General features: G+C 70.0%; 99 protein-coding genes (2 of these 99 only partly in view). 41 read left to right on the top strand and 58 right to left on the bottom strand.

Going from position 1 to position 115,343, the window contains the following annotated elements:
• On the top strand, positions 1–1,315 hold the 3' portion of the coding sequence (locus ACFYWJ_RS22530; protein WP_355272035.1) for an alpha/beta fold hydrolase. 233 nt of this gene lie to the left of the window's left edge; only the last 1,315 of its 1,548 coding nucleotides appear in the window; its start codon lies off the left edge, out of view; the stop codon is at positions 1,313–1,315.
• A 5-nt stretch (positions 1,316–1,320) separates the two neighbouring features.
• Complete coding sequence (locus ACFYWJ_RS22525; RefSeq protein ID WP_355273016.1) at positions 1,321–2,829, top strand: serine hydrolase domain-containing protein; 1,509 nt, start codon at positions 1,321–1,323, stop codon at positions 2,827–2,829.
• A gap of 18 nt (positions 2,830–2,847) precedes the next feature.
• Here the strand turns inward: ACFYWJ_RS22525 and ACFYWJ_RS22520 are convergent, their stop codons facing one another.
• From ACFYWJ_RS22520 to ACFYWJ_RS22435, 18 genes are all read right to left on the bottom strand, one after another.
• The gene (locus ACFYWJ_RS22520) at positions 2,848–3,561 is read right to left on the bottom strand and encodes a VWA domain-containing protein (RefSeq protein WP_355272036.1); all 714 of its coding nucleotides are present in this window, start codon (positions 3,559–3,561) and stop codon (positions 2,848–2,850) included.
• Positions 3,562–3,600: 39 nt separating this feature from the next.
• A complete protein-coding gene (locus ACFYWJ_RS22515) occupies positions 3,601–4,242 on the bottom strand; it encodes a class I SAM-dependent methyltransferase (RefSeq protein WP_355272038.1) in 642 nt (213 codons plus the stop codon).
• Position 4,243: 1 nt separating this feature from the next.
• The gene (nuoN, locus tag ACFYWJ_RS22510; RefSeq protein ID WP_355272040.1) at positions 4,244–5,866 is read right to left on the bottom strand and encodes an NADH-quinone oxidoreductase subunit NuoN; all 1,623 of its coding nucleotides are present in this window, start codon (positions 5,864–5,866) and stop codon (positions 4,244–4,246) included.
• Positions 5,863–7,485, bottom strand: coding sequence for an NADH-quinone oxidoreductase subunit M (locus tag ACFYWJ_RS22505; RefSeq protein WP_355272042.1), 1,623 nt, complete (start codon positions 7,483–7,485; stop codon positions 5,863–5,865). Before ACFYWJ_RS22505 ends, nuoN begins: the two co-directional genes overlap by 4 nt.
• On the bottom strand, positions 7,482–9,368 hold the full coding sequence (nuoL, locus tag ACFYWJ_RS22500) for an NADH-quinone oxidoreductase subunit L (protein WP_355272044.1): 1,887 nt from the start codon (positions 9,366–9,368) through the stop codon (positions 7,482–7,484). The genes ACFYWJ_RS22505 and nuoL overlap by 4 nt, the downstream gene beginning before the upstream one ends.
• A 1-nt stretch (position 9,369) precedes the next feature.
• Positions 9,370–9,669: an NADH-quinone oxidoreductase subunit NuoK gene (gene nuoK, locus ACFYWJ_RS22495; RefSeq protein ID WP_189028720.1), complete on the bottom strand. Its 300-nt coding sequence runs from the start codon at positions 9,667–9,669 to the stop codon at positions 9,370–9,372.
• The gene (locus ACFYWJ_RS22490; RefSeq protein ID WP_355272046.1) at positions 9,666–10,481 is read right to left on the bottom strand and encodes an NADH-quinone oxidoreductase subunit J; all 816 of its coding nucleotides are present in this window, start codon (positions 10,479–10,481) and stop codon (positions 9,666–9,668) included. Before ACFYWJ_RS22490 ends, nuoK begins: the two co-directional genes overlap by 4 nt.
• Positions 10,478–12,262 carry an NADH-quinone oxidoreductase subunit NuoH gene (gene nuoH / locus ACFYWJ_RS22485; protein ID WP_387161985.1) on the bottom strand — a complete coding sequence of 595 codons (1,785 nt, stop codon included), beginning with the start codon at positions 12,260–12,262 and terminating at the stop codon, positions 10,478–10,480. The genes ACFYWJ_RS22490 and nuoH overlap by 4 nt, the downstream gene beginning before the upstream one ends.
• Positions 12,255–14,714, bottom strand: coding sequence for an NADH-quinone oxidoreductase subunit G (locus ACFYWJ_RS22480; protein ID WP_355272048.1), 2,460 nt, complete (start codon positions 14,712–14,714; stop codon positions 12,255–12,257). The genes nuoH and ACFYWJ_RS22480 overlap by 8 nt, the downstream gene beginning before the upstream one ends.
• Positions 14,711–16,036, bottom strand: coding sequence for an NADH-quinone oxidoreductase subunit NuoF (gene nuoF / locus ACFYWJ_RS22475; RefSeq protein ID WP_355272050.1), 1,326 nt, complete (start codon positions 16,034–16,036; stop codon positions 14,711–14,713). The genes ACFYWJ_RS22480 and nuoF overlap by 4 nt, the downstream gene beginning before the upstream one ends.
• A 1-nt stretch (position 16,037) precedes the next feature.
• Entirely contained in the window at positions 16,038–16,739 is a 702-nt protein-coding gene (gene nuoE, locus ACFYWJ_RS22470) for an NADH-quinone oxidoreductase subunit NuoE (protein ID WP_355272051.1), read from the bottom strand.
• Positions 16,736–18,049 carry an NADH dehydrogenase (quinone) subunit D gene (nuoD, locus tag ACFYWJ_RS22465; protein ID WP_355272053.1) on the bottom strand — a complete coding sequence of 438 codons (1,314 nt, stop codon included), beginning with the start codon at positions 18,047–18,049 and terminating at the stop codon, positions 16,736–16,738. The genes nuoE and nuoD overlap by 4 nt, the downstream gene beginning before the upstream one ends.
• On the bottom strand, positions 18,049–18,804 hold the full coding sequence (locus ACFYWJ_RS22460) for an NADH-quinone oxidoreductase subunit C (RefSeq protein ID WP_355272055.1): 756 nt from the start codon (positions 18,802–18,804) through the stop codon (positions 18,049–18,051). The genes nuoD and ACFYWJ_RS22460 overlap by 1 nt, the downstream gene beginning before the upstream one ends.
• Positions 18,801–19,355 (bottom strand): NADH-quinone oxidoreductase subunit B family protein, encoded by a 555-nt coding sequence (locus ACFYWJ_RS22455; protein WP_218720158.1) that lies wholly within the window; start codon positions 19,353–19,355, stop codon positions 18,801–18,803. Before ACFYWJ_RS22455 ends, ACFYWJ_RS22460 begins: the two co-directional genes overlap by 4 nt.
• Positions 19,356–19,365: 10 nt before the next feature.
• Positions 19,366–19,746: an NADH-quinone oxidoreductase subunit A gene (locus ACFYWJ_RS22450; protein ID WP_355272057.1), complete on the bottom strand. Its 381-nt coding sequence runs from the start codon at positions 19,744–19,746 to the stop codon at positions 19,366–19,368.
• Positions 19,747–20,117: 371 nt separating this feature from the next.
• Positions 20,118–20,444, bottom strand: a complete 327-nt coding sequence (locus tag ACFYWJ_RS22445; protein WP_355273021.1) for a hypothetical protein — start codon at positions 20,442–20,444, stop codon at positions 20,118–20,120.
• Between the two features lie 174 nt (positions 20,445–20,618).
• On the bottom strand, positions 20,619–21,704 hold the full coding sequence (locus ACFYWJ_RS22440; protein ID WP_355272058.1) for a hypothetical protein: 1,086 nt from the start codon (positions 21,702–21,704) through the stop codon (positions 20,619–20,621).
• A gap of 93 nt (positions 21,705–21,797) precedes the next feature.
• Entirely contained in the window at positions 21,798–22,994 is a 1,197-nt protein-coding gene (locus ACFYWJ_RS22435) for a hypothetical protein (protein ID WP_355272059.1), read from the bottom strand.
• A 119-nt stretch (positions 22,995–23,113) separates the two neighbouring features.
• Here ACFYWJ_RS22435 and ACFYWJ_RS22430 point away from each other — a divergent pair, with 119 nt between their 5' ends.
• Positions 23,114–23,935: a TIGR02452 family protein gene (locus tag ACFYWJ_RS22430; RefSeq protein ID WP_355272061.1), complete on the top strand. Its 822-nt coding sequence runs from the start codon at positions 23,114–23,116 to the stop codon at positions 23,933–23,935.
• 17 nt (positions 23,936–23,952) lie between these two features.
• On the opposite strand, the gene ACFYWJ_RS22425 is transcribed toward ACFYWJ_RS22430, so the two are convergent.
• Entirely contained in the window at positions 23,953–24,834 is an 882-nt protein-coding gene (locus tag ACFYWJ_RS22425) for a LysR family transcriptional regulator (protein WP_355272063.1), read from the bottom strand.
• Positions 24,835–25,032: 198 nt separating this feature from the next.
• Here ACFYWJ_RS22425 and ACFYWJ_RS22420 point away from each other — a divergent pair, with 198 nt between their 5' ends.
• From ACFYWJ_RS22420 to ACFYWJ_RS22400, 5 genes are read left to right on the top strand one after another with little or no spacing between them, the layout of a single operon-like run.
• The gene (locus ACFYWJ_RS22420; RefSeq protein WP_355272065.1) at positions 25,033–26,475 is read left to right on the top strand and encodes a form I ribulose bisphosphate carboxylase large subunit; all 1,443 of its coding nucleotides are present in this window, start codon (positions 25,033–25,035) and stop codon (positions 26,473–26,475) included.
• A gap of 9 nt (positions 26,476–26,484) precedes the next feature.
• A complete protein-coding gene (locus ACFYWJ_RS22415; protein ID WP_355272067.1) occupies positions 26,485–26,907 on the top strand; it encodes a ribulose bisphosphate carboxylase small subunit in 423 nt (140 codons plus the stop codon).
• Positions 26,897–27,916: an AAA family ATPase gene (locus ACFYWJ_RS22410; protein ID WP_355272069.1), complete on the top strand. Its 1,020-nt coding sequence runs from the start codon at positions 26,897–26,899 to the stop codon at positions 27,914–27,916. The genes ACFYWJ_RS22415 and ACFYWJ_RS22410 overlap by 11 nt, the downstream gene beginning before the upstream one ends.
• Positions 27,901–28,989 (top strand): class 1 fructose-bisphosphatase, encoded by a 1,089-nt coding sequence (locus tag ACFYWJ_RS22405; RefSeq protein WP_355272070.1) that lies wholly within the window; start codon positions 27,901–27,903, stop codon positions 28,987–28,989. Before ACFYWJ_RS22410 ends, ACFYWJ_RS22405 begins: the two co-directional genes overlap by 16 nt.
• Positions 28,990–28,998: 9 nt before the next feature.
• Positions 28,999–29,877 carry a phosphoribulokinase gene (locus tag ACFYWJ_RS22400; RefSeq protein WP_355272072.1) on the top strand — a complete coding sequence of 293 codons (879 nt, stop codon included), beginning with the start codon at positions 28,999–29,001 and terminating at the stop codon, positions 29,875–29,877.
• A gap of 19 nt (positions 29,878–29,896) precedes the next feature.
• On the opposite strand, the gene dinB is transcribed toward ACFYWJ_RS22400, so the two are convergent.
• Positions 29,897–31,132: a DNA polymerase IV gene (gene dinB, locus ACFYWJ_RS22395; protein ID WP_355272073.1), complete on the bottom strand. Its 1,236-nt coding sequence runs from the start codon at positions 31,130–31,132 to the stop codon at positions 29,897–29,899.
• 118 nt (positions 31,133–31,250) lie between these two features.
• On the opposite strand from dinB, the gene ACFYWJ_RS22390 reads away from it, so the two are divergent.
• The 6 genes from ACFYWJ_RS22390 to ACFYWJ_RS22365 are packed head-to-tail and all read left to right on the top strand — an operon-like array spanning position 31,251 to position 35,245.
• Positions 31,251–31,628 (top strand): BlaI/MecI/CopY family transcriptional regulator, encoded by a 378-nt coding sequence (locus ACFYWJ_RS22390; RefSeq protein ID WP_355272075.1) that lies wholly within the window; start codon positions 31,251–31,253, stop codon positions 31,626–31,628.
• A complete protein-coding gene (locus tag ACFYWJ_RS22385) occupies positions 31,628–32,707 on the top strand; it encodes a winged helix DNA-binding domain-containing protein (protein WP_355272077.1) in 1,080 nt (359 codons plus the stop codon). Before ACFYWJ_RS22390 ends, ACFYWJ_RS22385 begins: the two co-directional genes overlap by 1 nt.
• Before the next feature lie 59 nt (positions 32,708–32,766).
• Positions 32,767–33,846 carry a dihydrodipicolinate reductase gene (locus tag ACFYWJ_RS22380; RefSeq protein WP_355272079.1) on the top strand — a complete coding sequence of 360 codons (1,080 nt, stop codon included), beginning with the start codon at positions 32,767–32,769 and terminating at the stop codon, positions 33,844–33,846.
• Positions 33,843–34,322, top strand: coding sequence for a carboxymuconolactone decarboxylase family protein (locus ACFYWJ_RS22375; protein ID WP_355272080.1), 480 nt, complete (start codon positions 33,843–33,845; stop codon positions 34,320–34,322). Before ACFYWJ_RS22380 ends, ACFYWJ_RS22375 begins: the two co-directional genes overlap by 4 nt.
• A gap of 24 nt (positions 34,323–34,346) precedes the next feature.
• A complete protein-coding gene (locus tag ACFYWJ_RS22370; RefSeq protein ID WP_355272082.1) occupies positions 34,347–34,760 on the top strand; it encodes an NUDIX domain-containing protein in 414 nt (137 codons plus the stop codon).
• Entirely contained in the window at positions 34,757–35,245 is a 489-nt protein-coding gene (locus ACFYWJ_RS22365; protein WP_355272083.1) for a hypothetical protein, read from the top strand. Before ACFYWJ_RS22370 ends, ACFYWJ_RS22365 begins: the two co-directional genes overlap by 4 nt.
• Positions 35,246–35,433: 188 nt before the next feature.
• On the opposite strand, the gene ACFYWJ_RS22360 is transcribed toward ACFYWJ_RS22365, so the two are convergent.
• Together ACFYWJ_RS22360 and ACFYWJ_RS22355 are read right to left on the bottom strand one after the other, a co-directional pair.
• Complete coding sequence (locus ACFYWJ_RS22360) at positions 35,434–36,855, bottom strand: MFS transporter (protein ID WP_355272085.1); 1,422 nt, start codon at positions 36,853–36,855, stop codon at positions 35,434–35,436.
• A 14-nt stretch (positions 36,856–36,869) separates the two neighbouring features.
• Positions 36,870–37,673: a thioesterase family protein gene (locus ACFYWJ_RS22355; protein WP_355272087.1), complete on the bottom strand. Its 804-nt coding sequence runs from the start codon at positions 37,671–37,673 to the stop codon at positions 36,870–36,872.
• A 53-nt stretch (positions 37,674–37,726) separates the two neighbouring features.
• Between ACFYWJ_RS22355 and ACFYWJ_RS22350 the strand changes: the two genes are divergently transcribed.
• Positions 37,727–38,200, top strand: coding sequence for a helix-turn-helix domain-containing protein (locus ACFYWJ_RS22350; RefSeq protein ID WP_355272088.1), 474 nt, complete (start codon positions 37,727–37,729; stop codon positions 38,198–38,200).
• Between the two features lie 145 nt (positions 38,201–38,345).
• Positions 38,346–39,386: a fused (3R)-hydroxyacyl-ACP dehydratase subunits HadA/HadB gene (locus ACFYWJ_RS22345; protein WP_355272090.1), complete on the top strand. Its 1,041-nt coding sequence runs from the start codon at positions 38,346–38,348 to the stop codon at positions 39,384–39,386.
• A gap of 47 nt (positions 39,387–39,433) precedes the next feature.
• On the opposite strand, the gene ACFYWJ_RS22340 is transcribed toward ACFYWJ_RS22345, so the two are convergent.
• Positions 39,434–41,629: a molybdopterin oxidoreductase family protein gene (locus ACFYWJ_RS22340; RefSeq protein WP_355272092.1), complete on the bottom strand. Its 2,196-nt coding sequence runs from the start codon at positions 41,627–41,629 to the stop codon at positions 39,434–39,436.
• 156 nt (positions 41,630–41,785) lie between these two features.
• On the opposite strand from ACFYWJ_RS22340, the gene ACFYWJ_RS22335 reads away from it, so the two are divergent.
• The gene (locus tag ACFYWJ_RS22335; RefSeq protein WP_355272094.1) at positions 41,786–42,676 is read left to right on the top strand and encodes a ribonuclease Z; all 891 of its coding nucleotides are present in this window, start codon (positions 41,786–41,788) and stop codon (positions 42,674–42,676) included.
• 4 nt (positions 42,677–42,680) lie between these two features.
• Here the strand turns inward: ACFYWJ_RS22335 and fdxA are convergent, their stop codons facing one another.
• Both fdxA and ACFYWJ_RS22325 read right to left on the bottom strand, forming a co-directional pair.
• Entirely contained in the window at positions 42,681–43,016 is a 336-nt protein-coding gene (fdxA, locus tag ACFYWJ_RS22330; RefSeq protein ID WP_355272095.1) for a ferredoxin, read from the bottom strand.
• A gap of 122 nt (positions 43,017–43,138) precedes the next feature.
• Positions 43,139–59,320, bottom strand: coding sequence for an amino acid adenylation domain-containing protein (locus tag ACFYWJ_RS22325; protein WP_355272097.1), 16,182 nt, complete (start codon positions 59,318–59,320; stop codon positions 43,139–43,141).
• Positions 59,321–59,588: 268 nt separating this feature from the next.
• On the opposite strand from ACFYWJ_RS22325, the gene ACFYWJ_RS22320 reads away from it, so the two are divergent.
• Complete coding sequence (locus ACFYWJ_RS22320) at positions 59,589–60,827, top strand: helix-turn-helix domain-containing protein (protein WP_355272098.1); 1,239 nt, start codon at positions 59,589–59,591, stop codon at positions 60,825–60,827.
• Between the two features lie 104 nt (positions 60,828–60,931).
• Entirely contained in the window at positions 60,932–61,288 is a 357-nt protein-coding gene (locus tag ACFYWJ_RS22315) for a hypothetical protein (RefSeq protein WP_355272100.1), read from the top strand.
• 445 nt (positions 61,289–61,733) lie between these two features.
• Here ACFYWJ_RS22315 and ACFYWJ_RS22310 read toward each other — a convergent pair whose 3' ends face one another.
• Together ACFYWJ_RS22310 and ACFYWJ_RS22305 are read right to left on the bottom strand one after the other, a co-directional pair.
• Positions 61,734–63,512 (bottom strand): long-chain fatty acid--CoA ligase, encoded by a 1,779-nt coding sequence (locus ACFYWJ_RS22310; RefSeq protein WP_355272102.1) that lies wholly within the window; start codon positions 63,510–63,512, stop codon positions 61,734–61,736.
• Positions 63,513–63,550: 38 nt separating this feature from the next.
• Complete coding sequence (locus tag ACFYWJ_RS22305; RefSeq protein WP_355272104.1) at positions 63,551–64,858, bottom strand: ABC transporter permease; 1,308 nt, start codon at positions 64,856–64,858, stop codon at positions 63,551–63,553.
• Positions 64,859–64,935: 77 nt separating this feature from the next.
• Here ACFYWJ_RS22305 and ACFYWJ_RS22300 point away from each other — a divergent pair, with 77 nt between their 5' ends.
• On the top strand, positions 64,936–65,526 hold the full coding sequence (locus tag ACFYWJ_RS22300) for a WHG domain-containing protein (protein ID WP_355272105.1): 591 nt from the start codon (positions 64,936–64,938) through the stop codon (positions 65,524–65,526).
• A gap of 6 nt (positions 65,527–65,532) precedes the next feature.
• Here the strand turns inward: ACFYWJ_RS22300 and ACFYWJ_RS22295 are convergent, their stop codons facing one another.
• From ACFYWJ_RS22295 to ACFYWJ_RS22260, 8 genes are all read right to left on the bottom strand, one after another.
• Positions 65,533–66,315 carry a carbonic anhydrase family protein gene (locus ACFYWJ_RS22295; RefSeq protein ID WP_355272106.1) on the bottom strand — a complete coding sequence of 261 codons (783 nt, stop codon included), beginning with the start codon at positions 66,313–66,315 and terminating at the stop codon, positions 65,533–65,535.
• A 299-nt stretch (positions 66,316–66,614) separates the two neighbouring features.
• Complete coding sequence (locus tag ACFYWJ_RS22290) at positions 66,615–68,999, bottom strand: excinuclease ABC subunit UvrA (protein WP_355272107.1); 2,385 nt, start codon at positions 68,997–68,999, stop codon at positions 66,615–66,617.
• Between the two features lie 57 nt (positions 69,000–69,056).
• Positions 69,057–69,467 carry a VOC family protein gene (locus tag ACFYWJ_RS22285; RefSeq protein WP_355272109.1) on the bottom strand — a complete coding sequence of 137 codons (411 nt, stop codon included), beginning with the start codon at positions 69,465–69,467 and terminating at the stop codon, positions 69,057–69,059.
• A 10-nt stretch (positions 69,468–69,477) separates the two neighbouring features.
• Positions 69,478–69,918, bottom strand: a complete 441-nt coding sequence (locus tag ACFYWJ_RS22280) for a helix-turn-helix transcriptional regulator (RefSeq protein WP_218720192.1) — start codon at positions 69,916–69,918, stop codon at positions 69,478–69,480.
• Positions 69,919–69,967: 49 nt separating this feature from the next.
• The gene (locus ACFYWJ_RS22275; RefSeq protein ID WP_355272111.1) at positions 69,968–70,396 is read right to left on the bottom strand and encodes a MerR family transcriptional regulator; all 429 of its coding nucleotides are present in this window, start codon (positions 70,394–70,396) and stop codon (positions 69,968–69,970) included.
• A gap of 9 nt (positions 70,397–70,405) precedes the next feature.
• On the bottom strand, positions 70,406–70,951 hold the full coding sequence (locus ACFYWJ_RS22270) for a class I SAM-dependent methyltransferase (protein ID WP_355272113.1): 546 nt from the start codon (positions 70,949–70,951) through the stop codon (positions 70,406–70,408).
• Positions 70,952–70,968: 17 nt separating this feature from the next.
• On the bottom strand, positions 70,969–71,526 hold the full coding sequence (locus ACFYWJ_RS22265) for a cysteine hydrolase family protein (RefSeq protein WP_355272114.1): 558 nt from the start codon (positions 71,524–71,526) through the stop codon (positions 70,969–70,971).
• A 29-nt stretch (positions 71,527–71,555) separates the two neighbouring features.
• Entirely contained in the window at positions 71,556–72,341 is a 786-nt protein-coding gene (locus tag ACFYWJ_RS22260) for an N-acetylmuramoyl-L-alanine amidase-like domain-containing protein (RefSeq protein WP_355272116.1), read from the bottom strand.
• A gap of 256 nt (positions 72,342–72,597) precedes the next feature.
• On the opposite strand from ACFYWJ_RS22260, the gene ACFYWJ_RS22255 reads away from it, so the two are divergent.
• The gene (locus tag ACFYWJ_RS22255) at positions 72,598–73,647 is read left to right on the top strand and encodes a glucose 1-dehydrogenase (protein ID WP_355272118.1); all 1,050 of its coding nucleotides are present in this window, start codon (positions 72,598–72,600) and stop codon (positions 73,645–73,647) included.
• Positions 73,648–73,651: 4 nt separating this feature from the next.
• On the opposite strand, the gene ACFYWJ_RS22250 is transcribed toward ACFYWJ_RS22255, so the two are convergent.
• Positions 73,652–74,362, bottom strand: coding sequence for a DsbA family oxidoreductase (locus tag ACFYWJ_RS22250; RefSeq protein ID WP_355272120.1), 711 nt, complete (start codon positions 74,360–74,362; stop codon positions 73,652–73,654).
• Positions 74,363–74,559: 197 nt separating this feature from the next.
• Here ACFYWJ_RS22250 and ACFYWJ_RS22245 point away from each other — a divergent pair, with 197 nt between their 5' ends.
• Positions 74,560–75,264, top strand: a complete 705-nt coding sequence (locus ACFYWJ_RS22245) for a histidine phosphatase family protein (RefSeq protein WP_355272122.1) — start codon at positions 74,560–74,562, stop codon at positions 75,262–75,264.
• Between the two features lie 36 nt (positions 75,265–75,300).
• Positions 75,301–77,166, top strand: coding sequence for a Na+/H+ antiporter (locus ACFYWJ_RS22240; RefSeq protein ID WP_355272124.1), 1,866 nt, complete (start codon positions 75,301–75,303; stop codon positions 77,164–77,166).
• Here ACFYWJ_RS22240 and ACFYWJ_RS22235 read toward each other — a convergent pair.
• Positions 77,142–77,708: a TetR/AcrR family transcriptional regulator gene (locus ACFYWJ_RS22235; RefSeq protein ID WP_355272126.1), complete on the bottom strand. Its 567-nt coding sequence runs from the start codon at positions 77,706–77,708 to the stop codon at positions 77,142–77,144. The two genes, ACFYWJ_RS22240 and ACFYWJ_RS22235, sit on opposite strands and share 25 nt — an antisense overlap.
• A gap of 214 nt (positions 77,709–77,922) precedes the next feature.
• On the opposite strand from ACFYWJ_RS22235, the gene ACFYWJ_RS22230 reads away from it, so the two are divergent.
• Positions 77,923–78,531 carry a TetR family transcriptional regulator gene (locus ACFYWJ_RS22230; protein ID WP_355272128.1) on the top strand — a complete coding sequence of 203 codons (609 nt, stop codon included), beginning with the start codon at positions 77,923–77,925 and terminating at the stop codon, positions 78,529–78,531.
• A gap of 13 nt (positions 78,532–78,544) precedes the next feature.
• Entirely contained in the window at positions 78,545–79,201 is a 657-nt protein-coding gene (locus tag ACFYWJ_RS22225) for an enoyl-CoA hydratase-related protein (protein ID WP_355272129.1), read from the top strand.
• 6 nt (positions 79,202–79,207) lie between these two features.
• Here ACFYWJ_RS22225 and ACFYWJ_RS22220 read toward each other — a convergent pair whose 3' ends face one another.
• From ACFYWJ_RS22220 to mshC, 6 genes are all read right to left on the bottom strand, one after another.
• The gene (locus ACFYWJ_RS22220) at positions 79,208–80,050 is read right to left on the bottom strand and encodes an Abi-alpha family protein (RefSeq protein ID WP_355273024.1); all 843 of its coding nucleotides are present in this window, start codon (positions 80,048–80,050) and stop codon (positions 79,208–79,210) included.
• 2 nt (positions 80,051–80,052) lie between these two features.
• Complete coding sequence (locus tag ACFYWJ_RS22215) at positions 80,053–81,471, bottom strand: hypothetical protein (RefSeq protein WP_355272131.1); 1,419 nt, start codon at positions 81,469–81,471, stop codon at positions 80,053–80,055.
• Between the two features lie 128 nt (positions 81,472–81,599).
• Positions 81,600–82,385 (bottom strand): universal stress protein, encoded by a 786-nt coding sequence (locus tag ACFYWJ_RS22210; protein ID WP_355272133.1) that lies wholly within the window; start codon positions 82,383–82,385, stop codon positions 81,600–81,602.
• An 84-nt stretch (positions 82,386–82,469) separates the two neighbouring features.
• Positions 82,470–83,168 (bottom strand): dienelactone hydrolase family protein, encoded by a 699-nt coding sequence (locus ACFYWJ_RS22205; RefSeq protein WP_355272134.1) that lies wholly within the window; start codon positions 83,166–83,168, stop codon positions 82,470–82,472.
• Positions 83,169–83,177: 9 nt separating this feature from the next.
• On the bottom strand, positions 83,178–85,583 hold the full coding sequence (locus ACFYWJ_RS22200; protein ID WP_355272136.1) for a heavy metal translocating P-type ATPase: 2,406 nt from the start codon (positions 85,581–85,583) through the stop codon (positions 83,178–83,180).
• 116 nt (positions 85,584–85,699) lie between these two features.
• The gene (gene mshC, locus ACFYWJ_RS22195) at positions 85,700–86,938 is read right to left on the bottom strand and encodes a cysteine--1-D-myo-inosityl 2-amino-2-deoxy-alpha-D-glucopyranoside ligase (RefSeq protein ID WP_355272137.1); all 1,239 of its coding nucleotides are present in this window, start codon (positions 86,936–86,938) and stop codon (positions 85,700–85,702) included.
• A gap of 295 nt (positions 86,939–87,233) precedes the next feature.
• On the opposite strand from mshC, the gene ACFYWJ_RS22190 reads away from it, so the two are divergent.
• Together ACFYWJ_RS22190 and ACFYWJ_RS22185 are read left to right on the top strand one after the other, a co-directional pair.
• Positions 87,234–87,662 carry a helix-turn-helix domain-containing protein gene (locus tag ACFYWJ_RS22190; RefSeq protein WP_355272139.1) on the top strand — a complete coding sequence of 143 codons (429 nt, stop codon included), beginning with the start codon at positions 87,234–87,236 and terminating at the stop codon, positions 87,660–87,662.
• The gene (locus tag ACFYWJ_RS22185) at positions 87,659–88,498 is read left to right on the top strand and encodes an alpha/beta fold hydrolase (protein ID WP_355272140.1); all 840 of its coding nucleotides are present in this window, start codon (positions 87,659–87,661) and stop codon (positions 88,496–88,498) included. Before ACFYWJ_RS22190 ends, ACFYWJ_RS22185 begins: the two co-directional genes overlap by 4 nt.
• Positions 88,499–88,567: 69 nt before the next feature.
• Here ACFYWJ_RS22185 and ACFYWJ_RS22180 read toward each other — a convergent pair whose 3' ends face one another.
• The 6 genes from ACFYWJ_RS22180 to ACFYWJ_RS22155 all read right to left on the bottom strand — a co-directional run bounded on the left by ACFYWJ_RS22180 (position 88,568) and on the right by ACFYWJ_RS22155 (position 93,093).
• Positions 88,568–88,837, bottom strand: a complete 270-nt coding sequence (locus ACFYWJ_RS22180) for a hypothetical protein (RefSeq protein ID WP_355272142.1) — start codon at positions 88,835–88,837, stop codon at positions 88,568–88,570.
• A gap of 95 nt (positions 88,838–88,932) precedes the next feature.
• A complete protein-coding gene (locus ACFYWJ_RS22175) occupies positions 88,933–89,910 on the bottom strand; it encodes an aldo/keto reductase (RefSeq protein WP_355272144.1) in 978 nt (325 codons plus the stop codon).
• Between the two features lie 59 nt (positions 89,911–89,969).
• Positions 89,970–90,767, bottom strand: coding sequence for an SCO1664 family protein (locus ACFYWJ_RS22170; RefSeq protein WP_355272146.1), 798 nt, complete (start codon positions 90,765–90,767; stop codon positions 89,970–89,972).
• A gap of 4 nt (positions 90,768–90,771) precedes the next feature.
• Positions 90,772–91,359 (bottom strand): DUF3090 domain-containing protein, encoded by a 588-nt coding sequence (locus ACFYWJ_RS22165; protein WP_355272148.1) that lies wholly within the window; start codon positions 91,357–91,359, stop codon positions 90,772–90,774.
• A gap of 50 nt (positions 91,360–91,409) precedes the next feature.
• The gene (locus ACFYWJ_RS22160) at positions 91,410–92,120 is read right to left on the bottom strand and encodes a histidine phosphatase family protein (protein ID WP_355272149.1); all 711 of its coding nucleotides are present in this window, start codon (positions 92,118–92,120) and stop codon (positions 91,410–91,412) included.
• 31 nt (positions 92,121–92,151) lie between these two features.
• Positions 92,152–93,093: an undecaprenyl-diphosphate phosphatase gene (locus tag ACFYWJ_RS22155; RefSeq protein WP_355272150.1), complete on the bottom strand. Its 942-nt coding sequence runs from the start codon at positions 93,091–93,093 to the stop codon at positions 92,152–92,154.
• A 229-nt stretch (positions 93,094–93,322) separates the two neighbouring features.
• Between ACFYWJ_RS22155 and ACFYWJ_RS22150 the strand changes: the two genes are divergently transcribed.
• The 6 genes from ACFYWJ_RS22150 to ACFYWJ_RS22125 all read left to right on the top strand — a co-directional run bounded on the left by ACFYWJ_RS22150 (position 93,323) and on the right by ACFYWJ_RS22125 (position 98,839).
• Positions 93,323–94,300 carry an aldo/keto reductase gene (locus ACFYWJ_RS22150; RefSeq protein ID WP_355272152.1) on the top strand — a complete coding sequence of 326 codons (978 nt, stop codon included), beginning with the start codon at positions 93,323–93,325 and terminating at the stop codon, positions 94,298–94,300.
• A gap of 17 nt (positions 94,301–94,317) precedes the next feature.
• Positions 94,318–95,331: an ABC transporter substrate-binding protein gene (locus ACFYWJ_RS22145; protein WP_355272154.1), complete on the top strand. Its 1,014-nt coding sequence runs from the start codon at positions 94,318–94,320 to the stop codon at positions 95,329–95,331.
• Complete coding sequence (locus tag ACFYWJ_RS22140; protein ID WP_355272156.1) at positions 95,328–96,449, top strand: iron ABC transporter permease; 1,122 nt, start codon at positions 95,328–95,330, stop codon at positions 96,447–96,449. The genes ACFYWJ_RS22145 and ACFYWJ_RS22140 overlap by 4 nt, the downstream gene beginning before the upstream one ends.
• Complete coding sequence (locus ACFYWJ_RS22135; RefSeq protein WP_355272157.1) at positions 96,446–97,345, top strand: heme ABC transporter ATP-binding protein; 900 nt, start codon at positions 96,446–96,448, stop codon at positions 97,343–97,345. The genes ACFYWJ_RS22140 and ACFYWJ_RS22135 overlap by 4 nt, the downstream gene beginning before the upstream one ends.
• A gap of 57 nt (positions 97,346–97,402) precedes the next feature.
• A complete protein-coding gene (locus ACFYWJ_RS22130; RefSeq protein WP_355272159.1) occupies positions 97,403–97,978 on the top strand; it encodes a TetR/AcrR family transcriptional regulator in 576 nt (191 codons plus the stop codon).
• A 72-nt stretch (positions 97,979–98,050) separates the two neighbouring features.
• Positions 98,051–98,839: an SDR family oxidoreductase gene (locus tag ACFYWJ_RS22125; protein WP_355272161.1), complete on the top strand. Its 789-nt coding sequence runs from the start codon at positions 98,051–98,053 to the stop codon at positions 98,837–98,839.
• Between the two features lie 51 nt (positions 98,840–98,890).
• Here ACFYWJ_RS22125 and ACFYWJ_RS22120 read toward each other — a convergent pair whose 3' ends face one another.
• Genes ACFYWJ_RS22120 through ACFYWJ_RS22105 form a run of 4 tightly spaced genes read right to left on the bottom strand, consistent with a single transcriptional unit; the run spans position 98,891 to position 102,509 of the window.
• Entirely contained in the window at positions 98,891–99,517 is a 627-nt protein-coding gene (locus tag ACFYWJ_RS22120) for a hypothetical protein (RefSeq protein ID WP_355272163.1), read from the bottom strand.
• Positions 99,514–101,610, bottom strand: a complete 2,097-nt coding sequence (locus ACFYWJ_RS22115) for an MMPL family transporter (RefSeq protein ID WP_355272165.1) — start codon at positions 101,608–101,610, stop codon at positions 99,514–99,516. The genes ACFYWJ_RS22120 and ACFYWJ_RS22115 overlap by 4 nt, the downstream gene beginning before the upstream one ends.
• Positions 101,611–101,612: 2 nt before the next feature.
• Complete coding sequence (locus ACFYWJ_RS22110; protein ID WP_355272166.1) at positions 101,613–102,146, bottom strand: hypothetical protein; 534 nt, start codon at positions 102,144–102,146, stop codon at positions 101,613–101,615.
• Between the two features lie 6 nt (positions 102,147–102,152).
• Entirely contained in the window at positions 102,153–102,509 is a 357-nt protein-coding gene (locus tag ACFYWJ_RS22105; RefSeq protein WP_355272167.1) for a hypothetical protein, read from the bottom strand.
• 162 nt (positions 102,510–102,671) lie between these two features.
• On the opposite strand from ACFYWJ_RS22105, the gene ACFYWJ_RS22100 reads away from it, so the two are divergent.
• Genes ACFYWJ_RS22100 through ACFYWJ_RS22090 form a run of 3 tightly spaced genes read left to right on the top strand, consistent with a single transcriptional unit; the run spans position 102,672 to position 105,024 of the window.
• Complete coding sequence (locus ACFYWJ_RS22100) at positions 102,672–103,682, top strand: hypothetical protein (protein WP_355272169.1); 1,011 nt, start codon at positions 102,672–102,674, stop codon at positions 103,680–103,682.
• Between the two features lie 8 nt (positions 103,683–103,690).
• Entirely contained in the window at positions 103,691–103,936 is a 246-nt protein-coding gene (locus ACFYWJ_RS22095; protein WP_355273027.1) for a DUF5703 family protein, read from the top strand.
• Positions 103,937–103,944: 8 nt separating this feature from the next.
• On the top strand, positions 103,945–105,024 hold the full coding sequence (locus ACFYWJ_RS22090) for a quinone-dependent dihydroorotate dehydrogenase (protein ID WP_355273029.1): 1,080 nt from the start codon (positions 103,945–103,947) through the stop codon (positions 105,022–105,024).
• Between the two features lie 4 nt (positions 105,025–105,028).
• On the opposite strand, the gene ACFYWJ_RS22085 is transcribed toward ACFYWJ_RS22090, so the two are convergent.
• Positions 105,029–105,415 (bottom strand): hypothetical protein, encoded by a 387-nt coding sequence (locus ACFYWJ_RS22085; protein ID WP_355272171.1) that lies wholly within the window; start codon positions 105,413–105,415, stop codon positions 105,029–105,031.
• Between the two features lie 346 nt (positions 105,416–105,761).
• Here ACFYWJ_RS22085 and ACFYWJ_RS22080 point away from each other — a divergent pair, with 346 nt between their 5' ends.
• From ACFYWJ_RS22080 to ACFYWJ_RS22070, 3 genes are all read left to right on the top strand, one after another.
• Positions 105,762–107,264 (top strand): PfkB family carbohydrate kinase, encoded by a 1,503-nt coding sequence (locus ACFYWJ_RS22080; protein WP_355273032.1) that lies wholly within the window; start codon positions 105,762–105,764, stop codon positions 107,262–107,264.
• A 101-nt stretch (positions 107,265–107,365) separates the two neighbouring features.
• The gene (locus ACFYWJ_RS22075; protein ID WP_355272173.1) at positions 107,366–108,112 is read left to right on the top strand and encodes a GTP cyclohydrolase II; all 747 of its coding nucleotides are present in this window, start codon (positions 107,366–107,368) and stop codon (positions 108,110–108,112) included.
• A gap of 132 nt (positions 108,113–108,244) precedes the next feature.
• On the top strand, positions 108,245–110,071 hold the full coding sequence (locus tag ACFYWJ_RS22070) for a long-chain fatty acid--CoA ligase (protein WP_355272174.1): 1,827 nt from the start codon (positions 108,245–108,247) through the stop codon (positions 110,069–110,071).
• 119 nt (positions 110,072–110,190) lie between these two features.
• Here the strand turns inward: ACFYWJ_RS22070 and ACFYWJ_RS22065 are convergent, their stop codons facing one another.
• Both ACFYWJ_RS22065 and ACFYWJ_RS22060 read right to left on the bottom strand, forming a co-directional pair.
• Positions 110,191–110,718, bottom strand: a complete 528-nt coding sequence (locus ACFYWJ_RS22065; protein WP_355272176.1) for a YbhB/YbcL family Raf kinase inhibitor-like protein — start codon at positions 110,716–110,718, stop codon at positions 110,191–110,193.
• 26 nt (positions 110,719–110,744) lie between these two features.
• A complete protein-coding gene (locus ACFYWJ_RS22060; RefSeq protein WP_355272178.1) occupies positions 110,745–112,106 on the bottom strand; it encodes a M20/M25/M40 family metallo-hydrolase in 1,362 nt (453 codons plus the stop codon).
• Positions 112,107–112,251: 145 nt separating this feature from the next.
• Between ACFYWJ_RS22060 and ACFYWJ_RS22055 the strand changes: the two genes are divergently transcribed.
• Positions 112,252–113,205, top strand: coding sequence for an endonuclease/exonuclease/phosphatase family protein (locus ACFYWJ_RS22055; RefSeq protein ID WP_355272180.1), 954 nt, complete (start codon positions 112,252–112,254; stop codon positions 113,203–113,205).
• 4 nt (positions 113,206–113,209) lie between these two features.
• On the opposite strand, the gene ACFYWJ_RS22050 is transcribed toward ACFYWJ_RS22055, so the two are convergent.
• Positions 113,210–113,800 (bottom strand): TetR/AcrR family transcriptional regulator, encoded by a 591-nt coding sequence (locus ACFYWJ_RS22050; protein ID WP_355272182.1) that lies wholly within the window; start codon positions 113,798–113,800, stop codon positions 113,210–113,212.
• Positions 113,801–113,855: 55 nt separating this feature from the next.
• On the opposite strand from ACFYWJ_RS22050, the gene ACFYWJ_RS22045 reads away from it, so the two are divergent.
• Positions 113,856–114,710, top strand: coding sequence for an alpha/beta hydrolase (locus tag ACFYWJ_RS22045; protein ID WP_355272184.1), 855 nt, complete (start codon positions 113,856–113,858; stop codon positions 114,708–114,710).
• 2 nt (positions 114,711–114,712) lie between these two features.
• Here the strand turns inward: ACFYWJ_RS22045 and ACFYWJ_RS22040 are convergent, their stop codons facing one another.
• Positions 114,713–115,343: the 3' portion of a DUF6745 domain-containing protein gene (locus tag ACFYWJ_RS22040; protein ID WP_355272186.1), read on the bottom strand. 371 nt of this gene lie beyond the right edge of the window; 631 of the gene's 1,002 nt are visible here — the last part of the coding sequence; its start codon lies beyond the right edge, outside the window; its stop codon occupies positions 114,713–114,715.

The raw sequence follows: 115,343 nt of genomic DNA, 5'->3' as shown, positions 1-115,343 counted from the left end.
GACCCTGCGCTTGGCGGTCGCTGTGATTCCGTCGCAGATTCAGCCGCCGACCTCGGATCCGCTGGTGTTCCTGATGGGCGGCCCCGGGCAGGACGCGATCGCGGATCCCCCGATCAACCCCGATTACCCACTGAACCGCGCGCGCGACCTGATCCTGATGGGGCAGCGGGGCAACCTGACGTCGAGCACGCCGATGGCCTGCCCGGAGATCGACCGGTTCTACGCCCGGCGGGTCGGATTGCCGTACAACGCGCCGTCCACCGGTGTGGAGTACGTGGCCGCGGTGCGGGAATGCCACGACCGCCTCGCCCCCACCACCGACCTGTCGGCATTCAACTCGACCGAGAGCACCTACGACCTGATCGACCTCAGAAAGGCCCTCGGCATCGCGAAGTGGAATGTGTTCTCCCATTCCTACGGCACCGACCTCGCCCTCATCTACCTGCGCCACGACGCCGACGCCATCGCCTCGATCGCCTTCGACGGGGTCACCCCGCCCTCGGTCGCCGCCCTGGGCTGGACCTGGGCCAGCGCCGAGGAGGCGTTCGACAACATGATCGAGGCGTGTGCGGCGCAACCGGCCTGCGCGCAGCGCTACCCCGACCTGGAAGCGACATTCCTCCGGCTCGTCGGCGATCTCGAGGCGAATCCCCTCACCGCGACGGTCGATGTTCCCGGCGTCGGACCCACGACGGTGGTCGTCGACGGTGGCATGCTGCTGAACTGGTTCGTTCCCGTGGCCACCCACCTGCCCGTCGACTTCCCGGCGGCGATCGACGAACTCGTGCACGGGAATCCGGACCTCGTCGCGAGCCAATGGGCCGCGGCGTGGACCAATCCGGACAAGGTCGGCTTTCTGGCGTGGGGTCTGACGCTGAGCATCTGGTGCCGCGAATGGGTCCCGTTCGAGACCGTCGAGGATCAACTGGCCGCGGCGAACGCGGCCTTCCCCGAGTTCCCCGACTCCGTGCTGGCCCAGGCGCCACAGCTGCCGTTCCTGCGCGAGGGGTGCGCGGCATGGAACGTGCCGAAGGCTCCCGACTCGATTCGTGACACCACCACCAGTGACGTTCCCGCGCTGGTGCTGTCGGGCAGCTATGACGGGCAGACCGGCGCGGTGTGGGGAGACTACATCGCGAAGAACCTCTCGCGGTCCACCGTCGCGGTCGTTCCCGGAGCCGCCCACGGCGTGTACGCCGAGCCGTGCGGGGCCGAGATCATCGCCTCGTTCTTCGACAACCCGGGCAATCCGGACACGAGCTGCGCGGACACCACACGACCACCCGCATACGACATCCGTCCACCAGGGCCGTGACCACCATGTCCCCGGTGGTATCGCGGCGTTCGGTGCTGGGCGGTGCGGTCGCCGGGCTGGCGATCCTCGGACTGCAGGCCTGCTCGTCGGACCAGCCGACAAAAACGCTCGCGACGAGCACCCCGGCCGGAAGGGCAGCCGCGTTCGCCGAACTGGACGCCAAGATCGAGACGGCCATGCGGGCGTATCGGATTCCGGGCGTCGCGGTCGGTGTGCTGACCGACGGCGAGGAATACATCAAGGGATACGGGGTCACCAATGTGGACCGGCCGGTGCCCGTCGACGGGGACACACTGTTCCGGATCGGCTCCACGACGAAGACGTTCACCGGAACGGCGATGATGCGGCTGGTCGACGAGGGCAGAGTCGAACTCGACGCGCCGGTGCGTCGCTACCTGCCGGACTTCGCGGTCGCCGACCCGGACGCCGGCGCCATCGTCACGGTGCGACAACTGCTCGACCACACCGCCGGGTGGCTCGGCGACTTCGTCCAGGACTTCGGGCGCGGCGACGATGCCATCGCCCGGTATGTCGCGGCGATGACCCGGCTCCCGCAACTGACCCCACCGGGTGCCGTCTTCGCCTACAACAACGCGGGACTGGTGGTGGCCGGGCGGATCATCGAGGTGGTCACCGGAGCGACCTACGAGACCGCCGTGCAGAACCTGCTGCTGGACCCGCTCGCCCTCACCAACACCCGGTTCTTCTCCGACCAGATCATCGGACTCAACGTCGCGGCCTCGCACGACGTCGTCGGCGAGAAGGCCGTCGTCGACACCGGCTTCTGGCACTTCCCGCGCAGCTGCAACCCGACCGGCTCGCTGATCTCCACCGCCCGTGATCAGCTGCGGTACGCGAGATTCCACCTCGGCGACGGCACCGGGCTGATGAGCGAGCAGGCGCTGATCGCCATGCGCTCGGACCCGGGGCCAGGCGGCACGCTGCAGGTCGAACTCACCGGAATGGGCGTGGCCTGGATGCTGCGGCCGTCGGCGGAGAACGAGACGATCGTTCAGCACGGCGGGACCTGGTCAGGACAGCGATCGGGGTTCTTCCTGGTGCCGACGCGCGATTTCGCGATGACCGTGCTCACGAATTCCGAAGGGGGCGGGCACCTGCTGTCCGAACTCTTCGCCGACGACTGGTCGCTGCGGACCTTCGCCGGACTCAGCAACCTCCCCGCGACACCGCAGCGGCTCGGTGCCGCAGAGCTCGCGCCGTACGAAGGGCGCTACGTCGCCGACCTGATCACCGAAACGGGCGCGTGGGACCACGCGGTCATCGACTTCCGCGGCGATGACGGGCGACTGATCGGCACGACGGCCGACAGCCCGGACGCGAGCACCCCACCCGGGCAGCCACCGGCATTGGGCCTCGCCTTCTACAAGCCCGACTACGGCCTCGATCTCGACGCCGACCTCGAACCGGTGGGCACCCGATCGGATTTCGTGCGCGGAGCGGATGGCGGCGTCGCGTGGTTCCGCAACCATGGGCGGCTGTACCGGCGGCAATGAATCGCGGCGAGCGATCCGCTACGAGTGGCAGGTGAGGCCGGTCAGCGCGGCATCGAGCTCGGGAAGACTGGCTGCGGAGTGGAACTCGCCGTCGGCGAGCTCAGCGATCGCCCGCAGCGAATCGGGGTCGGTCGGCACCGGGACCCGTGCGGAGCCCGCCGAGTCGGGGATGTCGACGACACCGCTCGCGGTGCCGAGGGAAATCGTCGACACCGTGACGCCGGCGGCCTTCGCCGCGCGGGCGGCGGTGTAGGCACCGCGTGGCGCGTCCAGATCGGCGGGCAGGGTCTGCTTGCCGTCCGACAGCAGGACGATCCGTTGTGGTCCTGTCGCGGGAGCGAGCTTCTTCGCGGTATCGATCGCGCTCAGGGCACTGAAGATGCCCTCGCCGGTCGCTGTCCGCTCAGCCAGTGCCGCGTTGTCGAGCGCGTCGGTGAACGCGCCACGGTCGGTCGTCGGCAGCACCTGCACCGAGGCAGTGCCTGCAAAAGTGACCAGCCCCAGGGTCGTTCGAGCGGGCTGCCGGTACGCGAAATCGGTCGCCGCGCGCCGCGCGACGGTCCATCGACTCGGCACGACATCGGTGGCTTCCATGGACAGCGAGACATCCAGGACGAACAGCACCATCGTGGGACAGGCCGCGGCGCCATCGGCCTGCGGGATCGGTGTCCCGGACACGGCCTGTCCGCAGGCCGCGACGAGGACACCGACACCGGTCAGCATCGCGGACATGGCGATTCGGATCCCGGGGCGTCGCGGCACCCCGTCACGCTACCTGCGGTGGACGGTCGCCAGCCAGGCGGGAGTGGACTCGCTGAACCGGGTGCGCAGGCTCTCCTCGTCGATGGCGGCGATCTCCCACTCGGCCGGATCGAAGGCCGCGGTGAGGTCGGCCCGGCTGACCGGGTGCGGTCCGAGGTCGACGCCGACATCGGCGAAGCACAGGACGTACAGGGTCCCGCCCCGGGCGACGACCGCGCCGAGACTCCTGGCGTAGACGGCTTGTTCGGTGTGGTCGAAGGTGTGGAACAGTCCGCTGTCCAGCACGGTCCCGAACCGGCGCTCCAGCCGTTCGAGGTGGAGGGCGTCGGCCACGTCGAAGGTTGCTGTGAGGCCACGGTTCTCGGCGGTGCGCCGGGCGATCGCCACCGCCGTCGCCGCCACGTCGACCCCGTGCACCGGGAACCCGAGGGCGGCGAGGTGGAGCGCGTTGTCGCCGGTGCCGCAGCCCACGTCGAGGACGTGGCCGGCGATACCGCCCGCCGCGGCCAACCGCACCACCGCCGGTTGCGGCTGACCGATATCCCACGGCGCGGGCCCGTCGCGATAGGACGCGTCCCACGATCGACCCGACTGCCGCTCGTGACTGGTCGGCAGCCGGTCGGGCAGCGGGTCGTCGGCGAACGAACTCATGTCAGCGGAGGAACACCGCGGCGCGCTCGGCCAGGTCGAGCAGCGGCTGCGGGAAGACACCGAGGATGAGCGTGGCTCCCGCGCTGAACGCCACCACCAGGGTCGTCGCGAACGGGGCGGTGACGGTCGGGGCGTCGGCCGGTGGGTCGGTGAAGAACATCAACACGATCACCCGGATGTAGAAGAACGCCGCGATCGCGCTGCACAACACGCCGACGATCACCAGGAACGTGTAACCCGCGCCCGACGCGGCGGCGAACACCGCGAACTTGCTGACGAAACCGCTGGTCAGCGGCAGACCAGCGAACGAGAGCAGCAGCAGCGCGAATACCGAGGCCAGCCACGGGGACCGGCGGCCCAAGCCCGCCCATTGCGACAGCTGGGTCGCCTCGTCACCGGAGGAGTCCCGCACGAGACTCACGACCGCGAACGCGCCGACCGTCCCCAGACCGTAGGCCAGCAGATAGAACAGGACCGCGGCGACACCGGCGTCGTCGGCGGCGACGAGCCCGACCAGCAGGAAACCCGCGTGCGCGATCGAGGAGTACGCCAGCATCCGCTTCACATCGGTCTGGGTGATCGCCATGACCGCGCCGACGACCATCGTCGCCACCGCGACCGCGGCCAGGACCGGTCGCCAATCGTCGCGCAGCGCACCGACGGCCACCATCAGCACCCGCATGGTCGCGCCCACCGCGGCGATCTTGGTGGCCGCGGCCATGAACGCGGTGATCGGCGTCGGGGCACCCTGGTAGACATCGGGCACCCATGCCTGGAACGGGACCGCGCCGATCTTGAACAGCAGGCCGACGGCCAGCATCCCGATACCGAGCAGGGCCAGCGTCGCGTTCTCGGGCTGCTTGTCCAGCGCCGCACCGATGCCCGGCAGCGACACCGTCCCGGTCTGCCCGTACAGCAGGGCGACACCGTAGAGGAAGAACGCGGAGGAGAACGCGCCGAGCAGGAAGTACTTCAGCGCCGCCTCCTGCGAGAGCAGGCGCCTGCGCCGCGCCAGCCCGCACAGCAGATACAGCGGCAGCGACAGCACTTCCAGCGCGACGAACATCGTCAGCAGATCGTTCGACGCGGGGAACAGCAGCAGACCACCGACCGCGAGCATGGTCAGCGGGAACACCTCGGTCGTCGACACCCCCGCCCGCACGGCGGCGAGCTCGTGCGCGCTCCCCGGCACCGCGGACGCCTGCGGGGTGAACGCGTCGACGCCACGATCGAGCACGGCGGCCGCCCGGCTCCAGGTGCCCGGCCCGCTGCGGGCACGGGGCACCGCGCCACGCTCGGCGATCAGCAGCAGACCGAGCACCGCGACCGCCAGGATCGTGCCCTGCAGGAACAGTGTCACCCCGTCGACGGCGACCGCACCGGCCACGGCGGTGCCCGTCGTCCCCGCGAGCAGCACGACGGTGACCAGCGCGCCGACCACACCGGCCAGCCCGAGGCTCAGCTGCGTGAGGTACCGATACGGTCGCGGCACGAACGCCTCGACCAGCACACCGACGACGCCGACCGCGAACACGATCAACATCGGTGCGAGCAGGTGGTATTCGATGCTCGGTGCGGGCAGAGTGGCCGCGAGCTCGTTGATGGTCACGGAGTCCGTCCTCATTTGTGTCCGCCCGCGGGCGGGGTGGCCGCACCTGCTTCGGGAGCGGGAACCGTCGGAGCGGGATCGTGCTTTCCGATCGTCGAGAGGGTGTGTCCCACGGCGGGATCGACCAGGTCGAGGATCGGTTTCGGGTAGAAGCCGAGTACCAGCAGCGCGGCCAGCAGCGGCACCACCACGGCCAGTTCCCGTGGCACCAGGTCACGCAGGTGCTCGTTGCCCTGCTTCACCGGGCCGGTCATCATGCGCTGGTACATCCACAGCACGTAGATCGCGGCCAGCACCAGTGCGCCGGTGGCGATGACGGCCGCCACCTTGTACTTGGAGAAGGTGCCGACCAGCACCAGGAATTCGCTGACGAACGGCGCGAGACCGGGCAGCGACAGGGTGGCCAGACCGGCGACGAAGAACGTGCCCGCCAGAATCGGCGCGACCTTCTGCACGCCACCGAACTCGGCGATCATCCGGGTACCGCGCCGCGAGACGAGGAACCCGGCGATGAGGAACAGTGCGGCCGTGGACAGTCCGTGGTTGACCATGTACAGCGTCGCACCGGCTTGTGCCTGGGTGGTCATGGCGAAGATGCCGAGGATGATGAACCCGAAGTGCGAGATCGAGGTGTAGGCGATCAGCCGCATCACATCGGTCTGGCCGATGGCCAGCAGCGCGCCGTAGAGGATGCCGATCACCGCGAGGGTGATGACCAACGGCGCGAACGTGTCCGAGGCCAGCGGGAACAGCAGCAGGCAGTACCGGAGCATGCCGAACGTGCCGACCTTGTCGACCACCGCCATCATCAGCACCGCGCTCGACGGGGTGGCCGAGACCGCCGCGTCGGGCAGCCAGGTGTGCAGCGGCCACAGCGGCGCCTTCACCGCGAAGGCGAACATGAACCCGAGGAACAGCGCGTTGACGACCGCGGTGCTGCCGCCGAGCTGTCCGTTGTTGGCCGCGGCGACGACGGTCCGCAGGTCGAAGGTGCCCGCGCCGCCGTCGCCCAGGCCCGCCTGCGCGGTGAGCACGTAGAGCCCGATGACCGCCGCCAGCATGATCAGGCCGCCGAACAGGTTGTACAGCAGGAACTTCACCGCGGCCCGCGAGCGCTGGGCGCGCACGGCGGCGTCGCTGGTGCGCGGTCCGAAGCCACCGATGAGGAAGTACATCGGGATGAGCATGGCCTCGAAGAACACGTAGAACAGCAGGATGTCGAGGGCGAGGAAGGAGATCAGCACCATCGACTCGACCAGCAGCATCAACGCCAGGTAGATGTGCGCGGTCTTGCGGCCGTCGCCCGCCGCGGTGTCGTCGTGCCAGCCGGCCAGGATCAGAAGCGGCATCAGCACGGCGGTCAGCAACACCAGCACGGTGGCGATGCCGTCGAGGCCGAGGGTGTAGCCGACGCCGAACGCCGGAATCCATTCGTGCGCTTCGACGAACTGGTACTGGTCGCCACCGGGATGGAACCGCACCGCCAGGCTCACCGCCAGCACGAGCACGCCGATCGATACCGCCAACGCCAGCACGCGGGCCACATTCCGGCGCGCGGCGGGCACGGCGAGCACCGCCGCCGCGCCGACCGCGGGGGCGAGCCAGAGCGTCGTCAGCCAGGGAAACGAGTTCACCAGAACCTCACCGCCAGCAGGGCAGCGGCCACCAGGGCCGCGCCGGTGAACATGGACAGGGCGTAGGAGCGGACGAAACCGGTCTGAATCCGCCGGACCCGTGCGGAGAGTCCGCCGATGCCGGCGGCCGTGCCGTTGACGATCCCGTCGATGCCGCGCGCGTCGAGGAACACCAGCGCGCGGGTGAGGTGACGGCCGGGACGCTCGAAGGCGGCCTCGTTGATCGCGTCACCGTAGAGATCCTTGCGCGCAGCCGTCGTGAACACCGTGACCGGCTCGGGCGCGGTCTCGGGGACCGGGCTCTCGGCGTACTTGCGATAGGCGATCGCGACACCGATGGCGACCGAGGTCAGGGCCAGCCCGGTGACCACACCCGCGGGCACGACCGGCTCACCGTGGTGCGAGCCGACGACCGGGGCGAGCCAGTTCTGCAACGACGAACCCCACACGAACAACCCGCCCGCGAACACCGAGCCGAACGCGAGCAGGATCATCGGCCCGGTCATCACCGCGGGGGCCTCGTGCGGGTGGGTGTCGGGCTTCCAGCGGCGTTCTCCGAAGAAGGTCATCAGCATGACGCGGGTCATGTAGAACGCCGTGAGCCCGGCGCCGACGAGCGTGACCACGCCGAGCAGGATTCCGGTGGTGCCGCCGTGGTCGAACGCGGCCTCGATGATCTTGTCCTTGGAGAAGAACCCGGAGAACGGTGGCACCCCGATGATGGCGAGGTAGCCGAGACCGAAGGTGGCGAAGGTGATCGGCAGCAGGGTGCGCAGACCGCCGTAGCGCCGCATATCGGTCTCGTCGTCCATCGCGTGCATCACCGAACCGGCACCGAGGAACAGTCCGGCCTTGAAGAAGCCGTGGGTGAGCAGGTGCATGATCGCGACCGCGTAGCCGGCCGGGCCGAGGCCGACGGCCAGGATCATGTAGCCGATCTGGCTCATCGTCGAGGCGGCCAGCGCCTTCTTGATGTCGTCCTTGGCGCAGCCGACGATCGCGCCGAACATCAGCGTCACCGCACCGACGGCGAGGACCGCGGTCCTGGCGTCGGGCGCGAGGTCGTAGATCGGGTTGGAGCGGGCGATCAGGTAGACGCCCGCGGTCACCATGGTGGCGGCGTGGATGAGCGCCGAGACCGGGGTGGGGCCCTCCATGGCGTCGCCGAGCCAGGACTGCAGCGGCACCTGGGCCGATTTGCCGCACGCGGCGAGCAACAGCAGCAGGCCGATCGCGGTGAGCGTGCCCTCGCTCGCGCCCGGCGACGCCGCGAACACGGTGCGGAAGTCGAACGATCCGAACGCGGCGAACATCGTCATCATGGCGATGGCCAGGCCCATGTCACCGACCCGGTTGACGATGAAGGCCTTCTTGGCCGCCGTCGCGGCCGACGGCTTCTCGTACCAGAACCCGATCAGCAGGTAGGACGCCAGACCGACGCCTTCCCAGCCCAGGTAGAGCACCAGGTAGTTGTCGGCCAGGACCAGCACCAGCATGGCGGCCAGGAACAGATTGAGGTAGCCGAAGAACCGGCGCTTGCCCGGGTCGTGGCTCATGTAGCCGATCGAATAGACGTGGATCAGCGAACCGACGCCGGTGATGAGCAGCGCGAAGCACACCGAGAGCTGGTCGAGTTGCAGTCCGAACCCGACCTGCAGATCACCGACCGGCACCCACTCGAACAGCTGCTCGTGGATGGCGCGGTCGGCGTCGGATCGGCCGAGCATGCCGATGAACGCGACCACGGCGACGACGAACGAGGCCACCGCGGCGCCGGTGCCCAGATACACACCCCAGCGGTCGGCGAACCGGCCGAGCAGGAGCAGCAGGATCGCGCCGGCGAGCGGGAAGGCGGGCAGCAGCCACAACGTTGCGGTGCCCATGTCAGAACTTCAGCAGGTTGGCGTCGTCGACCGAGGTCGACCGGCGGGCACGGAAGATCGTCATGATGATGGCCAGGCCGACGACGACCTCGGCGGCGGCGACGACCATGGTGAAGAAGGCGATCACCTGACCGTCGAGGTTGCTGTGCAGGCGGGCGAAGGTGACGAAGGCCAGGTTCACCGCGTTGAGCATCAGCTCGATGCACATGAACACCACGATGGCGTTGCGGCGCAACAGCACTCCCGCCGCGCCGATGGTGAACAGCAGGGCGGACAGGAACAGGTAGTTCTGGGGGTTCACCGGTTGCCTTCCTCGTCGGCCGTCGGGGTGACGTCGCTGCCCGCGCCGACCGAGAGCGCGGCGGCCTCGGTGTGCGCGCGGGTGCGGCGGTGACGCAGGATCGTGCTCACCGAGAGTTCGGCGAAGCTGCCGTCGGGGAGCTGAGCGGGGCTGTCGACCGCGTTGTGCCTGGCGTAGACGCCCGGGGTCGGGAGCGGAGTGGCGCGTTCGCCGGCCGTCCGGAACCGGTCCCGCGACATCTCGCGCTGCCCGCGCCGCGGCGTGAACTGTTCGCGGTGCGCGAGGACCATCGCGCCGATGGTGGCGGTGATCAGCAGCGCACCGGTCAGCTCGAAGGCCCACACGTAGCGCAGGAAGATCAGTTCGGCCAGTTCGGCGATGACGTCGCGGCCACCGAAACCCCGCCCGGGGAAGCTGATCCCGCTGTCGCGCAGGGCCGCGCCGATCCCGCCGATGAGCAGGAACCCGAACCCGACACCGACGACGGCGGCCGCGATTCGCTGGCCGCGCAACGTCTCGCGCAGCGATTCGGCCGAATCGACGCCGACCAGCATCAGCACGAACAGGAACAGCATCATCACCGCGCCGGTGTAGACGACGATCTGGACGACGCCGAGGAACAGCGCGCCCTGGGCGATGTAGAACACCGCCAGCGCGATCATGGTGGCGGCCAGGCACAGTGCCGAGTGGACGGCCTTGGCCGCGGTCACCATGCCGAGCGCGCCGAGTACCGCGATCGGGGCGAGCACCCAGAACAGCACCGCCTCCCCGGTGGAGGTCGACGCGACTTCGGCGGCCAGCAGTGCGGTCATCGCAGCACCTCTTCCGACGTGGTGGGACGGACCCGGCCCAGGTAGTAGTCGGCCTCGTCGGTGCCCGGCGCCATGGCGTGCGGCGGGGCGACCATGCCGTCCTGCAGCGGGGCGAGCAGGCGGTCCTTCTCGTAGATAAGGTCGGCGCGGTTGTCGTCGGTGAGTTCGTATTCGTTGGTCATCGTCAACGCCCGGGTCGGGCACGCTTCGATGCACAGGCCGCAGCCGATGCAGCGCAGATAGTTGATCTGGTAGACGCGGCCGTAACGTTCACCGGGGGAGAAGCGTTCGTCCTCGGTGTTGTCGGCGCCCTCGACGAAGATGGCGTCGGCGGGGCAGGCCCAAGCGCACAGTTCGCAGCCGATGCACTTCTCCAAGCCGTCGTCGTACCGGTTGAGCTGGTGGCGGCCGTGATAGCGCGGGGCGGTCGGCACCTTCTGCTCGGGATAGGACTCGGTGTTGGGCTTCTTGAACATCGTCGCCGCGGTGACCGCGAAACCGGCGAGCGGTTCGAACAGGCCGATCTCGGGCTGCTCGTCGGTGGTGCGCGGAGGCATCGGCGGAACCGGGAAGCCGAGGAACACCGGTGATTTCGTCGGCTCCTCCGGCAGCGGCGGCAGGCCCTGGGCCCGGCCCGCGCGCAGGAACATCGCGATCATGGCCGCGGTGATGACGATGCCGACGGTCACCAGGATCGGCGTCTGGCCGGTGACGCCCTCGATATCGAGGACCCGGGCCGTCGCCACGATCATCACCCACACCAGCGAGGTCGGAATGAGCAGCTTCCAGCCCAGATTCATGAACTGGTCGTAGCGCAGACGGGGCAGCGTGCCGCGCAACCAGACGAAGACGAACAGGAACGTCCACACCTTGAGGGTGAACCACAGCAGCGGCCACCAGCCGGAGTTCGCGCCCTCCCACAGGCTGATCGGGAACGGCGCCCGCCAGCCGCCGAGGAACAGCGTCGTCGCCAGCGCGGACACCGTGGCCATGTTGACGTACTCGGCGAGCATGAACATCGCGAACTTGAGCGAGGAGTACTCGGTGTGGAAACCACCGACGAGTTCACCTTCGGCTTCGGGCAGATCGAACGGCGCGCGGTTGGTCTCGCCGACCATGGACACGCAGTAGATGAGGAAGGAGGGCAGCAGCAGGAAGACGTACCAGGTGCCCTCCTGCGCGGTGACGATGCCGGAGGTGGCCATGGTGCCCGAGAGCAGGAACACCGTCGCGAAGGTCAGCGCCATCGCGATCTCGTAGGAGATCACCTGCGCGGTCGAGCGCAGGCCGCCGAGCAGCGGATACGTCGAGCCAGACGACCAGCCGGCGAGCACGATGCCGTAGACGCCGATGGAGGTGATGGCCAGGATGTAGAGGACACCGACGGGCATGTCGGTGAGTTGCAGGGCGGTCTGCTGGCCGAAGATCGACACCTCGGGGCCGAACGGGATCACCGCGAACGCCATGAACGCCGGGATCACCGAGATGATCGGGGCGAGCACGAAGATCGGCTTGTCCACGATGGCCGGGATGATGTCTTCCTTGAGCGCCATCTTCACGCCGTCGGCGATGGACTGGAACATGCCGCCGGGGCCGATCCGGTTGGGGCCGACGCGCATCTGCATCCACGCGACGACCTTGCGTTCGGCGTAGACCGCGATGAGCGGCACCAGCATCAGGTAGATGAACACGCCGAGCGCCTTGACGATCACCAGCCAGAGCGGGTCGGTGCCGAAGACAGGGGCGGTGTCGGCTGCCAGGTGCAGCACGGGATCACTCATGGCGGTGTTCCTTCATCCTGTCGTCGGCGCGGCGCAGGCGCACCACGGCGCCGGGTGTCACGCCGAGCGTGGCGGCGACCGTCGAGCCGGGGGAGTGCAGCGGCAGCCACACCACCCGGTCGGGCAGGTCCGTGATCATCAGCGGCACGGTGATCTCGCCGCGGTCGGTGTAGACGATGACGTGATCCGCGTCGGCCGCTTCGATCTCGGCGGCGGTGGCGGCCGAGAGCCGGGCGACCGGTGGGCGGGCGACGCCGGCGAGGTTGGCTTCGCCGTCCTGCATGCGCCCGGCGTCGAGCAGCATCCGCCAGCCGGCCAGCACCGCGGTACCGATACCGGGCGCCGGGCGGGTCTGGCTGCTCAGTTCGGGTGCGGCGATCGGTGTGCCGTTCCACGCGCCGAGCAGGTCGAGTTCGCTGCGCGCTGACGCGGTGTCGGGCAGGTTGATCGGCGTCCCCATCTCGGCGGCGAGCGAGTGCAGTACCCGCAGGTCCGACAGCGGAGCGGCGACGCGGCGGGTGGTGTCGAGCGGGGCGGCGGCGAACGGGCGCGGCCTGCCCTCCCAGGTGCGGAAGGTGCCGGACTTCTCCATGACGGGCGCGATCGGGAAGACGACGTCGGCGCGCTCGGTCACGGCGCTGTGCCGCAACTCCAGGCTGACCACGAACCGCGCGGCGTCGATCGCGGCCAGTGCGGCCGCCGGGTCGGGCAGGTCGTCGGGGTCGACACCACCGATGACGAGCGCGCCGAGCTGAGCGGCGCTCGCCAGGATGCCCGCGGTGTCGCGGCCGAGCGTGACGGGCAGATCGTCGGCCTGCCAGCGGTGCCGAACCTGTTGCCGCGCGGCCGGATCGACCACGGGCCTGCCACCGGGCAGCAGTCCGGGCAATGCTCCCGCTTCCAAGGCACCGCGTTCGCCCGCCCGCCGGGGTACCCAGGCGAGCCCGGCGCCGGTGGCGTCGACCAGCCGGACCACGGCCGACAGCGCGCCGGGGCTGCCCGCGAGCCGTTCGCCCGCCAGGACGACCGCGCCCGGGCTGCGCAGCAGTGCCATGAGTTCGGCCGCGTCAGCCGAGGTCTCGGCGGCGATGGCGTCGAGAACGTCGGCCTCGCCGCACGGCGGGGTCTGGATGAGCGCGCCCGACATCCGTTCGAGCCCGCGGGAGGCGAACGGCGCCAGCGACACCACGCGCAGCCCGCGGGTCCTGGCGGCCTTGCGCAGACGCAGGTAGACGATCGGGGATTCCTCTTCGGGTTCGAATCCCACCAGCAGCACGACCGGTGCGGCGGCCAGCGCCGCGTAGTCGACCTCGACACCGTGTCCGGCGACGCGGGCGGCGAGGAAGCGTTCCTCCTCCTCGGAGTGCACGCGGCTGCGGAAGTCGATGTCGTTGGTGGCGAGCACCATGCGCGCGAACTTGCTGTAGGCGTAGGCGTCTTCCTCGGTGACCCGCCCACCGACGAGGACGCCCGCGTTACCGATCGCGGCCCGCAGCCCGGTCGCCGCGGCGGCCAGTGCCTCCGACCAGGACGCTGGGGCCAGCACGCCGTCCCAGCCCCGGACCAGCGGTGTGGTGAGCCGATCGCGTTCGGTCGCGTAGGTGAAGGCCCAGCGGCCCTTGTCGCAGTTCCATTCCTCGTTGACCTGGGGATCGTCACCGGCCAAGCGGCGCAGCACTTTTCCGCGCCGATGGTCGGTGCGCTGGGCGCATCCGGAGGCGCAGTGCTCGCACACGCTCGGAGTGGACACCAGGTCGAACGGGCGGGCCCGGAAGCGGTAGGAGGTGCCGGTGAGCGCGCCCACCGGACAGATCTGCACCGTATTGCCGGAGAAATAGGAGTCCAGTGGTTCGGCCTGGGCGATGCCGACCTGTTGCAGCGCACCGCGATCCATCAGTTCGATGAACGGATCACCGGCGACCTGCTGGGAGAACCGTGTGCACCGTGCGCACAGGACGCACCGTTCACGGTCCAGCAGGACGGCCGAGGAGAGCGGGATCGGTTTCGGGTAGGTGCGCTTCTCCCCGTCGAACCGGGAGTCGGCGCTGCCGGTGGACATCGCCTGGTTCTGCAGCGGACACTCGCCGCCCTTGTCGCAGACCGGGCAGTCGAGCGGATGGTTGATCAGCAGCAGCTCCATCACCCCGCGCTGCGCCTTCTCGGCGACCGGCGAGCTGACCTGGGTACGCACGATCATGCCGTCGGTGACCGGAATCGTGCACGACGCCACCGGCTTGCGCTGCCCCTCCACCTCGACCAGGCACTGCCGGCAGGCGCCGACCGGGTCGAGCAGCGGGTGATCGCAGAAGCGGGGGATCTGCACGCCAACCAGTTCGGCGGCGCGGATCAGCAACGTGCCGGCGGGCACCTGGACGGTGGTGTCGTCGATGGTGACGCTCACCAGATCCACGGGAACTACGTCGCTGCTGTTGCCGGGGGCGATCGCTGTCATCGGTCCTCATTCCCTGCCGAGGCCCACACCGTGGCGCGGGCCGGATCGAACGGGCAGCCGCCGCGGCGCTGATGCTCGAGGTACTCGTCGCGGAAGTACTTCAGCGAGGAGAAGATCGGGCTGGCCGCGCCGTCGCCGAGCGCGCAGAACGATTTGCCGTTGATGTTGTCGGCGATGTCGGCGAGTTTGTCGAGGTCGGCCTCGGTGCCCTGCCCCGCTTCGAGCCTGCGCAGCAGTTGCACGAGCCAGTAGGTGCCCTCGCGGCACGGTGTGCACTTGCCGCAGGATTCGTGGGCGTAGAACTCGGTCCAGCGCAGGACGGCACGCACGACGCAGGTGGTGTCGTCGAAGATCTGCAGGGCCTTGGTGCCCAACATGGATCCGGCGGCGGCGACACCCTCGTAGTCGAGCGGGACGTCGAGGTGCTCGGCGGTGAACAGCGGCGTCGACGAACCGCCCGGTGTCCAGAACTTCAGGGTGTGACCTGCCCGCACGCCACCGGCGTAGCCGAGCAGTTCGCGCAGGGTGATCCCCAGGGGCGCCTCGTACTGGCCCGGCCGGGCGACATGGCCCGACAGCGAGTACAGCGTGAATCCGGGTGACTTCTCGCTGCCCATGGACCGGAACCATTCGGTGCCCTTGCGCAGGATCGACGGCACGGACGCGATGGACTCCACATTGTTGACGACCGTCGGACAGGCGTAGAGCCCGGCCACGGCCGGGAACGGCGGCCGCAGCCGCGGCTGACCGCGGCGGCCTTCGAGCGAATCGAGCAGCGCGGTCTCCTCGCCACAGATGTAGGCGCCCGCGCCGGCGTGCACGATCAGTTCCAGGTCGAACCCGGAACCCAGGATGTCGCGCCCGAGGTAGCCCGCGTCGTAGGCCTCCGCGACCGCGGCCTGGAGCCTGCGCAGCACCGGCACCACCTCGCCGCGCACGTAGATGAACGCGGTGGCCGCCCGGATCGCGTAGGCGGCGATCACCACCCCTTCGATCAGGGTGTGCGGGGTGGCCAGCATCAGCGGAATGTCTTTGCAGGTCCCGGGTTCGGACTCGTCGGCGTTGACGACCAGGTAGTGCGGTTTGGTCGTGCCGTCGGGACCGGGTCCCTGCGGGATGAACGACCACTTCATCCCGGTCGGGAAGCCCGCGCCGCCGCGACCGCGCAGGCCGGCGTCCTTCACCGTCTGGATCACGTCGTCGGGTGCCATCCGCAGGGCGGCGCGCAGTCCCTCGTAGCCGCCGGTGGCGCGGTAGCTGTCGAGGGTCCAGGATCGTGGCCGGTCCCAGTGTTCGCTGAGAACAGGGGTGAGGGTGGTCATCTCATTCCCCCTGTCCGAGGGAATCGCCTTCTGCGGCAGTGGTTTCCGCGGTGTGCAACCCGGCGAGGGTGGCCGCGCCAGGGGCGCCGTCGAGCGCGCCGGGACGTTCGTCGGGGAAGCCGGCGAGGATGCGGGCGGTCTCCCGGAAGGTGCACAGCGGCGCTCCCCGGGTGGGACGCACCTGGTGTCCCGCGCGCAGGGCATCGGTGATCGCGCGCGCCGACTCGGGAGTCTGGTTGTCGAAGAACTCCCAGTTGACCATCATCACCGGCGCGTAGTCGCAGGCGGCGTTGCACTCGACGTGTTCGAGGGTGATGGCGCCGTCGGCGGTGGTCTCGCCGTGGTGGATGCCCAGATGCTGTTGCAGCGCTTCGTAGATGGCGTCGCCGCCGAGGACGGCGCACAGCGTGTTGGTGCACACGCCGACGTGGTAGTCGCCGGTCGGGGTGCGCCGGTACATCGAGTAGAAGGTCGCGACGGCGGTCACCTCGGCGCCGGTGAGCCCGAGATGGTCGGCGCAGAAGTCGATGCCGGTGCCGGTCACGTATCCCTCTTCGGCCTGCACCAGGTGCAGCAGCGGCAGCAGCGCCGAGCGGGGGTGCGGGTACCGGGCGATGATCTCCTTGGCGTCGACTTCGAGTCGCTGCCGCACGTGCGGCGGGTACGGTTCCGGCCTGGTGGTGAGTTTCAGTTCGATCTTCATCGGTCCACTCCGCCCATCACGGGGTCGATGCTGGCGACCGAGGCGATGACGTCGGCGACCATGCCGCCTTCGCACATCGCGGCCACCGCTTGCAGGTTGGTGAACGAGGGATCGCGGTAGTGCACCCGGTACGGCCGGGTGCTGCCGTCGCTGACCATGTGCACGCCGAGCTCACCGCGCGGTGATTCCACCGCCGCGTACACCTGGCCCGCGGGTACCCGCATGCCTTCGGTGACGAGCTTGAAGTGATGGATCAGCGACTCCATCGAGGTGCCCATGATCTTGCCGATGTGCTTGGGCGAGTTGCCCAGTCCGTCGGGACCGAGTTGCAGGTCGGCGGGCCAGGCGATCTTCTTGTCGTCGACCATGACCGGGCCGGGCCGCAGCCGGTCCAGGCACTGCTCGACGATCTTGAGCGACTCGCGCATCTCGGCGACCCGGATCAGGTAGCGGCCGTAGCAGTCGCACCCGGTGGTGGTCGGGATGTCGAATTCGTAGTTCTCGTAACCGCAGTAGGGCGCCGACTTGCGCAGGTCGTGCGGCAGACCGGTGGCACGCAGGACGGGGCCGGTGATGCCGAGCGCCATGCAGCCGGTGAGGTCGAGGTAGCCGATGTCCTGGGTGCGCTTCTTCCAGATCGGGTTGGCGCTGAGCAGGTGCTCCATGTCGCGCAACCGGCCCGGCATGATCTCCAGGAGCTCGCGCACCTTGGTGACACCGTCGTCGGGCAGGTCTTGGGCGAGGCCGCCGGGCCGGATGAACGCGTGGTTCATCCGCAGGCCGGTGATGGTCTCGAACACGTCGAGGATCAGTTCGCGTTCGCGGAAGCCGAACAGCATCGGGGTGAGCGCGCCGAGTTCCATGCCGCCGGTCGCGAGGGCGACCAGGTGCGAGGAGATCCGGTTGAGCTCCATCAGCATGACGCGCACGACGGTGGCGCGTTCGGGGATCTGCTCGGTGATGTCGAGCAGTTTCTCCACGCCGAGGCAGTAGGCGGTCTCGTTGAAGAAGGGGGACAGGTAGTCCATCCGGGTCACGAAGGTGACGCCCTGGGTCCAGGTGCGGAACTCCAGGTTCTTCTCGATCCCGGTGTGCAGGTAGCCGATGCCGCAGCGGGCCTCGGTGACGGTCTCGCCTTCGATCTCGAGGATCAGGCGCAGCACGCCGTGCGTCGACGGGTGCTGCGGGCCCATGTTGACGACGATGCGTTCTTCGCCGCCGCCCTCGATCACTTCGCTGACCTGGTCCCAGTCCTGGCCTGCGACGGTGACGACCTGCGGTTCGTCGCGGCGGAAATCGGTGTCGGTCATCAGCTGTAGGTCCTCCGCTCGTCGGGCGGCGGTATCCGCGCGCCCTTGTACTCCACCGGGATCCCGCCGAGCGGGTAGTCCTTGCGCTGCGGATGGCCGCGCCAGTCGTCGGGCATGGTGATGCGGGTGAGGGAGGGATGCCCGTCGAAGAGGATGCCGAAGAAGTCGTAGGTCTCGCGTTCGTGCCAGTCGGTGGTCGGATACACCGCGAACAGCGAGGGGATGTGCGGATCGGCGTCGGGGGCCGACACTTCCAGCCGGATCCGCCGGTTGTGGGTGATCGACATGAGGTGGTAGACCGCGTGCAGTTCGCGGCCCTCGTCGTCGGGGTAGTGCACGCCGTTGACGCCCAGGCACAGTTCGAAGCGCAGCGAGGTGTCGTCGCGCAGCGCGCTCGCGACGGCGACCAGGTGCTCACGCCGGACGTGCAGAGTGATCTCGTCGCGGAAGACGACGATCTTCTCGATCACGGTGTCGAACGCGATCACCCGGTGGGTCAGCGCGGCGCGCAGGGTGCCGACGAACGCGTCGAACCAGCCGCCGTAGGGCGGCGGAGTGCCCGCGGGCAGCGCGACGGGCGTGACCAGGCCGCCGTAGCCGGAGGTGTCGCCGGTACCGGTGACACCGAACATGCCGCGGCGGGTGCCGATCACCTCGTCCTCGGGTGCCGCGGGCGGCCTCGGCGTGGCGGGTGTCTCGTCCGGAATGTCTTGTCCCGCAGTGCTGTCGGCGTTGTCGGGAGCGTCGAAGGTCATCGCAGCAGGCCCTCCATCCGGATGGTCGGCGTGCTGGCCAGCGCGGCCTGTTCGGCGGCGCGGATCGCTTCCTCGCGGTTGACGCCCATCGGCGTCTCAGCGATCTTGGCGTGCAGCGCGAGGATCGCGTTGAGCAGCATCTCCGGGCGCGGCGGGCAGCCGGGCAGGTAGATGTCGACCGGGACGATGTGGTCGACGCCCTGCACGATCGCGTAGTTGTTGAACATGCCGCCCGAGGAGGCACACACGCCCATGGCCAGCACCCATTTCGGCTCGGTCATCTGGTCGTAGACCTGGCGCAGGACCGGCGCCATCTTCTGGCTCACCCGGCCCGCCACGATCATCAGATCGGCCTGGCGCGGGGAGGCGCGGAACGCCTCCATGCCGAAGCGGGCGATATCGAATCGTCCTGCGCCAGTGGCCATCATCTCGATCGCGCAGCAGGCCAGACCGAACGTCGCGGGCCAGACCGAGCCCTTACGCAGGTAGCCGGCGAAATCTTCCACGGTGCTCAGCAGGAACCCGCTGGGCAGTTTCTCTTCGAGACCCATTATTTCCCACTCATTCCCAGCTGAGGCCGCCGCGCCGCCACTCGTAGGCGTAGGCGACCGACACATTGACGATGAACAGCGCCATCGCGGCGAGACCGAAGAGCCCGAGCGCATCGAAGTGCACGGCCCACGGGTAGAGGAACACGATCTCGATGTCGAAGATGATGAACAACATCGCGGTGAGGTAGTACTTCACCGGAAAGCGCTGTCCCGTGGCGTTTCCGGGGCCACCCGCGATGGCGTGCGGGGTCGGCTCGATGCCGCATTCGTAGGGTTCCAGCTTGGCCCGGTTGCGCCGCTTCGGGCCGATCAGCGCCGCCATGATGACGGAGAACACCGCGAACGCGGCGGCGATGGCGCCGAGTACGAGCGCGGGCACCTCGATATTCACGACTGCTTTCCCCTCCTCGCTGGAGCAGGTCGAGCCGTGTGGCCCGGCCGCGGACGGCAGCTTTGGCGAGACGGGGCCGACAACGTTGTCCGCCGATACGGGGCTCGCGCAAGGCTGTGCAGCGATGGCGGAGCGTTATACAGGAGCCCGCGCTCGTGTGAGCTAGAGCACAGACTACCGCCGTTGCGGGGGCGCGCCGCGCGTTTCCGGGGTGGGCTTTGATCGATTTCGATACAGCGATTCATGAGCGATCCGGGGGTAATCCCGGATCGGCGCACGCCAGGTAACCACTGGTGTTACCAGTGGTAATAGGCAGAACTGTGGGGCGTGGGACTATCCGCGGGGCCGGGACGATGCCCGGAGGTCGCCGATCAGCGGGCGAGCAGGATGCTGGTGACCGCGTGGGTGAGCTGCATGGGGTCGATGGGGTGCGAGACCGCGGCCTCGGCGCGCGACCAGTTCGCCAGCCAGGCGTCGTCGGGCCTGCCGGTCAGCACGACCACCGGCGGGCACTCGTCGATCTCGTCCTTGAGCTGCTTGGCGATGCCGAGGCCGCCCGCGGGCGCGGACTCCCCGTCCAGGATCGCCAGATCGATCCCGCCCGCGTCCATCTGCTCGATGACCACGGGTGCCGTGGCCACCTCGAAGAAGTCGAGCTCCGGCAGGTCGGGGCGCGGCTTACGGCCCAGCGCCAGCATCACCTGTTGCCTGGTGTCGGCATCGTTGCTGTAGACCAGCACACGCAGCGGGGTGGAACCATTCGATTCGGCCACGCTCGGATCGTACGTCCGCGCGGGCGCGCGGCGTGGCAGGTTCGCCGGATCGGCCGGTTGGCCTGCGGGGCAAGCGAGTCCACCGTGGGCCCGCGACGGCTACCAGTCGCCGTCCTCGACCTTCTTGCCGCCCAGCGGGATCACCGGAAGTGGTTGCTCGAGCGGCGGATTGGGCTGCTCGTCGGCCAGCCACGCGCCGGTGGGCTTCACCCCGGCGAGCTCGGCCGAGGGGGCCAGGTCTTCGGCGTCGGCGGCGTAGTAGTCGAACCACGGCAGATTGTGCTCGGCGTAGGCCTGGGCCGTGATCGGCGTCGGCGGGGCCGGTTCACCCGTGATCTGCTGCCATTCGGCCGCCGACGCGAGGTGGACGAAGACGCGGCCGTCGGCCTCGGCGTGATAGTCCTCGACCGGCCTGCGGTCGGCGAACATCTCCTGCCGCATGGTGCCACCCGCACCGAGCCCCATCTTCCTGGCCGCTCCACGCATCCGGGCGGCCCCTGCGGGTGCCGCGGGCGGTGGCCCACCCGGCGCCGGACCGGAATACGCCGCCCCGGCCGGCGGTGCGCTCACCGGCATCGGCGCGCCGTACACCGGTTCGCCGGACTGCCAAGGCGGGGTGGTCGCGGTGCGCACGGCGCGCTGCCGGGCTTCCTCGGCGGCGTGCCACGCGGCGCGGGCGGCGTCGGTGAGCCCGTGGACGGCCAGTTGCACGCCACCCCACTGTTCGACTCCGGTGACCTGACCTTCGACGGTCGCGCCGAGCCCGAGCGGCACCGCGACGAACTGGCGGACGGTGCCGTCGCCGGAGTTGATTCCGTCCATCCACGGCTGCTGGGGCAGGGCGAGATAGTTCTGCGGGTCCTGCCCGATGGTGTCGCTCCACGGTTTCCCGGAGATCGCGCAGACCTTGCCGACGCCGACCTTGAGCGCGGTGGGCGCGGTCGCGGAGAAGCGCAGCCACAGGGCCTCACGCTGATACACCGGCAGCATGACCCCGCCGCGCGTGCGCCACTCCTCGGGCACGGTGTCGGGGTAGTCGGCGACGCGGCGCAGCGGAAAGCTGCCGAGTCCGGGCGGCAGCGGATAGGTGCCCGTCTCGGGCAAGCGCAAGGTACGGATGAATGTCACCCGGACGCCGCCCGGCAGTTCGAGCGCGTCTCCCGACAGCGTCACTTCCGTTGCCATGCCCCACCCCTTCGTTCGATTGTGCGCAGACGATGGACCCGCCCCTGGCGACGACGGTACCCGCGGCGACCATGACCGTCCACGGCGTTGTCGTCAGTACCTCGGCGGCAGTCCGAACTCGGCGCGGATGCCCGCGAACAAGACCTCGACCCGGTCGCCGAAGGTGATCGCGGCTTCGTTCAGACCCGCGAGCGCGCCCTGCAGCGGATCGGCGAGGCGCGCGTGGAACAGGGTGTTGACGGCGAAATGCGGTCGGCTGATATTGCCGCGGTCGTAGGGATTTCGGCGGCGCGCGGGCAGGTCGCCGTCCACTCGCAGGACGGACCGGAACTCCGCCGCGCCGGGTCCGTACTCGTCCTCGTCCAGCCGGGCGAACGTCGCGGCCGCGTCCTGGAAGTGCTCGGGGAACGGGTCACCGGAACGCAGGGCCGCGAGCGCGGGCCGGACCCACTCGCGATCGGCGAGCCCGGCGTACTCGTAGGCCCGCTCGGCGCAGAACACGCTCAACGCGCGGAGTTCCTCGACATCCATCCCGGCGATCGACTCGGCGAGCGCGCGGTCGTATCCGGCCAGATCGCGGGCGCAGTAGATGTCGGCGAGCGCGGCGATCGGCTCGCCGCCCCATTCTTCCCTGGCACGCTCCGCCGCCGCCTGCTCCCACTGCCGGGCCTGGTCGTCCGGCGCCGAACCGTCGGGGGCGAACGGCATCACGAGGTGCGCGGGCGCGGCTTTCGTTCCGCTCGGGAGTGTGACGCCGGTATCGATGCGTGGCAGTGCGCCGGTCGAGTCGGCGGCGATTTCGGGGTCGACCCAGACCCGTGGTGCTCGCAGCTCGCTGCCATCGTCGGGCCAGCAGCGAATCCGCCAGTGATCGCCCGGGGTGGTGGTGCCCGGCCAGCCGTATCCGACGAAGCCGGTGCCCGCGATCTCGACGATGTAGTCGCCCGGCGGCACCGGCGCGGACTCCCAAGTATCCACCGGCGAGCTGATGTTCAGTCCGTACTCGCCGATATGCAGCCGGGCTTCGCTGATCTGTTGCCAGTCGTCCTCGTCGGCCGGTGGACGGGTCGCCCACACCTGCACCACCACGGGCATCTCGAAGTTGTTCTGGTGCGGGCTGCACACCACGACGGTGTGCCCGTCACCGGCGGACGGACCGGTGGCGAGCGCCGCTTCCAGCAGGGCCAGCTCGGCGTCCTCCTCGCCCTCGCCCCCGTGGAGCACGAACTGGCCGTAGTCGAGGGCCAATTCCAGACGGTGTTCCAACACGGGTTCCTGGTCGCGGGTCATGAGCGGCATCGTGGCACGGTGTACCGACACCCTGCTCCGGCCAGCCGGTCGGCATAGTTGTTGTTATCTAGACAAAAACCAGTGGCGGGCCGACGGTCTCGCCGGTTACGGTCACGACGATGACGAAGAAATGGCACCACGTGGCCGTGGTGAACGAGGAAATCGCCGAACGAGGCACCTACCGGACCGCCGCGGGAGTGGCCGTCGACATCGGTGCGGAACTGGCGGCGGCGCGAGGCGGAACGGTGTCCTACACGCCGACGCGCTTGGACGAGATGATCCGAACGCGGGCACCCGGTTCCGGCCCGGCGACCATCGACGTGACCGGCGAAGGCAGTGTGGCGGCGGCCCGGCGACTGCACGGCGAGGACAACGGCGGGCGGATCGGAATACTCAACTTCGCCTCGGCGCGGAATCCTGGAGGTGGCTACCTCAGGGGCGCGCGAGCCCAGGAGGAGGACCTGTGCCGGAGCGCGCTGCTCTACACCTGCCTGATCGAGGCGACGGATTACTATGCGGCGCATCGCGCGTCGTCGGACCTGGCCTACACCCACCGGGTGATCGTCTCGCCGGATGTGCCGGTCATCCGCGACGACGAGGGCGCGCTGGCCGAACCGTTTCCGGTGACCTTCCTGACCTCGCCCGCCCCCAACGCCGGCGAGCTCGCCCGTCGGGCGGTGACCGTCGACCTGCCCCTGCTGTTGGCCGAGCGAGCCGAACGGGTGGTCGCCGCCGCGGCGCGGCACGAGGTGCGCACCCTGGTGCTCGGCGCGTGGGGCTGCGGCGTGTTCCGCAACGATCCCGTCCAGGTGGCTGACGCCTTCGCCGCGGCGCTGGACAAGTGGGGCGCGGCGTTCGATCGGGTGGTGTTCGCCGTGTGGGATCGGGCGGCGGTATCGGCCAATCGCGCAGCCTTCGACGCCCGCTTCGCTGCCCGATAGCGCCCGAAAACGGCCCGCTAGGGCCCGATCGCGGCGTGGAAGGCGTCGGTTCCGGTCTCGAGCGGGTCGATCAGGTGCGCCAGGAACAAGCGGGTAGCCGGGGTGGGGGTCGGCGTCGTGACCGCGTGCCAGGCCCGGTCCAGCGGGGTCCCGGGCACGTCGATCGTGTGCAGCGCACCGGATTCCAGATGCTCGCCGACGGCATCGGAATGGATGAGGGTGATGCCCAGCCCCTCACGGGCGGCGGCGATGACCGCGCCGTGCGAACCCAGTGTCAGGGTGGGGGGATCGATCTGGAGCCGGTCGAGCAGCGCGAGGGTCGCTTCCCGGGTGCCCGAGCCGTTGCCGCGCAGCAGCCAGGTGTCGTGGCGTGGATCGTTGGCATCGTTCGCGCCCACGACGACGAGCGTGCTCGGCCGCCGGGCCTGGATGACCAGGTTCGCCGCGTGCGGGGGGCGGCCGGCGATGACGAGATCGGTCTCGTGGTGCTGCAATTCGAGAAACAGCACGTCACGGGGCTGAATCGACAGGCTCAGTTCCACGTCGGGATAGCGGTGCCGGAACGAGGCCAGCGGGCGCAGCACCACCGATTCGCCCGCCGTGGCGACGACGCCGATGCGGAGCCTGCCCGCCTCGGCCTGGCGGACCGCGGCGTGTGCCTCCTTCATCAGACCCAGGATTCCGCGGCAGTACTCGGCGTAGACCCGGCCCGCTTCGGTCAGCGCGATCCCGCGCCCCGATCGGGTGATCAGTTTGGCGCCGAGCTGCTTCTCGACATGGGCGACGGCGGCGGAGACGGCCGCCTCGGTGACGTGCAGCTGAGCGGCCGCGCGGCGCACGCTGCCGAGCCGGGCCACCGCGAGGAAAGTTTCCATCCGTCCCGCGCTCACCCTGCCCATTACCCGACGGTAGCAAACTCAACGTTTCGGTTGAGCGTTCCCAGAAACATTCACATTGTTTGCTACCCGTCCGGGCCTCATCCTGGAATTCGCAAGGCGTACACCGGATTCCACCGCCGGTGAAGTCAGGGCCCGGAGGCGGTAGCTTGCGTCACCATGGAGGGCCCCTGAACCGGCGAATCAGGTACAGGAGGAACGATGGCGGAAGAAACCGAACGGGACCGTTGGGATCCGGGCGTACAGTCCTACGCGTCGATGGGATATTACGCGCCCGACTACGTGCCGTCGGAGACCGATGTGCTCGCGGTGTTCCGGGTGACGCCACAGCCCGGAGTCGACCCGATCGAAGCGGCGGCCGCTGTCGCGGGTGAATCCTCCACGGCGACATGGACTGTCGTGTGGACCGATCGCCTCACCGCGCATTCGAAGTATCAGGCCAAGTGTTACCGGATCGACGAGGTGCCGGGCAGGCCGGGTGAGTACTTCGCCTACATCGCCTACGATCTGGATCTTTTCGAGGAGGGGTCGATCACCAACCTGACCTCCTCGATCATCGGCAATGTGTTCGGATTCAAACCGCTGCTCGCGCTGCGGCTCGAGGACATGCGTATTCCGGTGGCCTATGTCAAGACCTTCCAGGGCCCGCCGCACGGCACGGTGATGGAACGCGAATATCTCAACAAATACGGCAGGCCGCTGCTGGGCGCGACGGTGAAACCGAAACTCGGTTTGTCCGCCCGGAATTACGGCCGGGTGATCTACGAGGCCTGCAAGGGGGGTCTCGACTTCACCAAGGACGACGAGAACATCAACTCCCAGCCGTTCATGCGCTGGCGCGACCGGTACCTGTTCGCGATGGAGGGCGTGAACCGGGCGATGGCCGAGACCGGCGAGATCAAGGGCCACTACCTCAACGTCACCGCCGCGTCCATGGAGGACATGTACGAGCGGGCCGAGTTCGCCAAGGAACTCGGGTCGGTGGTCATCATGATGGACCTCACCGTCGGCTACACCGCCATGCAGTCGATGTCGAAGTGGGCACGACGCAACGGGGTGCTGCTGCACCTGCACCGGGCCGGGCACTCGACGTTCACCCGGCAGAAGACGCACGGCGTGAGCTTCCGGGTGCTGGCCAAGTGGTGCCGGCTGATCGGCGTCGACCACGTCCACGCCGGCACCGTGGTGGGCAAGCTGGAGGGCGACCCGGCGACCACACGGGGGTTCTACGACACGTTGCGCGAGAACCACATTCCCACCGATCTCGGCAACGGCATCTTCTTCGACCAGGACTGGGCCAGCCTGCCCGGTGTCATGCCGGTGGCCTCGGGCGGTATCCACGCCGGTCAGATGCATCAGCTGCTCGACCTGTTCGGGGACGACGTCATCCTGCAGTTCGGTGGCGGCACCATCGGTCATCCGCTGGGCATCGCGGCGGGGGCCGAGGCCAACCGGGTGGCGCTGGAGGCGGTCGTCAAGGCCCGCAACGAGGGTCGCGACCTGCTCAAGGAGGGGCCGGACGTGCTGCGCGCCGCGGCCTCGACCTGCCGTCCACTGGAGGTCGCGCTGTCGACCTGGGGTGATGTCACCTTCGATTACACGTCCACCGACGCACCCGACGCGGTGCCGACGCCGAGCCTGTAGGGAGCAACCATGTATCTGCGACACGGGACGTTCTCGTATCTGCCCGAGCTCACCGACGCCGAGATCGCCGCCCAGGTGCGCTATGCGCTGCTCAACAACTGGCCGATCTCGGTCGAGTACACCGACGACCCGCACCCGCGCAACACCTACTGGGAGATGTGGGGGTTGCCACTGTTCGACCTCGACGAACCCGACGGGGTGCTGGCCGAGATCAACGCCTGCCGGGCGACCTTCCCCCGGCACTACGTGCGGGTCACCGCCTACGACGCGACCTACACGAAACAGACGACGGCGCTGAGCTTCCTGGTGCAGCGTCCCGCGGACGAGCCCGGTTTCGAGCTGGCGCGCACCGAGGGACCGGACCGGCGCCAGATCTACAGCATGCGGTCCTACGCCACCGGTCGTCCGCAGGGACAGCGGTATGGCGGCTGACGGGTCCGCTGCCGGATTCCGGTTGCCGCGGCCGGGCGTCGGTGACGCCCGGCCGTCGCGCCCGCCCGCCGAGGGCGCCACCGCGACCGAGGAACTGCTGAGCGAGGACGCGCTGTTGGACCTTTCCCTCGATGTGGCCGGGCACGATGTGGCCGAGACGCTGGCCGCGCTGGACGCCGAGCTGATCGGCCTGGCGAATGTGAAGGAACGGGTGCGCGAGATCGCCGCGCTGCTGATGATCGATCGGGCGCGGCGGCGGTTCGGGCTCGAATCGTCGCGCCCGACCATGCACATGAGCTTCACCGGCGGGCCGGGCACCGGCAAGACGACGGTGGCGTTGCGGATGGCGCAGATGCTGCACGCGCTGGGCTACATCCGCAAACCCAAGGTGCACACGGTGACCCGGGACGACCTGGTCGGCCAGTTCATCGGCCACACCGCGCCCAAGACCAAGGAGGCGATCGCCAAGGCCGCGGGCGGCGTGCTGTTCATCGATGAGGCCTACTACCTGTTCCGGCCGGAGAACGAGCGCGACTACGGGCAGGAGGTGATCGAGATCCTGCTGCAGGAGATGGAGAGCGAGCGGGCGAGTCTGGTCGTCATCTTCGCCGGCTATCCCGACCGGATGGACCGGTTCTTCTCCGCCAATCCGGGGCTGTCCTCCCGGGTGCCCCATCACCTGGAGTTCGCCGACTACACCCACGACGAGCTGATGGGCATCGCCGAACTCATGGTGGCGGGCGAGAACTTCCGGTTCGACGCCGCCGCGCACGTGGCGTTCTCGGAGTATCTGACGGTGCGGATGACCAGGCCGCGGTTCTCCAACGCGCGCAGTGTGCGCAACGCGATCGATCGGTGCCGGTTGCGGCAGGCCAAGCGACTGGTGGAGGCGGCGCGGCCGCTGTCGCGGACCGACCTGATCACCCTGTGTGACCGGGACGTGTACGGCAGCAGCGTGTTCGACGAGACGGTGCAGGAGGTGGCCACGACGCCATGCCGAACGGATTGAAGACGCTCACCCGCTACACGATCGAGGAGGAACATCGGCATCCCGGCTCGTCGGGGGAGTTCTCGGCGCTGGTCAACGTGGTGGCCACGGCCACGAAGATCATCGCCAATCAGGTGACCCGGGGCGCGATCATCAGCTCGACCAGCGACGCGGAGCCGCTGTCGGTGAGCGCGCGCCTGGATGTGCTGACCGACGAGATCATGGTCGCGCAGACGCAGTGGACCGGGCATCTGTCGGGGCTGCTGTCCGAGCGGCGCGCCACGGCGCTGCCGGTGCCCGCAACGCAGCGGCGAGGCAAGTATCTGCTGGCCTACGACGCGCTGGACGGGTCGAGCAATATCGATGTGAACCTGCCCGTCGGTTCGATCTTCAGCATTCTGCGCGCGCCGCAGGAGGTACTCGACGGGACGGCGGAACCGGTCGACGCGGACTTCCTGCAGCCGGGGGTGCGCCAGGTCTGTGCCGGGTTCACCCTCTACGGGCCCGCGACCATGCTGGTACTCACCACCGGCAGCGGCGTGGACGGGTTCACCCTCGATCGGGAGATCGGCGCGTTCGTGCTGACCCACCCGCGCATGCGCATCCCCGAGGACACCGCGGGGTTCGCGATCAATGCCGCCAACGAGCGGTTCTGGGAGCGACCGGTGCGCCGCTACGTGCAGGAATGCCTGCAGGGGATGGACGGACCGCGAGGCCGGGACTTCAATATGCGCTGGGTCGCGTCGCTGGTGGCCGACACGTTCCACATCCTGACCAGGGGCGGGGTGTACCTGTATCCGCGCGACACCCGCAATCCCGCCCGCCCAGGGCGGGTTTCCCTGCTGTACGGGGCGAATCCGATCGCGTTCATCGTCGAGCAGGCGGGCGGGGCGGCCACCACCGGGCACGACCGGGTGATGCTCGTGCCGCCCGCGGAGGTGCATCAGCGGGTGCCGTTCATCTTCGGTTCCCGCACCGAGGTCCTGCGCATCGAGCGCTACCACTCCGAGCCGGACGCGGGCCCGAGCTTCGACAGTTCACTGTTCGGCACGCGGTCACTGTTCCGTCCGGCCAAGCACGACCAGCGCACTTAGGAGTCGCCCATGTCGGTCAAGCATCCCGTTGTCGCGATCACCGGGTCCTCCGGCGCGGGAACGACCAGCGTCACCCGCACGTTCGAGGAGATCTTCCGCCGCGAGGGGATCAGTGCCGTGGTGGTGGAGGGTGATTCGTTCCACCGGTACGACCGCTCGGAAATGAAGATCGCGATGGCCGAGGCCGAGCAGCAACGCAATACGACGTTCTCGCATTTCGGTGAGGACGCCAATCTGCTGCCCGAATTGGAGGCACTGTTCCGCGAATACGGTGAATCGGGGGTCGGGCAGGTGCGCAGATACCTGCACGACGACGAGGAGGCGAAACCCTACGGGCAGCCGGCGGGTACCTTCACCCCGTGGGAGGATCTGGCGCCCGGCAGTGACCTGTTGTTCTACGAGGGATTGCACGGCGCGGCCGTCACCGATGCCGTCGATGTCGCCCAATTCACCGATCTGCTGGTGGGGGTGGTGCCGATCATCAATCTCGAGTGGATTCAGAAGGTGTACCGGGACAAGACCCATCGCGGGTATTCCAGTGAGGCGGTGATCGATACGATCCTGCGCCGGATGCCGGACTACGTGAAATACATCTGTCCGCAGTTCTCGCGGACCTATGTGAACTTCCAGCGGGTGCCGACCGTCGACACGTCGAATCCGTTCATCGCGCGCAGCATTCCCACGGCCGACGAGAGTTTCGTGGTGATCCGGTTCGCCGACCCGAAGGTGATCGATTTCCCGTATCTGCTGTCGATGCTGCACGACTCGTTCATGTCGCGGCCGAATTGCATCGTGGTGCCCGGCGGCAAGATGGAACTGGCGATGCAGTTGATCTTCACCCCGCTCATCCTGCGGCTGATGGACAAGCGGCCCAAACGATTCGTGTGAGATCGGGGGTGAGGGCCTGTCAGTCCGGGAGCATCGGGACCGACAGGCCCTCACCGCTGTTGAGCAATGCGGCGCGGGTGACGGCGGCCGAGCCGAACCGGCGGCGCAGGTCGTCGAGGGTGGCGTCGAGGGTGTTCTCGGCGCGGGGTTCCAGGGGGAGGGTGAGTTGCATGGTGTCGGCGTCGTCGAGGTTGGTCAACGACAGGCCGATGAGGGTGATGCCGCGTTCGGCGATCAGGGGTTGGGCGGTGTCGAGCAGCAGGCGGGCGGCGTGGCGCAGCGACGCGGTGGCGTCGGTGGCCTCGACCAGGGTGTGTGAGCGGGTCGCCCGGGTGAAGTCGTCGAAGCGTAATCGCAGGATGACGGTGCGGCACACGCGCTCCGCGGCGCGCAGCCGGCGGCCCAGCCGATCGGTGAGACCGTCGAGGTAGGCGGCGATCTCCTCCGGGGTGCGGTGACGGCGGCCCAGCGCGCGCTGCGCGCCGATCGAGCGCCGACGTTTCCCGGTCTCCACGCGCCGCGGATCGCGACCCCACGACAGTGCGAACAGGTGCCGCGCCGCGCCCGGCCCGAGGATGGCGCGCAGGTGCGGTTCGCCGAGTTCGGCGAGCTGCCCGACCCGGGTGATGCCGTTCTCGTGCAGGGTCGCGGCGGTCACCGCGCCGACGCCCCATAATCGTTCGACCGGCAGCGGGTGCAGGAAATCGAGTTCACGGCCGGGCTCCACCAGCCGCAAGCCGTCGGGTTTGGCCACCGCCGAGGCCACCTTGGCCAGGAACTTGTTGCGGGCGATACCGACCGAGATCGGCAGCCCGACCTCCCTGCTGACCCGGGCCCGCAGGGCGTGCGCGATCTCGATCGGCGCGCCGCTGATCCGCCGCAGCCCGCCGACGTCGAGAAACGCCTCATCGATCGAGATGCCCTCCACGATCGGGGTGGTGTCATGGAAGACCGCGAACACCGCCTTGCTCGCCGCGGCATAGGCCGACATCCGCGGCGGCACGACCACCGCGTGCGGGCACAAGCGCAAGGCCTGGCCCGCGTTCATCGGGGTCCGGACACCGAAGGCCTTGGCCTCGTAGCTCGCGGCCAGCACCACCCCGCCACCCACGATGACGGGTTTGCCCCGCAACCACGGCTGATCGCGTTGCTCGACCGAGGCATAGAAGGAATCCAGGTCGGCATGCAGGATCGACGCCTCGGCGCGGGTCTGGATGCGCGGGCGGCGGGCGGGAGCGGAGTCGGACACGAACATATGTTCGCATCGGGGTCCGACAGAAAGGGTTGCCGCGCGATAGCGGTCTCACCGCGGCGCAGCCGGTAGTGTGAAGCCGGTTTCGGCGAGTCGGCGATGATGAGGGAGACGGTAGGCGGTGCGTGGTTTCGGCGATCTCGAAGCGGTGCTGATGGACCGCCTGTGGGATCGCGACGTGGACTCGACCACCGTGCGCGAACTGTTCGACGAGCTCGCCGCCGAACGTGACATCGCCTACACCACGGTCATGTCGACCATGGACAACCTGCACCGCAAGGGCTGGCTGGCCAGGGAACGCGACGGTCGCGCCTACCGGTACTGGCCGACGATGACCCGCGAGGAACACAGCGCCCAGCTCATGCACGAGGCGCTCGGGCTCGGCGGCCGGTCCGATCTCGTGCTGAGTCATTTCGTCGACCGGATCAGTGACGACGAGTTCGCCGGATTACGGGCCGCCCTCCGGCGGGTGGTGTCCAAGCGCGCCGAGGAGAACTAGTGCTCGAAGTCGGGTGGGATCAGGTTTTCGCCTGGCGGTTGCGCAGGCAGTTCGTCACCGAGCCCGCCGCGGGCGGCGTCGCGACGATCGCGGGCAGGCTGGCCGGGGTGCAGGCGCAGGTCGCGTCGGCGGCGGAGACGGCCGTCGCGATCCGGAGCCGGGACGCGGCACCGAACGCGGTGGCCGACGCGCTGACGGCGGGCACCCTCGTCAAGACCTGGGCGATGCGCGGCACGCTGCACGCGATGGTGCCCGATCAGGCCGCCGCGGCCCTGGCGCTGATCGGCGCGGCCCGGACGTGGGAGAAGCCGTCGTGGCAGAAGACCTTCGGCGCGACCCCCGATCAGGTGGCGGCGCTGGTGGAGGTGGTCTCGGCGGTACTCGCCGAGCAGGTCCTCACGCGCGACGAACTCGTCGATGCCGTGCTGGCCGAGCCCGGCTTCGCGCACCTGGGTGAGCAGCTGCGCTCCGGCTGGGGCGCGGTGCTCAAGCCGCTGGCCTGGCAGGGCGCGCTGTGTCACGGTCCGGCGCGCGGCACGAAGATCACCTTCACCAGCCCCGGACACCTGGTTCCCGGCTGGACGGGTGTGCCCGACCCCGAGCTCGCCGCGCCGACACTGATCCGCGCCTACCTCGGCGCGTACGGTCCGGCGACGCCGGAGGTCTTCGATGCCTGGCTCAGCCGCAACAGCCTGCGCAAGACCCTGGTGCGCGGCTGGTTCGCCGCGCTGGGCGACGCACTGACCGAGGTCGACGTCGAGGGCCGGCGCGGCTGGATCCCGACCGAATTCGCCGACGAACTGGCCGCCGCGCGACTCGACGGCGCCGTGCATCTGCTCGGCCCGTTCGATCAGTACGTGCTCGGACCCGGCACCGCCGACACCGTGCTGCTGCCCGCCGAGCATCGCGCGAAGGTCAGCCGCACGGCGGGCTGGATCTCGCCGCTGGTCGTGGTCGACGGGCGGATCGCGGGGACCTGGGACCGGGTCGACGGCGAGGTCGCGGTGACGATGTTCGACGGTGGACACCTGCCGTCCCGGGCGCTGTCGACGGCGGTGGCCGCGGTGCGAGAAGGCTGATCGGAGACCGTATTCCGGATATTCCGGACACCGAACCAAGCGCTTGCTACGCTCGCGCGATGATCCCCACGATCGTTTGGGGCACCGGCAACGTAGGCCGAGCGGCCATTCGTGCCGTGGCTGCCCACCCGGCCCTGGAACTCACCGGGGTGCTGGTGCACAATCCCGACAAGGTCGGCCGTGACGCCGGTGACCTGGCCGGACTCGACTACGGGCTGGGGGTGGCGGCCACCGACGACATCGACGCGCTGCTCGCCACCGGGCCACGCGCGGTCGTCTACGCGGCCTCCGGTGAGATCCGCCCCGATGATGCCCTCGCCGACATCGTGCGCGCGATCCGCGTCGGTGCCGTCGTCGTCACGCCCGCCCTCTACGCCCTCTACGACGCGAGCAACGCGCCCGCCGAGATGCGCGACCCGGTGCTGGCCGCGATCGCCGAGGGCGGCGGTTCGCTGTTCGTCTCCGGTGTCGATCCCGGCTGGGGCAACGATGTGCTGCCGCTGTTGATCAGCGGGCTCTCCAGCACCCTCGAGGTGGTGCGCTGCCAGGAGATCTTCGACTACTCCACCTACGACCAGCCCGACTCGGTGCGCTATCTGGTCGGCATGGGACAGCCGATGGACTACCAGCCGCCGATGCTGCTGCCCTCCGTGCCGACGATGGTGTGGGGCGGGCAGGTCCGGCTCATGGCCAGGGCGCTGGGCGTGGAGCTCGACGAGATCCGCGAGACGCTCGACCGGCGTGCACTCGATGCGACGGTGCAGACCACGCAGATGGGCGAATTCGAGGCGGGCACCCAGGGCGCGGTGCGGTTCGAGGTGCAGGGCATCGTGGAGGGTGAGCCGCGCATCGTCATCGAGCACGTCACCCGGATCCATCCCAGCTGCGCGCCGGACTGGCCGACACCGCCCGACGGCGTCGGCGCGCACCGCGTGATCATCGAGGGCACGCCCCGGATCGAGGTCAGCGTGGAAGCCGCGGACGAGGGCGGCAACCGGTCGGCGGGCGGAAACGCCACGGCGGTGGGCCGGTTGGTCAACGCCGTCGACTGGCTGGTCGAGGCCGAACCCGGCCTCTACGACGCACTCGATGTGCCGCTGCGGGCCGCGGTCGGCAAACTCGGAAGGAAGACACCATGATCATCGACATTCCCGAGGGCAAGGACCCGATCGGCTACGTCTGGGGCGAGATGGTGCCCGGCATCGGGGTCGCCGCCGCCGCGTTCTCACTGTCGGTCTACGAACACTCGACGCTGGGGCTGCGCGAGTTCGAGGCGGCCCGACTGCGGATCGCGCAGATCAACGGGTGCCTGTTCTGTCAGGACTGGCGCACCGAACGCGACGGGCAGAAGGTCGAGGCCGAGTTCGCCGACGCCGTCACGAACTGGCGCACCACCGAACTCTTCGACGACCGGGCTCGCCTGGCCGCCGAATACGCCGAGCGCTACGCCACCGACCATCACAGCCTCGACGACGAGTTCTGGGCCAGGATGTTCGAGCACTACACCCAGACCGAGGTGGTCGAGCTGAGCATGAGCATCGGATCGTGGCTCGCGTTCGGTCGGCTCAACCGGGTGCTCGGCCTGGACACCGTCTGCGTCCTGCCCGGCCACTGAGGCGGGCGCAGTAGGCTGCGGGCCGTGGTGGACTCTCCGGTACAGCAGCTGATCGACACGGTGGCCTGGGTACTGATCGAGGACGGGCGCATCCTGTGCGCCCGCCCCCGGGGCAAGGACGTCTTCTTCATCCCCGGCGGGAAACGGGAAGGCGCCGAGACCGATGTGCAGACGCTGGTGCGGGAGGTCGCCGAGGAACTGAGCGTCGACCTCGCACCGGAAAGCGCGGCCCATGTCGGCACCTATGAGGCCGCGATCGCCGACGGTCACCCCACCGTCGTGCGGATGGCCTGCTACACCGCCGAGTACCGCGGCGTCCTGACCGCCAGCAGCGAGATCGAGGCCCTGGCCTGGTTCGGCTACCGCGATCGCGATCTCGTGCCGCCGGTCGACCAGTTGCTCTTCGACGATCTGGCGGCGGCGGGTTCCCTACGGTGAGCGGGGTCGGGCGGACGATCGGCTATGCCCTGCTCGCGCTGCCCCTGGCCCTGTCGCCGGTCCGCACCCGGCTTCGGGTGCCGCGCCTGCTCCTGCACGAACCCGTCTCCGCCCGCCGCGTCCCGGCTCTGCGCTGCCTGGTCCACTCCGTCCTGTCCGCGGGTACCGGTCTGGTCGCCTGGTTCCTCACCCTGCTCGCCGGCCTGGTCCTGATCCGCGGCCTCGCCTACCCCGTGGTGGCCGCGAACGCCTACGAAACCGCCTGGGGTGGCCCCACTCTCGTCGGCGCCTGGCTGGTCCACGCCGCGCTCGGCCTACTCCTGGCCCCGGCCTTCCTCGGCATCGTCGCCCTCCTCGGCCGCCTCCAGCTGCGCCTGGCCCGCACCGTCCTCGGCCGCGACGCAACCTGGTGGACCATCCCTATCAGCATCGCCCTCACCACGGCGGGCACCCTGTTCTTCATCGCCTGGACCCATCAGATCTGAACGGGCTCAGCCGAATTCACGATCCCTCGGCGCGTTCACAGGCGTCATCACCGGACACCGCACAGCCGCGGATCGAGGGATACGGCAGTGAGTTCGGCGGGTAGACGACTCGACGATCCGCTACCGCGTGGCGAACGCCCGGTGCTGATGGTGTCGATCAGCACCGGGCGAACGTTCGGGCGGTACACCTACCCGTGCGATACCTTGGCGGGCTCGGAGTCCTGTTGCTCGGCCGCCGGCGGTGTCGAGCGGATGCCGAGGCCGAGCAGGCCGGCGAGGACGGCGACGGCGGCGGTGACGTACCAGGCGCGGTGGAAGGCGTCGAGGGTGGCGGTGGGGGTGGCGGGGTGGCCGAGGAGGGCGACCAGGAGGGCGACGCCGACGGCGAGGCCGAGTTGGCGGGACATGCTCAGGACGGCCGAGCCGGTCGCGAAGCGGTGCGGAGGTAGGGTTCCCGCGCCGGCGGCGAAGGCGGTGGGCAGGGTGAGGCCGACGCCGAGGCCGGTCAGCAGCATGCCGCCGAGCAGGCCGGACGGGTAGTCCGGGGTCAGTTCGGCGGCCCGGGCCCACCACAGCAACCCGCCGCCGAAGGCCAGCCCGCCCGCGGCGATCACCGGACCGGCGCCGACGCGGGCGATGAGGCGGCCCGCGGCGATCGCGACGATCGGGACGACCAGCGGTCCCGGCGCGATCGCCAGTCCGGTGCGCAGTGCCGACCATCCCCACACGTTCTGCGCCCACAGGGTGACCGACAGCAACATGCCCGCGAACGTGATCTGGAAGACGAGCGAATTGGCGCTCGCCAGGGTGAAATTCGGGGCCCGCAGCAGCGCTGGATCCACCACCGGACTGGGGTGCCGCGCCGACGACACGACGAAGACCACCCCCAGGGCGAGCGCGACCGTGAACGCGGCCAGCACCCCGGTCGACGTCCAGCCCCAGTCCGGACCCTGCACCACGGCCAGGATGAACGACCCGACCGCGCCGATCAGGGCCACCGCGCCCACCAGGTCCGGCAGTGGACCGCACTCGGCAGGCGGGCGTGGCAGCGTGCGCGCACCGACCGCCAGGGCGACCAACCCGATCGGCACGTTCACCAGAAACACCCAGCGCCAATCGAGTTCGACCAGCAGACCGCCGATCACCGGTCCCAGCGCGGCGCCGAGACCGCCGAAGGCGACCCACAGCCGCACCGCGCCCGCCCGCCGCTCGGGCGGTGTCGCGGCCAGGACCAGCGCCAGGGAGGACGGTGTCAGCAGCGCGCACCCGACGGCCTGCACGACGCGGAATCCCACGAGCGAGGTCACATCCCAGGCCACCACGCACAGTGCCGAACCCAGTACGAAGATGGCGAGGCCGAGCAGGAAGGTCGCGCGATTGCCGTTGCGGTCGCCGAGGCGCCCCGCGGGGACGAGCAGCGCGGCGAAGACGATCGCGTAGAGGTTGAGCACCCACGACAGCCCGGTGAGCCCGGCGCCGAAATCGGTGGCCATGGCGGGCATGGCGACATTGACGATGAACAGGTCCAGGCTCGACAGCAGGACGCCGGTGGAGACGACGGCGAGTACCACCCGGGGATCGGTGGTGCGCGCGGTGACGACGGAATTCATGCGAAAGCTCCCGATCAGCCGAGGACGCGGCGGGTCTGGCGGGCGGTGGCGAGCAGGACCCCGTCGCGGTCCCAGATATCGGTGTCGTCGACGGACCAGCCGTCCCCGGCGCTGATCGCGGCGGCGCGCACGAGGACGGGTGCCTCGGCGAGCCGGGTGGGATCGGCGTGCAGTTGCAGCGACAGTGTGACGGTCGGCACCGCGACCGGCGCGGTGAGCAGCGGGAACAGTCCGGGCGGCAGCGCGTCGGCGAGGACGGCCAGACTGGGTGCGTCCAGCGGCAGCGCGGGATCGAGGGCGATCCAGGCGCACATCATCGCCTCGTCCGCGCCGCTGAGCGGCAGCGGGCCCGCGGCGGGCCGGATGACGAAATGCGCTCCCACCGGAACGATCTCCGGCGGCAACTGGAACAGCGCACACTCCTGCGGCGCGGGAACAGCGGGCGCGGGCCGGGCCGAGTGGGCGGCGATCGCGGTGACCCCCGCCGCGCCGAGGGTGACCGAGGCGGCGGCGACGGGCGCACCGTCCTGCTCGGCGACCACATCGAGGATCGTCGTGCTGCGTCCGACGACGTGTTCGGCGGTGCGCAGCGTGAACGCGCCGGTCGCCGGGCGGCCGAGGAAGCGGATGTCGGCGGCGCGCACGGGCTGATCGCGGGTGCTCGCGCGCTGGGCGGTGTCGATCAGGAGTCCGGCGAGCGCGCCACCGTGCGGGCCGGTCCAGCCTCGCCAGGAATCGCCGACGACGGCCTGCCAGTGCCCGGGTGCGGTGGCGGTGAGGGCGAATTCCGCGCCCAGCCGCCCAGTGAGTTTCATCATGAAACTTACGGTAGATGGGTGAGTTCGTTCATGCAACCGACTAGACTCGGGGCATGCGCCGCACCAGCTTCGAGGACATGAACTGCTCCCTGGCCCAATGCCTGGAGGTGGTCGGGGAGTGGTGGACGCTGCTGATCGTGCGCGACGCCCTGTTCGGCGTGACCCGCTTCGACGAGTTCCGCGAGCGACTCGGCATCGCGCGCAATGTGCTCACCCAACGCCTCGACGGCCTGGTCGAGCACGGGATCATGGCCAAGGAGTCCTACCAGGACAACCCGGTGCGCTACGACTACCTGCTCACCCCCAAGGGGCGCTCGCTGTGGCAGGTCGTCACCGCGATGCGGCAGTGGGGCGACGAGTGGGCGGCGCCCAACGGCGCGCCGGTCGTGGCCGTGCATCGCGGCTGCGGTCAGGTCGCCACCGTCGAACCGGTGTGTTCACACTGCGGCGAGCGGGTACTCGGCCGGGACCTGACGCCGATCGACGGCCCGGGGGCCGGTCCGGTGTCGATGCTGCCGACGCGCTGACCACGCCCGCGCCGGTTCGGCTCGGCCCCGCGGAGAGCGTGCACACCGGGCGACGCCACTGTGAAGTGTGCCAAGGTGTGCGCGGTCGTGCGACGAGTCCGCTAGCCTGCCGGGTGTCCGTTCCCCGAACGAAGGTGATCGAAAAGTGACTTCCGTGGTCGATGCCCCTGATATCGCGTCGAAGGTTGGGCATTACTACCGGGTCGACGACGTCTACGAGGTCGGCCGCGAGAAGATCCGCGAATATGCCCGCGCGGTACAGGATTTCCACCCCGCGCACTGGGACGAGGACGCGGCGACCGCGCTCGGCTACCCGGGGCTGGTCGCGCCGCTGACCTTCGTCTCCATTCCGGCCATGGCCGCCAACCGGCCACTGTTCGAGTCGGTCGTCGTCGGCTACGACATGTTCGTGCAGACCGAGCAGGTCTTCGAGCAGCACAAGCCGATCGTCGCCGGTGACCGGCTGGTCGTCGACGTCGAGCTGTCCTCGGTGCGCCGCATCGCGGGCAAGGACCTGATCACCGTCACCAACACCTTCGCCGACGAATCCGGCGAGACGGTGCACATCATGCACACCACGGTCGTCGGCATCACCGGCGAGGGCGTCGATCCCGAGATCACCAGTGCGGTGGAGAACGTGATGGTGCACGGGGTCAAGGTGTTCGGTAACAGTGACGCCACCGTCGAAGAAGCGGGCGAGACGCCGCTGCGCCCCGAAGGCGAGCTCCGGCTCTCCGTGGCCGGCGCGGCCCGCGTCCCCAGCACGACGCTGTCGTTCGAGGAGCTGACCGTCGGTGCCGAGCTCCCGCTGCGCGACGCGCACCTGTCCCGCGGCGACCTGGTCAACTACGCGGGTGTCTCCGGCGACGGCAACCCGATCCACTGGGACGAGAGCATCGCCCGCCTCGCCGGCCTGCCGAATGTGATCGCGCACGGCATGCTCACCATGGGCCTGGGTGCCGGTTTCGTCTCGGCGTGGTCCGGTGACCCGGGCGCGGTGACCCGCTACGGCGTGCGGCTGTCGAACTACACCATCGTCGACTTCCAGAGCGGCGGCGAGGTGGAGTTCACCGGCCGGGTGAAGTCGCTCGACGCCGACACCAAGTCCGCGGTGATCGCCATCGTCGCCAAGTCCGGCGGCCGCAAGATCTTCGGTCTCGCCACCACCACGCTGCGTTTCCGCTGATCCGATGGTGGTGGACCCGGCCGCCCGGGTTCACCACCATCGCCGGTTCAGCCTGCCGCGGGCACGCCGATCCGGTCGCTGTCGGCCGCGTCTCGCTCGGTCACGACCGGGCTCACGCGCACCCAGGTGTTGTTGACCGCCGCGGTCCCGGTGAGCGGATCGGTGCGGGTCGGATCGTGCAGCAGGTTGACATTGACGCCCGGCTGCGCCGCGGCCACCTGCCAGCCGACACCGGGTTCCCGATGGCCCCAGCCGTGCGGGATGGCCACCACGCCGGGGCGGATGTCGTCGCTGACCTCCACCGGCACGACGATCGTCCCGACCGAGGACTCGACGCGGGCCGGATCGCCGTCGGCGAGGCCGCGGGTGGCGGCGTCGTCGGGATGCACCAGGACGGTGCAGCGATCGCGGCCCTTCATCATGGACGGGATGTTGTGCAGCCAGGAGTTGTTGCTGCGCAGGTGGCGTCGGCCGATGAGTTGCAGGTCGTAGCCCGCGCTCGCCGCGGTGTCGGCCTTGTCGAGGACCACGTGGAGGGCGGCCAGCAGATCTGGCGGCGTCAGCTGGACCTTGCGATCCTTGGTTCCGATGAGCTCGCGCAATCGCGGCACCAGCGGCCCCAGGTCGACGCCGCCCGCCGTCGAGCGAATCTTGTTGACCGTCAGCCCCTTCCGTCCCTTGCGCAGGATGCCGTACGGGCCGGTGGCGATGGCGGCAGCGGTCAATCGCAGCGGGCTGAGCTGTTCGAGCACGCCGGTGAGCGCGCGGCCGGTGACACGCCGTGCGGGCAGCGGCACCACCTCGGTGAGCAGCCGGGCCAGGATCTGCCAGTCCTCGAGCCCGTCGGCCGGCGGTTCGAACACGGGCGCGTCGAAACGCACGTTGTTGCGGACGCTGAACACCGGGAACACCAGATTGAGGTCCTCGCGTTCCAGCGGCGAGACCGGCGGCAGGATGATGTCGGCGTGACGGGTGGTCTCGGTGACGTACATGTCGACCGCGACGTAGAAGTCCAGGGACTCCAGGGCCTCGTCTAGGCGTCCGCCCTGGGGTGTGGACAGCACCGGATTGCCCGCGTAGGTGATCATCGCCCGGATCCGGTCCGAGCCCTCGGCGAGGATGTCCTGGGCCAGCACCGACACCGGTAGTTCGCCGCGGAAGGATTTCTGGGTGCCGGAGCGATCGGTCCAGGCGCCGTAGCCCATCGGCAGGTACTTGCCGTAGCGGGCGACGTCGACCGGCGGGGTCGCGAACATCTGCCCGCCCACCCGATCGAGATTTCCGGTGACGGCGTTGATCGTGTTCACCAGCCAGTGGGTCAGCGCGCCGGTGGTCTGCAGGCAGACCCCGATCCGGGCGTACAGCACCGCCGAGGGGGCCGCGGCGTGATCGCGGGCCAGGCGCCGGATGGTGTCGGCGTCGACGCCCGCGTGCACTGCCATCCGGTCCGGTGTCGTCGTGGCGACCAGCTCGCTCAGCTGATCCCACCCCGCGCATTGCGCGCGGACGGCGCGCTCGTCGCACAGCCCCTCGGTGACGAGCACGTGCAGCATGCCCAGCAGCAGGTAGACATCGCCGCCGGGGCGCACCGCGACGTGCTCGTCGGCCAGCCGGGCGGTCTCGGTGCGGCGCGGGTCGATCACGACGACGGTGCCGCCGCGTTTGCGGACGTCCCGGATGCGCAGTTTCGCGCCGGGCATGGTCGTGATCGACCCGTTGGACACCGCCGGGTTGGCGCCGAGGATCACCAGCCGGTCGGTGCGGTCGATATCGGTGACCGGCATCAGCACATTGGCGCCGAACATCCGCCAGGCGACGAATTCCTGCGGGAACTGGTCGATCGAGGACGCGGAGAAGAAATTGCGGGTCAGCAGCGCGGTACGCAACGCGACGCCGTAGATCACCGAGGAACTGTGCGCGGCCGGGTTGCCCATGTACATCCCGATCGCGCTGGGACCGTGGGCCGCGCGCACCGCCCGCAGTCGCTGCCCTATCTCGCGGAACGCCTCGTCCCAGCCGATCGGTTCGAAGCTGTCCCCCACGCGGCGGACGGGAGTGCGCAATCGGTCGGGATCGTGGTGAAGCCCGCCCATCGCCGTCGCCTTGGGGCAGATGTAGCCCTTCGACAGCACGTCGTCGGGATTGCCCTCGATCCGCGTGACCTGCTCGCCCTCCACCGTCACCAGAATTCCACAGTGTGCCTCACACAGCGTGCACTGCCGCGCGATCGTCTTGCCGTCCACAGCTTCCCCACCTTTCGCCGAACCGCTCGATCCACGCTAACCCGGCCCCAGGCCCCACAGATCCATCTACGGGTGGAGATTTTCCTTCGTTGGTGGTGGGTGACGGGCAGTCCGGCGATTCTCGACACGGTGCGCCGTTGCGGCGAGGATGGGCCGATGTCGACACGCGAACTGGTCGTGCTCGGGACAGCGGGTGCTGTGCCGACGCGGCGGCGGAACCACAACGGGTATCTCCTGCGCTGGGACGGGCGGGGTGTGCTGTTCGATCCCGGGGAGGGGACGCAGCGGCAGATGTCGCAGGCGGGTGCGTCGGCGACCGAGCTGCACTGGCTGTGTGTCACCCACTTCCACGGCGACCACTCCCTGGGGGTGCCGGGCATCGTGCAGCGGCTGGGTCGCGACGGTGTCCCGCATGATGTGCACGCGGTGTTTCCCGCCGACGGCGCCGCCTACTGGGAGCGGTTGAAGCACGCGACCAGCTACTACGACGAACCGCGGCTGGTGGAACATCCGCTCAGCGGGCCCGGCGAGACGCTCCAGGCCGACGGTTTCACCCTCACCGCCCTGCCGCTGGACCACAGCATCACCACCTACGGTTACCGCCTCGCCGAACCCGACGGCCGGACGTTTCTGCCCGAACGCCTACGCGCCCACGGGATCTCCGGTGCGGCGGTCCGGGAACTGTCCGGCGCGCTGCTCGAGGAATGCACGGTGCCCCGGCCGGGGCAGATGGTCGCGTTCGTGATGGACACCCGCCTGTGCGACAACGTCTACGCCCTCGCCGACGGGGTGGACATGCTCATCATCGAATCCACGTTCCTGGACTCCGAGACCGACCAGGCCAACGAGCGGGGCCACCTCACCGCCCGGCAGGCGGGTGAGGTGGCCCGGTCGTGTGGGGTCCGAACCCTGGTCCTGACCCATTTCTCGGAACGCTACGGCGAATCCGACGATCCGCTGTTCCTGGAGCAGGCGGACTTTCCCGGGGCCGTGCTCGCGCACGATCTCGACCGGGTCCCGCTGCCCGCCCGGCGCCTGGTCCGGTGATCGGTCACCGCTCGTAGTCGCGCACGAACGGCGTGTCGACGCCGAGCGGGCCGAGCGCGGTCGCGCCACCGGGTTCCCCGAGTGGCGCGTCCCGCCCTGGCAGCGGCTCGGCGAAGAAGCGGGCGTTCTCGGCGCGGAACTGTTCCTGCCCGGCCGGGAGGTCGTCCTCGTAGTGGATCGCCTCGACCGGACAGACCGGTTCGCACGCCCCGCAGTCGATGCACTCGACGGGCTGGATGTAGGCCATCCGGTCACCGACGAAGATGCAGTCGATCGGGCACTCCTCGACACAGGCCCGATCCAGGACGTCGACGCAGTCGGCGCCGATCACGAACGTCACAGTGGTCTCCTCCGATCCTGACCCGCGACACGGGACACCTACGATCCTGGTGCCCGTTCGGCGCGGTGGGTAGTAGGCCGGTGCCTACCACCCCATCAGCACCGCTTATGGGTTCGTGGTCGTCACAGCCACTCGCGCAACACCTTCGCGATCGCCTCCAGTGCGCGGCCCTCCGTCATCCGCCAGTGCGTCGCGTCGACGACATGGTTGCGCACGGGCCGGGTGGCGGCCTCGGTCCAGGACGCGGCGCCGGTGGAATCGTCCTGGCCCGCGGTGAAATAGGTGATGGCACCGTCGAATCGGTGCGGCCGGTAGGCCGCGTCGAGTGCCGCCGAGGTGATCGCCGCCTCGACGACCCGCTCGATCCGCGTGGGATCCAGCGAGGCCAGCGGCGACGCGAGCTGACCGAGGACCTGCGCCAGCCCCTGGGCATCGGCGACCTCGTCGAGGGCGCCGTCGGTGGCGAGATCACCGGCGAAGCCGCCGAGCAGATCGGCCGCCGTGACCGGGCTCGCCGCAGCCGGTGCCGCGGCGGTCAGCGTGCTGTCCAGCATGGCGAGCAGCGCGACCTCCTCACCGTCCTCCTGCAACTGCACGGCCATCGCGTGCGCGATCACCCCACCCAGGGACCAGCCGAGCAGGTGGTAGGGCCCTTCGGCCTGGACCTCGCGGATCTGCTTGAGATAGAGCAGCGCCCATTCCTCGATCGAATCCGGCAGCGGCTCGGCCGAACTCAGCACCGGTGACTGCAGACCGTAGACGGGCCGGTCGGCGTGCAGGTGGGCGGCGAGCCCGCCGAACGACCAGGCGACACCGCTGATGGGGTGGATACAGAACAGCGGTTCCCTGGTTCCGCCGGTCCGCAACGGCAACAGGACCTCGAACGCCGCGTCGGCACCCGTGCTGTCGGCCCCGTCGGCGCGCAGGGCCGCGAGGATGCCCGCCGGCGTCGGCGTGGTGAACAGCCAGGTGACCGGGATGGTCGCGGCCACCGCGTCGCTCAGCTGCGTCGCCAGGCGGGTGGCGCTGAGCGAGGTGCCGCCCAGCTCGAAGAAGTGGTCGTCCAGGCCGACCCGGTCCAGCCGCAGCACATCGGCGAAGATCTCGCACACCGTCTGCTCGATCGCGGAATCGGGGGCCCGGTAGACGCGGACCGCCAGCTCGGGTGCGGGCAGCGCCGACCGGTCGAGCTTGCCGACATGGGTGAGCGGCACCTGATCGATGACCATGATCGTGGCGGGCACCATGTGCGAGGGCAGCGACCGCGCCGCCCACTCGAGCAGGTCCTCCACGGCAACCACGCGATCCGGCGCGGCGACCACATAGGACACCAGCACCGTCGCGCCGGTCTGGTTCTCCCGCCCCACCGTGACGGCATAGCCGACATCGGCGTGCCCGGCGAGCACGGCGTCGATCTCCTCGAGTTCGATGCGGAACCCGCGGATCTTCAGCTGGAAGTCGGTGCGCCCGCGATACTCCAGCGCCCCGTCGGCATTCCACGCCGCCAGGTCACCGGTGCGATACAGGCGGGTGCCCGCGTGGAACGGGTTGGCCACGAATCGCTCCGCGGTCAGATCCGGCCTGCCGAGATAGCCGCCGGCCAGCTGCGCGCCGGCCAGGTACAGCTCACCCGGCACACCGACCGGCACCGGGCGCAGCCGCGCGTCGAGCACGTAGACCTGACTGTTCCAGACCGGCTTGCCGATCGGGACCGTCGCGGTGTCCGCGGCGCCGACCTGGTGACTGGTGATCGAGACCGCCGCCTCGGTCGGCCCGTACACGTTGAACAGGGTGGCGTGCGGTGCCGCGGACTCGAATCGGCGGGCCGAGGCCGCGGGCAGGGTCTCGCCGATGGCCAGGACCCGGCGCAGCGAGGTGGGCAGGGCGTCGGCGGGCAGCGCGTCGAGCATCGAGGGCACCGCGTGCAGCGTGGTGACGCCCTCGCGACGCATCAGGTCGGCGAGGTAGGCCGGATCGCGGTGACCGTCGGGGGCGGCGATGACCAGGCGTCCGCCCGAGACCGCCGTCGACCAGAACTCCCATACCGACAGGTCGAAGGTCGCCGCCGTCTTCAGCAGCACGACGTCCTCGGCGGTGAGACCGAATCGTTCTGCCTTCCAGCGCAACTGATTGACCACGGCCGCGTGCGACACCACGACACCCTTGGGCCTGCCCGTCGAGCCGGAGGTGAAGATCACGTACGCGGTGTTGGCGGCCCGCAACGGTGCGCGCCGATCGCGATCGGTGAGCGGGGCGGCGCCGAGTGTCGACAGCTCGAGCTGATCCACCGCGATGACCCGGGTTCCGGCGGCCGTGAATCCGGTGGCGGTGTCGGTGAGGACGAGGATCGGCAGTGCCGTGTCCAGGATGTACTCGGTGCGCGCGACCGGCTGATCGGGATCGATCGGCACATAGGCGCCACCGGCGGTGGCGACCGCGTACATCGCGACCACCAGGTCGACCGAGCGCCGCATGGCCAGCGCCACCCGGGTCTCCGGTCCCACACCCGCGGCGACCAGATACCGGGCCAGCCGGTTCACCCGCGCGTCGAGCTCGGCGAAGGTCCACCGCCGGCCGTCGGCGACGAGGGCCACCGCGTGCGGGTCGGCGGCGACGGTCTCGTCGAGCAGCGACACCAGGGTCGCGGCTGGATCGGTGTGGCGCGCGGTGCGATTCCACCGCTCCACGATGCGGGTCCGCTCCGCCGGGGCGAGCAGATCGATCGTGTGCAGCGGGGCGCCGGGCGCGGCGACCACGGCGGCGATGATCCGGCTGAACCGTTCGAGGAAGCCGCGCACCGTCGACGCGTCGAACAGGTCGGTGGCGAAGGTGCAGTAGCCGCCGATGCCGGCCGCGGAACCGTCGGCGGTGTACCGGTCGGCCAGGATGAGGTGCAGGTCGAACTGGGACAGTTCGCGATCGGTCTCCACCGAGGAGACGGTGACGCCGGGCAGGTCCATCCGCACCTCGGCCAGGTTCTGGAACGACAGGCCGACCTGGAACAGCGGATGACGGGCCGTGGAGCGGGCCGGGTTGAGCACCTCGACGAGTCGCTCGAACGGGACGTCGCTGTGCGCGAAGGCCCGCAGGTCGATCTCGCGCTGGCGGCCGAGGAGTTCGGCGAAGCTCGCGTCGCCGTCGACCTCGGTGCGGAACACCAGTGTGTTGACGAACATGCCGATCAGATCGTCCAGCTCGGCCTCGCCGCGCCCGGCGACCGGAGTGCCGATGGCGATGTCGGTCGTGCCCGACAGCCCGGCCAGCAGCACCGCCAGCGCGGTGTGCACGGCCATGAACAGGGTCGCGCCCTGCGTGCGGGCCAGTTCGGTGAGCGCGGCATGGGTGGCGTCGTCCACCGTGAACGGCACCCGGCCACCGGCGTAGGACTGCACGGGCGGTCGTGGGCGGTCCCGGGGCAGGTCGAGCTGGTCGGGCAGCCCGGCCAGGGCCCGGCGCCAGTAGGCGATCTGCTCGGCGCCGACCGAGGACGGATCGGTGTCCTCGCCCAGCAGCGTCTGCTGCCACACCGCGTAGTCGGCGTAGTGGACCGCCAGCGGAGTCCACGTGGGCGCGTGCCCGGTGACGCGGGCGCCGTAGGCGGTCACCAGATCGCGGGTGAGGGGTCCGCCGGAGAAACCGTCACCGGCGATGTGGTGGATCGCCATGGCAAGGACGAAGTCCTCGGGGCCGACCTCGAACAGCGTCGCCCGCAACGGCACCTCGGTGGTGACATCGAACACCGTCGAAACCAGCTGCGACACAGCAGATTCCACCTCGGCGGACGCCTGCGCGGTCAACCGGGGCAGGTCGGGATGGTCGGCGGGCAGCACCACCTGCACCGGCGCGTGGTCGGCGACCGGATACACCGTGCGCAGGATCTCGTGCCGGGCCACCACATCACCGAACGCCGCCTGCAACGCGACGACATCGAGCGCGCCGGACAGGCGCAACACGACCGGAATCGTGTAGGCCGAGGTGTGGGTGTCGAAGCGGTTGAGGAACCACATGCGCTGCTGGGCGGGCGAGAGCGGTACCCGTTCGGGCCGTGGCTGTGCCCGCAGCGCCGGGCGGCGGCCTGCCCTGGTCAGCCGGGACACCTCCGCGGCGCACTCGGCGACCGTCGGTGCCGCGAACAGCACCCGCACCGGGACCCGCAGGTCCACGGCCGCGCTGAGGCGGGCGGTGAGCCGGGTCGCGAGCAGCGAGTTGCCGCCGCGTTCGAAGAAGTTGTCGTCGGCGCCGATCCGGTCGACGCCGAGCACCTCCGCGAAGATTTCGGCCACGGTCCGTTCCAGCCCGCTCGCGGGCCGCCGGTAGGGGCGGGCCGCGAAGACGGGCGCGGGGAGCGCCTGGCGGTCGAGTTTGCCGGAGGCGGTCAACGGAATCCGCTCGAGCACCACCACGGCGGCCGGAACCATGTGCGCGGGCAGCATCGACGACGACCACCGGGCCACCGCGGCGGGGTCGAGGTCGCGGCCGGTCACATACGACACCACCGTGGTCTCGCCCGCCGGATTCTCGGCCCCGACCGTCACCGCGAACGTGACCTGCGGATGCCGCCCCAGCACGGCATCGATCTCGCCGAGCTCGATCCGGAAGCCGCGGATCTTGACCTGGAAATCGGTGCGGCCCAGATACTCAAGCTCGTCGGCGTCCTCGGCGCCGCGAACCCACCGCACCAGATCGCCGGTGCGGTACATGCGTTCACCCGCCACACCCCACGGGCAGGCGACGAACCGGTCGGCGGTCACGGCGCCACGGCCGTGATAGCCGCGGGCCAGCCCCGGACCGGCCAGATACAGCTCGCCGGTGACCCCGACGGGCACCGGGTGCAGCCGGTCATCGAGGACCACCGCGCGCAGTCCGGGCACCGGGCGACCGATCGTGACCCGGTCACCGGAGCGCAACCGCGCGTAGGTCGCGCCGATCGTCGCCTCGGTCGGTCCGTACCCGTTGAGGAAGCGGCGGCCGCGCTGCCAGGCGGCCAGCAGTTCGGCGGTGCACGCCTCACCGCCGGCCGAGACACACACCAGATCGGGCAGGCCCGCCGGATCGAGGGTGCCCAGCAGGGCCGGGGTGATGATCGTGTGGGACACGCGTTCCCGGCGCAGCAGGTCGTCGAGATCGGTGCCGCCCACGGTGTCCGGTGGCGCGATCACCAGGGTGGCACCGCGATGGAAGGCGGTGCCGATCTCCTCGATCGACTGGTCGAAGCTGGGCGAGCAGACGTGCAGCATCCGATGGTCGTGCCGCAGACCCATGATGGTGGCCGAGTGCGTGACCAGGGCGGCCAGGCCCGCGTGGGTGACGGTGACGCCCTTGGGCCGTCCGGTGGAGCCGGAGGTGTAGATGACGTAGGCCGCGTGGTCGCGCCGCAACGGCGCCCGGCGGTCCCGGTCGCGCACCGCGGTGGCGGGATGGTCGGCGATGCGGGAGCGCACGGCCGGATCGTCGAGCACGAGCCAGCGCACCGCTTCGCCGAGTTCCCGCGCGTGTCCAGCGACGGTGAGGCCAACGGCGGCACCGGAATCCTCGAGCATGTGCCGCACCCGGTCGGCGGGATAGTTCGGGTCGACCGGCAGATACACGCCACCGGCTTTCGCGATCGCCCAGAACGCCAGGATCGACCGGTAGCCGCGCGGGATCGCCGAGGCGACCACGGTTTCCGGCCCGACCCCGTCGGCGATCAGGACCCGCGCCAGGCGCGAGGAGTCGGCGTCGAGCTCGCCGTAGGTGTGGCCGCGGCCGTTGTCGCGCACCGCGATCCGGTGCTGGCCGTAGTCGGTGCCGCGGACCAGCAGCTGCGGCAGCGTGGCGATGGTCGACGGTGTGCCGCCGTCGCCGAGCCGGGTCAGGAACAGGTCCTCGTCGCGGTCCGACAGCGGCAGGTCACCGACCGGGGTCCCCGGTCGCTGGGCGAGAGCGGCCAGGATACGGAGCAGGCGCCGACCCAACGTCAGCGCGTCATCGTCGTCGAAAAGCGTTCGGGCGAAGGCGATGTCGAGCGTCGAGCCGGCCGCGTCGTCGAGCACGGCGAGGGCCAGCTCGCCGGCGGGGAGGTGATCGAAGCCCAGACACACCTGAGCGAGGTGATCGGTCCCGAGCAGGACGGCCAGCTCAGCCGGGGGAATTCCGGCGTGCGCGAGGGCCTGTGTCTCGCTGTGGTGCGCGTGGGGCAGCAGGGCCAGGAACGGCTGGGCGTCGTCGATCCGGGTGCGGACCACCATGTTCTGCTCGGGTGCGGCGATCACGATGTCGTCGGTGCCGGTGAGCCGGGCCAGCAGCACCGCGACGGCGCTGCGGATCAGCGTCGACCAGCTCACACCCGCCGCCTCGGCGAGTCGGCGCAGGTCGTCGTGCACCGCCGCCGGGATCGGCAGCCGCGCGCGTCCCGGAGCGTCCGCGGCGCCGCGGACGGCCGTGGGGAGCGTGAGCCGCCCCGGCGGATCTACCAGGGTGCGGCGCCAGAAGCGGGCGCGCGAGATCGGGTCGGTGGGCTCGGCCGCGAGCCGCCACGCGACCTGCGCGGCCGCGCTGTCCGGGACGGCGATCACCTCGGTCAGCGCGGTCCGCAGCCGATCGGTCACCGCCTGCGCGGTGGCGTCGGCGACGAGATCACGCCGGTACTTGATCTGCACCTGGGTGCGGGCACCCAGGAATACCAGGATGGTGAGCGGATAGTGGGTGAAGTCGGCCCCGCGCAACCCGTCGATGCTGAGGCCGTCCAACGCGCCACCGGCCTGCTGGAGTCCTTCGGCGTCGACGGGGTAGGACTCGAAAGCCAGCATGGTGTCGAACAATTCACCGCGCCCGGCCACCCGCTGGATCGCGCCGAGACCCAGATGGTGGTGATCGAGCACCGAGGCCTGCTCGGCCTGCACCGCGCGCACCAGGTCGGTGACCGTGGCGGCGGGGTCGAGCCGGACCCGCACCGGGACCGCGTCGACGAACAGGCCGATCATGTCACCGACACCGTCCAGCTGCGGCGGACGACCGGACACCGTGGCACCGAAGACGATGTCGTCGCGGCCCGTGGTGCCGGCGACGACCAACCCCCACGCCGCCTGGAACACGGTGTTCGCGGTGACCTCGGTGTGCGCCGCGAACGCGGTCAGCTCGGTCGTATGGTCGGCGTCGAGGTCGAACTCGCACAGCCCGAATCCGGTCTCCGTGGCCGGCGGCCACGTCAGCTCCGGCGCGAGCACACTCGGCTCCACCCCGGCCAGCACCGTCGCCCACGCGTGCTCGGCGACCGCGCGATCCTGACGGCTCAGCCACTCGAGGTAGTCGCGGTAGGGCCGCACCGGCGGCAGCGGCGTCGCGTCACCGTGCGTCGCGTACAGGACCAGCAGTTCCTTCATCAGCAGCGGCATCGACCAGCCGTCGAGCAGGATGTGATGACCGGTCAGCACGAGCCGGCTGCGCCCGGAACCGGTGGTGTACACGGTGAATCGCAGCAGCGGCGCGATCGCCGGATCGAATCCGGCCTGCTGATCGGCGGCCAGCAGCGCGGGCAGGTCGGCGTCGTCGAGACCGCCGACGATCCGGAACGGCGCCTCGACCGCGTCGGCCACCACCTGCACCGGCGTGCCGTCGGCGGCGGTGACGAACGCCGAACGCAGATTCGCGTGCCGATCCAGGACCGTGCGGGCCGCGCGGCGCAGCCGCTCGGTGTCCAGATCACCCGTGAGTTCGGCGACGAGCTGGATGACATAGGCGTGCACCGACTCGTCGAGCAGCTCACCCAGCGCCAGCAGCGAATGCTGCAGCGGCGACAACGGCAGCACCTCGGTCAGACCGGGGTGGGTGCGGCGCCAGAGGTCCAGATCCGCCTGCGACACCCGCACCAGCGCGACGTCCGAGGGTGTCAGACCGCCCGCGTGTGCGTGCCGGGTGTGCTCGGCGAGCGCGGTGAGGTGCCTGCGCCAGTCGTCGGCCAGTTCCAGCACGTCGTCCGCGTCGAGAATGCCGGTGGCATACCGGAAGTCGGCACGCAGCTGCAGACCGGTGTCGGTGGGGACGGCGATCGCGTTGATATCCACGACGGTGGTCGCGGGCAGCGCGGGGTCGTAGTCGACCTCGAGGTCGCCGAGATCGGCGGCGGGCAGCCAGGCGGTGTCGTCGGCGGGTCCGTGACCGGTCGTCGCGCGTCCGAGATAGTTGAAGCCGACCTGGCCGAGACCACCGGTGAGCTGGTGTGCCGCGTCCAGGCGCAGCACACCGAAGCCGATGCCGTTGTCCGGCACGGCCAGCAGCTGTTCCTTCACCGACCGCACCGCCGTCGCGAGGGCGGCGTCCTCGACCTGCCCCGGGACCCCGGACAGGTCGAGCACGACCGGGTAGACGCTGGTGAACCAGCCGACGGTCCGGGTCAGATCGGCGCCGGGGACGAGATCTTCCGCCCGACCGTGCGCTTCCAGCCTGATCCGCAGGGTGTCGGCGTCCACGCCACGGCGTGCGCGCCAGTCGCGCACGGCCAGCGCGAGTGCGGCCAGCAGGGCGTGGTCGGCGCCGGCGCGGTACTGCGCGGGCAACGTGGTGAGCAGCGGCTCGGTGATCTCGGCGGGCACCTGCACCGTGATCGAGCGTGTCGTCGCTTCGGTATCGACCGCACTGTCCACCGCTCGCGCGCCGAGCAGCGGATCCGGGGTGGCCAGCAGCTGCCGCCAGTAGTCCAGTTCACCGGTCCGGTCGGCCGCGACGAGACCGTGCGCCCACCGCCGGAACGACGTACCCACCGGCGGCAACACGATCTCCTGCCCCGCGGTGTACCGAGCCCACGCGACGACCAGATCGGGCAGCAGAATCCGCCACGACACACCATCGATCGCATAGTGGTGCGCCGCCACCACCAGCACATCCCGGGCACCGTCACGACGCACCCAGGCGAACGTGATCATCCGGCCCTCGCCCGGATCGAGCGCCGACAGCGCCGAATCCATGGCGGCGCTACCGAGCCGGGTGAGGTCCTCGCTGTCGGCAGCGGCCGCGTCGACCTCGGTGATCAGCGAGCCCGCGTCCACGGTCTCGGGGTCGAGGACCTCGAACCGCCACGCGACACCGTCGTGACGCAACCGCGAACGCAGCATGTCGTGGTGGCGCAGAACGGCCGCCACGGTCGTGACCAGCCCGGCGCGATCGATACCGTCCGGCAGCGCCAGGACCATCGTCTGCGCGAAACGATCACTCGAGCCGGTGGCCAGGAACTCCGCCAGCACCGGGGTCAGCGCCACCTCACCGATCCCGCCACCGGGCAGCTCGGCGAGCGTGACCGCAGGACTGTCGACCGCGGCGATCGCAGCCAGCTTCGCCACGGTCCGGTGCTCGAACACCTCCCTGGTCGTGAACACGATGCCGGCCGCACGAGCCAGCGACACCAGCTGGATCGACAGGATGCTGTCGCCACCCATGGCGAAGAACGACTCGTTCACCCCCACCGACTCGACCCCGAGCACCCGGGCGAACAACTCGCACAGCACGGTCTCCCTCGGCGACGAGGGTGCCCGGTCGACCGCCGATGCGGCCACCGGCGCGGGGAGAGCGGCACGGTCGAGCTTGCCGTTGGAGGTCAACGGCAGCGCGTCGAGCACGACGATCGCCGAGGGCACCAAATACGACGGCAGACGCTGCGCCGCGTAGTCGGTGAGCGCGCCCGGATCGGCGGCCCGGCCCGGAGCGGCGACCACATAGCTGACCAGGGTGGTGGACCCGGACGCGGTCGACCGACCCACCGTCACCGCGGCAGCGACCTCGGCGCGACCGGTGAGCACCGCGTCGACCTCGCCCGGTTCGATCCGGAACCCCCGCACCTTCAACTGGGTGTCCGCGCGACCCACATAGTGCAGTTCCCCCGCGCGCAGGCGCACGAGATCGCCGGTGCGGTACATCCGCGCCCCCGGAGCACCCCAGGGATCGGGGACGAACCGGGCCGACGTCGTCCCCGGCTGACCACGGTAGCCACGCGCCAGCCCACGACCGGCCAGATACAGCTCACCGGTCACCCCCGGCGGCACCGGCCGCAACCGCGCGTCCAGAACCATCGCGTCCGTGCCACGCACCGGCCCGCCGATCGAGACCGGACGGCCCGCGGTGAGCTCGGCGTAGGCGGAGATGATCGTGGTCTCGGTGGGGCCGTAACCGTTGAGGTAGCGGCGACCCGGCTGCCACGTCGCCAGCAGCTCCGGCGTCGTCACATCACCGCCGACGGACAACACCTCCAGCGCGTCGAGACCCGCCGGATCGAGAGTGCCCAGCACGGCGGGGGTGATGATGGCGTGGGTGACGGCTTCGGCCGCCAGCAGCTCGGACAGCTCGACACCGCCGATGATCTCCGACGGCACGACGACGAGCGTCGTCCCCGTGCTGAACGCGCACAGCCATTCCAGGACCGACGGATCGAACCAGGGCGCGCAGATGTGCAGGAACCGGTGATTCCAGGTCAGGTCGTAGCGGCGGACGGCCTCGTCGACCAGGACGCTCAGCCCGGCGTGCGTCACCGTGACACCCTTGGGGACGCCGGTCGAACCGGACGTGTAGATGACATACGCGGGATGCTCCACCCGCAGCGGCGCACGGCGATCCGCGTCGGTGACCGCGGTCGCGGCGAAGGGCGCGGCATCGTCGACGGTGAGCCAGTCCACGCCCGCGGGCACCCGCTCGCGCTGCTCGGGCGCGGTGATACCCACCACCGCGCCGGAGTCGGCGACCAGGTGCTCGAGACGCTGTGCGGGCAGGGCGGGGTCCATCGGCACGAAATGCCCGCCCGCCTTGGCGACCGCGAGCGCCGCGACCACCATGTCCGACGACCGCGGGAACGCCACCGCGACAGCGACTTCCGGGCCGACACCCCGCGCGATCAGCGCACGCGCCAAACGGGAGGTCTGCGCGTCGAGCTCGCCGTAGCTGATCGACCGTCCCAGGTGCCGGATCGCCACCCGGTCCGGGCCGATCGCGACCCCGCGCGAAACCAGATCCGGGAACAGCACGGCGGGCCCGCCGGGATCGGTCGCACGTTCGGTGCGCAGCTCGGCGGCACTGAGAATGGCCAGGTCACCGACCGGCGACTCTGGGAACTCGGTGATCTCGGTCAGCAGCCGGACGAGACGTTCGGCGAACACCGCGACCGTCGCACGGTCGAACAGGACACCGGCGAAAGCGAATTCGGCGGCGAAGGCGTCCGCAGCGTCCGTGGGGACGGTGAGGACCAGGTCGTACCCGGTGACGTCGGACCGGGGCTCCGTCAGCAGCGCGACCCGGCTCGTTGTTCGTCCGCTGAGACCCAGCGCCGCCGACTCCGCCGCGGACAATTCCGTGTGCGTGACAGCCTGCCGGGCGAGACCGGCCGCCTCGGTGAGTAACGCGTCGACGGTCCGCTCGCCCGGCACCGGTAGTCGAAGCAACACCGGATCGTGGGGGCCGAACGCGTCGATCGCGATATCCGCGCTCCCGGACAGCCGCGCCAACAGCACCGCGAACCCGGCATGGACGACGGTGCGCACCGACGTCTGCCGCGACTCCGCGACCTCGCGCATCCGCGCCGTCAGACTGGCGGGAATCTCGAACCGCACCTGATCGTCGACGACCACCAGCTCCGCGGGCCGGGAGCGATCCGCCGGGAGATCCAGCTCCTCGGGCAGATCCGCGAGCACCGCCCGCCAGTACGCGAACCGCTCGACCGCGTCATCCTGATGAGCGAGCACCTCGAGCAGATCACGCACCGGACGATCCGGCGTCTCCCGCAGAGCATCGAGCACCACCCGCAGCCGGTGCGCCAGCGCCGCGGCGACCTCGGCACCCACGACATCGAGCCGATACTGCAGGCCCACCCGGATACCGTCGCCCACCTCGACCCCGACCGCCACCGGATAGTGCGTCGCGTTGGCCGCCTCGACAGCCACGATCTCCAGACCGTCGATGGCGCCGTGCGCGCGCCGCATCCCCTCGGTATCCACCGGATACGACTCATAGGCCATCAGCGTGTCGAACAGCTCACCCGCGCCGGCCGCCCGCTGGATCTCGGCCAGCCCCAGATAGTGGCCGTCGAGCAACGCGACCTGCTCGGACTGCACCCGCGACAGCACCGCGCGCAGCGACGCGGCACCGTCGAGCCGCACCCGCACCGGGATGGTGTTCGCGAAAAGACCGACCATGCCGTCGATCCCGTCCAGCTGCGGCGGCCGCCCCGACACCACCGCACCGAACACCACATCGTCGCGGCCGACGACACCGGCCAGCACCAGACCCCACGCCGCCTGGAACACCGTGTTCAGGGTGACCTCGTGCGCCGCGGCGGCCGCCGACAAGACCTCCGCCTCCTCCGCCGACAGATCGACCGCGCACATCCCGAAACCCGCCGCCACCTCGGCAGGCGGTGCGACCGCGGCCGTGAGCACGGTCGGCACGTGCCCCGACAACGCCGCACCCCACGCGTCCAGCGCCGCCGAACGATCCCGGCCCGCCAGCCACGCGAGATAGTCCCGATACGGCCGCACCCGCGGCAGCATCGACGGGCCGCCGTCGGTGGCGTAGGAGACGAGCAACTCGGTCATCAGCAACGGCATCGACCAGCCGTCCACCAGCAGATGATGCGCGGTCAGCACCAGATGCACATCACCGGAACCCCGGCGATACACCGTGAACCGCAACAGCGGCGGCGCCGACAGATCGAAACCGACCCGCGCCTCGGCCGCCAGGAACTCCCGCGGATCACGCACCTCGGTGTCGACGATCCGCCACGGCACCGCGACACCCTCGGCCACGAAACCCACCGGCGAACCCGACGCCGCCGACCCGAACGACGTGCGAAGGATGGCATGCCGATCCAGCACCACCTGCGCGGCCCGCCGCAGCCGCTCCAGATCCACCGCACCCGCCAACTCGACGGCCAGCTGCACCAGATACGGATCCGCCTCCGGCGCGGCCTGCGCCAGATACAGCAGACCGAGCTGCAACGGCGCCAACGGCACCACATCACTCAGCCCCGGCAACTCCCGATGCCACCGATCCAATTCGCCCTGCGACACCCGCACCAGCGCGACATCGGCGGGGGAGAGGCCACCGGCCACCGGATCACGAAGATGCTCGGCCAGCAACGCCAACGCCTCGGTCCAGCACTCGGCCAACTCGCGCACCGATGCCTCGTCGATGATCGCCGAGGCATACGAGAACGACGCCCGCAGCAGCACACCCTCCGCGGAACCGGCCGCCAGCGCGTTCACATCGATCACGGCGGCCGCGGGCAACGCCGGATCCTGCTCGGCGACCGGCTCACCCCACGCGTCGGTCGGCAGCCAGCCGTGCCCGGCCAACGCCTCCGGCACATCACCGGCCGACACCCGCCCCAGGTAGTTGAAACCGACCTGCCCCAGCGCACCATCGAGCAGCGGACCCGACTCGGCGTCCAGATGCCGGAGCATACCGAAACCGATGCCCTTGTCCGGCACCGCGAGCAACTGCTCCTTGACCGCCTTCACCAGCGCCGCCGTCGCCGCACCACCACGCCACGCGGCCTCGGTATCGATCCCGTCCAGATCGAGCGCGACCGGATACATGGTGGTGAACCAGCCGACCGTCCGGGTCAGATCAGCACCCTCGACCGCCGATTCCTCGCGGCCATGACCCTCCAACCGCAGACGCGTCGCCGCCGCCGTCACCCCGCGACGAGCGCGCCACGTCCGCACCGCCAGCGCCAGCGCGGCGAGCAACCCGTCCTCGGCGCCCGTGCGATACAACGCCGGCAGGTCGGTCAGCACCGCCTCGCTGACCTCGGCGGGCACCGTGACACTGAAAGTCCGCACGGTCGAGGCCGTATCGACCGAACTGTCGAGCGGACGCTCGCCCAGCAACGGGTCGGGAACCGCGAGAATCCGCCGCCAGTAATCCAGCTCGCCCCGACGCCGCGGCGCCGCCTCGACCACGCCGTGCGCCCACCGGCGGAACGACGTACCGACCGCGGGCAACTCGACCCGCTGCCCGGCCGCATGCTGCGCCCACGCGGTCACCAAGTCCGACAACAGGATTCGCCAGGACACGCCATCGATCACGGCATGATTGGCCACCACCACCAGACCGTCCGGGCCGTCCGCACGGCACAGCCACACGAACGCCACCATCCGGGACGCCAGCGGATCCAGCGATGCCAGAGCCGCATCCAGCGCCGCGCTCGCGATCTCGGCCAGCTCGTCCTCGGACCGGCCCGCGGGCACATCGACCCGGGTGAGCAGCTGGTGCGCCTCCACCGCCCCCGCGGGCAGCGCGTTCAGCTCCCAGCGGCCATCCACCTGCCGCACACAGGCCCGGAGCATGTCGTGATGATTCAGCACCGCCGTGAGCGTGTCCAGCACACCGATCCGGTCGATACCGGACGGCAGCGCCAACACCATCTGCTGGCTGAACCGCCCGAACACCCGGCCACCCGCCACCGACGCCGCGAGCACCGGCGTGAGCGGCATCGTCCCCACGCCACCACCGGGCAGCTCGGCCAACGTCGGAACCGACTCCGCGCCGACCACCGCGACCCGGGCCAACCCCGCCACGGTCCGATGCTCGAACACCTGCTGCGGGGTGAACGAGATACCGGCCGTCCGCGCCCGCGACACCAGCTGAATGGACAGAATGCTGTCGCCACCCGAGGCGAAGAACGAATCCTCCGCACCGATCTCCCGCACACCCAGCACCTGCGTGAACAACGCGGCGATCGCGGTCTCGAGCGGCCCCTCCGGCGCCCGGGACCCGGCCGCACCGAACACCGGAGCGGGCAGCGCCGCGCGATCCAGTTTGCCGTTCGGCGTCAACGGGATCTCGTCCAGCACGACGAGCACGGTCGGCACCATGTGACCGGGCAGCGAGACCCCGACGAACCGAGACACCTCCTCGGTATCGACCGAAACACCCTGGCGGGGGAGTACATAGGAGACCAGCACCGTCGCACCCGAGTCGGCCTTCACCCCCAGCGTGACCGCGTACTCGACGTCCCGATGGGCGGTCAGCGCGGCATCGATCTCCCCGAGCTCGACCCGGAAACCCCGGATCTTCACCTGGAAATCGGACCGGCCCAGATACTCGAAATCGCCCTCGATGGTGCGCCGGACCAGATCACCGGTCCGATACATCCTGGCCCCCGCCACGCCAGCGAACGGCGCGGCGACGAACCGCTCCGCCGTCAGCCCCGGCCTGCCCAGATAGCTCTGGGCCAGCGCCGGACCCGACAGATACAACTCACCGGCCACCCCCGCGGGCACCGGACGCAGCCGCCCGTCCAACACCATCGCCCCAATACCGGGGAACGCGGAACCGATCGTGATCGGCTCGCCCGGCACCAATCCGGCACTGCCGGTAGCCAGAATCGTCGCCTCAGTCGGGCCGTACCCGTTGAAGAACGCGCGCTCGCCGACCGCCCACCGCTCCACCAGGCCAGGACCGAACGCGTCACCGGCCACGACGACCACCCGCAGGTCGTCGAGCCCCTCGGCGTCGACCGACTCCAGCGCGGCCGGCGTGATCAGCAGATGGGTCACCCGCTCCCGGCGCAGCAACGCCGCCAGCTCCGGGCCGCCGAACACCGTTGGCGGCGACACCACCACCGTGGCACCGGCCCCGAAGGCAATCAGCAGCTCGAGCACGGATACGTCGAAGTTCGGCGAACACACGTGCAGGACCCGATCGCCCGCGTTCACCGCGTACCGCTCCCGCGCCGCCGTGACCAGCGCGCCCAGACCGGTGTGGGTGACCACCACACCCTTCGGCCTACCCGTCGACCCCGAGGTGTAGATGACATAGGCCGGGTGCTGATCGGTCAGCGGACGCACCCGATCGAGATAGGAGATCGGATGCGACGGCCACGCCGCGATCCGCTCCCGCTGCCCAGGCGCGTCGACCTCGACCCACTCCAGCGCGTCGGCCAGGGCGGCCCGGTGCGCCGTCGCGGTGAGCCCGAGGACCGCGCCCGAATCGGCCACCAGATAGGCGATCCGCTCCGCGGGCAGGCCGGGATCGACCGGGACATAGGCCGCACCGGTCTTGGCGACCGCCCACACGGCCAGCACCGACTCGATCGACCGGGTGAAACCGAGCGCGACCACATCACCGGGCCCGATACCGCGGTCCAGCAGCTCCCTGGCCAGCCGCGAGGACGACTCGTCGAGCTGGGTGTAGGTGAGGTCGATCCGGTCGCCATCGACGGGGGAGGAGGTCAGGGCGATCGTCTCGCCCGCCGTGTCGACCGCCGCCGTCAGCAGCTGCGCGAAGAGGGGAGTGCTCGCCTTGCGATTGCCTCGACCTCGCGCCGCACGACGAACCTCACCCATCCTTGTACAACATCCTTCATCCGTCCGGCCCACAGCTCTGCGATGACCCACGAACCCTGTCGGATTCTGGGCCTACCGGGCGGCGGACCAGTGTCGAACAAGCAAGAAGGAGTCGATATCGGGGCGTTCGGCGACCATGACACCACACGTCACGCTGTCACGACCACACAACCGCCCCCGACAACCACCTCTGACGCCTTGTCAGGCGGGAATTTGTGCGCATGGCACAATATCGGCGGTAGTTTTTGTACAGCGGACGGAGTGGGCGGTGGCGGCGTACGGATCCCTCGTCTGGGTCGGCCAGGCCCTGGGTCCACTCACCGACGCGATCACCGAGGACCTGATCCGCGTCACCGAACAGATGATCCCGGTGACCGACATCGCCTTCGACCTGGCCGACCTGCGCGCCGCCAGCATCGCCGAGAACATCGCCGTCGTGCAGTACGTCCTGGCCAACAACATCGACCCGGCCACCGTCAGCCCACCCGCGGGCGCCGCCGCCTACGCCCAGCGCCTGGCCCGGCGCGGCGTGCCGCTGACCGTCCTGCTGCGCGCGTACGGCCTGGGCCAGTACCGCCTCCTCGACGCGGCCATCGGCCTGATCCTCGCCGTCCCCGGCCCCGACCAGGCCACCAGGATCGCCGAACTGCTCCGCTTCGCCGGCACCTACCTGGACCGGCTCAACTCGTCCATGGGCCGGATCTACGAGACGGAACGGGACCGCTGGCTCAGCAGCCGCCAAGCCGCGCGCCAGCAGTGGATCGCCCGCCTGCTCGACAGCGACGACGTCGACGTCCCGGCCGCCGAGGAAGCACTCGACTACCGGCTCGACCAGTCCCACCGCGCCGCGGAGGTCTGGACCCCACCGGACACCCCGGGAGCCGACGCCGCCCGCGCGCTCGACCAGGCCCGCCAGCTCCTGTCGACGGCGATGGGCGCCAGGGGAGCGGAGCTGGCGGCCGCGACCGGCGAACGCGCGCTGCGCATCTGGTTCCCGTCCACCGGCGACCACCACATCGCACCCGAAGACCTCGCGAACCAGATCACGGCCTCCGGGCTGCCCGTCCGGGTCGCCATCGGCACCGTCGGTGACGGGCTCCCGGGATTCCGGAACTCCGCCCGCAGCGCGGCGCGCGCCAAGAACCTCGCCGTGACCGCCGGGCCCGACGCGCCACCGGTGGTCGACTTCGACACCGTCGCCCCGTTCGCGCTGCTGTCCGACGAACCCGACGAGCTCGCCGGACTGGTCCGCCGCGTCCTCGGACCGCTCGCCGACGACGGCGCCAAGATGGCCATGCTCCGCCACACCCTGGAGGTCTTCCTGGCCGAGGGCGGCAGCTACTCGGGCACCGCCCGCCTCCTCGACGTCCACCGCAACACCGTCCAGTACCGCATCCAGCAGATCACCGGCCGCTTCGGAATCACATTGGACGGGGACAACTTCCGTCTACGGTTCGCCCTCGGCGTCTGCCGCTGGTATTGTCACATCATTTTTCGGACATTCTGACTCCGAACAGTTTGTGCCCGACGCACAGTGCGGGGCGGTGATCTCTTCGACGGTGATGGTCGGCGGGCGTAGAGTTGGTAACCCCGGGGCGGCAGGAGTAGACGATGTCCATACGCGCCATACCGCTGATAGCCCGGACCGCTGCGATAGCTGTGGCCGTGGGTGCGGCCACGCTCGTCGGTGCTGTTGGGCAGGCAGCTGCCGATGTCGAACCCGGCACATACACCTCGACGACATGGTCGGCCGGCATCGTGCTCCTGCAACGCGACGGGCGAGTGGAAGACGGGAACCTGGTCTTGATAGGGCGGTATCCGATTCATCCGACGCCCGACGGTGGTTACGTGGACCTGTTTCCCGGCCACCGGGTCGTGCTGATCAGCGACGGACAGGGCGGGTACGCGGGCCCGGCATATTTCGGTGACGTGGTGATCGGTTCCATCACTCTGACGCCCAAGCGTTGACCCCGGACAACAACGGCGGGGGAACGATCGACGTTTCGGCTGGCGCTGTACGCAACGTTCTAGTTGACATAATGTGCATTATCGGCGTTTGAACGGCGCCGGTCGGGTGGGTGTTTTGCATTATTGGATGCAGCGTCTGCCGACATGCATTGCGTGCCGACTGATGGCCGAGCCGCCCATCCTGTTCCGCATCGACCCGCGAGAACTTCTTCGCATTCACAACGTCGCGTATCGACAGCTTCGATATGTGACGTCGAATTCCGCGTTTGCCGCCCGATGGTCAATTCATGACCGCTCGCGATGAATGCCTTCAGCTGCCGGCCGACGGCTCCCGATGTCGAGAAATCCTGGATTCACAGGTCTATGGCGACAGGGTACGCACTCCCCCTCCACTTCCCCGGTGCCTTTATTTCGTCACTGTGACGAAATAAAGGCACCGGGGAAGTCATGAATAGATCGCATCGACGTCGGTCGCGTACTTCTTCATGACCTCCGCACGCCGCAGCGACATCTTGGGGGTCAGTTCGCCGGTCGCCTCGGTCCAGTCGGACGGCAAGATCCGGACCTTCTTGATGGCCTCGGCGTGTGACACCAGCGTATTGGTGTCGGCGACGGCGGCATCGATCTCGGCGACTAGATCGGGATTCTCGACAAGGGTCTGGATCGGCGTATCGGCGGGCAGGTTGTGCCGTTGCCGCCAGCCGGGAAGGGCCTCGGGATCGAGGGTGATCAGTGCGCCGACGAACGGGCGGCCGTCGCCGACGACCATTGCCTGACCGATCAGCGGATGTGCGCGCAGGGAATCCTCGAGCAGGCCCGGTGAGACATTCTTGCCGCCCGCGGTGACGATGATTTCCTTTTTGCGGCCGGTGATCGTGAGGTAGCCGTCCCGGTCGATGGCACCGAGGTCGCCGGTGCGGAACCAGCCGTCGTCGAAGGCGTCCGCGGTGGCGTCGGGGTTGCCCCAGTACTCGTGGAACACCACGGGGCCGCGCAGCAGGAGTTCGCCGTCGTCGGCGATCTTGATGGCGTGCCCGTCGGTCGGGCGGCCCACGGTGCCGACCCTGGTGTGCTGCGGGGTGTTCACGGTGATGGCCGCGGTGGTCTCGGTGAGTCCGTAGCCCTCGTAGATGGGAATGCCCGCGCCGCGGAAGAAATGGCCGAGGCGGGCGCCGAGCGGTCCCCCGCCGGAGACGGCCGCTCCGCAGCGTCCGCCGAGCGCGCCGCGCAACTGCCGATACACGAGCTTGTCGAACAGGGCGTGCTCGAGCTTCAGCAGGAGTCCCGGCCCACCGTTGTCCAGCGACTCGCTCCAGGCGATGGCGGTCTCGGTGGCCCGGTCGAAGATCCGGCCCTTGCCGCCGGCGTGCGCTTTCTGCTTGGCTCCGTTGAAGACCTTCTCGAACACGCGTGGCACCGCGAGGATGAAGTGCGGTCGGAAGCTGCCGAATTGGTCGACGAGGGTGGACCAGTCGGCGCTGAACCCCACGATGACCTTGGCATCGAGCGCGGCCAGGGTGACCGCGCGCGCGAACACGTGCGCGAGCGGCAGGAACATGAGTGTCTTGTGGCCGTCGACGACGAAGTCCGCCAGCTCGATCCGGTCGGACTTCGATTCCGCGTAGAGGTTCGCGTGGGACAGCAGGACGCCCTTGGGTCGTCCCGTGGTGCCCGAGGTGTAGATCAGGGTGGCCGGGGAGTTCGCGTAGACCTGTGCGCGCCGGGTGTGGACGGTCTCGTCGTCGAGGTCGGCGCCGCGCCTGGTCAGTTCGGCGACGGCGCCCTGGTCGATCTGCAGGATCTCGGCGAGTGCGGGCAGGGCGGCGCGGTCGATCTGGTCGATGACGCGGCGGTGCTTGTCGCTGTCGACCACCAGCAGCTGGGTCGCGGAGTCCTGCAGGATCCATTTGGCCTGCTCGGCGGCGGAGCTGTCGTAGATGGCGACGGTGCAGCCGCCGGCGGCCCAGATGGCGTGGTCGAGCACGACCCACTCGTAGCGGGTGGGGGCCATGATGGCGACCCGGTCGCCGAGCCCGACGCCGGAGGCGATGAGGCCCTTGGCGACATCGGTGACGGTGCGGGCGAATTCGGCGGCGGTGACGGCGCCGGTCGCGACGTCGAACAGGACCGTGTCCGGCGAGTTTTCGGCGTGCCGGAACACGCTGTCGGAGTTGTTCGCGTGTTCCGGAACGGTGTAGGAAGCGGGGGCTTCGAACTCGCGCATCAGGTGCCCTTCCACGTGGGTGTCGAGTGAGGTGTCCGCTAGTGCGCGGTGGCTGGTTCCTGGCGGTGGTCGAGGCCGAGCCGGTGCAGGCCGCGCAGGTCGTAGAGGTGGGTGGCGACGGCGCCGAGGACCAGTCCGATCGCCAGGCCGACGAGGGTCATCCAGAGTCCCTGGCCCATACCGGCTTCGAGGTTGCCGTCGAAGAACAGGATGGCGCGCACGGCGAGGTAGATCTGGTGCATGGGTTCGAAGGCGGCCAGGTCGGCGATCCAGCGCGGGGTGGCTTCGAGTGGGATGGTGCCCGAGGACGACGGGATGCCGAGCACGACGAAGACGATGAGGTTGATCATCAGGCCCGCGGTGCCGAAGGCGGCCATGACCGACAGGCCGGTGACGGCGATGGCGGTGATGGCGAGGGTGCCGTACAGGAACAGCATCAGCGGTCGCTCGATGGACATGTCGAGCAGGGCGCCGATGCCGAGGAAGACGCCGGAGGCCAGTGGTGCGCTGATCGCGGCGATCGCCCATTTGATGAGCAGGGTGCGCCAGCGGCTGATCCGGGCGCGGGCGGCGATCTTGTGCCAGGGGCCGTACTCGGCGGGGACGAAACCGAGGGAGCCGTCGACGAGGGAGTTGATCATCATCGCGCCGCTGAAGCCGACGATCAACAGGACGAGGGTGTAGAAGAAGGCGGCCAGGCCCTGGCCGGTGCCTTCGGGTAGCGGGTGGTACGGGGTGACGATGACGTCGATGGGCTGGGTGAGCTGGAGCTGGGCCGCGCCGCTGATGGGTGCGGTGCCGATCGCGCCGCGGACCTGGTCGGTGAGTTGGGTGCCGACGGTGGTGTTGACCTGGGTCATGGCCTGGTCGGCGATCGTCGCCATGATCTGGGCGGCGAGGGTGCCCGCGCGGGGGTTGGTCAGGACGGAGATGATCGGCTGTTCGACGTCGCCGGGGACAATCGAGGACGCGCCGAGGACGGCGACGCGTTTGGTGAAGTCGCCGGGGATGACGATGGCGCCGTACACCTCACCGTTGCGTAGTTGGCGTTGGGCTTCGTTGAGACCGACGGTGCGCAGGTCGATCTTGTCGGCGGGGATGTTCTCCCCCAGTGCCGTGGTGATCTGGGCGCCGAGGTTGGTGGGTGTGCCCGCGAGGGTGTCGCCGACGTCCTGGTTGACGACGGCGATCGGGAAGTCGTGCAGGTGCTTCTGTGGGTCGGCGGTGTAGCCGAGGTACATGGTGCCCAGGAGTGCGGCCAGCACGGTGACCAGCGTAATCGGTGCCAACCACTCGCGGATCGGCATGCTGCTCGGCGGGCGCGGCGGCGCGGTGTTGTCAGTCATGGCATCGTTAATGTAGTCAGCGACTACAAAGTAGTCAATGCAAACATTCGGTGGCGGTCGGATATCCTGCCAACACCATGTCCTTGCACTCGCGCTACCACCACGGAGACCTCCGCGCCGCGCTGCTGCAGCACGCCGAGGCGGCGCTGCGCACGGTCGGGGCGGACGGCCTGTCGCTGCGTCAGCTGGCCCGCGACACCGGGGTCAGCCACGCGGCCCCGAGCCGGCACTTCCGGGACAAGCAGGCGCTGCTCGACGCGCTGGCCGTGACCGGGCTCGAACGGCTCGGCGCCTGCTTCGAACAGGCCGTGACGACCGGCCCGATCACGACGCGACTGCAGACCTTCGCGCGGGCCTATCTCCGCTTCGCCCTCGACAATCCCGAACTGCCCCCGCTGATGTTCGCGCGCAGGCACAGCTCCACCGACACCGGTATCCAGGCGGCCGCGGATCGCGCCTTCGCCATCCCGATCGCGATGATCGCCGAGGGGCAGGCCGCGGGCGAGATCGTGCCCGGTGACCCGAAACGGCTCGGGGTGACCGCGCTGGCGGCCGTTCAGGGCCTGGCGACCTTCGTCGGGTCGGGGTACACCGCCGACTACGACGCCGAACAGCTCCTCGACGATCTGGTCCGGCACATGACGCTGGGGCTGCTCCCCCGGCCGTGATCGGTCCTAGTCGGTCCCGGCGAGGATGACCGGGCGGCCGTTGCGTGGCTGCGTCGGCCGGTTGCTGTGCGGGAACAGGGCGCGATAGCGGTCGACGTCGGCGAGCGCGACGGGACTCGGGGTGCGTAGCACGATCCAGGCCACACCTTCGGTGCACGGCGGTGTGGTCAGCGAACCCTCGTAGCGGAACTGGGCGAGATCGTCGGGCAGGAATGTGCGGGGGTCGATATTGCTCAGTGTGCGGGTGGCGCCGACGCGATCCGGGGACGCGGTGAGGACCCTGCTCACCGGCGCGGGCCCGGGCTGAGCGTGCAGCAGGACGGCGAGGACGGCCAGCCGTCCGGCCGCGTCGGTGTGCACTAGGTGCAGTTCCATGGCGGTCTCGACGCCGACGACGGTGTGTTCGCTGGGCAGGTGGAAGTGGTACTGGGTCAAGGAGAACGGGGTGCCGTCGACGATGATCCGGTTGCCCGAGCCGGCGGGCACGCTGGTCTGGATGGTGTGGCCGGTGTTGGTGAGGGTGGCCGTGGGGGTCGGTCCGTAGACGATCTCGATGTGGTCGGCGGGGTGGGCCTCGACGGCGTCGGGGAGGTCGATCGGTGACTGGGCGTGACCGTTGCGGCAGGTGGCGTAGTGCTTGTCGAGATCGGCCCAGTGGTCGGGTCCCTCGGCGTCGTAGTCCCAGTGGGGTGCGGTGGCGGTGGTGTCGGCGGCGCCGCACCCGGCGACCGCGAGCACTGCCAGGGCGGCGAACGCCTTGCGGCGGTTCAGGACGACTCGATGTGTCACCGGCGCGACTCCTTGCCACGATTCGGCCACCGGTCCGGTGCGGTCGGTCGACGCGTCCGGAGCGGCGGGGCGATCAGAGCGCACGCCGAAATCAGCGAGTCACCGGCGTCTCCGGAATGTCCGATTGGTACCGAATATCCCTCTGGTGCAGGTGATTTCGCGTGCAACGGACACTCAGGCTAGGCCGGTGAGTGCGGCGCGGACCAGAGGGGAAGGCGGCGAGATACGTCACAGCGGACGCGACAGAGAGTGGGACTCCTCCCCCGGGAACCGTTGTCCCGGGGGAGGATAGCGGCGGCTCAGGCGCCGACGTAGTCCGCGAGATGCTCGCCGGTGAGGGTGGACCGGGCGGCGACGAGGTCCGCCGGGGTGCCTTCGAAGACGATCTGGCCGCCGTCGTGACCGGCGCCGGGGCCGAGGTCGATGATCCAGTCGGAGTGGGCCATCACGGCCTGGTGGTGTTCGACGACGATGACCGACTTGCCCGCGTCGACGAGCCGGTCCAGCAGGCCGAGCAGCTGTTCGACGTCGGCCAGGTGCAGCCCGGTGGTCGGCTCGTCGAGGATGTACACCCCGCCCTTGTCGGACATGTGGGTGGCGAGCTTCAGCCGCTGGCGTTCACCGCCGGACAGCGTGGTGAGCGGCTGGCCGATGGTGAGGTAGCCGAGGCCGACCTCGGTGAGGTGGGTGAGGATCTTGTGGGCGGCGGGCGTCTTGGCCTCCCCCTCGCCGAAGAACTCACGGGCCTCGTCGACGGGCATCGACAGCACCTCGCTGATGTTCTTGCCCGCGAAGGTGTAGTCGAGCACCTCGGCCATGAACCGCTTGCCCTCGCACACCTCGCACACCGTGGAGACACCGGCCATCATGGCCAGGTCGGTGTAGACGACACCGGCGCCGTTGCAGTTCGGGCACGCCCCTTCGGAATTGGCGCTGAACAGGGCCGGTTTGGCACCGGTGGCCTTGGCGAAGGCCTTGCGGATGTGGTCGAGCAGGCCGGTGTAGGTGGCGGGGTTGCTGCGCCGGGAGCCCTTGATGGGCGCCTGGTCGATGGAGATGACGCCCTCGTCGATCGGGATCGAGCCGTGCACGAGCGAGCTCTTGCCCGACCCGGCGACACCGGTGATCGCCACGAGCACGCCGAGCGGGATGTCGACATCGACCGCGCGCAGGTTGTTGGCCGTGGCGCCGCGGATCTGCAACGCGCTCCCCGACTCGCGCACCGTGTCCTTGACGGCGGCCCGGTCGTCGAAGTGGCGGCCGGTGACGGTCTTGCTGGCGCGCAGGCCGTCGACGCTGCCTTCGAAGCAGATGGTGCCGCCCTTGGAGCCCGCGGCGGGACCGAGGTCGACGATGTGGTCGGCGATGGCGATGGTCTCGGGCTTGTGCTCGACGACCAGGACGGTGTTGCCCTTGTCGCGCAGGCGCAGCAGCAGATCGTTCATCCGCTGGATGTCGTGCGGGTGCAGGCCCGCGGTGGGCTCGTCGAAGACGTAGGTGACGTCGGTGAGCGAGGAGCCGAGGTGGCGGATCATCTTGACGCGCTGGGCTTCACCACCGGACAGGGTGCCCGAGGGGCGCGACAGCGACAGGTAGCCGAGGCCGATCTCGACGAACGAGTCCAGGGTCTGGCGCAGCGATTCCAGCAGCGGGGCGACCGAGGGGTCCTCGATGCCCTTGACCCATTCGGCGAGATCGGTGATCTGCATGGCGCAGGCGTCGGCGATGCTGATGCCGTCGATCTTGGAGGAGCGGGCTTCGGCGCTGAGGCGGGTGCCGTCGCAGTCGGGGCAGGTGCCGAAGGTGACGGCGCGCTCGACGAAGGCGCGCACGTGCGGCTGCAGCGCGTCGACGTCCTTGGACAGCATGGATTTGCGGATCTTGGGGATCAGGCCCTCGTAGGTGAGGTTGATGCCGTCGACCTTGATCTTGGTCGGTTCCTTGTAGAGCAGGTCGGCGAGCTGCTTCTTGGTGTACTTCTTGATCGGCTTGGCCGGGTCGAAGAAGCCGCTGCCCTTGTAGATGCGGCCCATCCAGCCGTCCATGCTGTAGCCGGGGATGGTGAACGGGCCCTCGTCGAGCGACTTGTTCTCGTCGTAGAGCTGGGTGAGGTCGATGTCGTTGACGGTGCCCTTGCCCTCGCAGGTGGGACACATGCCACCGGTGATGCTGAAGCTGCGGCGTTCCTTGACGGTGACGCCGTGCTTCTCGACGGCGACCGCGCCGGAGCCGCTGATCGAGGCGACGTTGAAGGAGAAGGCCTGCGAGGAGCCGATGTGCGGGTCGCCGAGGCGGCTGAACAGGATGCGCAGCATGGCGTTGGCGTCGGTGACGGTGCCGACGGTGGAGCGCGGGTCGGCGCCGAGGCGGGACTGGTCGACGAGGATGGCGGTGGTGAGGCCTTCGAGGACGTCGACGTCGGGGCGCGACTGGCTGGGCATGAAGCCCTGGACGAAGGCGCTGTAGGTCTCGTTGATGAGGCGCTGGGATTCGGCGGCGATGGTGCCGAAGACGAGCGAGCTCTTGCCGGAGCCGGAGACGCCGGTGAAGACCGTCAGTCTGCGTTTGGGGATCTCGACGCTGATGTCGCGCAGGTTGTTCACCCGGGCGCCGTGCACCCGGATCAGGTCGTGGGCGTCGGCCGGCTCGACGGTCGCGGTGCTGGACTTCTTGGCCGTGCTCATGGATCTCCCTCAGGTCGGTCGGCGTCGCCGGTTTCTCGAATCTACCGGCGGTGGTGCTTACTTGGTCTGCTGGATGCGAACCATGTTGCCCGCGGGGTCACGGAAGGCGCAGTCGCGGATTCCGTAGGGCTGATCGGTGGGTTCCTGTACCACTTCGACGTCACCCGCCTGGAGCTTCTCGAACAGGCCGTCGAGGTCGTCGGTGGCGAGGTTGATGCCGGCGTAGGTGCCCTTGGCCATCATCTCGGTGATGACGCGGCGCTCGTCGTCGGTGATGCCGGGGTCGGCGGCGGGCGGGTGCAGCACGATCGCGGTGCTGGGCTGGTCGGGCGGGCCGACGGTGATCCAGCGCATGCCGTTGTAGCCGACGTCGTTGCGGACCTCGAAGCCGAGCGCGTCACGATAGAAGGCGAGGGCGGCGTCGGGGTCGTCCTGGGGCAGGTAGCTCTGGTGAATGGTGATGTTCATGGCGACCACGCTAATTGTCGCGGGAGACCGGCGCTTCTCGATTCCTGATCGGTCTGGTCACCTTCTTGACCACGCACGACGGCATGCCCTGGGTCGCCAGCGCCTCCTGCCGGTAGACGCTGGGCGGGACGCCGACGAGCTCGGTGAAGCGGGTGCTGAAGGTGCCCAGTGAGGACGATCCGACGGCGAAGCACACCTCGGTGACGCTGAGGTCGCCGCGGCGCAGCAGCGCCATGGCGCGTTCGATGCGGCGGGTCATCAGGTACGAGTACGGCGATTCACCGTAGGCGAGGCGGAATTGCCTGCTCAGGTGCCCGGCGGACATGTGCACGCCGCGCGCGAGGGCTTCGACGTCGAGTGGTTGGGCGTATTCGCGGTCGATGCGGTCGCGGACGCGGCGCAGCAGGGCGAGGTCCCGCAGGTGCTGGGGTCGCTCCGGCGTGCTGGTCACCTGCGCGATCGTCTCATGTCGGGGCGGGGTTTCCCAGCACGGGACGGTGTCATCGGCCGGTCTCTCGCCGGGCACGTGCGGTCGCCGGGCGGACGGCGGCGACCTGGTCGAGGAAGTGTGGACAGGTGCGGAAGTCCTCGGCGTCGCAGTCGAGGACGTGGGTGACGGCGTCGAGGGCGGCGCGGGTGCGGGCGAGCTGGTCGGCGAGGCGGGCCCGGTGCGCGTGCAGGACCTGCGTGCGGGTGGCGCGGTCGGGTGCCCGGGTGAACAGCAGGGCCAGGTCGTCCAGGGACAGTCCGGCTTTCTTTCCGAGGACGATCATGGCGATGGTGTCGAGGTCGGTGTCGCGGTAGCGGCGCCGGCCCGCCGAGTCGCGGTCCGGGGTGAGCAATCCGCGGTCCTCCCAGTGCCGCAGCACGTGGGTGGCGAGTCCGAAGTGTGCCGCCGCCGCGCCGATCGTGGTGTGCTCACCCGTCATTCGTCGAGCCTAGGCGGTGGCGCGGTAGCGGGTGACGACGGCGACGGGATGCCAGGGCAGCCGGACGGTGGTGGCGTCGACGGTGCCGAATCGGGCGCGCAGGGTGTCCTGGACGGCCCCGGCGCGGGTGAACCGGAAGTCGTAGACGGTGAGGGTGCCGCCGGGGCGGAGGATGCGGTGCAGTTCGTCGGCGGCCGGGTCGAGGTCGGGCCATTCGTGCATGCTCAGGCTGGAGACGGCGAGGTCGATGCTGGCGTCGGGGTGCGGGAGGTCGGTGACGTCGGCGACGGTGAGGTCGACGGGGTGGCCGTGCAGGTTGTGGCGGGCGATCTCGATCATGTGCGGGGACAGGTCGATGCCGTGCAGTCGCAGGTCGGGGCGCCGGGTCGCCACGTGGGACAGCAGTTTTCCCGGTCCGGTGCCGATGTCGGCGACGGTGGCGCCGGGTGCGGTCGCGGTGTCGATGTCGGCGGCGATGCGGCGGTAGAGGCCGCCGAGCAGCCGGGTGGCGCGGCGGTCGTAGCCGAGGCTGCGGGTGTGGTCGAAGGTGGTCATGGGACCACCGTGCCGGTTCAGGTCGACCTGAAGTCAAGCTCCGCGGTCGGACGGACGGCAGCGGTGCGGCCGGGCGCCCGCTGATACTGCCAGTACAGGTTGGTGTGGGCGATGACCTCGGCGGGTTGCGGTGCGCCCCACGGGGTTTTGTCGAAGGTGGTGTGGGCGTCGGCGACGAGGGTGACGTCGTAGCCGCGGACGAACGCGCCGTGGATGGTGGAGCGGATGCACGCGTCGGACTCGGCTCCGGCGACGACGAGGTGCCCGGCGCCCGCGTCGGCGAGCAGGTCGTCGAGCGGGGTGTCCTCGAAGGAGTCGCCGTAGCGTTTGTGGACGAGGGGTTCGTCGTCGGTGCGGGTGAGTTCGGGAACGTACTGCCAGGCCTCGGTGCCGGTGACGAGGTCGTCGGCGGAGTGCTGGACCCAGATCACCGGCACCGATGCGGCCCTGGCCCGGTCGACGAGTGCGGCGATATTGGCGACCACTTCGTCGCGCCGGATAGCTTCGCCGACGACGCCGTTCTGGACGTCGACGACGAGCAGTGCGGTGTGGGGGCGGTCGGGCAGGGTGGTCACGGCGAATCCCCTCGGTGGTGGTGCGGTGGTCAGAGCGGGCGCAGCACGACGATGCCCGGCGTGGTGCGGACGTAGTCGGCCAGCGGCGTGTCGAGGACCTGGTAGGCGGCCAGCGAGGACGCGTTGCGGAACATCGGGCCGTCGGCGGTCTGGACGATCAAACCGACGTGGGTGACGTCGAGGCCCGCGTCGGGAGTGTAGGCGCCGACGAAATCCCCGGTGCGCAGCCCGGCCACGACTCCCCCGTCGACGGCTGCCGCGGGAATGTGGGTGATCGCCCGGTCGACGACGGGCAGACCCGGCAGATAGGTGCCGCCGTCGGCTTTGGCGTTGAGGTGTTTGGTGACGGTGACCGCGGCGGGGCTCAGGCTCGCGGTGATATCGGTGGCGGCGACGCGCCCGGTGGCCGCCCAGTCGGTGAAGAAGTGTTTGCGCTGGGTGAATTCGACGCGGCTGTCGACGTAGCGGGTGGCGATCAGGTTGCTGACGAACTGGTCCCGGTCGGCCGAGCGGGACGCGGCCTCGAGGTAGTCCAGGAAGGTGAAGCAGTCGACGCGACGCAGGTCCACGACGAGCTGTTCGGGCTCGGTGGCCGAACCGATGAGCATGTTCGCCCCGTACGGCGTGCCGAGCAGGCGCGTGGACAGGCGCGCGAGCAGTTCCGCCCGGCTGATCGCGCCCGCGTCGGCGCGCACGCCGAGCAGTTCGTCGATCTTGCGGCTGCTGGTGTCGTCGACGGCCGGGGCCGCGAGCGCGGGCGTGGCGGCGCAGACCAGGGCGGCGAGCACGAGCAGGATCCGGACGATGATGCGCAAGACGCCTCCCAGCAGCCGGCGGTCGATCGGTGCGAGCGGTCTCCACCGTAGCCGACCCGGCAACCGGCGCTTCCGCCGTTGGGGACGTTGACCGCACGGAGTGATTGCAAGCAATTCGCGATCATCGCGGTACTGCGGGATCCCGGCGGGTTCCCGTACCGTTGGCGCAGGTGGTGCGTGTGCTCGCGGGTTCGCGAGTGAGTTGCTCGTGCAGGTTGTCGACAGCGTCGCCCGGGGTGGCGGAAGGGAAACCGACATGCGTGCTTTGACCGTGGTGCCCGAACAGGCCGGTTCGCTGAGTGTGCTGGACGTGCCGGATCCGGTGGCCGGGCCGAACGAGCTCCTCGTCGACGGGGTGTCGCTGGGCATCTGCGGCACCGACCGCGAAATCGCCTCGGGTATCTACGGATGGGCGCCGCCGGGGCGGGAACGACTGGTCCTCGGGCACGAGTCGCTGGGGCGGGTGCGCACCGCGCCGGCCGGAAGTGATTTCGTGCCGGGCGATCTCGTCGTGGGGATCGTGCGCAGGCCGGACCCGCAACCGTGCGGGGCGTGTGCGCGTGGGGAATTCGACATGTGCCGCAACGGGCAGTACGTGGAGCGCGGGATCAAGGAGATCGACGGGTACGGGTCGACCGCGTGGGTGGTCGACGCCGACTACACGGTGCGGCTCGATCCGTCCCTGGCCGAGGTCGGGGTGCTGATGGAGCCGACGACGGTGGTCGCCAAGGCGTGGGATCAGATCGAGCGGATCAACCAGCGGGCCTGGTTCGAACCGAAGACGGTGCTGGTCACCGGCGCGGGCCCGATCGGGCTGCTGGCGGCGATGCTCGGCGCGCAGCGTGGGCTCGACGTGCATGTGCTCGACCGGTCGACGGCGGGGCCGAAGCCGGGGCTGGTGGCCGATCTCGGTGGCACCTTCCACACCGGGTCCGCCACGGCGGTGGCCGAGAAGATCAGCCCGGATGTGGTGATCGAGGCGACGGGTGCGGCGGCGGTGACGCTGCAGCTGATGCAGTTCGACACTCCGGGCTCGATCGTGTGCCTGACCGGGGTGACGGCGGCGGGCAAGGATTCCCCGGTCGATGTCGGTGCGCTGAACCGCAATATCGTGCTCGACAACGCGGTCGTGTTCGGATCGGTCAACGCCAACCGGCACCACTACCAGCTGGCCGCCGAGTCGCTGGCGAAGGCCGATCCGGCGTGGCTGGCCCGGTTGATCACCCGGCGACTGCCGTTGGAGCGCGCGCTCGAGGCGTTCGAGCCGGGTGATCACACCGATATCAAGGTCGTCATCGACCTGTAGCGGGTCAGATCTTGCAGCCGTCCGGGCCGCACGTGTCGGCGTCGGTCTCGGCGACCACCAGCGGCGCGGGCCGGTCGTTCCAAGCGGTGGTCAGGGCCTGGGTGAAGACCTCGGTGGGCTGGGCACCGGAGACGGCGTACTTGTTGTCGAAGACGAAGAACGGCACGCCGGTGGCGCCGAGCTGGGCGGCTTCGCGTTCGTCCTGGCGGACCGCGTCGGCGTAGGCGTGTGGGTCGGCGAGGACGTCGCGCACGGCGGTCTCGTCCAGACCGGCGCGAACCGCAAGGGCGACAAGGCGTTCGGTGTCGGCGAAGACCGGTTCGGCTTCGGCGAAGTTGCCCGCGTACAGGGCGTCGAGCAGGGCGTCCTGCTTGCCCTGGTCCAGGGCGAAGTGCAGCAGGCGGTGCATGTCGAAGCTGTTGCCGTAGTCGCGGCCGGAGGTCTGGTAGGGCAGGCCGAGCTGGGCGGCCTGGGCGCCGATGCCGCGCTCGTTGGCGGCGGCCTGGTCGACGCTGATGCCGTATTTGGCGGCGATGCGCGGGATCACGGGGCCGGACTCGTCGGCGGGCAGGCCGGGATCGAGTTCGAAGGAGCGGTGCACGACCTCGACGTCGTCGCGATGGTCGAACTCGGCCAGTGCGGCTTCGAAGCGCGCCTTCCCGAGGTAGCAGAACGGGCAGTTGATGTCGGTCCAGATCTCTACTCTGGTGGTCAAGCGGGCCTCCTCCGGCACACGAAAATCCGGCGGCGAACCGCCGGAAATATCTGGACAGGCGTTCAATTCTCGGGGTACAACGCCGGCAACGAAGCCGCTATTCCCTGGCGCGTCCGGGCAGGACAGGACGAGCACGAAGGACATTGATGGGGTTCGACCAGCGGAGGGGGTGGGTGCAGGTGCCCGAAGGATTGACGGTGCCACGCGCGCTGGACGGGTTGTGGGCCGTGCGGCACGCCCAGAGCACGGCCAACGCCTGGTACGCCGACCCGGCGACCGAATTGCGGCCGATGCGCGGCACCGACGCCGAGGTCGAACTGACCGAGCTCGGGCACTGGCAGGCGCAGTGCCTGGGTGAGTGGCTGGCCGGTCTCGCCGGCGTCCAGCGGCCGGGACTGGCGGTCTGCTCCCCCTACCTGCGCACCCGGCTCACCTGGGCGGTGATGGCGGAGGCCGCCGTCACCCGGAACCGGCACCTGCGCCCGATCCACACCCTGGTCGACGAGCGGCTGCGTGACCGCGAGATGGGGGTGTTCGAACTGCACCCGTACAAGGCGATCCGGCGCCGCTCCCCCGAGGAGGCGGCCCGGCGCGAACGGGTCGGCAACTGGGTCTACCGGCCGCCCGGTGGCGAGTCGCTGGCCGATGTCGCCCTGCGGGTGCGCAGCTTCCTCGACGAACTCGACGTCGTCGCGGCGGGTGAGCAGGTGCTGGTGGTCACCCACGACGCGGTGGTGATGTCGATGCGCTACATCCTGGAGGGCATGGGCGCCGCCGTGCCCGACTCGCTCGAACCGGTCCCGAACGCGTCGGTGTCGCAGTGGCGGCGCGAGGGCAGCAGGCTGGGCCTGCGGGTGTGGGGCGAGGTCGGCCATCTCGGGGGTGCCGAGCAGGTCGGCTGAGCGCGGGGGCGTCCCCTGCGTGAGCGCGATGGAAGAATGCTGGTCGTGCATGTGGCGATCGGTCTGGTGATTCTCGTCGGCTCGGCGACCGCGCTGGCGGCGCTGGCGCGACGGTTCGGGGTGTCCGAACCCCTCGTCCTGACGGTCGCCGGCGTCGCCGCGTCCTATGTGCCGATGGTGCCGCAGGTGCATCTCGAGCCCGAGGTGGTGCTGCTGGGGCTGCTGCCGCCGCTGCTCTACACCGCGGCCCTGCGGACCTCGCTGGTCGACTTCAAGGACAATCTGCGCACGATCGCGTCGCTGTCGGTCGGGCTGGTGCTGTTCAGTACCTTCGCGGTGGCGCTGGTGGCCTGGTGGTTGCTGCCGATCCCGTTCGCGGCCGCGGTCGCCCTGGGTGCGGTGGTCGCGCCGCCGGACGCGGTGGCCGCGACGGCGATCGCGCGGCGCACCGGTATGCCGCGCAGCATCGTGACCGTCCTCGAAGACGAATCGCTGTTCAACGACGCGACGGCGCTGGTGTCGCTGCGCGGCGCGATCGCCGCCATGGCGGGTGCGGTGACGGTGTGGCAGATCGGCGGGGACTTCCTGCTCGCCGCGGTCGGCGGGGCGGTCGTGGGCGGGGCCGTCGCGGCGGCACTGGTGGTGCTGCGCAAGCGGATCAAGGACCCGGTCCTCGACACCACGGTGTCGCTGCTCGCCCCGTTCGTGGCGTACCTGCCCGCCGAGCACGTCCACGCCTCCGGGGTGATCGCGGTGGTGACCTGCGGGATGATCCTCGGGCACGGCGCGCAACGCTGGCAGGGCGCGGCCTCCCGGGTCGCCGAGTCGACGAACTGGCGGACCATCCAGTTCATCCTGGAGAGCACGGTCTTCCTGATCATCGGCCTGCAGGTGCGCTGGATCGTCGAGGCCGCCTGGCACAGCGGGCTGGACCGGGGCACCCTGCTGGTCGCCGCGGTGGCGGTGCTGGCCGCGGTGATGCTGGCCCGGCCGATCTGGGTGTTCACGCCGGTGCTGGTGGCCCGGCTGTTCGGGCGCGAGACCGAGCCGTTGAGCCATGCCGCCGTGGTGTCGTGGGCCGGAATGCGCGGCGTGGTGACCCTGGCCGCGGTGCTGCTGCTCCCCGAGTCGACCCCGCAGCTGCCGGTGCTGGAACTGCTGGCACTGGTGGTCGTCGGCGGCACCCTGCTGGTGCAGGGCACCTCGCTGCCGTGGCTGGTGCGGTTGCTGCGGTTGCGCGGACCCAGCCGGGCCGAGGACGCGCTCGCGAAAGCCGATCTGCTGCAACAGGCGTCGAGCGCGGGGCTGGCCGAGCTGGACAAGCGGATCGGCCCGGACACGCCGGAACCGGTGATCGAGTCGCTGCGGCAACGGCTGATCTGGCGTACCAACGCGGCCTGGGAACGCCTGGGCCGCCCCGAGGCCGAACTGGTGACCCCGACCGCCGAGTACCGGCGCCTGCGGCTGGCGATGCTGGCCGCCGAACGCGATGCCGTGCTCGCGGTCCGGGACGCGGGCGCGGTGGACTACGAAGTGCTGCAGCACGTTCTCGCGCGCCTGGACCTCGAGGAATCGATGATCGACCGCTTCGACGAAGCCGACGACGAACCCGGCACCGAACCGCTCTCGGGCGCCGCGCCCGCCGACGGCTGCACCCACCTCGAACACGCGCCGCTGCTGCGGGAGCCGGACGGTGCGCTGGTGTGCCGGGAGTGCGTGGCGGAGGGGTTGGCCTGGGTGCATCTGCGGATGTGCACCGACTGCGGCAATATCGCGTGCTGTGAGTCGTCGCTGGGCAATCACGCGAGCGCCCACTACCGGTCCTCGGCGCATCCGGTGATGCGCAGCGTCGAGCCGGGCGAGGTGTGGCGCTGGTGCTACGTGGACGAGTTGCTCGGCTGAGGCCGGTGCGAATAGATCAGCCGCGCGTATTCGGCGAGCAGCTGGTCGAGTTCGGTGGGTTCGCCGGTGGCGGCGAGCTGCTGGTAGCCGATCAGCATCGCCATGCCGAACTCGGTGACGACGGTGGCGGTGGCCGTGTCACCGACGACGCTGTCGATCACGCGATGCACGGTGCGACGGCGGGATTCGTCGACGCGCTTGACCGTCACGTGGACCGACTCGTCGTTGGCCGCCCAGGCGCGCAGCGCGGCTTCGGCGCCGTGTTCGAGTCCGCCCGCCAGTTCCGACATGGCGCGCACGTCGGCGTCCGGATCGCCGTGGCCGACATCGAGCGCGCGTAGCTCGAGCATCTGCCGGTTCTCCCAGTGCTCGAGCAGGGTGTCGACGAACCCCTGCCACGAGCCGAAGTGGTGGTAGAACGAGCCGCTGGTGACCCCGAGGCGACGGCACAGCACACCGATGTTGAGGCCTTTGAAGCCGAACTCGGCGAGCACCGCCACGGCGGTGTCGTAGTACTGCTCCTTGGTGACCACTCGGGACATCGCGATGCCGATCTGTGCGTGCGGACAGGACCGAAGAATGCGAACAGTACCCGATCGTAACGAGGACTCGCGCGAGCATAACGAAGTCTATGCTGTGGCGGAATCACGCAACGTGAGATCGAAATACCAAGTGCTGGAAGCAAATCCGTGCGCTACCAGGTGACGAGTGCACCCGGATGGAATAACAGAGCAGACGCTCTGTAAACTTTTGTTCATGCCGAGACCGCGAACTCACGACCCGGAGACCGTGCTGGACGCCGCCGAGCACCTCGCCGCGCGCTCCGGGTCCGCGGCGGTGACCGTGCGCGCGGTCGCCGCCGCGACCGGGGTGTCCAACGGCGCGCTGTACCACACCTTCGGCTCCCGCCAGGAAGTGCTGGCGCGCACCTGGTTACGCGCCGCCCGCCGCTTCCTGGCCCTGCAGGCCGCCGACATCGATCGCGCCGTCGCCGCCACCGACCCGGACGCGCGGATCGACGCGGTGGTCGACGCCGCCGAGACGCCGGCGCGCCTGGCCGACGTCCACCCCGACTCGGCACGCCTGCTGCTGCTCGTCGACCGCACCGAACTCCTCGACGGCGATCTGCCCGCCGACCTCGCCCGCCAGATCGCCGACACCGAGAAGGCCTTGCTGACCGCGCTGTCGCGCGTCGCACGGGCGCTGTGGGGCCGGGCCGACCGGCGCGGCGTCGCCACCGTCACCACCTGCCTGGTCGACCTGCCGACCGCGCTGCTGTTGCGGCGCGACCGGCTCACCGATCCCCTGGCCCGCAGGCATCTGCGCGCCGCTGTCCGTGCCGTGCTCGAACTCGGCCCCCGCTGAAAGGAATCCCTCCATGCCCACCCTGCGCCACCACGACGCGATCGCGATCCTCGACCTCGGTGACGGGGAGAACCGCTTCTCCCCCGACTTCATCACCGAGGTGCACGCCCACCTCGACACCGCCGTCGCCGAGGGCGCGGCCGCGCTGGTGACCACCGCGACCGGCAAGATCTACTCCAACGGTCTGGACCTGGACTGGTTGTCCGCCAACGGCGATCGCGCCGCCGAGTACGTCGAAGCCGTGCACACCCTGTTCGGCCGCATGCTCACGCTGCCGATGCCGACCGCCGCGGCCATCGGGGGGCACGCCTTCGGCGCGGGCGCCATGCTCGCCGTCGCCCACGACTACCGGGTCATGCGGGCCGATCGCGGCTTCTTCTGCTTCCCCGAGGCCGACATCCGGATCCCGTTCACCAACGGCATGGCCGCGCTGATCCAGGCCAAGGTGCCGCCGCGGACCGCGGTCGCCGCGATGACCACCGGCCGCCGCTTCGGTGGCACCGACGCGCTGGCCTACGACCTGGTCGACGCCGCCGTCGGCGAGGACGCGGTGCTCGACACCGCGCTGGCGACCGTCGCCCCGTTCGGCGGCAAGGACCAGCCCACGCTGACCGCGATCAAGTCGGTGATGTTCGCCGGCGTGCTGGACGCGTTGCGCGGCAAGGACTGACGCGGCTCACGGCAGCCGGGGGCCCTTGCCCAGATAGACGTCACCACGATCGTCGCTGGCCCAGCCGCCCCCGGTGTAGTCGCCGAGCACGAAACACGCGTCGCAGAACTGCTTGCCGAACACCGACAGGTAGATGCTGCGGTAGGAACTGATCGCCCGCATCTTCACCGACTTGTAGGCGGCCTGAGCGCTGGGCTGGGCCTCCAGGAACGCGTAGCGGCGGAAGTCGGCGACCGGTTCGGTGGAGAAGCGCACCAACCCGAGCCTGCTCAGATTGCCCAGGTAGTGGTGATCGCGTTCGGGCAGTGCGCAGCCGGCCATGTAGGCGATCATGTTGATGCCGTCGGCCAGGCGCTGCGAGCCGATCCCGAACGGCGCCTTGGTGCGGATGTCGATCGCGGGTTGTGGGCCGGCGACGGCCAGGAACCGCAGGATGCGCGCCTCGTCGGGGGTCAGGTCGTGCAGGATCGGCACGAACGAGGGATGCAGGTCGCGAGGCTGCTGCGCCGAATCCCAGCCCTCGGTGATCATCGCGTCGCCCATGGCCTTCAGATCCGCGGCGCCGACACTGGTTTCGGCCTGCCCGTACACGCCCGACGCGGTGCTGGTGAGCCCGAGCGCGCCCAGGGCGATCTTGCGCAGCGCGTCGATGCGCTCGTCGATGATCTGCGACATCGGCTCGCCCGCGCGGATGTCGTCGGCGAGGTCGGTGGCGGTGTGCAGCGCGCCCTTGGTGACCGCGCCGACGATGTGGCGCAACGACAGTCCCGCGATGCGCGCCAACCCGACCAGGTCGGTCGGGATCCCGGGCTCCGGGGTGGGTTCGGGCAGGTTCTCGCGGTCGTCCATGCTCACGCTCCGAAGACCAGTAGGTGCAGGGCGCCGACGAGCACACCGAGCGCGCCGCCGTGCGCGTAGAGCAGCCAGGCGTCCTGTTCGATGGCGGTGTAGAGCATTTCGACGAACTCCTCCGGCGGCAGTTCGCGCAGTTTCTCGGTGGCCAGGCGGTCGACGCTGGCCGCCGTGGTCTGGGAGAACTCGACATCGTCGACCAGCCACGGCTTCATCTCCGTCGCCAGGCTCGCGCCCGCGGTGGCCTGGATGGCGTCGAACTGGCGGGGCCCCACCGCGAGCCGGGTCACCGACCGCAGCGGCCCCAGCACCCGGTCGATCTCGGCCTTGAGGAAGTGAGCGATGACCGCGCGGGTCTTGTCGCCGCTCGGCCCCTCCAGGAGCTGCTCGGCGACGACGTCGAGAGTGACGATCTGATAGCCGATCGCGTGCCCGAGATCGGCCGCGGCCTGATGCTGACGTTTGGCGAATTTCGCCACCCGCCACGGATATTTGTAGCGCGGTTGCGGGGTGGCCGGTTCGAACACCACCTTGATGGCGATGATGTTGACCAGCACACCCACCACCGCGCCGCCGAACAGCACCCACGCCCACGCGGGCAGGAAGTGCAGGATGTCGTAGAGCCAGCCGGGCAGCGAGATCAGGGCCGGGGTGTCCCCGTGCGGGGTGCTGTAGTGCAGCAACGACAACCACAGCGCGACGACGACCCCGAACGGGAACCCGATCACCCCGCTGCGGGTCATGAAGCGCAACTCCGGTGCGCCGAGCCCGTAGATGACGTCCTTGAGCAGTTCCGGGCGCCGCCGCAGATAGCCGACGACCATCAGTTTCACATCGAGCAGCTGGTCGATATTGGCGCCGATGAAGTCGAAGGCGCGATCGGTGATCGCGGGCAGTTCCGCCTCCACCCGCGAGTACACGACTTCGCGTGCGCGCGGCGGCATGTCGGCCCACAGCTGCGGATGCTCGGTCACCATGATCGAGTCGACCATCGACCGTACGTTCGGCAGCGCCACCTGGGCGACCTGCGCGGAGATCTTGCGCGGATCCATCTGGTCGAAGAAGTCCTTGGCCGTGCCGATCTTGGCGACGGCGTTGTCGACCATCAGGCTGGCCATCTTCTCGGCGCGGGCCGGGATGAAGCCCTGGAAGCCGAGGATGCCGCCGGGGGCGAAGGTGGGCAGGATCTGCACCTTGCGCGGCAGCAGCGGGAAGATCGTCTTGAGGCCCGGCACATAGAACCCGGTGAAGCGCACCGGCGCGAACAGCATGATGACACCGGTCCAGTTGGTGATCAGGCCGGCCATGGCGCTGAAGATCGGAATGCTGATCATGTCGACCCAGAACTTGCTCAGGCCGGTCGTCTTCTCCCAGTCGAGCAGGCCGAAGAAGCCCGCCGCTTCGATCCCAGCATTCATCCGGCGTCCACTCCGTCGTGTTCCGAACCTCGCGCGTTCGGGTCATCATAAGTGACCGACCAGGTGGTTTCGGGCAGCTTTCGTGGTTACCCGCTAAACCGGAGCAAACCTGAACTAAAACCTTCAACTCAGCCGTGGGTGGTGTTCACCAGCAGGAGGTTGGTGTCGATGTCGTGGGTGACCTTGTTGGCGACCGAGCCCAACAGCCGTGCGGGACCGCTCATTCCGCGATTGCCGATGACGACCAGGTCGTATTTCCAGGCCGCGTTGCAGATCGCCTCGGCCGCGGGCACGCCGGTGAGGACATCACGGCCGAACAGCTCCGGATCCTCGACCTGGGCCTGGCCTTCGACCTCGATCAGCGTCACGGCGCCGTCGTCGTCGGTCTTGGCGGCGGTCACCAGGAACGGGCGGGCGCCGAGCGCGACGGCCACCTCGTAGCCGCGGCGCACCGCGGTGATCGAGCTGGCCGACCCGTCGGTGGTGAGACCGACGGTGGTCCAGCGTTTCGGGATCTTGTGGGTGAACACCACATCGGATTCGCTGTGGTGGGACACGTGATTGGCGGTCGACCCCAGCAGGCGCGCCTTCGAACTGCCCAGCCCGCCCCCACCGATGACCAGCAGGGTGCCGGGTTCGGCGGCGGCGACCTCGAGCAGGACCGCGCCCGCCGTGCCGGGCAGTTCGCTGCGCAGCACCTCGGTGACACCCACCTCGGCGAGCACCTCGGCGGCGGCCGCGGTGTTCTCCTCGGCCCAGGCGGCGTCGGTGCCTGCCTTCAGCGTCGCTTCCTTCCAGACGCTTACGACGGTGACCCCGAGTGCGAGCTTGACCGCGAGTTCGCCGCCGACGGCGACCGCCGTCTGCGCGGACTCCGAGCCGTTGGTCCCCACCACGATGCGCTGGTACCCCATGTGACGCTCTCCGATCGACGGCAGGTCAGCTGCGCTTGGCCACAGTATAAACGCCGCACACTCCCGGCTACCGTGCTGCGCGGCTCACGCCCCGGTGCGCAGATGCCGGTCGAAGAAGGCGAAGATGCGCTGCCAGGCGTCGTCGGTGGCGGCCGCGTCGTAGCCGATGCCGATGCGTTCCAGCACGGCGTTTCCGGGCAGCACATTGGCGAAGCTGTGGGTGGCGTTCGGGTAGGTCTTGATGTCGTGCTCGACCCCGCCCGCGGTCAGCGCCGCCTCGAGTTTGCCCGCCGCGCCCACGAGCCCCGGATCGAGCTTGCCGTAGCTGGCAACCACCGGGCACGCGCCGTCGAGCAGCGTCTTGTAATCACCGTAGAGACTGCCGTAGAACGGTGCCGAGGCGTGGAAACCCTGGGGCGCGGTGAGCAGCGCGAAACCGCCGCCGAGGCAGAAACCGAGCACCGCGATCCGGCCGGTGCAGTCGGGATCGTCGGCGAGGCGGTCACGCGCGGCGAGGATCTCCCCCACCGCGGGCCCCTTCCCGGTGAACGCGACGGCGCGGAACGCCTGCTGGATGCAGCGCACCCGGCCACGCGCGAACAGGTTCGGCGCGATCGCCAGATAGCCCGCCCCGGAGACGATCTCGAGCTGGTGGCGCAGGTCGGCGTTCACGCCGAGGGCGTCGTGGAGGACGACCACGCCCGGCCACGGGCCCGCGCCCTGCGGGCGGGCGATCAGGGCGTCGATTCGTCCGGTCGGAGTATCGATCTCGATCGATTCCATGGCACGAATCTAGAGCGTCGACGCACGGTTCGCGGGGCGACGGCCGGAAACCGCACCGGCGCGTCGCCGGTCGGGCGGTTCGGGCAGCGGCAGGCGTTTGAGGTGCAGCGCGTTGAGTGCCACGATCAAGCTCGACCCCGACATCGCCATGGCCGCGATCTCCGGGCGCATCGTCAGCCCCCACGGCGCGAACACCCCGGCGGCGATCGGCAGCGCGATGCCGTTGTAGCCGACCGCCCAGGCCAGGTTCTGGTGTTCCTTGCGGACGGTGCCACGCCCGATGCGCAGCGCGGTCGACACGGTGAACGGGTCCGAGCGCATGAGCACGACGTCGGCGGTCTGGATGGCGACGTCGGTGCCCGCACCGATGGCGATGCCCAGATCGGCCCGCGCGAGGGCGGGCGCGTCGTTGACACCGTCGCCCACCATCGCGACCTTCCTGCCCGCTTTCTGCAGTTCGGCGATCCGGTCGGCCTTGTCGCCGGGCAGGACATCGGCGATCACGGTGTCGATGCCGAGGTCGTCGGCGATGCGCCGCGCGGTCGCGTGGTTGTCGCCGGTCAGCATGACCACGTCCACGCCGAGCTCGTGCAGCGCGGCGACCGCGTCGGCGGAGGTGGGTCGCGGGGCGTCGGCGAGGGCGATCACGGCGGCCGCGGTGCCGTCGACGGCGACCAGGACGGCGGTGTGTCCCGAGGCGGCCAGGTCGTCGCGCCGGGTCGCCAGCTCGCCCAGGGCGATGTGCTCCTGCTCGAGCAGAACGCGATTGCCGACGACGACGCGCTGCCCGTCGACGGTGGCGATCGCACCGCGGCCCGGCACGTTCCGGAACTCCGTCGCCGACAGTGCCCGCGCGTCCTGGCCTTTCGCATAGTCGACGATCGCCTTCGCCAGCGGATGCTCGGACTCGCGTTCCACCGCCGCGGCCAGGGCGAGCATCCGACCGGTATCGACGCCGGGCGCGGGCACCACGTCGGTGACCTCCGGCGCGCCCTTGGTGAGGGTGCCCGTCTTGTCCAGCACCACCACATCGATGCGCGACGCGTCCTCGAGCGCCGTCGCGTTCTTGAACAGCACACCGCGTTTCGCGCCGAGACCGGTGCCGACGAGGATCGCGGTCGGTGTCGCGAGACCCAGCGCGTCCGGGCAGGTCACCACGACCACGGTGATCGCGAACAGCAGGGCCCGGCTCAGCGAGGCGCCGGCGAGCAGCCACACCACCAGTGTGGTCAGGCTGCCGATCAGGGCGACCAGGGTCAGCCAGAACGCGGCCCGGTCGGCCAGGCGCTGGCCCGGCGCCTTCGAGTTCTGCGCCTGCTGCACGAGTTCCACGATCTGGGCGAGCGCGGTGTCGGCGCCGACCTTGGTCGCGCGCACCCGCAGGCTTCCCGTGGTGTTGATGGTCGCGCCGATGACCGGGGAGCCGGGTTCCTTGTGCACCGGCAGGCTCTCCCCGGTGACCATCGACTCGTCGACCTCGCCCGAGCCGTCGAGGACGACGCCGTCGACAGCGATCTTGGCACCGGGGCGCACCAGCAGCACATCACCGACCGCCACGTCGGCGGTGGGGATCTCGACCTCGTTCCCGTCGCGCAGCACGACGGCCTTCGGCGGCGACAGATCCAGCAGCGTGGAGACCGCGTCGTTGGCGCCGCCGCGCGCCCGCATCTCGAACCAGTGCCCCAGCAGCACGAAGGTCGCCAGCATGGTCGACGCCTCGTAGAACACCTCGCCGCCACCGGTGAGCGTCACGTAGAGCGAATACAGCCAGCCGGTGCCGATACCGACCGAGACCAGCACCATCATGTCGAGGGTGTGCGCCTTGAGCGCCTGCCACGCGCCGGTGAAGAAGATCGTCGAGGAGTAGAAGATCACCGGCAGGCTCAGGATCAGCGCCCACACGTCCACGCGCAAACCGAACGGGACCGCCAGGTGCAGGCCGAGCATGTGGGTGGCCATCGGCGACCACAGCATCACCAGGGTGGAGAAGACGAGCGCGACGAGGAACCGGTTGCGCATGTCGCGGGCCATGTCGTCCATGGACATGGCGGCGTGGCCGCCGTGGTGGTGTCCCGCCGTCGCCGCGTCGGGCGGGGCCGCGGCGGTGGTCGGTGTGCCGGTGCCCGTGGGAGCGCGCTCCGGCGGGGGCGGCTCGCTGCCCGGGTCACAGAGATGGGTGGGCACCGAGCGGCCCGCGCAGTGGTAGCCGCAGTCCCGGATCCAGTCGCGCAGGTCGGTCACCGAGGTCAGCGCCGGGTCGTAGGTGACGGTGGCGGTCTGGGCGAGCGGGTTGGCCTCGACCTCCAGGACGCCGGGCCGATCGCGCAGCGCGGCGGCCAGGGTCTGCCGGGAGCCCGCGCGATGCAGTCCGCCGACGTGCAGGACCGTGGTGGCGGGGTGGTGCGTGTCTGACATCGACGCTCCTGTCGCCGGTCGAACGCACGACGCGACAGCGCCCCGCGCCTCACTTCCGGCGACAGTACCCGGCGCGGGTCACGAGACGACGCAGGTCGCCGGGTGACCCGCGACCGTCAGAGCGTGATGCCCAGCAGCGCGTCCACGGCGTCGCGCACCAGCGCGGGCGCGGCGGGGTCGGCGCCGCCGTAGGTGAGCGCCTGCTCGACCCAGTTGTCGACGGCGTCGAGTGCCTTGGGAGTATCCAGATCGTCGGCCAGATGCTGACGCAACCGGGCGACGGTGTCGGCCGCCGACGGGCCGGTGGCCAGGCCGGCGGCTTCCCGCCAGCGCGCCAGGCGGGTCTGGGCGGCGGTGAGGACCTCGTCGGTCCACATCCGGTCCTGGCGGTAGTGCCCGGCGAGCAGGCCGAGGCGGATCGCGGCCGGGTCGACGCCGGAGCGGCGCAGCTTCGACACCAGCACCAGATTGCCCTTGGACTTCGACATCTTCTCGCCGTCGAGGCCGATCAGCCCCGCGTGCACGTAGTGGCGGGCGAAGCGGCGGGCGCCGGTGATCGCCTCGGCGTGCGCGGCGGAGTACTCGTGGTGCGGGTAGATCAGGTCCGAGCCGCCGCCCTGGACGTCGAACTCGGTGCCGATGCGGTTGAGCGCGATCGCCGCACACTCGATGTGCCAGCCGGGGCGGCCCGCGCCGAACGGCGCCTGCCAGGACGGCTCGCCCGGACGCTCGGCCCGCCACAGCAGCGCGTCGATGATGTCGCGCTTGCCCGGGCGGTCGGGGTCGCCGCCGCGTTCGGCGAACAGCTGTTCCATGGTGGCCCGGTCGTAGCCGGACTCGTAGCCGAACTGCTCGGTGGCGTCGGTGCGGAAGTAGATGTCGGGGTACTCGGCGTCGTCGACGATGTAGGCGGCGCCGGCGGCGAGCAGCTTCTGCACCAGCTCCACCACCTCCTCGACCGACTCGATGGCGCCGATGTAGTGCTGCGGGGGCAGCACCTGCAGGGCGGTCATGTCCTCGCGGAACAGCTCGATCTCGGAGCTGCCGAGGTCGCGCCAGTCGACGCCGTCGCGGGCGGCGCGTTCGAACAGCGGGTCGTCGACGTCGGTGACGTTCTGCACGTAGTGCACGTCGTGGCCCGCGTCCCGCCACAGCCGGTTGACCAGGTCGAATGTCAGATAGGTGGCGGCGTGCCCGAGGTGGGTGGCGTCGTAGGGGGTGATGCCGCAGACGTACATCTTCGCGGTCGCGCCGGGGGTGACCGGGCGGACCTGGCGGTCGGCGGTGTCGTACAACCGCAACGGCGGCCCTGTTCCGGGGACGGTCGGTAGGGCGATATCGGACCAGGACTGCATGATTCGAGGGTAGAGCCCCCGCCGGGGCGAGCGGTCCGCGGGCCGGTCAGGCGGTTGCCCGCGGTGCCGCCCGGGCGGCCCACTACCTGCAGACAAACGTGTTCCGGCGGTTGCGTCAAGGGTTGCGTTCAGGCAGATCCGCTGGTCAAGGCGGTGGCGGACGAATTGCCGACGATGATGCACCGCACCGGCGCCGCTGGTTGCCGATACGGGCGCTTCGCGATCATTGTCACACATCACATGTACACAAACATCCCTGTTGCTACCTATACGCAGGTTCGTTTACGGTAGTTTCATGACGGATCGCCTCTACTCGGTCGAGCAGGTCGCCGACTTGCTCGGGCTGCATGTACGCACCGTGCGCAGCTATGTCCGCGACGGCAAGCTCCCCGCGGCGCGCATCGGCAAGCAGTACCGCATCGCGCACGACGACCTCGAGGCCTTCACCGGCCTGCCGATCACCGCGCCCCGGACGCCCGAGACCACCGGCACGCACGCCGACGCCTCCTGCATCGTCGAGATCGACGCCGTCGACCGCACGACCGCCGACCGGATCACCACCTTGCTCACGAGCGCGGCGGGCACCCGGGGGCCCGGTGGCACGCCCCTGCGCGTGGACACCGCCTACGACCCGGCGCGCTCGCGCCTCAAGGTCATCCTGCTCGGCGGTCTCGCCGATACCGCCCGCCTGCTCGACTACATGGACGGAGTACTCACCTCATGACCGGCATCTACACCTCCGAGACCGGCCGCCAGGCCATCGCCGAGCGCTATCGCGCCCACCTCGACGCCTGGCCGGTCCCGCACGAGGAGATCCGGATCCCAACGACCACGGGCGAGACCTTCGTCGTCGCCTCCGGACCGGTGGACGCGCCACCGCTGGTCCTGCTGCACGGATCGGGAGCCAACGCGAGCGCCTGGCGCGGCGATGTCGGCGACTGGTCGACCCGCTATCGCGTGTACGCGGTGGATCTGCCCGGCGAGCCCGGATTCAGTGCCCCTCACCGACTGGCGCTGAACAGCGACGAGACCGCGAGCTGGCTGTCGGAGACCGTCGACGGCCTCGGCCTGACCACCTTCGCTCTCGTAGGCATGTCCCTGGGCGGCTGGACGGCGCTGGACTTCGTGCTCCGCAGGCCCGGACGAGTCGACGCGCTGACCCTGCTGTGCCCGGGCGGGCTGGGCGGGCAGCGCTTCGGGTGGCTGATCAAGGGAATGGCCCTGCGGCTGATCGGCAGGCAGACCGTGCGCGACTCCGCGCGCACCGTCCTCGGTATCGACGACGCGGAGGTCCTGGACGAGGTGGAGTCGACGTTCCGGCACTTCTCGCCGCGAACCGGCCGGCTGCCGATCTTCCCCGACGCCGACCTGCGCGCGGTGGACATCCCGGTCCTGGTGATCGTGGGCGGTCGTGACGTGCTCTTCGATTCGGCGCGGACCGCCGAACGGGCGCGGGCCTGCTTCGCCCGGGGTGATGTTCGCGTGCTGCCCGAGGTGGGTCACGCGGTGCTGGGACAGACCGCGGAGATCGAGCGGTTCCTCAGCGCGCACACCGGCTGAACCGGGTGCGGGGCGACGAGCCCGGTGTCACCGCGCGTCGGGAGCGGCGACACCGGGCTCATCGAAGGCTCACGCCTGCAGGTAGCACTGCACGTTGGCGCCGTCGACCTCGGGGCCGAACTGCGGCAGCGCGTAGAACGAGGCGCCGACCTGATCGGCGGCCTGCACGGTGACGTCGGGCAGCGGCGCGCCGGTGTTGCGGTCGGTCGCGGTGCAGACGTAGGTCTTCTCGCTCCACCATCCGCTGGGGAAGGCCTGCGCGGGCGCGGCCACAGCGGCGACGGCGCCGGTGAGCAGCAGCGCGGCGGCGGAGGTGGTGACGATCGATCGGGTCGACATAGATTTCCTCTGACTCTTGCGTTGGAATGACGAAAGTGCTTGGAGCACACTAGCACCGGCCCCGACCCGGAAAAGCAGCCTCAAGATACCCGACGTCAACGGATGCGTGGGCCGGAATCGCCGACATCGACGCGGTCCACCGCGTCACCGTAAACCATCGGGCTGGCATCGCATTCGGCGACGAAATCGGCCGGAAAGCCGCGTTCGAACGGCGCCGCGTCCGTGAGCACCCGGACCGCGTCGGCGGGCAGGCGCAGTTCGGCCGCCGCCAGATTGCCGCGTAGCTGCGCGGCGGTACTCACCCCGAGAATCGGCAGCACCGCGCGGCTGCGCTGCCGCGTCCAGGCCAGGGCGACCTGCTCGGCCGGAACACCCAGCCCCGTCGCGACTTCGGTCACCGCGGCGACCGCGGCCAGCTCCGACGGCGTCCGCGCGCGGCCCGAACCCGGCGCGAGGACTCCCCCGGCCAGTGGTGACCACGCGGTGACGGTGAGACCGAAGGCCTCGGCCATCGGCAGTACCTCCCGTTCGATACCGCGCTCGAGCAGGCTGTAGGGCACCTGGACGGCGGCGAACGGTGTCCGGTCGCGGCACTGCGCGAGCGTGTTGGCGCGGGCGATCACCCAGGCGGGCGCGTCGGAGATGCCGATGGCCAGCGCTTTGCCCGCCCGCACCACATCGTCGAGAGCGCGCATCGTCTCCTCGATCGGGGTGTGCCGGTCCCACACGTGCACCCAGTACACGTCGACGTAGTCGGTGCGGAGCCTGCGCAGACTGCGTTCCAGCGACAGCACCAGGTTCTTGCGGTGATTGCCCGCCGCGTTGGGATCGGTGGTGTCGCGGCTGAGCGTGTATTTGGTGCCGAGGACGAAACGGTCGCGATCCCGCAGCACCCGACCGAGGATCGTCTCGCTCTCGCCGTAGGCGCCGGCGGTGTCGAGGAAATTGCCGCCCATCTCGGCGTACGCGCCGATGATCCGGTCAGCCTCGACGGGGTCGTCGAAACGCATGGTGCCCAGGGCGAACTCGGAGACGCGCAGGCCGGTGTGGCCGAGCAGACGGTAACGGAACATGCGATCAGTCTGGCCGGGCAGCGCGGGCGCAGACAGACCGTGTCAGGGCCACCCTGGGATCAGAACGCGGGCCAGGGAATCGGGCGCGACGAGTTCGGGATCGGCATCACCGGATGCTCGAGCAGCGCTTTCGTGCGTTCGGTCAGCGCGGTGATCTCGGCGTCGGTGATGTGCTCGGCGAGCGAATCGGCCACCGAGCCCGGCAGGTTCGCGGCGAACGCGGTGATGTCGGCGACCAGTGACGCGTGCACCGGACGTCCGGCCCAGCCCCACAGCACCGTGCGCAGTTTCGGCTCGGTGTGCAGGCAGATGCCGTGGTCGACGCCGTAGACCTGCCCGTCGACACCTTCGAGCGCGTGTCCGCCCTTGCGGTCGGCGTTGTTGAGCAGCAGGTCCAGCACCGCCATCCGTTGCAGGCGTGGATCGTCGGCGTGGATCAGCGACACCTCGTTGCCCTCGCCGTCGAGGGCGCGCAGTACCTCGCAGAAACCGTCGGGCACCGTCCCCGGCCTGCACAGGTCGACCAGGTCCAGGCGCGGCTTCGGCTCGGTGTGATGGTCGACCGAGGTGACCCAGCGCTGCACCATGCCGGGCCCGAACGGCCCGTCGCGCAGCACCGTTTCCGGGATCACCCCCCAGCCCAGCTGCTCGGAGATCAGATAGGAGGCGACTTCCCGGCCGGCGAGCGTGCCGTCCGGGAAGTCCCACAGCGGACGTTCCCCGCGCACCGGCTTGTACACCACCCGCAGCGGCGCGCCGTCGGGCTCGGGCGCGGCGATCTCGCACACCAGCGTCAGATTGCTGGCGACGCCGACCCGGCCGACGATGTCCAGCTCGCCTTCGGTGAGTGCGGTCACCGGGTCACTCCTCTTCGAGCTCGGCCGCGCCGAAGATCTCGCCCCGCTTGTAGCCGTTGGTGCGCACACACATGTGCCCACGCGCGGAGAGCGGTTCACCGCACAGCGGGCACGGCGGCCTGCCCGCCGCGATCACCCGCGCCGAGCGCAACGCGAACTCGCGGGCCTGGATCGGGGTCAGGAACACCCGCACGGCGTCGGGGCCCTCCTCGGTGTCGTCGAGCACCACCGATTCGTCGACCTCGGTCTCGGTGATCGCCAGCAGTTCCACCACCACGGCACCCGCGTCGGCGTCCCAGCCCAGACCCATGGTGCCGACCCGGAACTCGGTGTCGATCGGGGTCACCAGCGGCGCGACATCGCGCACGTCCTCGCCCTGCGGCGGGACCTCGGCGCCGAAGCGACGGGCCACCTCGTCGAGCAGCAGTCCCATCCGGTCGGCGAGCACCTTCACCTGCTGCTTCTCCAGCAGCACGCTGACCACGCGCGGTTCCTGCACGGCCTGCAGGTAGAACGAACGATCGCCCGGCTCACCGACGGTACCGGCGACGAAACGATCGGGGGTGCGGAATACATGGATTGCGCGTGACACATGCACCTCCTGATACGTGACCCTGTTCGACACTCACGAACACCCTCCCTCTAAGGAGAATCGCGGTGTCCCGCATTCCTATTATCCGCGCCCGCGCCATTGCTCACCTCTCCACCGGGAGTCGGCGGGGCGGTGACGGCGAGGGCGGACAGGTCGGCGCCGGTGTCGTTGAACTTCCACACCGACGGCCCGACCGGGCTGTACCGGACGACGCTGATCGAGGCGGGTTCCACCGCGATCCGCTGAAAACTGTCCAGATGCAGGCCGAGTGCGTCGGCCAGGATCGATTTGATGATGTCGCCGTGCGCGCAGGCCACCCACAGCACGTCACGGCCTGCCTGCTCGGACAGCCGGCGTTCGGTGTCGCGGATCGCGGCGACCGCACGCTGCTGGACCTGAGCCAGGCCCTCCCCACCGGGGAACACCGCGCCGGAGGCGTGCCGCTGCACGACCTTCCAGAGCGGTTCGGTGAGCAGTTCGGCCAGCGGACGGCCGGTCCACTCGCCGTAGTCGACCTCGATGAGCCGTTCGTCGTGCTCGGGTTCGAGGCCGAGTTTCTCGGCGAGCGGGGCGACCGTGCGCTGACAACGCAACAACGGTGAGCTGGCGATGTGTTCGATCGGCAGCGTCGCCAGCCGGTCGGCGACCGCGGCGGCCTGCTCGGTACCGCGGTCGGTGAGTTCGACACCGGGAGTGCGACCGGCCAGGGTCCGCGCGGTGTTCGACGTGGACACTCCGTGCCGGAGCAGGATCACCGTCATGGGACCAGCCTAACCATCAGTGTCCGGCGGCTCAGGTCGCCGAGACGACGCCCGCGGCGAGCAGACCCATCACGACCAGGCCGAGGATGATCCGGTACCCGACGAACCAGTAGAACGAGTGCTTGCCGACGAACTTCAGCAACCAGGCCACCGAGGCGTAGCCGACGACGAACGCCAGGATCGTCGCGACCAGCAACTGCGGGCCGCTCGCGTTGAGGCCCTCCCCGGCCGGTTCGAACGCGTCCGGGAGGCTGAACAGGCCCGAGGCGGTGACGGCGGGGATGGCGAGCAGGAACGAGAACCGGACGGCCGCTTCACGCTGCAGGCCGAGGAACAGACCGGCGGTGGAGGTGGCGCCGGAGCGCGAGACACCGGGGACCAGCGCCAGGCACTGCGCCAGGCCCATGACCAGGCCGTCGCGGGTGGTCAGCTGCTCGATCGGGCGGGTCTTGCTGCCGAAGTGCTCACCGGCGGCGATCACCAGCGCGAACGCGATCAGCATGAACGACACCAGCCACAGGTTGCGGGCACCGGTGCGGATCTCGTCCTTGAACAGGAACCCGAGCACGCCGATCGGGATGGTGGCGATGATCACGTACCAGCCGACGCGGTAGTCGAGTTCGCGCTGGGTGTCGCGTTCGTAGGCGTCGCGGGCGCTGCGATCCATCACCGGCAGCCGGGTGGTGACCCGGTCGGCGACCGCGACCTCGCGCTGGGATCGTTCGCGCATTCGCATGCCGAGGGTGGTGAACCAGGCGACGATGATCCGCCAGATGTCCTTGGCGAAGTACACCAGGACCGCGGCCTCGGTGCCGAGCTGGGTGACGGCGGTGAACGAGGCGCCTGCGTCGTCGCCGAAGAACACGCCCGAGACGATGCGCAGGTGCGCCGACGACGAGACCGGCAGGAACTCGGTGAGTCCCTGCACCAGCCCGAGTACCAATGCCTGTACCCAGGTCATCGACTCGCCCACCGTGTCCTCCTGCTGACTCGCGCCCGAAAGACCGCGTCCTCCTGGGCTTTTGCTTCACGTGCGGCCGGGTGGGGCCGCGATCCCGCAGCGACCCTACCCGCCCGGCCGCACCGGTGCCGCCCGCCCACCTAGGGATCTGCTGAGAGTGCGCGACGCCACGGGTCGTCGGCGAAGGCGGCCGGGGGCCGCCCATTAGGCTGGTCGCCGTGACGAAAACGCGGGCGCGGTGATGGAACAGCGAACGGTGGGACGCAGCGGCCTCCGGGTGTCGCGGATCGGGTTGGCGACCCATACCTGGGGGACCCATACCGACGCCGACGAGGCGTCCGTGCAGCTGGCGGCGTTCACCGAGGCCGGTGGCACGCTCGTCGACACCTCCCCGGTCTACGGCAACGGCGCGGCACAGCGGATCCTGGCCGATCTGCTCGGCGACCTCGTCGCCCGCGACGAGCTGGTGCTCAGCGGCAGCGCGGGGGTCGTGCTGCACGCGCCCGGTGCCGGGGTCGGTGATTCCGTGCCCGCGCCGGCGGCGACCGGCCCGGTGGTCGACGCGTCGCGGCGGACCCTGCTCGCCCAGCTCGACCGCACACTGCGCGAGCTCGGCACCGACCACCTCGACATCTGGAGCATCGCCGCCTGGGATCCCTACACCCCGCTCGACGAGGTCGCGGCGACCCTGGAGACCGCGGTCCGCACCGGCCGCACCCGGTATGCCGGGGTACGCGGCTTCGCGGCCTGGCAGCTGGCCAGCCTGGCGGCGATCGCACCGATCACCGCGGCGCAGACGCCGTACTCGCTGCTGGCGCGGGGCACCGAGTCCGATGTGATCCCGGCCGCGCGCCACCACGGGGTCGGCATCATCGCCTCGGCGCCGCTGGCCGGGGGCATTCTGACCGGCAAGTATCGCGACGGCGTGCCCGCGGATTCGCGAGGCGCGGACGAGGCGACCGCCGCCGAGATCCGGCGCAGGCTCGACGACGAGCGGGCGACGCGCGTGGTGGACGCGCTGGTCACCGCGGCCGACGGCCTCGGCACCTCGCCGCTGGCGGTGGCCCTGGCCTGGATCCGGGACCGGCCCGGCATCGCGAGCATGATCGTCGGTGCCCGTGACATCGGCCAGCTCACCGGCGTGCTGGCCGCCGAGACCCTCGAGTTGCCGCGCGCGATCGCGGCGGCCCTGGACGATGTGAGCGCCCGTTCCGAATGATGGCTAGCCTTACCTGCATGAGACTGCGTGGTGTGCTGACGGCGATGCTCGCGGCGACGGTGCTGACCGGCACCGTCGCCTGCACAGGCGGCAACACCGCATCGACTGCCACCACCGGCGGTCCCGTGACCGCCCAGCTGACCGACCTCGACCCGGTCCCGATCGGCACCGCGCCCACGCCGCGGCTGCCGGTGACCGCGCGGTCCTTCGACGGCACCGAGGTGACCGTCACCGATACCTCGCGGATCATCGCCGTCGACCGCTACGGCACCCTCGCCCAGACCGTGTACGCGCTCGGGCTCGGCGCGAACCTCGTCGGCCGCAGCACCTCCGCGTCCTTCCCGGCGGTGGCGAACGTGCCGAACGTGGCGGGCGGCAACGGCAGCCTGAGCGTCGAGGCCGTGCTCGCGCTGCGTCCGTCGGTGTTCCTCACCGACACCACCAGCGCCGCCCCCGCGGTCCGGGAACAGCTGCGCGCGGCGGGCGTGAACGTCGTCTACTTCGACCCGGACCGCACCATGGACGGCGTGGTCCCGCAGATCGAGGCGGTCGCCGCCGCGCTCGGCGTGCCGGAGGCGGGGACCGCGCTCGGGCAGCGCACCCGCGACGAGATCGCCGCCGCCACGGCCCGCGTACCGAAGCAGGACCCGCAGCCCAAGATCGCCTTCCTGTACCTGCGCAGCAGCGCGATCACCATGATCGCGGGACCCGGCTCTGGCGCGGATTCGCTGGTCACCGCCATCGGCGGAATCGACGCGGGCACGGCGTCCGGGGTGAAGGAACCGTTCACCGCCATCACCAGCGAGGCGATGATCGCCGCGGCACCGGACGTGCTGCTGGTCATGTCGGACGGCCTGAAATCCGTCGGCGGGGTCGACGGACTGGTGAAGGTGCCCGGCATCGCCCAGACCCCGGCCGGTCGCAATCACCGGGTGGTCGACATGGCCGACGCGGTGGTGCTCAGCTTCGGCCCCAACACCGGCCGCGTCATCACCGCCCTGGCCGACGCCGTCTACGGCAAGCCGGCATGAGCGATGCCCCGGACCTGACGAGATCCGCGAACGCCCCGCGGATCGACGACGCGACGCCGGACCCGCTGCCGCACCCCCGGCACCGGACCACCCGGGTGGCCGTCGTCTTCGCCGTCGCGCTGCTCGCCCTGGTCGTGCTGGCGCTGGTCTCGGCGGTGCTGGGGCAGGTGCCGACCACCGCGGCCGAGGTGCTGGGCAGCATCGCGCACCGGATCGGCCTCGACATCGGCCCGCTGCCCGCCCATCCGGCGGGCGAGGTGACGCTGTGGGAGGTGCGCTTTCCGCGGGTGGCGCTGGCGATCCTGGTCGGGGCCTCGCTGGCGACGGCGGGGGCGTTGCTGCAGGGCGTGTTCGCCAACCCGCTCGCCGAACCCGGCGTGATCGGGGTGTCGGCGGGCGCGGCGGTCGGGGCGGGCACGGTCATCGTGGTCGGTGGGGCGTTCGTCGCGGCCTGGTCGGTGGCCGCGGCCGCGTTCGTCGCCGGACTGCTCACCACCGTGCTCGTGTACCTGCTGTCGCGGTCGGGCGGGCGGACCGAGGTCGTGACACTGATCCTGACCGGTGTCGCGATCAACGCGTTCGCGGGCGGTCTGATCGCGCTGCTGCTGTTCGTGGCCACGCCCGCCGCGCGCGACCAGATCGTCTTCTGGCAGCTGGGCAGCCTCAACGGCGCCACCTGGCAGTCGGTGGCGATCGTGGCCGTGCTCGCCTCGGTCGGGATCCTCGCTGCCGTCCTGATCGCGCCACGCCTGGATCTGCTCGCCCTCGGTGATTCGGCGGCCCGGCACCTCGGTGTCGATGTCGAACGGCTGCGCAGACAGGTCATCGTGGTGGTGGCCGTGCTGACCGCCGCGGGTGTGGCCTTCAGCGGCATCATCCTGTTCGTCGGGCTGATCGTGCCGCACGTGGTGCGCATGCTGGTCGGGCCGGGCCATCGGGTGCTGGTGCCGCTGAGCGCGATCGTGGGCGCGGTGATCCTGCTCGGCGCCGACGTCGTCGCGCGCACCCTCGTCGACAATGCCGATCTGCCGCTGGGCATGCTGACCTCGCTCATCGGCGGTCCGTTCTTCTTCTGGCTGCTGCGCCGCACCAGGGCCCGCGCGGGAGGCTGGGGATGACCGACATCCGACCCCACGATCCGGCGCTCGCCCCGCCGGTCACGCCGCCGCGACGCACCCGATCGTGGCGCGGCCTGTTCGCCAGGACACCCGATGTCCCGCAGCGGCCGGAACCCGGCACCGTGACGTTGCGCGCGGTCGGTCTGACCGTGCGCCGGGGCAGCCGGACCGTGCTCGAAGACGTCGACTTCCAGGTGGCGGCCGGTGAGATCGTCGCTCTGGTCGGCCCGAACGGGGCGGGCAAGTCGAGCCTGCTCGCCGCGCTCGCCGGGGAACTCGAACCCGGTTCCGGCACCGTGAAACTCGAAGGCCACGCGCTCTCGCACTGGACCCCCGCCGACATGGCCCGCCGCCGCGCGGTGCTGCCGCAGTCCCACGCGGTCGGCTTCCCGTTCACCGCGCGCGAAGTCGTCGCGATGGGCCGCGCACCCTGGTTGCACACCCCCGCCGCCGACCGCGACGACGAGCTGATCGCGGCCGCGCTGGCCGCCACCGACGTCACCCATCTGGCCGAGCGGATCTTCCCGTCGCTGTCCGGCGGTGAACGCGCCAGGGTCGCCCTGGCCCGCGTCCTCGCTCAGGACACCGCCACCCTCCTGCTCGACGAGCCCACCGCCGCACTGGACCTCGGCCATCAGGAAGCCGTCCTGCGCCTGGCCGCGACCCGTGCGGCCGAGGGCGCGGCAGTGGTCGTCGTCGTGCACGATCTCGGTGTCGCCGCCGCCTACGCCGACCGGGTCACCGTCCTCGACGCCGGTCGCGTCGCCGCCGACGGCCCGCCCCGCACCGTTCTGACCCCCGACCTGCTCACCGAGGTCTACCGCCACCCCGTCGATGTCTTCGACCATCCGGTCACCGGGGCGCAGCTCGTGTTGCCCGAGCGCGGCCACGCCTGATCCGGTTGCTCGGATCCAGTTATTGACTCAGAGGTCTAGAACCGATACGGTCGAATCATGGCCAGGCCACGCAACTTCGACGCCGACACGGTGATCGATCGCGCCATGGATCAGTTCTGGTCCTTCGGCTATGCCAACACCTCGCCCGCTCAGCTCGCCGATGCCACCGGCATCGGAAAAGGCAGTCTCTACAACACTTTCGGCAGCAAGCGCGCCCTGTTCGAGCAAGCGCTCGAACGCTACGGCCGCAACGGTGTCGCCATGGCCGAGGACTACATGTCCCGGCCGGGCTCCACTCGCGACTGCCTGCGCGCCTACCTCCGTGCCGCCGTGGACCTCGACTTCACCACACCCCTGCGGCGCGGCTGCCTGGCGGTCAATACCGCCGCCGAGTTCGGTGACCGCGACCCCACGATCGTCGCGACCTTGCGCGGCATCGAGCGCCGCATCGTCGCGGCATTGACCGCCCGCATCGATCAGGGGCGGCGCGACGGTGATGTCGACGCCGCCGTCGACCCGGCCGCGATCGCCGCGCTGCTGTTCACCACCAGCGCCGGCTTACGGATCATGGCCAAGACCAACGACACCCCCGAGCTCTACCGCCTCGTCGATGTCGCGCTGACCGTCCTCTGATTTCCCACCCCCGCCATCGAGCGGCTTCCGACTGCCCGAATATTTGACCTGTAGTTCAAGAAAGGTATCTCCATGGATCTCGCACTCACCGGCAAGACCGCCGTCGTCACCGGCGCCTCCCGTGGCATCGGCCTCGCCGTCGCCGAAGCCTTCGCCGAGGCCGGCGTCCGGGTCGTCGGCGCGGCCCGCACCATCACCCCGGAACTCGACAAGGTCTCGGCCGCCACCGTTTCCGCCGACCTCAGTACCCGTGACGGCGCGGTCTCGGTCATCGATGCCGCCCTCGAGGCAGTCGGCGGCATCGACATCCTGGTCAACAACGTCGGCGGCGGCGATCCGGAGTGGCTCGACCTCGACGGCTTCCTGCACAGCACCGACGAGCAGTGGCGCCACTATCTCGACCTGAACCTCTTCAGCGCGATCTGGACCACCCGCGCCGCCCTGCCCAGTCTGCTCGAGCGGCGCGGCTCCATCATCAACGTGTCCTCGATCAACGCCCACGTCCCCGGCTCGGGCCCGGTCGGCTACAGCGAGGCCAAGGCGGCCCTGGCGTCGTTCGGCAAGCGCCTCAGCGAAGAGTTCGGCCCCCAGGGCGTGCGAGTCAACACCATCTCCCCCGGCCCCGTCGGCACCCGCATCTGGCGCGACGAACACCGCATCGGCGCCAAACTCGCCTCCGCCCAGGGCATCTCCCAGGAACAGTTCCTCGACGCACTCCCCACCCAGTTCGACATCGCCTCACGCCGCATCACCGAACCCGAGGAAGTAGCCGCCCTGATCGCCTTCGTCGCCTCCGGCAAGGCCACCAACATCGTCGGCGCCGACTTCGTCATCGACGGCGGCATCATCAAGACCACGTAACCGATACCCGGCGGCAGGCCTACGCCCCGGACCTGCCGCCGGACCTCGGCGTCACAGCTCGCGCACCCGAAGCCATTCGCTCGCTATGGCGATGTCAGCGGCGGTGACAGCGTGCCCGACAGGCAGCACATGGTGGGTCACCGGTGCGCCGACGCGGCGCAGCCGTTCCGCCAATCGCCCACCGTCGCCGGCTGATCGGCGATCGTCGTTCGCGCCGTCGAGGATCAGCACCGGAGTGCGATCCGACCGGTAGCGGGCATCGTCGGCGAAGGGCGACAGCGGCCGGAACATGATCGCCCCCGCGAGTAGTCCGGGATGGTCCATCAGCAGCGCCGCGGCCATGATCGCGCCGTTGGAGAACCCCACCGCCACCGGCCGCCGGGTGAGCTCCAGTCGGGCACACGAATCCTCGATGAACTCCGCGAGCACCGGCGTTCGGGCATCCAGATCGGCTTCGTCCACCCGGCGGTCCGGACAGCGGCGGAAGAACGCGTACCCGCCGTCCGTGGCGACCGTGCCCCGGATACACACTGCCGGTGCGCCGGGCGATACCTCCCCGGCCAGCGGCAGCAGATCGGATTCGGTGCCGTCCGAGCCGTGGAGCAGCACCAGAGGCGCACGCGCGGTATCGGTGCCGGGGAGGAAGCCCAGGACATGCGGGAGCCCGCCGGTGGTCACCGCCAGATGATCTTGAGGAGGGCGGGGGTGAGGACCATGCGGATGATCGTCGCGTCGATGACGAGGGCCACGATCATGCCGTAGGCGATGTATTTCATCAGGACCAGGTCGGAGAAGCCGAAGGCGCCGGTGACGACGATGAGGATCGCGGCCGCCGAGGTGATGACGCCACCGGTGTGGGCGACGCCGTAGCGGATGGATTCGGGCGCGTCGGCGCCCGAGGCCCGTTTCTCCGCGATCCGGGACAGCAGGAACACCTCGTAGTCGGTCGACAGGCCGAAGATCACCGTGACGATCAGCGCCACCACCGCGAACATCAGCGGACCGGGGGTGAACTGGAAGGTCCCGGCCCCGTGTCCCTCCACGAAGATCCAGGTCAGCACGCCGAGTGTGGAGACCAGGCTGAGCGCGCTCATCGCGACGGCCTTGACCGCCAGGATCACCGACCGGAATGCGATGATCATCATCGCCAGGGCCGCGGCCATCAGGATCGCCAGCAGCAGCGGTAGTCCGTCGATCAGGCCGTTGATGCTGTCGCGTTCCAGTGCCGGGATGCCGGCGACCATGATCTGCACGCCCGGTGGTTCGGGCAGCGCCCGCAGGGTGTCGATCACCTGGTCGGCGTCGCGTTTGTCGCCCAGGCCGGCCGAGAGCACGTTGACGCCGTCCTTGGTCGGCGCTGCGGGCTCGAACCTGCCGGTCAGCCCGGGGACCTGATTGGCCTCGTACCGGATGTCGCTGAGCTGCTGGGGTGTCGCGTTCACCACGACCAGCTTCAGCGGTTCGGTGCGGAACCCGGGGAACAGGTGGTCGAAGTCCTCCTGCGCGACGCGCGCCGGATTGTCCGCGGCCAGGTACTTCTCGCTGATCCCGCCGAACTCGATGTGCCGCAGCGGAATGCTCAGGGCCAGCAGGCCGAGCACGATCGGGATGACGACCGCCCACGGCCGCCGCATCGCCCACAGGGCCAGCCGGGAGAAGAACCCGGCATCGATCTCGGCCTCGGTCTTGCTGCGGGAGAACCGCTTCCAGCCCAGGAAGTCGATGCGCCTGCCCGCGATGCTCAACGCGGCGGGCAGCGCCGTCACCGACAGCAGCGCGGCCAGCATCACCGCGGAGATACCGCCGTAGGGCACCGATCGCAGGACGCCGTTGGGGAAGATGAACAGCGCGCCGAGACTGATGGCGATGATCGCGGCCGAGAACAGCACGGTGCGGCCCGCGGTCGCGACGGTGCGCGCGGTCGCCTCCTCCACGCTGCGTCCCGCCGCCAGCTCCTCCCGGAACCGGGTGACGGTGAAGAGCCCGTAGTCGATCGCCAGACCGAGGCTGACCAGCGTCATCACCGCGCTGGCGAAGACGTTGACCTCGATATGGGCGGTGAGGAAGCGCAGGATGCCGGAGGTGCCCAGGACGGTGAGCCCGCCGATCATCACCGGCAGCAGGGCCCCGATCACGCCGCCGAACACGAAGTACAGCAGGATCGCCACGATCGGCAGCGCGATGAGCTCCGCGCGCCGGATGTCGTGCTGCATCCCGATATTGATGCCCTCGACCACCGGCTGCAGCCCGGCCAGCTGCACGGTCGTCCCGCCCGGTCCCGCCCCTGGAACATCGGCGTTCAAATGGGGTTTCAGGGCCAGGTAGTTCTCGACCGTCGCCGTGCCGCCGCCACCGGCCAGGCCGATGCTGGCGAACGCGTGCTGCTTGGTGGGATCGGAGGCGTTCGCCGAGAACGGTGAGTCCCAGTAGCTGTCGATCTTGTGGATGCGTTCGCCGTAGCGTTCGCGCAGGTCGGCCAGCGCGGCGACGACGGGGCCGCGCACCTGCGGATCGTCGACGGTGGTGCCCGGCGGCGCGGTGTAGATGACGATCAGGTCGCCGTCGGTGTCACGGCCGAAGATGTCGTCGGCGAGCTTCGAGGCCGCCACCGACTCGCTGGACTCGTCGAACCAGCCCTCCTGGGTGTAGCGACCGGCCATATCGCGGCCGTACCAGCCCGAGATCAGCACCGTCAGGACGAACAGTCCGAGCACCAGGTAGCGGTGGCGGTGGACGAACCGGCCCCACCGCATCGAACGCGATTCCCGCATCGTCAGCCGCAGGCGGCGGTGCGGTAGTCGGCCGAGCGCAGGATGCCGCACAGGTCGGTGCGCGAGATCTTCCACTTCCCGTCGAGCAGCACGAAATGCACGATGGTGGTGCGGATATTGGTGCCCGAACCGTCCTTGTCCAGGCGCATGGTGGCGGTCAGGGTGCCGTCACGATTGTCGAAGACCGGGTCGACCACGCCGTACACCGCGTGCGGGTTGTCCCGCAGCGCCTTGTACATGTCGGGGATCGCGTCCTTGAACGCGGCGCCGTCCTCGATCAGGTCGGTGCGTTCGACATCGGGCAGGTTCGGATCGAGCGCGCGCTTGATCTGCGCGTCGAGTTCCGCGGCGGTCGGCAGCGGCACGTTGGCCTTGCTCGACGACACCGAGATGGAGGAGGACAGGGAGGCGTTGGCCGAGGACCGTGCGGCGTCGACCGAGGCCTCGTCGGTGCCGCCACCGCAGGCGGTGAGGGCGACGAGGGCCGTGAGGCAGGCGGTGGCCGCAGCGGCCCTGGCGAAAAGTGTGGAAGACATCACCATCTACATACCATCAATGACCGCGCTGATCCGGCCCAGGATGCTCCGCACGGTCGTGGCGTCCCGCGGTACGGCGGTCGGGACCGGGACGGCGTCGTGGATCAGGTCGCGCACGAACGCGGTCACGCTGCGCTCGTCGCCGAGGTCGATATCGGTGACCTGAGCCTGCGCGGTGGCGACCACATCGTCGGCGCCCGGCACGGCTTCGCCCAGGTCGGGACGGTAGATCTGCACCGTGAGGGTGGCGCGGCGGGTGCGGAAGGTGAAGGGGCGGCCGTCGTCGGTGGTGCCGAAACCGTGGGCGAAGGGGCCGACGGAGATGTCATCGATGCCGAAACCCGCGGTTGTCCGGTCGGTCATCGCGCTGATCTCCTGCCGTTCGCCGGTAACGGATTGTCGACACGTCAACAGTAGCCCCCGCCACCGACAGGCCCGACGCGCGCCACCCGGTCGGAGCTACCGGTGAGTCATCATGGTCAGATGGTGATCAGCGGTCACCTCGTGAGATTAGGAGTTCGGTGCATGCGCCCTCGCGGCTCGGTCGCCTCAGCGCTGGTCGGCGCGGCGGCACTGGTATTGCTGACCGGTTGCGCCGGTGAGGACGGCGCCCCGGACGTGCCGACCAGGGAACCCGCCACCGCGGCCGTCTCCCCCGCCACGGCTACCACCCCGGCGGGGCGGGTCGTCCCCGCCGCCGCGACGAAAGCCCTGCTGGCCGAACGCGAGACCGGACGCCTCGCGGCGCTCGACACCGCGGGCACCACACTGTCGCTGATCGACCCCGCCGCGCCCGCCACCGCGCGCACCGTCGCCCTGCCCGCCGCGGGTGCCGCGCTCGCCCAGGGCAAGCCGGGGGAAGTGCTCGTCGCCGCGCAGGGCCGGGTGCTGCGGGTGGAGGTGGCCGCAGGCACCGTCACCGAGGTGCCCGTCGACGGTGACCTGCACAGCGTGCAAATGCGCACCGACGGCAACCTGGTGGTCGGCACCGCCGGCGGCAAGATCGTCGAACTGCGGCCCGACGGCAGCGTCGCGCGCACCGTCACCGGCCTGGTCTCGGCCGACGCGATCGCCCTGACCGGCGAGAACATCACCGTCCTCGACCGCAAGCAGACCGCCGTCGTCAGCGTGCGCGACGACGCGCTCGGGCTGATGCTGCGGGCAGGCGACGGCGCGGCCAACGCGATCGCCGACCCGGAGGGACGGATCATCGTCACCGACACCGCGGGCGGCGAACTGCTGGTCTACTCGGCCGGTCCGCTCGTGCTGCGTCAGCGTTTCCCGGTAGCATCATCGCCTTACGCGCTCGCCTACGATCCGCGGTCCAGCACGGTGTGGGTGACCTGCACGCAGAGCAACGAGGTCGTCGGTTACGACCTGTCGACCGGGATCGGTGTCGAGGTGGGGCGGTTCCCGACCCTGCGCCAGCCCGACGCGGTGACCGTCGACCCCCGCACCGGCGACCTGTTCGTGGCCTCGGCCGCGGGCGACGGTCTGCAGCGGATCGGCGCGGACGAGCGGAAGAGAGGGCAGTGATGGCGGCCATATCTCGCGGTGGACGCTCGGCGATCCCGCCGAGCTGGGAAACCAGCAACGACGACTACGAATACGTGCCCCTGCGTCTGCCACCGGAGGTCACCCGGGTCACCGCCTCGATGCGGCTGGCCATCCAGGCCGAATTCGGTGGCTGGGAGTTGTCGCGCGTGCGCGCCTACACCGACGGCAGCCGCCGGGTGTTGTTGCGCCGCCGCAAGAATGCCGTCCTGCCTGTGCCCGAGCCCGGAATGTGAGCCGACCCATGTACGCCCTGCTACTACGCCTGATGTTCCTGATCCCGCCGGAGCGGGTGCACCACCTGGTGTTCTCCGCGCTGCGGTTCGCCACCTGGTTCCCGCCGACCCGCTGGCTCGCGCGCAGGCTGACCGTCGTCGAGGACCCGATCCTGGCGACGACCGCCTTCGGTGTCGACTTCGCCGCGCCGCTCGGGCTGGCCGCCGGCTTCGACAAGAACGCCGACGGCGCGAACACCTGGGGTTCGCTCGGCTTCGGGTTCGCCGAGATCGGCACCGTCACCGCGCACGCGCAGCCGGGTAACCCGGCGCCGCGACTGTTCCGGCTGCCCGCCGACCACGGCCTGATCAACCGGATGGGTTTCAACAACCACGGTGCCGCCGCGGCCGCCGCCCGCCTGCACGACGCGCGCCCCACGGTCCCGATCGGCGCGAACATCGGCAAGACGAAGGTCACCGAACCCGAGGCCGCCGCGGGCGATTACGCCACCAGTGCCCGGTTGCTCGGCCCGCTGGCCGATTTCGTGGTCGTCAACGTGTCCTCCCCCAACACTCCGGGTCTGCGTGACCTGCAGGCGGTCGAGTCGCTGCGCCCGATCCTGCAGGCCGTGCTGGACAGCGTCAGCGTCCCGGTACTGGTGAAGATCGCCCCCGACCTGTCCGACGACGACATCGACGCCGTCGCCGACCTCGCCGTCGAGCTGGGCCTGGCCGGCATCGTCGCCACCAACACCACCATCCGCCGCGACGGCCTGGCCACCCCCGCCGCCGAGGTCGAGGCGATGGGCGCGGGCGGGCTGTCCGGTGCCCCGGTCGCCGAGCGGTCCCTGGACGTCCTGCGCCGCCTCTACGCGCGCGTCGGCGACCAGCTGGTCCTGATCTCGGTCGGCGGCATCGAAACCCCCGAGCAGGCCTGGGCCCGCATCCTCGCCGGCGCCACCCTGCTGCAGGGCTACACCGGCTTCATCTACGGCGGCCCGTTCTGGACCACCCGGATCCACCGCGGCATCGCCGCCAACCTGCGCGCCGGTGGTTTCCGCTCCCTGGCCGACGCGGTCGGCGCCGAGCACCGCACGCCTTCGGCCTGAGGGTCTATCCGTAGTTGACCTGCCGCGTACCGCCGTGCCCGAACAGGTGCGTCGCGGTGCGCGGCCTGGTCAGCGGCGGGCGCGGTGCTGCTTCGTCGGGATCGTCGAAGCGAGCCAGCATCCGCTTGTAGAGCCGGATGATCGCCTGCTCCCACACGATGCCCACGGTGTCGGCCAGCGCGTTGATCTGCGCGTGCGCGAGCCGGTCGTGCGCGGCGGTGAGGTCGCTGATCAGTTCGTCGAGTTCCATGCCCGCGTAGGCCTGGTCGCGGCTGAGCCGGCGTTCCGGCAGCCAGGTCAACCGCCAGACCTCGGGGTCCGTTCCCACCCGCTCGGCATATTCGGGGCTGCGGGTGCTGCGCATGTCGTCCGGTGTGATGTGAATGGTCATCGGATACTCCGATTCCACGAGGGGAGCCGTGCGAGCTCCCGGTTCCTGGGATGCGGAACGCGTACGTGGCGCGTTCGGCGAGTGCGTCGGCGGTGCCGACCACACCTGAGTTCGCCGGTGGATCCGTGAACTCGTCGCGCGGATATTCAGACGACCGTCCGGTATCGGTTCGGGGTGGATGTCGTCTGCACCAGACCTCCCGGGTTGTCCGGTGGGCGAAGGATCGCCAATTCCAGTGTGGCATTTGCCCTTCTATGCGGTCAATTGCCGTTGTAGATTGGTAATTGCCCGACAAGATGTTGTTCAAACACCGCCGTCACGACCATGGAGGGCAGAACGCGTGCCGATGCTCCCGCACGACGCACGAACAGACCTGGTCCGCGGCATCCTCGCGCGGCTCGGCAAGTTCTCCGGTCTCAGCGCAGAACGTTTGCGGCACACCGAGATCGGTGCAGCGCCGATTCTCGAACTACCGGTGGTGACCGGTTACGCGCAGCGCGAAGGCGTCTCCCGCGAGGAGGCGGTGCTCCCGGTGCTCCGTGAGACGACCCGGCAATTGCCCCCTGCCGACCGGCTGATCGCCGATGCCACGCTGGCTCTGGGCCTGCTCCGCGAACCGCCGAACGGCGACATCGACCCCGACCTGCTCTACGCCGCCAATCTCGGCGCCCGTCGCGAGTACCTGGCGCAGCAGTGGATTCCCCTGCACACCGCGCTGGGCGTCTCCGACACCCCGGCGGCACCCACGGTGAAACGCTTGCGCACCACCGCCGAGCGGGCCGCGCTCACCGCACTCGCCGGCCTGCTCACGGCCGGTCCGGTGACCGCCGCCGGTCCCCCGCCCGGCACGACCTCGACGTCGTTGCCCACGGGTCGTTCGGTCACCGTGATCGGGGACGCGGTGATCGACCATCTCTACCGGGTGGATACCTTCCCGGCCAAGCAGTCCCCCGTCGACGGCACCTTCGCCGGTCTGCCGGGCGGCAAGGGACTCAACCGCGCCGTCGCCGCCGCCTTGCTCGGGCTCGACGTGCGGCTGGTCGCCGCCGTCGGCGACGACGCCAACGGCAGACGCATCCTCGACCTGCTCGCCGACTACGAGGTGAACCGGGACCTGGTGAAGGTGGTGCCCGCGGCCTCGACCCTGGTGACCGCGGTGGTCATGAACCACAGCGGTGAGGTGCGGCTGATCGCCTGCCGCGACGCCCGCGTGCAACTGCTCGACGACGACATCAACCGGCCGGAAGTCCGGGCAGCGCTGGCCGGATCGGCGGTGGTCGTGCTGACCTTCGAGCAACCGGCGCCGATCATCGAGCAGGTGCTCGCCCACATCCGTGAGCTGCCCGAACGCCCGCAGGTCATCGTCTGTGCCGCACCGAGTATCGCGGTGCCGCAGGGGCTGTACATGTATCTCGACGTCGTCGACTATCTCGTCGGCAGCACCGTCGAACTCGACGCGCTGCTGCCCGAGGTCGACACCGACTCGGCCGCGGACACCGCGCGTCGCCTGCGCGGCCTCGGGGTATCGGCCGTGTGCGCGGTGGACGGCTTCGGCTGCACCGTGTATTCCGACGACGACGATATCGTCGTCGACCACTTCCCCCAGGTCCTCAAGGCGGCGGTCGGCGCCGCGGCGGCGTTCGCGGCGGCCCTGGCCTACCGGGTGGTGCAGTCCGAAGACGCGCTCACCGCAGCCGATTTCGTGTGGGCGACGGCGGCGATGATCCCCACCCAGAAGCTGGGCGCGGTGTCGGCGGTGTTCCCCGACGTCACCGAGGTCGACCGGATCATGCACCTGTACGCGCGCGGCGGTGCGACCACCCGTAACACCGGCGTGACCCCCGGTTGATGTGCCTGGCATCACAGCCGGAGTAGAGTCGCGCCGTTGCCTTGCCCACACACCGTCCACGCAGCGGGTTTTCCGGTGCCGACACCGTCTCGGAGGAGCGCTTGACGATCATCGAGCCCGTCCAGTTCCCGCCGGGTGAGGCGACCGGACGAGACGTTGACGATCCGCGACCGGAGCACCAGTTCAGCCGCAACGGCGCCCAGCTGCGCGTGCAGGTGCACACCATCGACGACCCCACCGACGGTGGCTATGTGCTGGTCTTCGGCGACCCCGGCGAACAGCCACTGGTCCGGGTGCATTCACGCTGCCTCTACGGTGACGCGCTCGGCTCCGACGACTGCGATTGCGGACCCGAGCTGGCCCTGTCGATGGACCTGATCCAAGCCGAGGGCGCCGGCGTCCTGGTCTATCTCGAGCAGGAAGGCCGCGGGGCCGGGCTGATCTGGAAGGCGATCGGCTACGGCACCAGCGAGCGCTACGACATCGACACCTTCGAGAGCTACGCCCGCCTCGGCCTCGAACCCGACACCCGGCGCTACGAACTCGTCGCCAAGGCGCTGTTCGGGCTCGGCTTCCATCGGGTGCGCCTGCTGACGAACAATCCCGACAAGCTGCGCGCGCTCGCCGACGCGGGCATCGCGGTCGAGGTGATCCCGCTGGCCGTGCGCATGGCAACCGATCGCGGCCGACGCTATCTCGATGCGAAAGTGCGGTGGCGCAAGCACATGATTCCGCGTGATTTCGCCCCGTGGGCCCCGCAGACAACCCCTTTTCCCGCGCCGGAACGGTCCGTGGACGACGATCGGCGTGCGAGGCGCCGCTGGCAACGGCTCTTCGGTCGGCGGTAACCGACGCCACAATCCCGTATGTCCGGTTACGATGAGTGAGCTGTGCCACTGTGACGCCCATCGCTCGAGACGATGAGAAGGATTCACTCGCATTGGCTCGGCATCCGGAACGGCCTATTCGGGAACAGGGATATGACAGACATCGGTTTCGCGCACGCCTCGGGCGTCACGGTGCACACCGTGCCCGCCGCCTTCCAGCAGACCGCCGCGTTGCGGCCCGACCAGATCGCCTTGCGGACGGTCGGCGGCACCCAGCAGATCACCTGGGCGGAGTATGCGACGCGGGTGCGGGCGCTGGCCGCCGGCCTGGCGAAACTCGGTGTGCGCCACGGTGACGCGGTCGGCATCATGCTCACCAACCGCCCCGAGTTCAACCTGATCGACACCGCGGCCCTGCACCTGGGCGCGACCCCGTTCTCGGTGTACAACACCAGCTCCCCCGAGCAGATCGCGCACGTGTTCGCCAACGCGGGCAACAAGGTCGTGATCACCGAGCAGGCGTTCCTCGACGTCATCCGGGAGGCGGGCGCCGACGTCGAGCACACCGTCCTGGTCGACGGCACCGCCGAGGGCACCCTCGGCCTGGCCCAGCTGGAATCGGATCCGGAGCCCGACTTCGACTTCGACGCCGCGTGGCAGGCCGTGCAGCCGGGCGATCTGGCCACCCTGATCTACACCTCCGGCACCACCGGCCCGTCCAAGGGCGTCGAACTCACCCAGGGCAATGTGATCGCCCAGGTCGTCGGCCTGGTCTCCGGTCCGCTGCCGGTCGGCTTCGATGACCGCGCCGTGTCGTACCTGCCCGCCGCGCACGTCGCCGATCGCATCTCCGCGCACGCGATGAGCCTGCTCACCGGCATCCAGATCACCACCGTGCCCGACCCGCGCGAGATCGCCGCCGCCCTGCCCGACGCGCGTCCCACCGTGTTCTTCGGTGTGCCCCGGGTGTGGCAGAAGATCAAGGCCGGCATCGAGAACAAGCTCGCGGTCGAGCCGAGCCCGGTGAAGAAGGCGCTGGCCAACTGGGCGATCGGCGTCGGTGTCGCGCAGGCCAAGGCGAAGCTGTCCGGTGAGGGCGGCTCGCTGCTGCTCGGCGTGCAGCACAAGGCCGCCGACGCGCTGGTGCTGTCGAAGCTGCGCGAGGCGCTCGGTTTCGGTGAGCTGAAGGTCGCCGCGTCCGGCGCCGCCCCGGTGCCCGCCGAAACCCTGGAGTACTTCCTGGGTCTCGGCTTCGCGGTCAGCGAGGTGTGGGGCATGTCCGAGACCACCGGTGTCGGCACCTTCACCGATCTGGACAAGCCGCGCCCCGGCTCGGTCGGTCGCGTCATGGACGGTGTCGAACTGCGGCTCGACGCCGACGGCGAGGTGCTCATCCGCGGCCCGATCGTCACCCCCGGCTACCGCAACATGCCCGACAAGACCGCCGAGGCGATCGACGACGCGGGCTGGCTGCACACCGGTGACATCGGCACCCTCGACGCCGACGGCTACCTGCGCATCGTCGACCGCAAGAAGGAACTGATCATCAGCGAGGCGGGCAAGAACATCGCCCCCTCCAACATCGAGAACGCGATGAAGGCGGCGTCGTCGATGATCGGTCAGGCCGTCGCGATCGGCGAGGCCCGCCCGTACATCACCGCGCTGATCATGCTCGACCCCGATGTCGCGGCGTTGCGCGCCAAGGAATTCGGCGCCACCGACGCGACCCACGCCGAGCTCGCCCGCCGCAGCGAGATCGTCGAGGAGGTCAAGGCCGCGGTGTCGGCGGGCAACCGCAAACTCTCGCGGGTGGAGCAGATCAAGCGCTTCGTCATCGTGGAGACCCTGTGGGAGCCGGGCGGTGACGAGCTGACCCCGAAGATGTCGCTCAAGCGCACCCCGATCGCGGCCAAGTACGCCGGGGACATCGAGCAGCTCTACGCCGCGACCCCGGCCGATCACGTCGTCAACGTGAAGTAGCTACGACAACGGCGGTGGGGGCGGGGGGGGGGGCCCCCCCCGGGCCCCCCCCCCCGCCCCCCCCGCGGGGGGGGGGCGCGGGGCCCCCCCCCCCCCCCCCCCCCACCGCCGTTCCACGCTCAGTTCTGCTCGTAGGTGCCGATCAGGGTGGCACGGCCGAGCGTGTGGAAGAACAGGTTGAAGCCGAGGTAGGCGGGCGCCGCGTCCGGTCCGACTTCGAGTTCGGGCACGTCGACGGCGTGCACGACGACGAAGTACCGGTGCGGGCCGTGGCCCTGCGGCGGGGCGGCGCCGACGAAGCCGGGGAAGCCGCCGTCGTTGCGCAGGGTGACCGCGCCGGCGGGCAGGGTGCCGCCTTCGCTGCCCGCGCCCGCGTCGAGCTCGGTGACCGAGGCGGGGATGTTGGCGACGGCCCAGTGCCAGAAGCCCGAGGCGGTCGGCGCGTCCGGGTCGTAGACGGTGACCGCGAAGCTCTGGGTGCCCTCGGGGAACCCGGACCAGCTGAGCTGGGGCGAGATGTCCTTGCCGCCCGCACCGAACACACCGGAGACCTGGTCGTTGGCCAGCGGCTGGCCCTCGGTGATGTCGGCGGAGGTGACGGTGAACGACGGAACCTGCGGCAGTGCGTCGTACGGGTTGTAGCTCATGGAGTCTCCGATTCGTGGCGTCGTGCTCAGCTGTGCAGGAGGAAGTGTTCCAGTACCCGGGTGCCGAATTCCAGTGACCGCACCGGCACCCGCTCGTCCACCCCGTGGAACAGGGCGGTGAAGTCCAGTTCCGGCGGCAGCTGCAGCGGCGCGAAGCCGAAGCAGCGAATACCCAACCGCGCGAACGCTTTCGCGTCGGTGCCGCCGGAGAGCATGTAGGGCACGGTGCGCCCGTTCGCGTAGTGGGCGAGCACCGCGTCGTTCATGGCGTCGACGAGATGGCCGTCGAAGGTGGTCTCGTAGGAGTCGAGCTTGGTGATCCATTCGCGCTCGACGTCCGGGCCGATCAGCTCGTCGACCTCGCGTTCGAACGCGGCTTGGCGCCCCGGCACCACGCGGCAGTCCACCACGGCCTCCGCGGTCTGCGGGATGACATTGGCCTTGTAGCCGGCCTGCAGCATCGTCGGATTGGCGGTGTCGCGCAGGGTGGCGCCGATGATGCGGGAAATGGTGCCGAGCTTGGCGAGCTGCCCCTCGATATCGGGGCCCTCCGGGTCGAACTGCAGCCCGCTCTCCTCGCTGACCGCGGCGAGGAATTCGGCCACCGAGTCCGACAGCACCACCGGGAAGGTGTGCCTGCCCAGCCGGGCGACGGCCTCGGCGAGGATGGTGACGGCGTTGTCGTCGTGCAGGAACGAGCCGTGCCCGGCGCGGGCCTTGGCCCGCAACCGCATCCAGCCCAGGCCCTTCTCGGCGGTCTCCACCAGGTAGAGCCTGCGTTCGGTGCCGTCGGGGCGCGGCACGGTGAGCGAGAATCCGCCGACCTCGCCGACCGCCTCGGTGACGCCGTCGAACAGGTCGGGCCGGTTGTCCACCAGCCACTGCGAGCCCCACTTGCCGCCGTTCTCCTCGTCGGCGAGGAAGGCGAACACCAGATCGCGCGGCGGGACGGTGCCCTCGGCCTTGAACTGGCGAGCCAGGGCCAGCGTCATGCCGACCATGTCCTTCATGTCGATCGCGCCGCGACCCCACACGTAGCCGTCGCGGACCGCGCCGGAGAACGGGTGCACGCTCCAGTCGGCAGCCTCGGCGGGCACGACGTCGAGATGGCCGTGGATCATCAGCGCGCCACGGCCGGAGTCGGCGCCCTTCAGCCGCGCGAAGACGTTGCCGCGGCCGGGCGCGCCCGATTCGACGTACTCGGTCTCGTACCCGACCTCCTGGAGCTGCTCGGCCACCCATTCGGCGCACTCGCGTTCGCCTTTGGTGGTCGCCAGCTCACCGGTGTTGGAGGTGTCGAACCGGATCAGCGCACTGACCAGCTCCACCACCTCGTCCACCGCGCGGGACCGTTCGCTCGAACCAGAACTCTCGCCAGATGCCGACACGTCCCCTTTCCTACCACCCCGGCGGTGTCCCCCGCGCCATCTCCCCTGGCTCACCCGATTCCGCCGCTGCTGGCGACTACTGCTCGGGCTGAGCCGAATTCCGCCGGATTCGCGCGTCCGTCGCCCGGCGTGTTTGGCTGTGGCGATGAGATCGCGGGTCGTTCGGGTCGGGACGCTGCTGGTGGCGGGCGCGGCGACGGCGGCAGGCGCGCTGGGTGTGGCCCTGCACGTCGTCGGCTGGTCGGCCGAGCCGCTGGTGCTCGCCGCCTCGGGCGCGCCCTACCTGATGGGCGGGGCGATCCTGGGCGCGATGGGGTTCGCGGCGACCCGGCAGTGGGTGGCGACCGGTGCGGCGGTGGTCGTCGCCGGTCTCGGCATCGCGACGCAGGCGCCGCTGTATGTCGCCGACAGCGGGGGCGACGGGCCCGCGATCACGGTGATGCAGGCGAATCTGCTCTTCGACGGCGCCGACCCGGCCGTGCTGGTGGCGCAGGTGCGGGCCAGGGATGTCGCGGTGCTCACGGTCAACGAGCTCACCCGGGCTGCCGTCACCGAGCTCGGGCGCGCCGGCTTGGACGACGCGCTGCCCTACCGCTATCTCGCGCCCGGCCAGACCGCCAGCGGCACCGGGATCTGGAGTCGTTTCCCCCTGTCGGACACCGTCGAATACGACGGCTACGTCCTCAATCAGATCTCGGCGACCGCCGCCGTTCCCGAGGTCGGGCCGGTCTCGGTCTACGCGGTCCACCCGGTCCCGCCGGTCTACGACGCCGGGGTGTGGGCCGACGAACTGTCCCGGCTCGGCGACGTCCTGCGCCGGGCCCCCGCCGATCGCCCGGTGATCGTCGGCGGCGACTTCAACGCCACCTACGATCACGCGCGGTTCCGGGCGCTGGCGTCGGGCCGGTTCGCCGATGCCGCCGCGCAGGCCGGTGCCGGGCATCTGGTCACCTATCCGACGGACAAGCGGCTGCCGCCACTGGTCGGTATCGACCATTTTCTGCTCGCCGGAGCACACGCCACCGCGGTGGCGACCGTCGCGCTGCCCGGTGCCGATCACCGGGCACTGGTGGCCCGCGTGGTCCTCGACCGCCGGTAGACGTTCAGCGGGCGGCGAGGAGTGCGTCGATCCGCGCTCCGACCGCGCGCCCGGCCGCGTGCAGTGGTTCGGCCGAGCGCAACGTTCTGGCCAGCACGAACGCGCCCTCCAACGCGCTGAGCAGGCCGAGGACGAGATCGCGTGCCTCGCCCGCGGCCAGCCCGCGCCGCGTGAAATAGGCGGTGCCCTGGTCGATCCAGTCCGCGACGACCTCCGCGGCGACGGCCCGCAACTCCGGTTCGCTGTCGGCGATCTCCCCGGCGACGGTGCCGACCGGGCACATGTTGATCCACCCCGACTCGGCCATCGTGCGCGCGGCGTCGTCGAACGCGGCAGGCACCGCCACCCGCAGATCGGGGTGCGGGTCCATCAGCAGCGGCAGCAGCTGGATGTAGGCGGCGCCGGAGGTCCGGAGCGCCTCGGCCGCGATCTGCACCTTGCCGTGCGGGAAGTGGTGGTAGAGCGACCCCATCGGGGCCTGCGCGGCCGCGGTGATCTGTTTGACGGTGATCGCGCTGTACCCGTGCGTGCGCATCAGCTCGGCCACCGCGACGACCAGCCGATCCCGGGTGGCCGTTGACATCTTCTCGCTCACCGTTCCAGACTAGAGCAAACGCACTAGAGCGGATACTCTAACGCTGGAGGTTCTCATGCCGACCGTCGATCTGCCCGCGGGCCGCGTCCACTACCACGAACGCGGCGACGGCCCACCGGTCGTGCTGCTGCACGGCCTGCTGATGAACCACACGGTCTGGGATTCCGTCCTCGACCTGCTCCCGGCCGGCTTCCGCTACGTGCTGCCCGACCTGCCGCTGGGCGCGCACCCCGAACCGCTGCTCCCCGGCACCGACCTGAGCCTGCGCGGCCTCAATCAAGTCGTCGCCGACTTCCTCTCGGCCCTCGACCTGCGTGATGTCACCCTCGTGCACTCCGACTGGGGCGGTGCCCTGTTCCTCACCGCCTACGGTCTCGACGAGCGTGTCGGCAGGCTGATCGTCTTCCCGAGCGAGGCGTTCGACAACTTCCCGCCCGGGCTGCCCGGCAAGACCGCGACACTGGCCGCCTATCTGCCCGGCGGCGTCACCCTCGCGCTGCGTCAGCTCCGCATCCGGTGGTTGCGGGAGAGCCCGCTGATGTTCGGCTGGATGGCGAAGTTCCCGATCCCGCAGGACCTCGTCCACGGCTGGACCGCACCGGGGTTGCGCGACCGTGGCATCCGCCACGACGTGCTCGCCTACATGCGCTCGGATCTCCGCGGGTCCGACCTCGTCGCGAATACCGAAGCGCTGCGGCACTTCCGGGGCGAGGCCCTGATCCTGTGGTCGTCGGCGGGCAAGGTCATGCCGCGCGAGCACGGGCGCCGCCTGGCCGAGCTGATCCCCCGCGCCCGGCTGGTCGAGATCGACGACGCCTACGTCCTGTCGATGCTCGACCAGCCCGTCGCGGTCGCGGCCGCCGTCACGGACTTCCTCGCCACCACCTCGGCGCAGCCGACCGAGCGCTGACGTCAGGTCTGCCGCAGCGGTTCGTAGGCGTCGGCCCCGAGGCCGAAGGTCCAGGCGACGCCTTCGCGCGCGGTGCGGGTGGTCGGCGGTACCCGCAGCCAGTACACGCGATGCGTGCCGTCGGGTTCGGGTGTCGAGTTGACGACCTCGACCATGGCCACGTCCTCGTCGCCGACGAGCTCGATCCGCCACAGGATCCCGGTCTCGTCGCGATGGACGGGGCGGGCGTCGGATTCGGTCAGGTAGCGGTCGTAGCCGTAGTGCTCGAGCATGACCCGGCGCAGTTCGGCGTTCTCCTCGTCGCGGATGCGCTGCGGTGTCAGCGAGGCCAGGCTGTCGAGGAATTCGGCCGGTACCGGCATCCCGCGCCACGCGTGCAGGGCGAAGCCGTCGGCGTAGGCCAGGGCGGGTCCGTCGGCGCGGTCGAGCCGGCCCGCTTCGTCGCGGTGCAGGGCGAGTGGGCGTTCGGAGATCATCGCGATCTTCTCGTAGGGCCACCACCAGCCCGCGTGCCGCGCTACGGCCGCGACCCCGCCGAGCGGCCCACCTGGTGCGGTGTCGTAGGCGCTGAGCCAGGCCGCCTCGTGCTGGCCGAGCACGGCATCGAGCAGCAGTACCCGGATCCGCCGTTCC

Origin of the sequence: Nocardia sp. NPDC003269 (assembly GCF_042888005.1) — a bacterium.
In the GTDB taxonomy this organism is placed as follows: Bacteria; Actinomycetota; Actinomycetes; order Mycobacteriales; family Mycobacteriaceae; genus Nocardia.
This window is presented reverse-complemented; position numbering and strand designations above follow the sequence as displayed.

Excerpts from the sequence above, each read along its gene's own strand:
- ACFYWJ_RS22205 (WP_355272134.1), bottom strand. The coding sequence starts at position 83,168 with ATGGAATCGATCGAGATCGATACTCCGACCGGACGAATCGACGCCCTG.
- ACFYWJ_RS22160 (WP_355272149.1), bottom strand. The coding sequence starts at position 92,120 with ATGACGGTGATCCTGCTCCGGCACGGAGTGTCCACGTCGAACACCGCG.
- ACFYWJ_RS22400 (WP_355272072.1), top strand. The coding sequence starts at position 28,999 with ATGTCGGTCAAGCATCCCGTTGTCGCGATCACCGGGTCCTCCGGCGCG.
- ACFYWJ_RS22255 (WP_355272118.1), top strand. The coding sequence starts at position 72,598 with ATGCGTGCTTTGACCGTGGTGCCCGAACAGGCCGGTTCGCTGAGTGTG.
- ACFYWJ_RS22305 (WP_355272104.1), bottom strand. The coding sequence starts at position 64,858 with ATGACTGACAACACCGCGCCGCCGCGCCCGCCGAGCAGCATGCCGATC.
- ACFYWJ_RS22130 (WP_355272159.1), top strand. The coding sequence starts at position 97,403 with ATGGCCAGGCCACGCAACTTCGACGCCGACACGGTGATCGATCGCGCC.
- ACFYWJ_RS22455 (WP_218720158.1), bottom strand. The coding sequence starts at position 19,355 with ATGGGTCTCGAAGAGAAACTGCCCAGCGGGTTCCTGCTGAGCACCGTG.
- ACFYWJ_RS22080 (WP_355273032.1), top strand. The coding sequence starts at position 105,762 with ATGCTCCCGCACGACGCACGAACAGACCTGGTCCGCGGCATCCTCGCG.
- ACFYWJ_RS22105 (WP_355272167.1), bottom strand. The coding sequence starts at position 102,509 with ATGACCGACCGGACAACCGCGGGTTTCGGCATCGATGACATCTCCGTC.
- ACFYWJ_RS22290 (WP_355272107.1), bottom strand. The coding sequence starts at position 68,999 with ATGAGCACGGCCAAGAAGTCCAGCACCGCGACCGTCGAGCCGGCCGAC.
- ACFYWJ_RS22350 (WP_355272088.1), top strand. The coding sequence starts at position 37,727 with ATGCGCCGCACCAGCTTCGAGGACATGAACTGCTCCCTGGCCCAATGC.
- mshC (WP_355272137.1), bottom strand. The coding sequence starts at position 86,938 with ATGCAGTCCTGGTCCGATATCGCCCTACCGACCGTCCCCGGAACAGGG.
- nuoF (WP_355272050.1), bottom strand. The coding sequence starts at position 16,036 with ATGACCACCCTCACCCCTGTTCTCAGCGAACACTGGGACCGGCCACGA.
- ACFYWJ_RS22490 (WP_355272046.1), bottom strand. The coding sequence starts at position 10,481 with ATGACCGCACTGCTGGCCGCCGAAGTCGCGTCGACCTCCACCGGGGAG.
- ACFYWJ_RS22480 (WP_355272048.1), bottom strand. The coding sequence starts at position 14,714 with ATGACAGCGATCGCCCCCGGCAACAGCAGCGACGTAGTTCCCGTGGAT.
- ACFYWJ_RS22185 (WP_355272140.1), top strand. The coding sequence starts at position 87,659 with ATGACCGGCATCTACACCTCCGAGACCGGCCGCCAGGCCATCGCCGAG.
- ACFYWJ_RS22300 (WP_355272105.1), top strand. The coding sequence starts at position 64,936 with ATGTCCTTGCACTCGCGCTACCACCACGGAGACCTCCGCGCCGCGCTG.
- ACFYWJ_RS22090 (WP_355273029.1), top strand. The coding sequence starts at position 103,945 with ATGTACGCCCTGCTACTACGCCTGATGTTCCTGATCCCGCCGGAGCGG.
- ACFYWJ_RS22380 (WP_355272079.1), top strand. The coding sequence starts at position 32,767 with ATGATCCCCACGATCGTTTGGGGCACCGGCAACGTAGGCCGAGCGGCC.
- nuoE (WP_355272051.1), bottom strand. The coding sequence starts at position 16,739 with ATGAAGATCGAACTGAAACTCACCACCAGGCCGGAACCGTACCCGCCG.
- ACFYWJ_RS22125 (WP_355272161.1), top strand. The coding sequence starts at position 98,051 with ATGGATCTCGCACTCACCGGCAAGACCGCCGTCGTCACCGGCGCCTCC.
- ACFYWJ_RS22135 (WP_355272157.1), top strand. The coding sequence starts at position 96,446 with ATGACCGACATCCGACCCCACGATCCGGCGCTCGCCCCGCCGGTCACG.
- ACFYWJ_RS22525 (WP_355273016.1), top strand. The coding sequence starts at position 1,321 with ATGTCCCCGGTGGTATCGCGGCGTTCGGTGCTGGGCGGTGCGGTCGCC.
- nuoD (WP_355272053.1), bottom strand. The coding sequence starts at position 18,049 with ATGACCGACACCGATTTCCGCCGCGACGAACCGCAGGTCGTCACCGTC.
- ACFYWJ_RS22110 (WP_355272166.1), bottom strand. The coding sequence starts at position 102,146 with ATGTCTTCCACACTTTTCGCCAGGGCCGCTGCGGCCACCGCCTGCCTC.
- ACFYWJ_RS22360 (WP_355272085.1), bottom strand. The coding sequence starts at position 36,855 with ATGAATTCCGTCGTCACCGCGCGCACCACCGATCCCCGGGTGGTACTC.
- ACFYWJ_RS22100 (WP_355272169.1), top strand. The coding sequence starts at position 102,672 with ATGCGCCCTCGCGGCTCGGTCGCCTCAGCGCTGGTCGGCGCGGCGGCA.
- ACFYWJ_RS22430 (WP_355272061.1), top strand. The coding sequence starts at position 23,114 with ATGACGAAGAAATGGCACCACGTGGCCGTGGTGAACGAGGAAATCGCC.
- ACFYWJ_RS22440 (WP_355272058.1), bottom strand. The coding sequence starts at position 21,704 with ATGGCAACGGAAGTGACGCTGTCGGGAGACGCGCTCGAACTGCCGGGC.
- ACFYWJ_RS22055 (WP_355272180.1), top strand. The coding sequence starts at position 112,252 with ATGAGATCGCGGGTCGTTCGGGTCGGGACGCTGCTGGTGGCGGGCGCG.
- ACFYWJ_RS22420 (WP_355272065.1), top strand. The coding sequence starts at position 25,033 with ATGGCGGAAGAAACCGAACGGGACCGTTGGGATCCGGGCGTACAGTCC.
- ACFYWJ_RS22215 (WP_355272131.1), bottom strand. The coding sequence starts at position 81,471 with ATGAATGCTGGGATCGAAGCGGCGGGCTTCTTCGGCCTGCTCGACTGG.
- ACFYWJ_RS22270 (WP_355272113.1), bottom strand. The coding sequence starts at position 70,951 with ATGACCACCTTCGACCACACCCGCAGCCTCGGCTACGACCGCCGCGCC.
- nuoL (WP_355272044.1), bottom strand. The coding sequence starts at position 9,368 with ATGGGCACCGCAACGTTGTGGCTGCTGCCCGCCTTCCCGCTCGCCGGC.
- ACFYWJ_RS22515 (WP_355272038.1), bottom strand. The coding sequence starts at position 4,242 with ATGAGTTCGTTCGCCGACGACCCGCTGCCCGACCGGCTGCCGACCAGT.
- ACFYWJ_RS22335 (WP_355272094.1), top strand. The coding sequence starts at position 41,786 with ATGTCGACACGCGAACTGGTCGTGCTCGGGACAGCGGGTGCTGTGCCG.
- ACFYWJ_RS22315 (WP_355272100.1), top strand. The coding sequence starts at position 60,932 with ATGTCCATACGCGCCATACCGCTGATAGCCCGGACCGCTGCGATAGCT.
- nuoH (WP_387161985.1), bottom strand. The coding sequence starts at position 12,262 with ATGAGTGATCCCGTGCTGCACCTGGCAGCCGACACCGCCCCTGTCTTC.
- ACFYWJ_RS22145 (WP_355272154.1), top strand. The coding sequence starts at position 94,318 with ATGAGACTGCGTGGTGTGCTGACGGCGATGCTCGCGGCGACGGTGCTG.
- nuoN (WP_355272040.1), bottom strand. The coding sequence starts at position 5,866 with ATGAGGACGGACTCCGTGACCATCAACGAGCTCGCGGCCACTCTGCCC.
- ACFYWJ_RS22140 (WP_355272156.1), top strand. The coding sequence starts at position 95,328 with ATGAGCGATGCCCCGGACCTGACGAGATCCGCGAACGCCCCGCGGATC.
- ACFYWJ_RS22375 (WP_355272080.1), top strand. The coding sequence starts at position 33,843 with ATGATCATCGACATTCCCGAGGGCAAGGACCCGATCGGCTACGTCTGG.
- ACFYWJ_RS22235 (WP_355272126.1), bottom strand. The coding sequence starts at position 77,708 with ATGTCCCGAGTGGTCACCAAGGAGCAGTACTACGACACCGCCGTGGCG.
- ACFYWJ_RS22085 (WP_355272171.1), bottom strand. The coding sequence starts at position 105,415 with ATGACCATTCACATCACACCGGACGACATGCGCAGCACCCGCAGCCCC.
- ACFYWJ_RS22445 (WP_355273021.1), bottom strand. The coding sequence starts at position 20,444 with ATGCTGGCGCTGGGCCGTAAGCCGCGCCCCGACCTGCCGGAGCTCGAC.
- ACFYWJ_RS22410 (WP_355272069.1), top strand. The coding sequence starts at position 26,897 with ATGGCGGCTGACGGGTCCGCTGCCGGATTCCGGTTGCCGCGGCCGGGC.
- ACFYWJ_RS22275 (WP_355272111.1), bottom strand. The coding sequence starts at position 70,396 with ATGACGGGTGAGCACACCACGATCGGCGCGGCGGCGGCACACTTCGGA.
- ACFYWJ_RS22070 (WP_355272174.1), top strand. The coding sequence starts at position 108,245 with ATGACAGACATCGGTTTCGCGCACGCCTCGGGCGTCACGGTGCACACC.
- ACFYWJ_RS22230 (WP_355272128.1), top strand. The coding sequence starts at position 77,923 with ATGCCGAGACCGCGAACTCACGACCCGGAGACCGTGCTGGACGCCGCC.
- ACFYWJ_RS22200 (WP_355272136.1), bottom strand. The coding sequence starts at position 85,583 with ATGTCAGACACGCACCACCCCGCCACCACGGTCCTGCACGTCGGCGGA.
- ACFYWJ_RS22210 (WP_355272133.1), bottom strand. The coding sequence starts at position 82,385 with ATGGGGTACCAGCGCATCGTGGTGGGGACCAACGGCTCGGAGTCCGCG.
- ACFYWJ_RS22065 (WP_355272176.1), bottom strand. The coding sequence starts at position 110,718 with ATGAGCTACAACCCGTACGACGCACTGCCGCAGGTTCCGTCGTTCACC.
- ACFYWJ_RS22325 (WP_355272097.1), bottom strand. The coding sequence starts at position 59,320 with ATGGGTGAGGTTCGTCGTGCGGCGCGAGGTCGAGGCAATCGCAAGGCG.
- ACFYWJ_RS22115 (WP_355272165.1), bottom strand. The coding sequence starts at position 101,610 with ATGCGGGAATCGCGTTCGATGCGGTGGGGCCGGTTCGTCCACCGCCAC.
- ACFYWJ_RS22425 (WP_355272063.1), bottom strand. The coding sequence starts at position 24,834 with ATGGGCAGGGTGAGCGCGGGACGGATGGAAACTTTCCTCGCGGTGGCC.
- ACFYWJ_RS22405 (WP_355272070.1), top strand. The coding sequence starts at position 27,901 with ATGCCGAACGGATTGAAGACGCTCACCCGCTACACGATCGAGGAGGAA.
- ACFYWJ_RS22045 (WP_355272184.1), top strand. The coding sequence starts at position 113,856 with ATGCCGACCGTCGATCTGCCCGCGGGCCGCGTCCACTACCACGAACGC.
- ACFYWJ_RS22150 (WP_355272152.1), top strand. The coding sequence starts at position 93,323 with ATGGAACAGCGAACGGTGGGACGCAGCGGCCTCCGGGTGTCGCGGATC.
- ACFYWJ_RS22310 (WP_355272102.1), bottom strand. The coding sequence starts at position 63,512 with ATGCGCGAGTTCGAAGCCCCCGCTTCCTACACCGTTCCGGAACACGCG.
- ACFYWJ_RS22190 (WP_355272139.1), top strand. The coding sequence starts at position 87,234 with ATGACGGATCGCCTCTACTCGGTCGAGCAGGTCGCCGACTTGCTCGGG.
- ACFYWJ_RS22435 (WP_355272059.1), bottom strand. The coding sequence starts at position 22,994 with ATGACCCGCGACCAGGAACCCGTGTTGGAACACCGTCTGGAATTGGCC.
- ACFYWJ_RS22220 (WP_355273024.1), bottom strand. The coding sequence starts at position 80,050 with ATGGACGACCGCGAGAACCTGCCCGAACCCACCCCGGAGCCCGGGATC.
- ACFYWJ_RS22460 (WP_355272055.1), bottom strand. The coding sequence starts at position 18,804 with ATGACCTTCGACGCTCCCGACAACGCCGACAGCACTGCGGGACAAGAC.
- dinB (WP_355272073.1), bottom strand. The coding sequence starts at position 31,132 with ATGTTCGTGTCCGACTCCGCTCCCGCCCGCCGCCCGCGCATCCAGACC.
- ACFYWJ_RS22175 (WP_355272144.1), bottom strand. The coding sequence starts at position 89,910 with ATGTTCCGTTACCGTCTGCTCGGCCACACCGGCCTGCGCGTCTCCGAG.
- ACFYWJ_RS22240 (WP_355272124.1), top strand. The coding sequence starts at position 75,301 with ATGCTGGTCGTGCATGTGGCGATCGGTCTGGTGATTCTCGTCGGCTCG.
- ACFYWJ_RS22415 (WP_355272067.1), top strand. The coding sequence starts at position 26,485 with ATGTATCTGCGACACGGGACGTTCTCGTATCTGCCCGAGCTCACCGAC.
- ACFYWJ_RS22355 (WP_355272087.1), bottom strand. The coding sequence starts at position 37,673 with ATGATGAAACTCACTGGGCGGCTGGGCGCGGAATTCGCCCTCACCGCC.
- ACFYWJ_RS22180 (WP_355272142.1), bottom strand. The coding sequence starts at position 88,837 with ATGTCGACCCGATCGATCGTCACCACCTCCGCCGCCGCGCTGCTGCTC.
- ACFYWJ_RS22285 (WP_355272109.1), bottom strand. The coding sequence starts at position 69,467 with ATGAACATCACCATTCACCAGAGCTACCTGCCCCAGGACGACCCCGAC.
- ACFYWJ_RS22520 (WP_355272036.1), bottom strand. The coding sequence starts at position 3,561 with ATGTCCGCGATGCTGACCGGTGTCGGTGTCCTCGTCGCGGCCTGCGGA.
- ACFYWJ_RS22225 (WP_355272129.1), top strand. The coding sequence starts at position 78,545 with ATGCCCACCCTGCGCCACCACGACGCGATCGCGATCCTCGACCTCGGT.